Source organism: Methylobacterium hispanicum, assembly GCF_022179285.1.
Taxonomy (GTDB): domain Bacteria; phylum Pseudomonadota; class Alphaproteobacteria; order Rhizobiales; family Beijerinckiaceae; genus Methylobacterium; species Methylobacterium hispanicum.
In genome coordinates this window covers 1-100,045 of record NZ_BPQO01000026.1, presented here as the reverse complement: position 1 = coordinate 100,045, position 100,045 = coordinate 1, and the positions used below count along the sequence as shown (strand labels likewise).

The 100,045-nt window shown below is 73.4% G+C and carries 94 protein-coding genes; 49 read left to right on the top strand and 45 right to left on the bottom strand.

Annotation, left to right across the window (positions count from 1 at the left end; translation table 11 throughout):
• The first annotated feature begins 689 nt into the window (after positions 1-689).
• Together MFF56_RS24515 and MFF56_RS24510 are read left to right on the top strand one after the other, a co-directional pair.
• Positions 690-2,720: a M23 family metallopeptidase gene (locus tag MFF56_RS24515; protein ID WP_066925452.1), complete on the top strand. Its 2,031-nt coding sequence runs from the start codon at positions 690-692 to the stop codon at positions 2,718-2,720.
• Positions 2,721-2,947: 227 nt separating this feature from the next.
• Positions 2,948-4,087 carry a PAS domain-containing protein gene (locus MFF56_RS24510; protein ID WP_066925455.1) on the top strand — a complete coding sequence of 380 codons (1,140 nt, stop codon included), beginning with the start codon at positions 2,948-2,950 and terminating at the stop codon, positions 4,085-4,087.
• Here MFF56_RS24510 and gluQRS read toward each other — a convergent pair.
• The 3 genes from gluQRS to MFF56_RS24495 are packed head-to-tail and all read right to left on the bottom strand — an operon-like array spanning position 4,033 to position 6,136.
• Entirely contained in the window at positions 4,033-4,902 is an 870-nt protein-coding gene (gluQRS, locus tag MFF56_RS24505; RefSeq protein ID WP_238231476.1) for a tRNA glutamyl-Q(34) synthetase GluQRS, read from the bottom strand. The two genes, MFF56_RS24510 and gluQRS, sit on opposite strands and share 55 nt — an antisense overlap.
• Positions 4,899-5,183, bottom strand: a complete 285-nt coding sequence (locus tag MFF56_RS24500; RefSeq protein ID WP_373324166.1) for a hypothetical protein — start codon at positions 5,181-5,183, stop codon at positions 4,899-4,901. The genes gluQRS and MFF56_RS24500 overlap by 4 nt, the downstream gene beginning before the upstream one ends.
• 56 nt (positions 5,184-5,239) lie before the next feature.
• Complete coding sequence (locus MFF56_RS24495) at positions 5,240-6,136, bottom strand: LysR family transcriptional regulator (protein ID WP_066922079.1); 897 nt, start codon at positions 6,134-6,136, stop codon at positions 5,240-5,242.
• A 115-nt stretch (positions 6,137-6,251) separates the two neighbouring features.
• Between MFF56_RS24495 and MFF56_RS24490 the strand changes: the two genes are divergently transcribed.
• The 3 genes from MFF56_RS24490 (at position 6,252) to MFF56_RS24480 (ending at position 8,030) form a co-directional block, all read left to right on the top strand.
• The gene (locus MFF56_RS24490) at positions 6,252-6,698 is read left to right on the top strand and encodes a DMT family transporter (protein ID WP_066922078.1); all 447 of its coding nucleotides are present in this window, start codon (positions 6,252-6,254) and stop codon (positions 6,696-6,698) included.
• 374 nt (positions 6,699-7,072) lie between these two features.
• A complete protein-coding gene (locus MFF56_RS24485) occupies positions 7,073-7,765 on the top strand; it encodes a recombinase family protein (RefSeq protein WP_066922077.1) in 693 nt (230 codons plus the stop codon).
• A 70-nt stretch (positions 7,766-7,835) separates the two neighbouring features.
• Positions 7,836-8,030 carry a hypothetical protein gene (locus MFF56_RS24480; RefSeq protein WP_156453696.1) on the top strand — a complete coding sequence of 65 codons (195 nt, stop codon included), beginning with the start codon at positions 7,836-7,838 and terminating at the stop codon, positions 8,028-8,030.
• Positions 8,031-8,192: 162 nt separating this feature from the next.
• Here the strand turns inward: MFF56_RS24480 and MFF56_RS24475 are convergent, their stop codons facing one another.
• Positions 8,193-10,241, bottom strand: coding sequence for an ATP-binding protein (locus MFF56_RS24475; protein WP_238231474.1), 2,049 nt, complete (start codon positions 10,239-10,241; stop codon positions 8,193-8,195).
• Between the two features lie 227 nt (positions 10,242-10,468).
• Between MFF56_RS24475 and trpA the strand changes: the two genes are divergently transcribed.
• The 4 genes from trpA (at position 10,469) to MFF56_RS24455 (ending at position 14,851) form a co-directional block, all read left to right on the top strand.
• Positions 10,469-11,314, top strand: a complete 846-nt coding sequence (gene trpA, locus MFF56_RS24470; protein WP_066923930.1) for a tryptophan synthase subunit alpha — start codon at positions 10,469-10,471, stop codon at positions 11,312-11,314.
• A 65-nt stretch (positions 11,315-11,379) separates the two neighbouring features.
• Positions 11,380-12,285, top strand: coding sequence for an acetyl-CoA carboxylase, carboxyltransferase subunit beta (gene accD, locus MFF56_RS24465; protein ID WP_066923934.1), 906 nt, complete (start codon positions 11,380-11,382; stop codon positions 12,283-12,285).
• A 16-nt stretch (positions 12,286-12,301) separates the two neighbouring features.
• A complete protein-coding gene (locus MFF56_RS24460) occupies positions 12,302-13,627 on the top strand; it encodes a bifunctional folylpolyglutamate synthase/dihydrofolate synthase (protein ID WP_066923928.1) in 1,326 nt (441 codons plus the stop codon).
• Positions 13,628-13,927: 300 nt separating this feature from the next.
• A complete protein-coding gene (locus MFF56_RS24455; RefSeq protein ID WP_238231472.1) occupies positions 13,928-14,851 on the top strand; it encodes an outer membrane protein in 924 nt (307 codons plus the stop codon).
• 157 nt (positions 14,852-15,008) lie between these two features.
• On the opposite strand, the gene trxA (MFF56_RS24450) is transcribed toward MFF56_RS24455, so the two are convergent.
• Positions 15,009-15,338, bottom strand: coding sequence for a thioredoxin (trxA, locus tag MFF56_RS24450; RefSeq protein ID WP_066920759.1), 330 nt, complete (start codon positions 15,336-15,338; stop codon positions 15,009-15,011).
• Between the two features lie 333 nt (positions 15,339-15,671).
• Between trxA (MFF56_RS24450) and MFF56_RS24445 the strand changes: the two genes are divergently transcribed.
• From MFF56_RS24445 to MFF56_RS24425, 5 genes are all read left to right on the top strand, one after another.
• Positions 15,672-16,976: a PQQ-dependent sugar dehydrogenase gene (locus tag MFF56_RS24445; RefSeq protein WP_066927535.1), complete on the top strand. Its 1,305-nt coding sequence runs from the start codon at positions 15,672-15,674 to the stop codon at positions 16,974-16,976.
• Positions 16,977-17,101: 125 nt separating this feature from the next.
• Complete coding sequence (gene msrQ, locus MFF56_RS24440) at positions 17,102-18,001, top strand: protein-methionine-sulfoxide reductase heme-binding subunit MsrQ (RefSeq protein WP_238231470.1); 900 nt, start codon at positions 17,102-17,104, stop codon at positions 17,999-18,001.
• A 32-nt stretch (positions 18,002-18,033) separates the two neighbouring features.
• Positions 18,034-18,348, top strand: a complete 315-nt coding sequence (locus tag MFF56_RS24435; protein ID WP_066927252.1) for a hypothetical protein — start codon at positions 18,034-18,036, stop codon at positions 18,346-18,348.
• A 36-nt stretch (positions 18,349-18,384) separates the two neighbouring features.
• The gene (locus MFF56_RS24430; RefSeq protein ID WP_066927254.1) at positions 18,385-18,960 is read left to right on the top strand and encodes a Uma2 family endonuclease; all 576 of its coding nucleotides are present in this window, start codon (positions 18,385-18,387) and stop codon (positions 18,958-18,960) included.
• Between the two features lie 51 nt (positions 18,961-19,011).
• A complete protein-coding gene (locus MFF56_RS24425; RefSeq protein ID WP_066927256.1) occupies positions 19,012-20,025 on the top strand; it encodes an adenosine kinase in 1,014 nt (337 codons plus the stop codon).
• Between the two features lie 19 nt (positions 20,026-20,044).
• Here MFF56_RS24425 and MFF56_RS24420 read toward each other — a convergent pair whose 3' ends face one another.
• From MFF56_RS24420 to ubiG, 3 genes are all read right to left on the bottom strand, one after another.
• On the bottom strand, positions 20,045-21,016 hold the full coding sequence (locus MFF56_RS24420) for an NADPH:quinone oxidoreductase family protein (protein WP_066927258.1): 972 nt from the start codon (positions 21,014-21,016) through the stop codon (positions 20,045-20,047).
• A 64-nt stretch (positions 21,017-21,080) separates the two neighbouring features.
• Complete coding sequence (locus MFF56_RS24415) at positions 21,081-21,629, bottom strand: YbhB/YbcL family Raf kinase inhibitor-like protein (RefSeq protein ID WP_066927260.1); 549 nt, start codon at positions 21,627-21,629, stop codon at positions 21,081-21,083.
• A 116-nt stretch (positions 21,630-21,745) separates the two neighbouring features.
• Positions 21,746-22,519, bottom strand: a complete 774-nt coding sequence (gene ubiG, locus MFF56_RS24410; protein ID WP_238231467.1) for a bifunctional 2-polyprenyl-6-hydroxyphenol methylase/3-demethylubiquinol 3-O-methyltransferase UbiG — start codon at positions 22,517-22,519, stop codon at positions 21,746-21,748.
• A 171-nt stretch (positions 22,520-22,690) separates the two neighbouring features.
• Between ubiG and MFF56_RS24405 the strand changes: the two genes are divergently transcribed.
• The 5 genes from MFF56_RS24405 (at position 22,691) to MFF56_RS24385 (ending at position 29,901) form a co-directional block, all read left to right on the top strand.
• Positions 22,691-23,926 (top strand): aspartate kinase, encoded by a 1,236-nt coding sequence (locus MFF56_RS24405; protein WP_066922744.1) that lies wholly within the window; start codon positions 22,691-22,693, stop codon positions 23,924-23,926.
• 102 nt (positions 23,927-24,028) lie between these two features.
• A complete protein-coding gene (ptsP, locus tag MFF56_RS24400; RefSeq protein ID WP_066922746.1) occupies positions 24,029-26,293 on the top strand; it encodes a phosphoenolpyruvate--protein phosphotransferase in 2,265 nt (754 codons plus the stop codon).
• A 60-nt stretch (positions 26,294-26,353) separates the two neighbouring features.
• The gene (gene prfA / locus MFF56_RS24395; RefSeq protein ID WP_066922748.1) at positions 26,354-27,439 is read left to right on the top strand and encodes a peptide chain release factor 1; all 1,086 of its coding nucleotides are present in this window, start codon (positions 26,354-26,356) and stop codon (positions 27,437-27,439) included.
• A 44-nt stretch (positions 27,440-27,483) separates the two neighbouring features.
• Positions 27,484-28,344, top strand: coding sequence for a peptide chain release factor N(5)-glutamine methyltransferase (prmC, locus tag MFF56_RS24390; protein ID WP_066922752.1), 861 nt, complete (start codon positions 27,484-27,486; stop codon positions 28,342-28,344).
• Positions 28,345-28,833: 489 nt separating this feature from the next.
• On the top strand, positions 28,834-29,901 hold the full coding sequence (locus tag MFF56_RS24385; RefSeq protein ID WP_238231465.1) for a DUF4167 domain-containing protein: 1,068 nt from the start codon (positions 28,834-28,836) through the stop codon (positions 29,899-29,901).
• Between the two features lie 160 nt (positions 29,902-30,061).
• On the opposite strand, the gene MFF56_RS24380 is transcribed toward MFF56_RS24385, so the two are convergent.
• From MFF56_RS24380 to MFF56_RS24365, 4 genes are all read right to left on the bottom strand, one after another.
• Positions 30,062-30,817: a hypothetical protein gene (locus tag MFF56_RS24380; RefSeq protein WP_238231463.1), complete on the bottom strand. Its 756-nt coding sequence runs from the start codon at positions 30,815-30,817 to the stop codon at positions 30,062-30,064.
• A 13-nt stretch (positions 30,818-30,830) separates the two neighbouring features.
• Positions 30,831-31,556 carry an RlmE family RNA methyltransferase gene (locus tag MFF56_RS24375; RefSeq protein WP_066928142.1) on the bottom strand — a complete coding sequence of 242 codons (726 nt, stop codon included), beginning with the start codon at positions 31,554-31,556 and terminating at the stop codon, positions 30,831-30,833.
• Positions 31,553-32,656, bottom strand: coding sequence for a Ppx/GppA phosphatase family protein (locus tag MFF56_RS24370; RefSeq protein WP_066928140.1), 1,104 nt, complete (start codon positions 32,654-32,656; stop codon positions 31,553-31,555). Before MFF56_RS24370 ends, MFF56_RS24375 begins: the two co-directional genes overlap by 4 nt.
• Positions 32,657-32,792: 136 nt before the next feature.
• Positions 32,793-33,266 (bottom strand): response regulator, encoded by a 474-nt coding sequence (locus MFF56_RS24365; protein WP_066928138.1) that lies wholly within the window; start codon positions 33,264-33,266, stop codon positions 32,793-32,795.
• A 309-nt stretch (positions 33,267-33,575) separates the two neighbouring features.
• On the opposite strand from MFF56_RS24365, the gene MFF56_RS32160 reads away from it, so the two are divergent.
• The 4 genes from MFF56_RS32160 to MFF56_RS24340 all read left to right on the top strand — a co-directional run bounded on the left by MFF56_RS32160 (position 33,576) and on the right by MFF56_RS24340 (position 37,306).
• Positions 33,576-34,382: a cold-shock protein gene (locus MFF56_RS32160; RefSeq protein WP_066928136.1), complete on the top strand. Its 807-nt coding sequence runs from the start codon at positions 33,576-33,578 to the stop codon at positions 34,380-34,382.
• A gap of 126 nt (positions 34,383-34,508) precedes the next feature.
• Complete coding sequence (locus MFF56_RS24350; RefSeq protein WP_066928134.1) at positions 34,509-34,766, top strand: hypothetical protein; 258 nt, start codon at positions 34,509-34,511, stop codon at positions 34,764-34,766.
• Positions 34,767-35,001: 235 nt separating this feature from the next.
• The gene (locus MFF56_RS24345) at positions 35,002-36,201 is read left to right on the top strand and encodes a L,D-transpeptidase family protein (protein ID WP_066928127.1); all 1,200 of its coding nucleotides are present in this window, start codon (positions 35,002-35,004) and stop codon (positions 36,199-36,201) included.
• A 214-nt stretch (positions 36,202-36,415) separates the two neighbouring features.
• Positions 36,416-37,306, top strand: coding sequence for an MBL fold metallo-hydrolase (locus tag MFF56_RS24340; protein WP_066928150.1), 891 nt, complete (start codon positions 36,416-36,418; stop codon positions 37,304-37,306).
• Between the two features lie 46 nt (positions 37,307-37,352).
• On the opposite strand, the gene MFF56_RS24335 is transcribed toward MFF56_RS24340, so the two are convergent.
• On the bottom strand, positions 37,353-38,822 hold the full coding sequence (locus MFF56_RS24335) for an amino acid permease (RefSeq protein WP_066928124.1): 1,470 nt from the start codon (positions 38,820-38,822) through the stop codon (positions 37,353-37,355).
• Positions 38,823-38,902: 80 nt separating this feature from the next.
• On the bottom strand, positions 38,903-39,577 hold the full coding sequence (locus tag MFF56_RS24330; RefSeq protein ID WP_238231461.1) for a TenA family protein: 675 nt from the start codon (positions 39,575-39,577) through the stop codon (positions 38,903-38,905).
• 138 nt (positions 39,578-39,715) lie between these two features.
• On the opposite strand from MFF56_RS24330, the gene MFF56_RS24325 reads away from it, so the two are divergent.
• Complete coding sequence (locus tag MFF56_RS24325) at positions 39,716-40,006, top strand: type II toxin-antitoxin system ParD family antitoxin (RefSeq protein WP_156454075.1); 291 nt, start codon at positions 39,716-39,718, stop codon at positions 40,004-40,006.
• On the top strand, positions 40,003-40,305 hold the full coding sequence (locus MFF56_RS24320; RefSeq protein ID WP_066928122.1) for a type II toxin-antitoxin system RelE/ParE family toxin: 303 nt from the start codon (positions 40,003-40,005) through the stop codon (positions 40,303-40,305). The genes MFF56_RS24325 and MFF56_RS24320 overlap by 4 nt, the downstream gene beginning before the upstream one ends.
• A gap of 11 nt (positions 40,306-40,316) precedes the next feature.
• On the opposite strand, the gene MFF56_RS24315 is transcribed toward MFF56_RS24320, so the two are convergent.
• Both MFF56_RS24315 and MFF56_RS24310 read right to left on the bottom strand, forming a co-directional pair.
• On the bottom strand, positions 40,317-40,991 hold the full coding sequence (locus MFF56_RS24315; protein ID WP_066928120.1) for a response regulator: 675 nt from the start codon (positions 40,989-40,991) through the stop codon (positions 40,317-40,319).
• Positions 40,988-42,445, bottom strand: a complete 1,458-nt coding sequence (locus MFF56_RS24310; RefSeq protein ID WP_373324164.1) for an ATP-binding protein — start codon at positions 42,443-42,445, stop codon at positions 40,988-40,990. The genes MFF56_RS24315 and MFF56_RS24310 overlap by 4 nt, the downstream gene beginning before the upstream one ends.
• Before the next feature lie 95 nt (positions 42,446-42,540).
• On the opposite strand from MFF56_RS24310, the gene MFF56_RS24305 reads away from it, so the two are divergent.
• Positions 42,541-43,491: a DUF6925 family protein gene (locus MFF56_RS24305; RefSeq protein WP_066928118.1), complete on the top strand. Its 951-nt coding sequence runs from the start codon at positions 42,541-42,543 to the stop codon at positions 43,489-43,491.
• A 190-nt stretch (positions 43,492-43,681) separates the two neighbouring features.
• Complete coding sequence (locus MFF56_RS24300; protein ID WP_238231459.1) at positions 43,682-44,719, top strand: hypothetical protein; 1,038 nt, start codon at positions 43,682-43,684, stop codon at positions 44,717-44,719.
• 25 nt (positions 44,720-44,744) lie between these two features.
• Here the strand turns inward: MFF56_RS24300 and lpxK are convergent, their stop codons facing one another.
• Genes lpxK through MFF56_RS24285 form a run of 3 tightly spaced genes read right to left on the bottom strand, consistent with a single transcriptional unit; the run spans position 44,745 to position 47,787 of the window.
• Positions 44,745-45,716, bottom strand: coding sequence for a tetraacyldisaccharide 4'-kinase (gene lpxK, locus MFF56_RS24295; RefSeq protein ID WP_238231457.1), 972 nt, complete (start codon positions 45,714-45,716; stop codon positions 44,745-44,747).
• Entirely contained in the window at positions 45,716-47,017 is a 1,302-nt protein-coding gene (locus tag MFF56_RS24290; RefSeq protein ID WP_238231455.1) for a 3-deoxy-D-manno-octulosonic acid transferase, read from the bottom strand. The genes lpxK and MFF56_RS24290 overlap by 1 nt, the downstream gene beginning before the upstream one ends.
• The gene (locus MFF56_RS24285; protein WP_066924971.1) at positions 47,014-47,787 is read right to left on the bottom strand and encodes a lysophospholipid acyltransferase family protein; all 774 of its coding nucleotides are present in this window, start codon (positions 47,785-47,787) and stop codon (positions 47,014-47,016) included. Before MFF56_RS24285 ends, MFF56_RS24290 begins: the two co-directional genes overlap by 4 nt.
• A gap of 317 nt (positions 47,788-48,104) precedes the next feature.
• Here MFF56_RS24285 and MFF56_RS24280 point away from each other — a divergent pair, with 317 nt between their 5' ends.
• Positions 48,105-49,034 (top strand): metallophosphoesterase family protein, encoded by a 930-nt coding sequence (locus tag MFF56_RS24280; protein WP_238231453.1) that lies wholly within the window; start codon positions 48,105-48,107, stop codon positions 49,032-49,034.
• A gap of 358 nt (positions 49,035-49,392) precedes the next feature.
• Here MFF56_RS24280 and MFF56_RS24275 read toward each other — a convergent pair whose 3' ends face one another.
• Entirely contained in the window at positions 49,393-49,551 is a 159-nt protein-coding gene (locus MFF56_RS24275) for a hypothetical protein (RefSeq protein ID WP_197430715.1), read from the bottom strand.
• Positions 49,552-49,806: 255 nt separating this feature from the next.
• Entirely contained in the window at positions 49,807-51,351 is a 1,545-nt protein-coding gene (locus MFF56_RS24270) for an acetolactate synthase large subunit (RefSeq protein WP_066926054.1), read from the bottom strand.
• Between the two features lie 328 nt (positions 51,352-51,679).
• Here MFF56_RS24270 and MFF56_RS24265 point away from each other — a divergent pair, with 328 nt between their 5' ends.
• Genes MFF56_RS24265 through MFF56_RS24250 form a run of 4 tightly spaced genes read left to right on the top strand, consistent with a single transcriptional unit; the run spans position 51,680 to position 54,725 of the window.
• A complete protein-coding gene (locus MFF56_RS24265) occupies positions 51,680-53,086 on the top strand; it encodes an amidase (protein ID WP_238231450.1) in 1,407 nt (468 codons plus the stop codon).
• 18 nt (positions 53,087-53,104) lie between these two features.
• Entirely contained in the window at positions 53,105-53,746 is a 642-nt protein-coding gene (gene nthA / locus MFF56_RS24260) for a nitrile hydratase subunit alpha (protein ID WP_066925577.1), read from the top strand.
• Positions 53,743-54,408 (top strand): nitrile hydratase subunit beta, encoded by a 666-nt coding sequence (gene nthB, locus MFF56_RS24255; RefSeq protein WP_066925574.1) that lies wholly within the window; start codon positions 53,743-53,745, stop codon positions 54,406-54,408. Before nthA ends, nthB begins: the two co-directional genes overlap by 4 nt.
• Positions 54,405-54,725: a nitrile hydratase accessory protein gene (locus MFF56_RS24250; RefSeq protein ID WP_066925572.1), complete on the top strand. Its 321-nt coding sequence runs from the start codon at positions 54,405-54,407 to the stop codon at positions 54,723-54,725. Before nthB ends, MFF56_RS24250 begins: the two co-directional genes overlap by 4 nt.
• A 179-nt stretch (positions 54,726-54,904) precedes the next feature.
• On the opposite strand, the gene MFF56_RS24245 is transcribed toward MFF56_RS24250, so the two are convergent.
• Both MFF56_RS24245 and MFF56_RS24240 read right to left on the bottom strand, forming a co-directional pair.
• The gene (locus tag MFF56_RS24245) at positions 54,905-55,777 is read right to left on the bottom strand and encodes a chorismate mutase (protein ID WP_066925570.1); all 873 of its coding nucleotides are present in this window, start codon (positions 55,775-55,777) and stop codon (positions 54,905-54,907) included.
• A 51-nt stretch (positions 55,778-55,828) separates the two neighbouring features.
• The gene (locus MFF56_RS24240; protein ID WP_238231448.1) at positions 55,829-57,094 is read right to left on the bottom strand and encodes an acyltransferase family protein; all 1,266 of its coding nucleotides are present in this window, start codon (positions 57,092-57,094) and stop codon (positions 55,829-55,831) included.
• Positions 57,095-57,378: 284 nt separating this feature from the next.
• On the opposite strand from MFF56_RS24240, the gene metX reads away from it, so the two are divergent.
• Both metX and metW read left to right on the top strand, forming a co-directional pair.
• Positions 57,379-58,593: a homoserine O-acetyltransferase MetX gene (gene metX / locus MFF56_RS24235; RefSeq protein ID WP_066924563.1), complete on the top strand. Its 1,215-nt coding sequence runs from the start codon at positions 57,379-57,381 to the stop codon at positions 58,591-58,593.
• Complete coding sequence (gene metW, locus MFF56_RS24230) at positions 58,590-59,297, top strand: methionine biosynthesis protein MetW (RefSeq protein WP_066924561.1); 708 nt, start codon at positions 58,590-58,592, stop codon at positions 59,295-59,297. Before metX ends, metW begins: the two co-directional genes overlap by 4 nt.
• Positions 59,298-59,381: 84 nt before the next feature.
• Here the strand turns inward: metW and MFF56_RS24225 are convergent, their stop codons facing one another.
• Entirely contained in the window at positions 59,382-60,398 is a 1,017-nt protein-coding gene (locus tag MFF56_RS24225) for an alpha/beta fold hydrolase (RefSeq protein ID WP_283207443.1), read from the bottom strand.
• A gap of 251 nt (positions 60,399-60,649) precedes the next feature.
• Here MFF56_RS24225 and MFF56_RS24220 point away from each other — a divergent pair, with 251 nt between their 5' ends.
• Positions 60,650-61,969, top strand: a complete 1,320-nt coding sequence (locus MFF56_RS24220) for an MFS transporter (protein ID WP_066918070.1) — start codon at positions 60,650-60,652, stop codon at positions 61,967-61,969.
• A gap of 154 nt (positions 61,970-62,123) precedes the next feature.
• Here the strand turns inward: MFF56_RS24220 and MFF56_RS24215 are convergent, their stop codons facing one another.
• On the bottom strand, positions 62,124-62,459 hold the full coding sequence (locus MFF56_RS24215; RefSeq protein ID WP_066918062.1) for an SWIB/MDM2 domain-containing protein: 336 nt from the start codon (positions 62,457-62,459) through the stop codon (positions 62,124-62,126).
• 357 nt (positions 62,460-62,816) lie between these two features.
• On the opposite strand from MFF56_RS24215, the gene MFF56_RS24210 reads away from it, so the two are divergent.
• The gene (locus MFF56_RS24210) at positions 62,817-63,251 is read left to right on the top strand and encodes a PRC-barrel domain-containing protein (RefSeq protein WP_066918060.1); all 435 of its coding nucleotides are present in this window, start codon (positions 62,817-62,819) and stop codon (positions 63,249-63,251) included.
• 15 nt (positions 63,252-63,266) lie between these two features.
• Here MFF56_RS24210 and MFF56_RS24205 read toward each other — a convergent pair whose 3' ends face one another.
• From MFF56_RS24205 to MFF56_RS24195, 3 genes are all read right to left on the bottom strand, one after another.
• Complete coding sequence (locus tag MFF56_RS24205; protein ID WP_066918064.1) at positions 63,267-63,875, bottom strand: pyridoxamine 5'-phosphate oxidase family protein; 609 nt, start codon at positions 63,873-63,875, stop codon at positions 63,267-63,269.
• 145 nt (positions 63,876-64,020) lie between these two features.
• On the bottom strand, positions 64,021-64,902 hold the full coding sequence (locus tag MFF56_RS24200; RefSeq protein WP_066918058.1) for a transporter: 882 nt from the start codon (positions 64,900-64,902) through the stop codon (positions 64,021-64,023).
• Positions 64,903-65,057: 155 nt separating this feature from the next.
• A complete protein-coding gene (locus tag MFF56_RS24195; RefSeq protein WP_066918056.1) occupies positions 65,058-65,546 on the bottom strand; it encodes a hypothetical protein in 489 nt (162 codons plus the stop codon).
• A gap of 72 nt (positions 65,547-65,618) precedes the next feature.
• On the opposite strand from MFF56_RS24195, the gene MFF56_RS24190 reads away from it, so the two are divergent.
• From MFF56_RS24190 to MFF56_RS24180, 3 genes are all read left to right on the top strand, one after another.
• A complete protein-coding gene (locus tag MFF56_RS24190; RefSeq protein ID WP_066918054.1) occupies positions 65,619-66,329 on the top strand; it encodes an NAD-dependent deacylase in 711 nt (236 codons plus the stop codon).
• Positions 66,330-66,547: 218 nt separating this feature from the next.
• A complete protein-coding gene (locus tag MFF56_RS24185) occupies positions 66,548-66,769 on the top strand; it encodes a hypothetical protein (RefSeq protein ID WP_066918052.1) in 222 nt (73 codons plus the stop codon).
• Positions 66,770-67,296: 527 nt separating this feature from the next.
• Entirely contained in the window at positions 67,297-68,070 is a 774-nt protein-coding gene (locus MFF56_RS24180) for a DUF1194 domain-containing protein (protein WP_308445283.1), read from the top strand.
• A 12-nt stretch (positions 68,071-68,082) separates the two neighbouring features.
• Here the strand turns inward: MFF56_RS24180 and MFF56_RS24175 are convergent, their stop codons facing one another.
• The 3 genes from MFF56_RS24175 to MFF56_RS24165 form a co-directional block, all read right to left on the bottom strand.
• Entirely contained in the window at positions 68,083-68,460 is a 378-nt protein-coding gene (locus MFF56_RS24175) for a hypothetical protein (protein WP_066919928.1), read from the bottom strand.
• A 90-nt stretch (positions 68,461-68,550) separates the two neighbouring features.
• Positions 68,551-70,902: a xanthine dehydrogenase family protein molybdopterin-binding subunit gene (locus MFF56_RS24170; protein ID WP_066919930.1), complete on the bottom strand. Its 2,352-nt coding sequence runs from the start codon at positions 70,900-70,902 to the stop codon at positions 68,551-68,553.
• A complete protein-coding gene (locus MFF56_RS24165; protein ID WP_066919932.1) occupies positions 70,899-71,375 on the bottom strand; it encodes a (2Fe-2S)-binding protein in 477 nt (158 codons plus the stop codon). Before MFF56_RS24165 ends, MFF56_RS24170 begins: the two co-directional genes overlap by 4 nt.
• 565 nt (positions 71,376-71,940) lie before the next feature.
• Here MFF56_RS24165 and MFF56_RS24160 point away from each other — a divergent pair.
• Positions 71,941-72,186: a hypothetical protein gene (locus MFF56_RS24160; protein ID WP_066919934.1), complete on the top strand. Its 246-nt coding sequence runs from the start codon at positions 71,941-71,943 to the stop codon at positions 72,184-72,186.
• 64 nt (positions 72,187-72,250) lie between these two features.
• Here MFF56_RS24160 and MFF56_RS24155 read toward each other — a convergent pair whose 3' ends face one another.
• Positions 72,251-74,275 (bottom strand): potassium transporter Kup, encoded by a 2,025-nt coding sequence (locus tag MFF56_RS24155; RefSeq protein ID WP_066919936.1) that lies wholly within the window; start codon positions 74,273-74,275, stop codon positions 72,251-72,253.
• A gap of 245 nt (positions 74,276-74,520) precedes the next feature.
• On the opposite strand from MFF56_RS24155, the gene MFF56_RS24150 reads away from it, so the two are divergent.
• Positions 74,521-75,216 carry a MarC family protein gene (locus MFF56_RS24150; protein WP_066919938.1) on the top strand — a complete coding sequence of 232 codons (696 nt, stop codon included), beginning with the start codon at positions 74,521-74,523 and terminating at the stop codon, positions 75,214-75,216.
• 15 nt (positions 75,217-75,231) lie between these two features.
• Here MFF56_RS24150 and MFF56_RS24145 read toward each other — a convergent pair whose 3' ends face one another.
• Positions 75,232-76,290 (bottom strand): hypothetical protein, encoded by a 1,059-nt coding sequence (locus tag MFF56_RS24145; protein ID WP_066919940.1) that lies wholly within the window; start codon positions 76,288-76,290, stop codon positions 75,232-75,234.
• 289 nt (positions 76,291-76,579) lie between these two features.
• Between MFF56_RS24145 and MFF56_RS24140 the strand changes: the two genes are divergently transcribed.
• Complete coding sequence (locus MFF56_RS24140) at positions 76,580-76,741, top strand: hypothetical protein (RefSeq protein ID WP_197430477.1); 162 nt, start codon at positions 76,580-76,582, stop codon at positions 76,739-76,741.
• A 6-nt stretch (positions 76,742-76,747) separates the two neighbouring features.
• Here the strand turns inward: MFF56_RS24140 and MFF56_RS24135 are convergent, their stop codons facing one another.
• From MFF56_RS24135 to MFF56_RS24125, 3 genes are all read right to left on the bottom strand, one after another.
• The gene (locus tag MFF56_RS24135) at positions 76,748-77,815 is read right to left on the bottom strand and encodes a cytochrome-c peroxidase (RefSeq protein ID WP_066919942.1); all 1,068 of its coding nucleotides are present in this window, start codon (positions 77,813-77,815) and stop codon (positions 76,748-76,750) included.
• A 102-nt stretch (positions 77,816-77,917) separates the two neighbouring features.
• Positions 77,918-80,200, bottom strand: a complete 2,283-nt coding sequence (pbpC, locus tag MFF56_RS24130; protein ID WP_373324162.1) for a penicillin-binding protein 1C — start codon at positions 80,198-80,200, stop codon at positions 77,918-77,920.
• Positions 80,201-80,225: 25 nt separating this feature from the next.
• Positions 80,226-85,523 (bottom strand): alpha-2-macroglobulin family protein, encoded by a 5,298-nt coding sequence (locus MFF56_RS24125; protein ID WP_238231444.1) that lies wholly within the window; start codon positions 85,521-85,523, stop codon positions 80,226-80,228.
• A gap of 208 nt (positions 85,524-85,731) precedes the next feature.
• Between MFF56_RS24125 and MFF56_RS24120 the strand changes: the two genes are divergently transcribed.
• Positions 85,732-87,168 carry a S1 family serine peptidase gene (locus tag MFF56_RS24120; protein ID WP_238231443.1) on the top strand — a complete coding sequence of 479 codons (1,437 nt, stop codon included), beginning with the start codon at positions 85,732-85,734 and terminating at the stop codon, positions 87,166-87,168.
• Positions 87,169-87,201: 33 nt separating this feature from the next.
• Here the strand turns inward: MFF56_RS24120 and MFF56_RS24115 are convergent, their stop codons facing one another.
• Positions 87,202-87,357 carry a DUF3309 domain-containing protein gene (locus MFF56_RS24115; protein ID WP_109950448.1) on the bottom strand — a complete coding sequence of 52 codons (156 nt, stop codon included), beginning with the start codon at positions 87,355-87,357 and terminating at the stop codon, positions 87,202-87,204.
• Between the two features lie 338 nt (positions 87,358-87,695).
• On the opposite strand from MFF56_RS24115, the gene MFF56_RS24110 reads away from it, so the two are divergent.
• Together MFF56_RS24110 and MFF56_RS24105 are read left to right on the top strand one after the other, a co-directional pair.
• Entirely contained in the window at positions 87,696-87,920 is a 225-nt protein-coding gene (locus MFF56_RS24110; RefSeq protein ID WP_066922754.1) for a hypothetical protein, read from the top strand.
• Between the two features lie 299 nt (positions 87,921-88,219).
• Entirely contained in the window at positions 88,220-88,486 is a 267-nt protein-coding gene (locus MFF56_RS24105) for a hypothetical protein (RefSeq protein ID WP_066922756.1), read from the top strand.
• A gap of 18 nt (positions 88,487-88,504) precedes the next feature.
• Here MFF56_RS24105 and MFF56_RS24100 read toward each other — a convergent pair whose 3' ends face one another.
• The 3 genes from MFF56_RS24100 to MFF56_RS24090 form a co-directional block, all read right to left on the bottom strand.
• Complete coding sequence (locus MFF56_RS24100) at positions 88,505-89,548, bottom strand: cysteine synthase A (RefSeq protein WP_066927360.1); 1,044 nt, start codon at positions 89,546-89,548, stop codon at positions 88,505-88,507.
• 80 nt (positions 89,549-89,628) lie between these two features.
• On the bottom strand, positions 89,629-90,648 hold the full coding sequence (locus MFF56_RS24095; protein WP_066927375.1) for an extracellular solute-binding protein: 1,020 nt from the start codon (positions 90,646-90,648) through the stop codon (positions 89,629-89,631).
• 116 nt (positions 90,649-90,764) lie between these two features.
• Complete coding sequence (locus MFF56_RS24090) at positions 90,765-91,805, bottom strand: ABC transporter ATP-binding protein (RefSeq protein WP_066927373.1); 1,041 nt, start codon at positions 91,803-91,805, stop codon at positions 90,765-90,767.
• 176 nt (positions 91,806-91,981) lie between these two features.
• Here MFF56_RS24090 and MFF56_RS24085 point away from each other — a divergent pair, with 176 nt between their 5' ends.
• The 3 genes from MFF56_RS24085 (at position 91,982) to MFF56_RS24075 (ending at position 95,928) form a co-directional block, all read left to right on the top strand.
• Positions 91,982-93,157, top strand: a complete 1,176-nt coding sequence (locus tag MFF56_RS24085) for an MFS transporter (protein WP_238231441.1) — start codon at positions 91,982-91,984, stop codon at positions 93,155-93,157.
• 90 nt (positions 93,158-93,247) lie between these two features.
• Positions 93,248-95,527, top strand: a complete 2,280-nt coding sequence (locus MFF56_RS24080) for a primosomal protein N' (RefSeq protein ID WP_066919278.1) — start codon at positions 93,248-93,250, stop codon at positions 95,525-95,527.
• 41 nt (positions 95,528-95,568) lie between these two features.
• Positions 95,569-95,928 (top strand): SpoIIAA family protein, encoded by a 360-nt coding sequence (locus MFF56_RS24075; RefSeq protein WP_066919276.1) that lies wholly within the window; start codon positions 95,569-95,571, stop codon positions 95,926-95,928.
• A gap of 15 nt (positions 95,929-95,943) precedes the next feature.
• Here the strand turns inward: MFF56_RS24075 and MFF56_RS24070 are convergent, their stop codons facing one another.
• A complete protein-coding gene (locus MFF56_RS24070) occupies positions 95,944-96,339 on the bottom strand; it encodes a hypothetical protein (protein ID WP_066919275.1) in 396 nt (131 codons plus the stop codon).
• Positions 96,340-96,885: 546 nt separating this feature from the next.
• Here MFF56_RS24070 and MFF56_RS24065 point away from each other — a divergent pair.
• Positions 96,886-97,320: a hypothetical protein gene (locus tag MFF56_RS24065; RefSeq protein ID WP_066919273.1), complete on the top strand. Its 435-nt coding sequence runs from the start codon at positions 96,886-96,888 to the stop codon at positions 97,318-97,320.
• A 9-nt stretch (positions 97,321-97,329) separates the two neighbouring features.
• Here MFF56_RS24065 and MFF56_RS24060 read toward each other — a convergent pair whose 3' ends face one another.
• The 4 genes from MFF56_RS24060 to MFF56_RS24045 form a co-directional block, all read right to left on the bottom strand.
• Positions 97,330-97,536: a Trm112 family protein gene (locus MFF56_RS24060; RefSeq protein WP_066919271.1), complete on the bottom strand. Its 207-nt coding sequence runs from the start codon at positions 97,534-97,536 to the stop codon at positions 97,330-97,332.
• A 25-nt stretch (positions 97,537-97,561) separates the two neighbouring features.
• Positions 97,562-98,233 carry an LON peptidase substrate-binding domain-containing protein gene (locus tag MFF56_RS24055; RefSeq protein WP_066919270.1) on the bottom strand — a complete coding sequence of 224 codons (672 nt, stop codon included), beginning with the start codon at positions 98,231-98,233 and terminating at the stop codon, positions 97,562-97,564.
• A 22-nt stretch (positions 98,234-98,255) separates the two neighbouring features.
• The gene (trxA, locus tag MFF56_RS24050; protein ID WP_238231438.1) at positions 98,256-99,170 is read right to left on the bottom strand and encodes a thioredoxin; all 915 of its coding nucleotides are present in this window, start codon (positions 99,168-99,170) and stop codon (positions 98,256-98,258) included.
• A gap of 187 nt (positions 99,171-99,357) precedes the next feature.
• Positions 99,358-99,882 carry a hypothetical protein gene (locus tag MFF56_RS24045; RefSeq protein WP_238231478.1) on the bottom strand — a complete coding sequence of 175 codons (525 nt, stop codon included), beginning with the start codon at positions 99,880-99,882 and terminating at the stop codon, positions 99,358-99,360.
• Positions 99,883-100,045 lie beyond the last annotated feature (163 nt).

Genomic DNA, 100,045 nt, shown 5'->3' with positions numbered 1-100,045 from the left:
ACAAGGCCGACACAAACCCGAGACCGCAAGGACGACGCCGCCCACGCTTCTCTTTCTCAGATCAACTTGTCAAAGAGCGCCAGGACGCACCCGGAGGCGGCACCTGGATCCAGGGCAAACCCCGGAGAAACCGTATCCGGCCAGCGGCGGAACCCGGGATATCCACCCCGGAACCCGCTTGCCTGCCTGGAGGAATCGTGCTACCGACCTGCCCTTAGGAGAGGTCCGTCTCAGCGGTGGAGGGCGTTTAGAGCCCGCCGGATCCCCTGTCAACCCCGCTTCTCGTGGCCGCCGCAGCGGCCGGATCGTCGGTGCAGACACCCTCAGCCGACAACGACAGCGGACCACCCGGCCTACGCCAGATCGCCCACCCAAGCTGTCGGAAGAAGCGTCGGCGCCCGGGTCGCTCTCGCGGCCGGCGCCGATGAGCGCTGTCTACGCAAGCCCAGCCGCCCCGTCAACACCCGATACGACGAACACGCGAAAAACCTGCAACAGGCCTGTGACGGGCGCCAACGCGACCCCTCGCGAATCAAGCCACGTTCGCTCGTGGAAGGCGCACCCTCGGGCCTCAATCTCGACACGCTGGCACTCGACATGGTCAGGATACGAGCAGCCGCCGCGACGGTCGCGACGCGCCCGGGGTGGCTGCTTCGCATTCTTCTCGGCCCATTCAGGGGATCGTTCGCGTGACGCGTGACCGCGTGAAGATCGGTGTGACCGGCGCAGCGGCGTCCGGTCAGGGATTCGATCCGCCGCTCGACCTCCTCGGCCCGGAGGCGTCGCGCATCGACCGGCGCGCCGTGAACCTCCGGTGGCTCTGCGCCAGCGCGCTCACGGGGCTTTCCGGCGCGGGCCTGATCTTCGCGGCGCTGCACGTCTCGCTCCAGGGCGAGGCCTCCTTCGCGGCGATCCCCGAGATCGCGACGGTGAGCCAGCGGCCCCAGGCGAGCGAGGGCGGCACCAACGTCGCGCGCAAGGGCGACCGGCTGGTCCGCAGCGTGATGATCGCCTCGGCCAAGCAGAGCTACCGCGCGCCCGTCACGGTGAAGCTCGGCGATCGGGAGATCATCAAGGCCAAGCCGTTCGTCCGCCTCACCGCGGGTCTGTCGCAGAGCGTCGGGCTCTACGCCAGCGACATCCCGCCCTTCGACCCGACGAAGTTCGTCTCCGACGAGCCCGCCGACCGGGCGAGCGAGCCGAGCGCCGCCGACGCGCCCGGCGCCGAAGTCACGGTGGTCAAACGCATCCTCGCGGAGGCGCCGGTCGATCCGAACGCGCCGGCCCTCGGGGACGACGCCGTCACCGCGCAGGTCGAGGAGGAGCGCCGCGCCGCCGCAGAGGCGGGCCGCCGCGCCGCGATCCCGATCGCGCCCCAGATCCTGCTCTCGCGCACCTTGCAGCCCAGCACGCCGGCGGCCGACGCGGCCGTGCCCGGCCGCGACGGGAACCCGTTCCGGGCGATCGAGGTGCTGGTCGTGCCCGAGAACGTGACGAAGCTCGCCAAAACGGAACTGCGCACGGGCGAGGCGCCCCTCGTGGAGGAGCGTGACCTCGCGCTCGGCCGCGGCGAGACCCTGGAAGCTGCCCTGCGCGCCACGGGTTTCGCCAGCGACGAGCAGATCCGCGGCGTCGTCACGGCGCTCGGGGGCCGGCCCCGCGTCGGCGCCCTCACCGAAGGACAGCGCCTGCGGGTGCAGATCGCCCCGGGCGCCCGGCCGGCCGATCCACGGCAGGTGACCCGCGTCGTTCTCTACGGGGAGAACGGAATCGAGGGGATCGCGGCGATCAACGACCGGGCGGCCTTCGTCTCCGTCGCGCCCCCGCGGGAGGATACGCCCTCGCGCAAGCCGCAGGCCCAGGCGGAGGCGAGCGAGGACGAGGAGGACGACGGCACCGGCCCGAGGCTCTACCAGAGCCTCTACGAGACGGCCGCGCGCCACGAGCTGCCGCGCGCCACCGTCGAGGACATCGTCCGGGTGTTCAGCTACGACCTCGACTTCCAGCGCCGGATCGGCGGCGGCGACAGCCTCGACGTGTTCTACACCTACGACGAGGATGCCGGACAGAGCCCCGAGCGGCCCGACCTCCTCTACGCCGCGCTCAACCTCGGCGGCGAGGCGCGCAAGATCTACCGCTTCCAGTCCCCCGACGACGGCGCGATCGACTACCTCGACGAGCAGGGCCGCTCGCTGAAGAAGTTCCTGATCCGCAAGCCCATCGCGGACGGCATCATGCGCTCCGGCTTCGGCTACCGGCGTCACCCGGTGCTCGGCTACGCCAAGCTCCACACGGGCGTCGACTGGTCGAACCCGATCGGCACGCCGATCGTGGCGGCCGGCAACGGCACGGTGATCAAGGCCGAGTGGGATTCGGGCTACGGGCGGCGCGTCGAGATCCAGCACCTCAACGGCTACGTCACCACCTACAACCACATGTCGCGGTTCGGCCGCGGCGTCAGCGCGGGCACGCGGGTGCGGCAGGGGCAGGTCATCGGCTATGTCGGCTCCACCGGCCTCTCGACCGGCGCGCACCTGCACTACGAGGTGATCATCAACGGCCACTTCGTCGATCCGATGAAGATCCGCGTGCCGCGCGGGCGCGAGCTCGACGGCCGCCTGCTCGCCGAGTTCAAGCGCCAGCGCGACCAGATCGAGGCCGAGATGCAGAAGGGCAAGACCGCGACCGCGCTCGCCCAGCGCGAGACGGCGGTGCGGTAGGAGTGGGCCGGGAATCCGCCGGCCCGGAGATCACTACACCCTAAAGGTGTATCAGCCGGACGATATCATCCGAAGATTGCGGACAGGCGCACAAGTTTCGTCTTCCTAGGCAGTTCGCCCCCTGTACGGCTAGCACAGGTAATTGACAGGCCCCGTGCCTCGGGAATGATCCGTTCCGGCGCGCGCGGTTCCGCGGTGCCCGACCGATCGCAGCACTGGACGACCGCATGACGCGGCCCGACGCCCCCGACGGAGGGCAGCCGACACCCGAGCCTGCGGCCCTTCCCTTCGCGGCGGCCATGCAGGCCGCGCGCCTGCCGATGACGATCACCGACCCGCACCGCCTCGACAACCCGATCGTCTTCGCCAACGACGCCTTCCTGCGCCTCACCGGTTACGCGCGCAGCGAGGTCGAGGGGCGCAACTGCCGCTTCCTGCAGGGCGCGGGCACCGATCCGGACGCGGCCGCGCGCATCGGGCACGCCCTGCGCGCGGGCCGCGACATCGGCCTCGACATCCTGAACTACCGCAAGGACGGCACCCCGTTCTGGAACGCCCTCGCGATCAGTCCGGTCTTCGGCGGGGCCGGCAGCGTGCAGTACTTCGTCGCCACCCAGACCGACATCACGGAGCGCCTGCACGACCTCCAGGCTCGGACCACGCTCCTGCACGAGGTCGATCACCGGGTGAAGAACACGCTGCAGATGATCGCCGCCCTGGTGGCGACGCAGATGTCGGGCGTCCCGGCCGGGGCCGCGCGCGAGACGCTCGCGGCGACGCTCCGGCGGATCGAGACGCTGGGGACCCTGCACCGGCGGCTGCACCAGTCGGACGACGTCGCCCAGGTGGCGATCGCCGACGTCGTCGCCGACATCGTGGCGGACCTCCTGGGCGCCGCCGGGCGGCCGGACGTGGCGGTGACGCTCGATCTCGCGCCGCTGCGCCTGCCCGCCGAGGCGGCGGCGCCCGTGGCGCTGATCGTCAACGAACTCGTCACGAACGCGCTCAAGCACGCCTTCCCAGCCCGGCCCGGCCGGCTCACGGTGCGCCTCGGCCGGGACGGCGACCGGGAGATCGTCGAGGTGGCGGACGACGGGCCCGGCATGCCGGCGACCGCGCCGGAGGGGACCGCGCCGGAGGGGACCGCCTTCGGCACGACCATCGTGCGGATGCTGGCGCGCCAGCTCCGCGCCGGGCTGGACTGGGTTCCGGCCGCGCCCCAGGGCACCCGCGTGATCCTCTCCCTGCCGGCGCGTCGGCCGGAGGAGGCCGCGGCGAGGACCACGGACCAGCGCGCCGGCCAGGCCGCCCTTCAGGCCGCGGGGAAGCCGAGCGACACGCGCAGCGCGGCGGCCGCGACGCCCTGAGCCCGCAGGTCGGCGAGCGCGGTGGAGCCGCGCGACTTGGCGAGCTTGCCCCCGTCGGTGTCCCGGATCAGGCCGTGATGGTGGTAGCGCGGGCTCGGCAGGCCGAGCAGGCGCTGCAGCAGGACGTGCAGGTCGGTCGCCGCCTCGAGATCCTGCCCGCGGACTACGTGGGTGATGCCCTGCGCCGCGTCGTCGTGCACGACCGCGAGATGGTAGCTCGTCGGCACATCGCGCCGGGCGATCACCGCGTCGCCCCAGCGCGCCGGGTCGGCGCCGACCCGGCGCTCCGCGCTGCCGGGGTCGAAGGCCGCGTAGCCGTGGGGGCCGGGGGCACGGCGCAGCGCCCGGCCCATGTCGATGCGCCAGGTATGGGCCGCGCCCGCGGCGACGCGCGCCCGGGCCGCCGCCGGATCGAGGCCGCGGCAGGTGCCCGGATAGAGCGGGGCGCCGTCGGGATCGCGCGGCGCGTCGGCCCGGGCCGCCGCCCGCTCGCGGATCTCGCCGCGCGAGCAGAAGCACGGGTAGAGGAGGCCGGCCGCCGCGAGCCCGTCGCGCGCTGCGGCGTAGTCCGCCATGTGCTCGGATTGCCGGCGGACCGGGCCGGACCAGGGCACGCCGAGCCAGGCCAGATCCGCGACGATCGCCGCAGCCAGCTCGGGCCGCGAGCGCACGGGGTCGATGTCCTCGATCCGGAGCGAGAGGCGGCCGCCGAGCTGCCGGGCGATCGCGGCGTTGAGCAGCGCCGAGTAGGCGTGGCCGCGGTGCAGGCGCCCGTTCGGGCTCGGCGCGAAGCGAAGATGGGCCGGCGCGCTCACCCCTCGCGGCGCTGGCAGCGCATCGCGCCGGGCGTGCAGGCGATGCCGGGCAGCGAGCAGGCCGGGCCGTCGGCCAAGCGCTGGCAGACCCGGCAGCCGTCACCCCATTCGAGGCAGGTCGCGTCGTCGGCGGGCGAGACCGAGGGCTCCGGCCGGGCGGCCGGCAGCAGGGCCCCGAGCAGCACCGTCGCCACGGTGAGCCCGACGATGCCCCAGGCCGCGAGCGCGCCACGGTCGCGGCCCGAATCCGGCTGCATGGTCTGTGCGGTCGACTGTGCCATGCGGTCCTGTTCGCCGGGCGCCACGCTCCTGTCAACGCGCGTCGTGCGGGGCGTCGTCACGCCCGCGTGCCGGGCGCGTCCCGCTCGGCCTCCAGCAGGGCGACAAGGCGCTCGGCGAGCCGCTCCGGCGGTCGTCCCGCGGGGCGCAGCAGCATCGTGACGATGGAGAGGGCCGGGCCGAACGGGCGCAGCACGACCGGCAACCCGCCGAGCGCCCGGGCCGCCAGAGGATCGACCACGGCGAGGCCGAGCCCCTCGGCCACGAGACCGCAGCGCGCCAGCGTGTACTGGGCCGTGTGGACGAAGCGCGGCGCGAGGCCCGCCCGCGCGAACCGCTCCTCGACCGCCTGCTGGAAGGCGCCGGCCGCCCCCGCGATCAGGGGCTCGCCCGCAAGGTCCTGCACGGTAATCGTCCGCCGGCCGGCGAGCGTGTGCCGCCGCGGCAGGACGCAGACCGCATCGACGGCCAGGAAGGGCTCGGCGGTCACGCCGGCGATGCCCGCGCGGGGCCGGGCAAGGCCGAGATCGCACCGGCCGGAGGCGACCCAGGACCAGATCGTGTCCGGGCTCGGGACGTGGACCGCGACGCGGGCGCCGGGACTCTCCGCACAGAGGCGCCGGACGGCGCGCGGCAGCAGGCCTCCGGCGAGCGCGGGCTGGCAGGCGACGCGCAGCGGCCCGGTGCCGGTCTCGCGGATCTGCCGCGCGGCGTCCCGGAGATGGTCGAGCCCGGCCCAGCTCCGCTCCACCTCGCGGGCGAAGGCCTCGCCCTCCCGGGTCGGCAGCGCGCTGCCGTGCCCGCGCAGGAAGAGCGGGAAGCCGAGATCAGCCTCGAGCTGGGCGACCGCGCGGCTCACATGGGGCTGGCCGATCCCGAGCGCGGCCGCGGCCCGGCTCATCCCGCCGTAGCGCAGGACCGCGCGGAAGAGGTCGATATGGGCCGGGTTCATCATGCCCGATCTGCATGGAAACACGGAGATCGGGCATTTGACGGCATGGCCGCGCGGTGGTTGTCAAGGACCCTCGCGGCGCCCCCCGGACGGCGCCCAACCGGACGACCAGGCCCCGATGCCCGCACTCCTGCTCTCCTACGCCCTCGCCGTCGCGGCCGGCGTCAGCATCGTGGTTCAGCAGGCGCTGAACACGAACCTGCGCGTCGCCCTCGACTCCGTCGCCTGGGCCGGCGTCGTCAGCTACGCGGTCGGCCTCGCCTGCATGGGGCTGTTCGCCCTCGCGCTCGGGGATCCGGCTCCCGCGGCGAGCCTCGCGGCGCGCCTGCCCTGGTGGGCCTGGAGCGGCGGCCTGTTCGGCGCGCTCTTCATCGGGCTGGCGGTCCTGCTCGTGCCGCAGATCGGAGCGGCGACCTTCATCGCGCTCCTCGTCGCCGGACAGATGCTCGCCTCGCTCGCCTTCGATCATTTCGGCTGGATGGGCCTCGCCCGGCAGCCGATCGACCCGACGCGCCTCGTCGGCGCGGCCCTGCTCGTCGGCGGCGTGATCCTGATCCGCCGCTGACTGCGCTGCGGCCCGTGCCGGCCGCGCGGAGAGCCGTCGGAGCATCCCGACGGCGGCCCTTCGTCGGCCGGCAGCCACCGTCGCTTCGGGGTGGAAAGCGGTTGCTCCGCGGCTGGGCGCCGTCGAGCGCATCCGGGACGCAGACCGGGACGCAGACCGGGACGCAGACCAAGCCGGAAACGTCGGGAGCAGCGGCGCGGAGTCTCGACGTCCCGCCACATCGAGGGGCGCCCGGACGGCGTCCCAATAGGAATGTTGCTTCATATTGAGCGTCCCGCAATTGTCGTAGAGTACGAAAATTGCGGGCTTGGCGCGTAGGCCATGCCCGGCACGTGGCCGTGAGCCCGGTCGATCCGCACTGTGATGCAGCAGGTATGCTTCAGCTGAACTTCGTCTCCTACCTCTCCGTCGAGGCCAGCGAGCAGACGAGTCCCAGGGCCGCGCTGGCCGCCCAGCGCGCGGCCGTCGCCGCCCATCTGTCGGAATGCGGCGGCCACCTGATCGCGGAGATGCGCGAGATCCGCCGCGGGGATGCCCCCGGCCCGAGCGCGGTGCTGGACGATGCCCTTGCCCTGTGCCGGCAGCACGGCGCCGTGCTGCTCGTGGCCGGGCTGGTCCGGCTGGCGCGGGATCAAGCCTTCCTCACGACCCTGCGCCGCGACCTCGCGCGCCTCGGCGTGCGCCTTGCCGTGACCAGCATGCCCGAGGCGAACGAGGGCACGATCGGGATCCTGGCGGCCCTCGCCGCCCATGCGGCGCCCGTCGCGGACAAGGACCGCGCCGCGCGCAGGCGGGACTTCCTCGTTCGCCTCGGCGAGCGGCAGCGCCGGGCAGGCGAGAAACCGGGCGACCGACGCGTCCTGCCGGCTCCGATCTGCAAACCTCGGACGATGGAGCGTGCCCTGAGCGTCGCCCCGGTCCTGGCGGAGATCCGCGCCGCGGGAGCCGCCACGTTCGAACAGGTGGCGCACGCCTTGAACGAGCTGGGCGTGCCGAGCGCGCGCGGCGATCGCTGGTATCCGGCGCAGGTGCGCCGGGTGGAGAAACGGATCGCCTCCGTTGCCTGAGGAGGTGCCCTGGTTCGGCGGGCTGAGCCCGCTCCGCCCACCTTCCTGACGGATCCGGGTGCAGCGCACGATGCGGGAGATCTCTCACAACACGGATCACGGCCTCTTCACCCTGACGGTCTCGGCGGCCTTTCGCCCGACCGGATGGTACATGTGGCTGATCTGTCGGGACGGCCGTCCCTTCCAGCGTGGCGAGCGCTCTTTCCGCACGGAGCAGAGGGCGCGGATGGATGGCATCGCCGCGATGGAGCGTCTGCTGCGGTGACCCGGGCCGATCCCGGCGGCCGGGGCCGCCCGGCCGCGGGACCCGCAGCGGTGCCCGAGGCGCGGTCGGACGGGATTCCTGCGGCCGGAAGCGGCCCCGCGCCGGTCGGGCCGATCGGGCCCCGGATCGCCCGATCCAACCCGCGGCGGAGGGCCCCGCCGCCTACGCCGCCCGCTCGAGGAGCGCCGGCAGCGCCCTGAGGTTCAGGGGCTTGGCCAGGAAGCCGTCGAAACCCGCCGCGAGCGCCGCCCGCTCGTCCTCCCGGCCGACATTGGCGGTGAGCGCGACGAGGTGCAGGCGCCCGCCCGAGCGCGCGCCCGAGGCGGCCTCGGCCGCGCGGATGCGCCGGGCGGTCTCGTGGCCGTCGAGGCCGGGCATGCGCACGTCGATGAGGGCGAGATCGAAGGGCCCCGCATCGTCGAGCCGGGCGAGCGCCTCCAGCCCGTCGGCGGCGTGCACCACCTCGGCGCCGAGCCGTTCGAGCGCGCGCGTGGCGAGCAGCGCGTTGATCGGGTTGTCCTCGGCGAGAAGCACCCGGCGGGCGGGGGCCGCCCGGGCCGCGGCGGGGCCCGCCGGCGCGGGTGGCGCCTCGGCCGGGCTCGGGGCGAGCAGGCGGTCGAGGAGCGAGCGGGCGCGCACGGGCTTGATCAGGTAGCTGTCGAAGCCCGCGGCCGCCGGCGCCCCGAAGGCGCGCCGGTCGAAGGGCGAGAGCAGGATCAGGCAGCAGCGCACGCCGGCGAGCCGCGCCGCGTCGGCCAGGCGGCGCACGGCCGCGTCGCCGAGGGCCCGGTCGGCGATGAGCGCGTCGAAGGCGCCCTCCGCGCGGGCGAGCGCCGCGAGCCCGGCCTCCAGGCTCCCGGCCTGCACGGCGGGCGCCCCCGCCCGCTCCAGCATGCGGGCGAGAGAGGGCGCCTGGAAGGGCGAGTCGGCCACGATCAGCACCCGGCGGCCGGCCAGCGCCGCCCCGGGCTCCGCACCGGGGGCCGCACCGGGAGCCGCTTCCCCCGGGACGGCGGCGAGCGGCAGCAGGGCCCGGAAGGTCGAGCCCGTGCCCGGATCGGAGACGGCCTCCACCCGGCCGCCCATCCGCGCCGCGAGGCGGCGGGTGATGGCGAGCCCGAGGCCCGTGCCCTCGTGCGGGCGGCTTGCGCTGTCGTCGCCCTGCTCGAACTCCTCGAAGAGCCGCGGCAGCCGGTCCTCCGGGATGCCCGGCCCGGTATCGGAGACCGCGAGGCAGATCCCCTCCGGGGTCCGGCTCACCGAGAGGCCGACGCCGCCCGCCTCCGTGAACTTCACGGCGTTGCCCGCGAGGTTGATGAGGATCTGGCGCACCCGGTCCGCGTCGCCCCGGACCTGGGCGGGCACGTCCCCGGCGACGTCGAGGGCGATCTCGATGCCCTTGTCCTGGGCGCGCGGCGCCAGCAGCTCCACCACGCCCTCGGCGAGCGACGCGAGCCCGAAGGGCTCGTCGGCGAGGTCGAGCCGGCCCGCCTCGATGCGGGAGAAGTCGAGGATGCCGTCGATGAGCCCGAGCAGCGCCTTGCCGCTGGTGCGCACCGCCTCGACATAGGTCCGCTGCTCGGCGTCGAGCCCGGTGTCGAGCACGAGGTCGGTCATGCCCAGGATGCCGTTGAGCGGCGTGCGGAACTCGTGGCTGACGGTGGCGAGGAAGCGGGATTTGGCGACGTTGGCGGCTTCCGCGCGGGCGAGCGCCCCGTCGAGGGAGCGCACCGCCTCGACCCGGCCGGTGATGTCGGTGCCCGCGCAGAGCACCTGCGGGGCCTCCCCCGCCGGGCCGCCGACCGGCATCTCCACGAGGGCGAACCAGCGCGCCCGTCCGTCCGCGTCCCGGATCCGCCGCTCGGAGCGGCGCACCCCGTCGGCGTCCGTACCGGACGACCCCTGCTCGATCACCTCGGGCTCCGCGGTCGAGCCGACCAGGGCGAGCGGATCGCGGCCGAGGAGCCGCGCGTAGCCCTCGCTCGCGAAGGTGATGCGGCCCAGCGCGTCGCGCTGCACGATGACGTCCGTGGTCGCGGCGACGAGCGCCCGGTAGCGCTCCTCGCTCTCGGCGATGCGCCGGATGCGCGCGTGCAGCGCCTCGGCGGAGGGCGCCTCGGGCCGGGGCCGGCGGCTCAGCGCCTGCCCGCCGAGCAGGCCGGCCCCCAGCCCGAGGAGGAGCAGGAGGCCGGCGAGGAGGAGGTCTTGCATGCGGGCTATCCGGGCCGGCCGCACGGAAGCCCGCGCGGCGGCGAGCGTGCCGCGCGATCCCTGAAGGCTCCGTCAGCGAAGGCGCTTAACCGGAGCTTGCGGCGATCCGCGAGACCGGCCCGCGCTTCACGGGCCGGCCCCGATGGTGTAGGCGCGGCGGCTCGACCCCGCCCGCGGGGCCCTCCTTCCCGGAGGATCCCCGAGGCCCGAACCGACAGCCACCGACCATGCCGAGCCGCATCGACGCCACCTTCGCCCGCTGCCGCGCGGAAGGCCGGGCCGCCCTCGTCACCTACGTGATGGCGGGCGACCCCGACCCCGAGACCTCCCTGAAGGTGCTGGAAGCGCTGCCGCGAGCCGGCGCCGACATCGTCGAGTTCGGCCTGCCCTTCACCGACCCAATGGCGGACGGCCCGGCGATCCAGGCGGCGGGCCTGCGCGCGCTGAAGGGCGGCCAGGGCGTGGCCCGGACGCTGGAGCTCGTCACGCGCTTTCGCGCGGGCAACGCCGACACGCCCGTGATCCTGATGGGCTACTACAACCCGATCCACACCTATGGCGTCGACCGCTTCCTCGACGACGCGGTGGCGGCCGGGATCGACGGGCTGATCGTGGTCGACCTGCCGCCGGAGGAGGACGAGGAGCTCTGCCTGCCGGCGCTCGCCAAGGGGCTGGCCTTCATCCGGCTCGCGACGCCCACCACCGACGACGCGCGCCTGCCGGCCGTCCTCGCGAACACGGCGGGCTTCGTCTACTACGTGTCGATCACCGGCATCACCGGCACGGCGACGCCCGATTTCGGGCGGGTCGCCGAGGCCGTCTCCCGGATCGGCCGCCACACCGACCTGCCGGTGGTGGTGGGCTTCGGCGTGAAGACCGGCGCGCACGCCGCCGCCATCGCGAAGGGCGCGGATGGCGTGGTGGTGGGCTCGGCGCTCGTCGATGCCCTGCACCGCTCCCTCGACGGGGAGGGCCGCGCGCAAGGGGGCACCGTCGAGGCGGTGGCCGGGCTGGTGCGGGAGCTCGCCGCGGGCGTGCGAACCGCCGAGCGCCCGGCCGAGCGCCGCCGCTGACCCTGGCGCGGGCCGCGCGGCACAACGATATCGCCCTCCGGACACAGACAGCACGGGCCGGCATGATGGTAGAGCCGATGAACTGGATCTCGGAGGTCGTGCGCCCCAAGATCAAGACCCTGTTCAAGCGCGAGACCCCGGAGAACCTCTGGGTGAAGTGCCCGGACACCGGCCAGATGGTCTTCCACAAGGAGGTGGAGGCCAACCACTGGGTGATCCCGGGCTCCGAGCACCACCTGAAGATGGGCGCCTCCGCCCGCCTGAAGCTGATGTTCGACGAGGGCACCTGGATCGACGTGGCGCTCCCCGAGGTGGCCACCGACCCGCTGAAGTTCCGCGACGAGAAGCGCTACGTCGATCGCCTGAAGGACGCCCGCGCCAAGACCGGCCTGCAGGACGCCTTCAAGATCGGCTTCGGCCGCGTCGGCGGCCTGCCGATGACGCTGGCCGCCCAGGAGTTCGGCTTCATGGCGGGCTCGCTCGGCATGGCGGCGGGCGAGGCCTTCGTGCGCGGCGCCGAGACGGCCTTGGAGAAGCGCACCCCCTACGTGCTGTTCGCGGCGTCCGGCGGCGCGCGCATGCAGGAGGGCATCCTCTCGCTGATGCAGATGCCCCGCACGACGGTGGCGGTGCGCCGCCTCAACGCCGCGCGCCTGCCCTACATCGTGGTGCTGACGAACCCGACGACGGGCGGCGTCACCGCCTCCTACGCGATGCTGGGCGACGTGCACCTCGCCGAGCCCGGCGCGCTGATCTGCTTCGCGGGACCCCGCGTCATCGAGCAGACCATCCGCGAGAAGCTCCCCGACGGCTTCCAGCGGGCCGAGTACCTGCGCGACCACGGCATGGTCGATCAGGTGGTGCACCGCCACCAGCTCAAGGAGACGATCGCCCGGATCTGCGGCCTGCTGATGGACGTGCGGCCGGCGGCGGCCCTGCCGGAGCCGGCCCCGGCGCCCGAGGCCGCCTGACCCCGAGGGCCGGACGATGGATTCCTCCGACGCGCTGATGGGGCGCTTCCTCGCCCTCCACCCCCGCACGATCGACCTGTCGCTCGGGCGCATCCAGCGGCTGCTGGCGGCGCTGAACCATCCGGAGCGGCGCCTGCCCCCGGTGATCCACGTGGCCGGCACCAACGGCAAGGGCTCGACCATCGCCTTCATGCGGGCGATCCTGGAGGCCGGGGGCCTGGCCGCCCACGTCTACACCTCGCCCCATCTGGTGCGCTTCCACGAGCGCATCCGCCTCGGCGGCATCGGCGGCGGCACCTTCGTGCCCGAGGACCGGCTCGCCGACGCCTTCGCGCGCTGCGAGGCGGCCAATGCCGGCGACCCGATCACGGTCTTCGAGATCACCACGGCCGCCGCCCTCCTGCTCTACTCCGAGGCGCCCGCCGACGTGCTCCTGCTCGAGGTCGGCCTCGGCGGACGGGTCGACGCCACCAACGTGATCGACCAGCCCGCCGCCGCCGTGGTGACGCCGATCGGGCGCGACCACGCGGAGTATCTCGGCGACACGGTCGAGGCCGTGGCGGGCGAGAAGGCCGGCATCTTCAAGCGCGGCTGCCCGGCGGTGATCGCCGCCCAGGACTACGCCGAGGCCGACGCGGTGCTGTGCCGGCGCGCGGAGGCCGTCGGCGCCGGCCCGATCCTCGTCGGCAACCAGGATTTCTCGGTGCACGAGGAGCGCGGGCGCCTCGTCTACCAGGACGAGACCGACCTGTTCGACCTGCCCAAGCCGAAGCTGCTCGGCCGCCACCAGTTCACCAATGCCGGCACCGCCATCGCGGCGCTCCGCGCGGCCGGCTTCGGCGACATCGGCACGGCGGCCCTCGAGGCGGGCCTGCGCAACGTCGAGTGGCCCGGCCGCCTGCAGCGCCTGAGCCGCGGGCGCCTCGCCGCCCTGGTGCCGGCGGGCTCCGAACTCTGGCTCGACGGCGGCCACAACATCGACGGCGGCCGCATCCTGGCCGCGGCCCTGGCCGAACTCGGCGAGCGCAGCGAGGCGCCCCTCGTCCTCGTGGTCGGGCTTCTCGGCACCAAGGACGCGGAGGGCTTCCTGCGCCACTTCGTCGGCCTATCGCGGGCGCTGATCGCCGTGCCGATCGCCGGCCAGATCGCGGCGCGCCCGGCCGAGGAGGTCGCCCAGATCGCCGAGGGCGTCGGCCTCAGCGCCCGGGTGGCGCCGAGCATCGAGGCGGCGCTCGCCAGCGTCTCCGACATCGCCTTCGAGCACCCGCCACGCATCCTGATCTGCGGCTCGCTCTACCTCGCGGGCGCGGTGCTCACCGCCAACGGCACGCCGCCGGTCTAAGCCAGGTCGCCGTCCTGGGACGCGCCCCCGCTCTCCCTCCCCTGTGCGGGGGAGAGCGCGCGCGCGAACCACGCTCGCCCCCCGCGCAGCCGCGTGGCGACACAACCGAAAACTGTATTCCGCCGCCGAACCATCGCCGCTGGGTCGTGGAACCGCCCTGTCTTAAGCAAGTGTTCGCCACAGTTCGGCGGACGCCGCCTCCCGCGAGGCCCCCGGCCTGTGGCCGCCGCGCTACATCTTGGCTGTGGAAAATCACATAAGGTCCCGCTTGATCGGGCACAAATGCTGGGGATCACAACAATGAAAAAGCTTGCTACCTCGTTGGCGATGTTCACGGCGCTCACCGCCGCCGCGACCGCCGCCGACCTTCCGCGCCGCGCTCCGCCGCCGGTCTTCACGCCGGTTCCGGTCTTCACCTGGACGGGCTTCTACGCCGGTTTCAACGCCGGCTACGGCTTCGACGCCAGCGACCGCCGCTCCAACGGCTTCACGCAGTCGAGCCCGCTGCTCCCGCCGAACGCCGCCAGCCCGATCGTGCAGCTGCCGAACGGCGGCTTCACCACCGCCGGCGTGCTCGGCCCGGTCGGCTCGTCGCTGACCTACTCCAGCGGCAACAACGAAGGCTTCACCGGCGGTGGCCAGATCGGCTACAACTGGCAGCTCACCCCCGGCTCGGGCGTGGTCATCGGCTTCGAGGCCGACGCCCAGTACCTCGACTTCGGTGGCCGTCGCAGCCGCTTCGTGACGAACGCCGCCACGATCAACCCGGCCTTCGTGCCGGTCGACAGCGTGCTCAGCACGCTCGACTTCTTCGGCACCGTCCGCGGCCGCCTCGGCTACGCCTTCGACCGCGTCCTGTTCTACGGCACCGGCGGCTTCGCCTACGCCACGGGTGACCGCGGCGCCCGCGTCGCCTTCACCAACTTCAACAACCGCAACGACGACTTCCTCACCGGCTGGGCCGCCGGTGGTGGTGTCGAGTACGCGCTCCCGACCGACTCGTTCCTGAACTTCTTCCGCTCCTCGGCGGTGACGCTCAAGGTCGAAGGTCTGTACGTGCAGTTCGACCGCAACAACCGCAACGCCGTCGGCCTGCCGCTCGTCGGCGGCTTCCAGACCGCCAACGGCCTGATCCCGGTGTTCTCCGGTGGTCCGCTGCGTCGCGACGACAACTCGTTCGCCGTCGTCCGCGCCGGCCTGAACTACAAGTTCGGCTCGTACTAAGCCGATCCGCCGGAGCCTGGGCCTCGCCCGGGCTCCGAGCCATAAAAAAATCGGGTCTTGAAACCGAAAAGCCCGGCCTTGCGGCCGGGCTTTTCTCGTTCGTCGCCTGTCCGGCGGCCCGGCGTGTCGGGCGGCGGCTCGCGCCGCCCGACCAGGCTCAGGCCGAGGCGGTCTGGGCGCTGATCCAGCGGGCGAGGTCGCCCTTCGGGGCGGCGCCGACCTTCTGGTCCACCCGCTCGCCGTTCTTGAAGAGCAGCAGGGTCGGGATCGACCGGATGCCGAACTGGGCGGCCACGCCCGGATTCTCGTCCACGTTGATCTTGGCGATCTTCACGCGGCCCTGGAGGTCGGCGGAGATCTCCTCCAGGGCGGGACCGATCTGCCGACAGGGGCCGCACCACTCTGCCCAGAAATCCACGACCACGGGCTCGGCGGACTTGAGAACGTCCTGCTCGAAGCTCGCGTCGGTCACTTTCACCGTCGCCATCACAGTCCCTTTCGTCAGCGCGGGCGGCGTCGCGTGGACGCCCGCCGCAGTGCGGCAGAATTGGCGACGGGGTCCGGCCCGGTCAAGGCACGGTCCCGGACGCCGCATGGCCGCTCCCCGTCATCCTCATGCGGCGTGTCCCGGCGCACGGGAAGGCGCCCTCGCTTCCGGGCGGCGCCCGCGCGCACCTCCCCTCCAGGGAGACGGGCGAGGGAGAGCCGTGCGCGGCGCGTCGCCCCCGCCGAGCCTCGAAGTCTCGGCCCTGCGCCCCATCTCCTGCGCAACGCACCCGGCCCCGCCGTCCAGGGACGGCGGACATCTGGAGGAACCTCGGTGACGCGCATCCCATCCCTCGCCCTCGCCGCCGCGGCGACGCTCGGCCTCGCCGGCACCGCGGCCGGCCAGGAGACGCCCGCCTCCCGCATCGGCGGCGAGGCGTTCAGCGCGCCCGCCGCGCCCTCGGCCGGGACCAGCCCGGCCGAGACCGAGGCGCCGAACACGAGCTACAAGCCGCTCCTGCCGAACCAGACCCGGGCTCCCAAGCCCGCCCAGGCCACCGAGGTCGCGGTGGCGACCGCCGTGAAGGGCCTGGACAGCCCCTGGGCGATGGAGTTCCTGCCGGACGGGCGCATGATCGTGACCGAGAAGGCCGGCAAGATCCGCCTCGTGGCGAAGGACGGCACGCCGGGCCCGGCCGTCGCGGGCGTGCCGAAGGTCGATGCCCGCGGCCAGGGCGGCCTGCTCGACGTGGCGCTGAGCCCGGGCTTCGCCTCCGACCGCACGATCTTCTTCAGCTATTCCGAGCCGCGCGAGAAGGGCAACGGCACCACGCTGGCCCGCGCCAAGCTGGTCGAGGACGGCCGGGGCGGGGGCAAGCTGGAGGAGGTCAAGGTGATCTTCCGCCAGACGCCCGCCTACGACGGCGACAAGCATTTCGGCTCGCGCATCGTGCCCGCGGGCGACGGCAAGCTCTTCCTCACCGTGGGCGAGCGCTCCGACAAGGGGCCGCGGGTCCAGGCGCAGGACCTCGCGAGCGGCCTCGGCAAGGTCTTCCGCATCGACACGGACGGGAACGCCCCGAAGGACAACCCCTTCGCGGGCAGCGAGAAGGCGCGGCCCGAGATCTGGTCCTACGGGCACCGCAACGTGCAGGCGGCGGCCCTCGACGGCCAGGGCCGGCTCTGGACCGTCGAGCACGGGCCGCGCGGCGGCGACGAGCTGAACCGGCCGCGCCCGGGCCTGAACTACGGCTGGCCGGTGGCGACCTACGGCATCGAGTACTCGGGCGAGAAGGTGGGCGACGGCGTAACCCAGGCCACCGGCACGGTGCAGCCGGTCTATTACTGGGACCCCGTCATCGGCCCCTCCGGCATGGCGCTCTACACCGGCGGCCTGTTCCCGGCCTGGAAGGACCAATTCCTGATCGGCGGCCTCGTCAGCGGCGGCATCGTCGCGGTCAAGCTCGACGGCGATAAGGTGGTGACGGAGGAGCGCGTGCCCCTCGACGCCCGGATCCGCGACGTGCGGGTCGGGCCGGACGGGGCGGTCTACGCGGTCACCGACGGCGAGGACGGCCGGATCCTGAAGCTGACGCCGAAGGACGGCGCGAAGGCGGGCAAGGACGGCAAGGAGGGCTGAGCGCCCTCCCCTGCGGCGGGAGGCCACGGGCCGTAACCCGGCGGCCGGCGTGGCGAAGAGCCCGACAGACGCATCTCCGGCCCCGCCCGGCTCTTCCCCGGCCGCCCCCCGCGAACACGCCCCGCATGCCCGCACGCACGACTCTGCCGCTCCCCTGGCTCGATCGGGCCGGACGCCTCTCGGCCCTGAAGCTCCTCTGCTTCCTGCTGGTGCTGGCGCCCGGCCTCTACCTCGCGCAAGGCTATGCCCGCGACGCGCTCGGGGCGAAGCCCGTCACGGCGCTGATCCATGCCACCGGCGAGTGGGCGGTGCGGCTGCTCCTCGCCACCCTGGCGGTGAGCCCGCTGCGCCGGATCGCCGACTGGCCACGGCTGATCAACCTGCGGCGCATGCTGGGGCTCTCCGCGCTCGCCTACGCGCTGGCCCACCTCGTCCTCTACGTCGTGGACCAGAACTACGACCTGGCGAAGGTGGCCTCCGAGATCGCGCTGCGCATCTACCTGACGGTCGGCTTCGTGGCGCTGGCCGGCCTCGTGGCGCTCGGCTGGACCTCGACCGACGGGGCGATCCGCCGGATGGGCCCGGCCTGGCACCGGTTGCACCGGCTCTCCTACCCGATCGCGGCGCTGGGGCTGCTGCATTACTTCCTGCAATCGAAGATCGACGTCACCGACCCGGTCTTCTGGACCGGTCTGTTCGTCCTGCTGATGGGCTGGCGCCTGATGCACCGCCTCTCGGCCCCGACGCGGCCCTGGTCGCTCCTCCTCCTGGCGCTCGGCTCCGCGCTCCTGACCGCCCTTCTGGAGGCGGCGTGGTACGGGCTGAAGAGCGGCGTGCCGGCCGGCCTCGTGCTCGGCGCCAACCTCGACTTTTCCGGCCCGATCCGGCCGGCCTGGTGGGTGCTGGGCGTCGGCCTGCTGCTGCCGCTCGTCAACGCCCTGCGCGGCCGGCCGGAGGCCCGCCGGACCGGGCCACGCCCGGCGCCCGGCCTTGTCCCGGCCCGCGCGATGCCGCAGAAGCCGTGACCGCGGACGATCCGGCCGCGCGGAGACGTCCCATGCGGTACACGGTGCTGAGTCTGGCGCTCGTTCTCTCCGAGCCGGCCTCGGCCGCCTGCACGGCGCCCGCCCCGCCCCCCGCGGCGGAACGCCCCGAGCGGCCGGCGCTGCCGCAGAAGCCCGCCTGCCTCGACGCCAAGGGCGGCTGCCCCGGCTGGGAGGCCTACACCTACAGCGACCAGATCAAGGCCTACAACGCGCAGATCGGCGCCTTCCGGCCGATCGCCGAGGCCTACGTGCAGAAACTCAACGCCTACGTGAAGGCCAGCGCCGACTACGCCCAGTGCGAGGTGAAAGCGCTGCAGGGGCAGTGACCCGCGCCGTGGGGCGAATCGTGCTAGTCTGACCGCATGAGCGCAGCGCCGAAGCGTGATACGCCGCCGCGGATGACGGTGGACGAGTTCCTCGTCTGGGCGGAAGGCCGACCGGGCCGCTACGAGCTGGATGCCGGCGAGATCGTCGCGATGTCGCCGCAGCGGGCGCGCCACGCGGACGCGAAGTTCGCCGTTCAGATGGCCCTGAAGGCCGCGATCCGCCGGGGCGGCCTGCCCTGCCGCATGTTTCCGGACGGGATGACCGTTCGGATCGACAAGGACACGGCCTACGAGCCCGATGCGCTCGTCTATTGCGGCGCGCGTCTCGACGGGGACGCCGTGGAGGTGCCGAATCCCGTCGTGATCGTCGAGGTGCTCTCGCCGCGCACCCGCTCTCTCGACAGCGGCGAGAAGCTGGTCGGCTATTTCCGCGTCCCGAGCGTTCAGCACTACCTCGTGGTCGATGCCGTCAAGCGCCGCGTCCTCCATCACCGGCGCGGGAGCGGGGATCTGATCGAGACCCACATCGTCGCCGAGGGCGCGCTGCGGCTCGATCCGCCCGGCCTCGACCTCGCGCTGGCCGACCTGTTCGAGGACGACGGCCCGGCTTGACCCGTCCGGTCACCGGTGCGACAGGCCGGCGAACCGGAACAGGACGCCCGCATGACCGCTCCCCTCGACCTTCTCGTGCTCGGCAACGCCATCGTCGATCTGATCGCGCGCACCGACGAGGCCTTCCTGGCCGACCAGGGCGTGCCCAAGGGGGCGATGGCGCTGATCGACGAGCCCCGGGCCGAGACGCTGTTCGCCGCGATGGGGCCGACCACCGTGGTCCCGGGCGGCTCGGGCGCCAACACCGCCGTCGGCGCCGCGATGCTCGGCGCCCGCGCCGGCTTCATCGGCAAGGTGCGCGACGACGAGCTCGGCGGCCTCTACGCGCACGAGTTGAAGGCGGTGGGCGTCGATTTCCCGGTGCGCGCCGCGACCGAGGGGCCGGCCACCGCCCGCTGCTTCATCCTGGTGACGCCCGACGGCGAGCGCACCATGAACACCTATCTGGGCGCCTGCCAGGGCCTCTCGCCCGCCGACGTCGATCCGGCCGTGGTCGAGAGCGCCCGCGTCACCTACCTCGAGGGCTATCTCTGGGATCCGCCGGCCGCCAAGGAGGCCTTCCGCAAGGCGGTCGAGATCGCCCACGGCGCCGGCAACGCGGTGGCGCTGACCCTCTCGGACGCCTTCTGCGTCGGCCGCTACCGCGACGAGTTCCTGGGCCTCATCCGCGACGGCAGCATCGACATCCTGTTCGCCAATATCGGTGAGCTGAAGAGCCTCTACGAGACCGAGGACGCCGATACCGCCATCAAGGCCCTGTCCCAGGAGCGCAACGGCCGGGGCCTGCACCTGCTCGGCCTCGTCACCCGCTCCGAGGACGGGGCGGTGGTGGTGAGGGGCGGCGAGGTCCGCGCGGTGCCGGCCTCGCCGGTGGCCGAGGTGGTGGACACCACGGGCGCGGGTGACCTCTTCGCCGCCGGGTTCCTGGCCGGCCACGCCCGCGGGCTCGACAACGTCGCGAGCGCCAAGCTCGGGGCGCTCGCCGCCGGCCAGGTGATCCAGCACATCGGCGCCCGGCCGCAGGTCGATCTGGTCAAGCTGGCGCGGGAGCGCGGGCTGCTCTGACGCGGCCCCGCTCGCGGCTTCACACCCGCAGCAGCACCTTGCCCACCGCCTCGCGGCGGGTGAGGATGCCGAGCGCGGCCTCGTACGCCTCCAGCGGGTAGACCCCGTGGACCTTGGCGGTCAGCCGCCCCTCCGCCACCCAGGCGAGGAGCCGGCGCTGGTTGTCCTGGTGCGCCGCCGGGTCGCGGTCGAGGAAGGCGCCCCAGTGCACGCCCTGCACGTCGAGCTCCTTCAAGAGCATCAGGTTGAGCGGCAGGCGCGGGATCTCGCCCGCCGCGAAGCCCACCACGAGGTAGCGCCCGCGCCAGCGCAGAGCCCGCAGCGCCGGCTCCGCGAAGGCGTCGCCGACCGCGTCGTAGACCACGTCGATCCCACCGCCCGAGGCCTCGCGCAGCGCGTCCTTCAGCGTCGCCGGATCGTAGACGAGGCCGACTTCCGCCCCGTGGGCCTTGGCCACCGCGAGCTTGTCCTGCGAGGAGGCGCAGGCGATCACCCGGGCGCCGAGCAGCGCGCCGAGCTCCACCGCCGCCAGCCCGACGCCGCCCGAGGCGCCGAGCACGGCGAGCCACTCGCCCGGCTGGATCCGGGCGCGGTTGGCCAGCGCGTGCAGCGAGGTGCCGTACGTGATGGTGAGCCCCGCCGCCTGCTCGTCCGAGACGCCGTCCGGCACCCGCGTGAGCTGGCTCGCATCGGCCACCACGCGCTCGCGGCAGGTGCCGAACTTGGCGTGCACCACCACCCGGTCGCCGACCGAGAAGCCCTCGACCTCCGGTCCCAGCGCCTCGACCACGCCGCAGGCCTCGCCGCCGGGCGAGAAGGGCAGCGTCGGCTTCACCTGGTAGCGGCCGGCGATGATCAGCGTGTCGAAGAAGTTGAGCGCGGCGACCCGGACCCGCACCACGACCTCACCGGGGCCGGGCTCCGGGTCGGGCAGGGTCTCGATGCCGAGATCCTCGGCCTTGCCCAGCCTCGTGCACATCAGCGCCCGCATCGCATTCTCCCGGTTGTTCCGAGACCGCGATGCCCCGGCGGGCATCGCCCCGCAAGAGGGGCGCTCAGGGCCGCGCGTAGGTGCCGGTCAGGCAGCCCTTGGTCAGCACCCGCCCCGCCATCGCGTCGATGAGCGCGCCGCGCCCCGGCGCCTCCGTGAGGGCCAAAGCCACGGAGAGGGCGTAGGCCTGGAAGACGTAGCGGTGCGGGCCGTGGCCGCAGGGCGGGTCGGGCGGCAGCCAGCCCTGCTTGAGGAAGCTGTTGCGGCCGGTCTCCGCGCCCGTCGCGCCCTCCGTGAGGCGGCCCGCGGCGGGGTCGAGATCCGGGGCGATCAGGTGGACCAGCGGTTCCGGCGTCGGGCTGTCGGCGTCCTCCACCAGGAGGACGAGGCTCCGCGTGCCCTCCGGCAGGCCGGCCCACGCGAGCGGCGGCGCGCTGCCTGCCCCGTCCGCGGTGAAGCGCGCGGGGATCGCCTGCCCGTCCGCGAAGGCCGGGCTGGTGAGCGCGATGCCCTCCGGCACCGCCGCGAAGGTGGCGTGGTAGGCGGTCTTCTCCAACCCCGCGCGGAGCCCCGACAGGGCCTCGCCCACGGCGTGCGGCAGCTTCTCCAGCATGGATCCCTCCGGTGTCGGGGGACAACGAGGGCAGGGCGATGGGGTTCGGGCGGTGTTGGCGTCGCGGGTGCGGGCCGACGCATGTGGGGTCTCGGGCAGCCCCCTCCGCGCCCGCGCTACGCCGGCTTCTCGGCCGCGACCATGTAGTTCACAGCCGTGTCCCGGCTCTGGCGCCAGCCGTCGTTGAGCGGGTTGTAGACCACCCCTTGCGTGTCCACCGGCGTGACGCCGCCCACCCGCAGCATCCGCTTCAATTCCTCGGGCGTGATGAACTTGTCCCAGTCGTGCGTCCCCTTCGGCAGCCAGCCCAGCACGTACTCGGCGCCCACGATGGCGAGCGCGAAGGAGCGCAGCGTCCGGTTGATCGTGGCGGCGAACAGCAGGCCCCCCGGCTTCAGCGCGGCGCAGGCCGCCCGCAGGAAGGCCTCCGGGTCGGGCACGTGCTCGATCACCTCCATGGCGAGCACCACGTCGAAGCGGGCGCCCTCGGCCGCCACCGCCTCGATCGTGTCGGCGCGGTAGTCGATCGCGAGCCCGCCGGCCTCGGCGTGGGCGCGGGCCACCGCGAGGTTCTGCCCGGCCGGCTCCAGCCCGGTCACGTCGGCTCCGAGGCGCGCCAGCGGCTCCGACAGGATGCCGCCGCCGCAGCCGATGTCGACGATGCTCAGTCCCTCCAGCGCGAAGGGCCGATCGGTCTCGCGGCCGTGGTGCCGGCAGACCCGGTCGCGGATGTAGGCGAGGCGCACCGGATTGAAGCGGTGCAGCACCCGCATCGGCCCGGCCTCGTCCCACCACGTCGCGGCGAGCGCGTCGAAGCGCGCCACCTCGGCCGGGTCTACCCGACCCGGTTCCACCCGGCCCGCCGTTCCTTCCGTGCCTGCACCGGCCATGCTCGTCCGATCCGTTCCGTAACGCCCAACCTTGGACTGCCTCCGACCTGCCGGCCGGCTTGTTGACAGCCCCTCCCCCCGCTTGTACCCGCCCAAACCCGAGCCGGTACAGCCGCCGGGCCCCGTCCGCGGCACCGGGACGCTTATTCCAAGACACAACGCGGACGCGCCATGCCCCGTTTGGTGATGAAGTTCGGCGGCACGTCCGTCGCCAACGTGGACCGGATCCGCAACGTGGCCGCCCACGTGGCCCGCGAGGTCGCGGCCGGCTACGAGGTCGCGGTCGTGGTCTCGGCCATGTCGGGCAAGACGAACGAACTCGTCGCCTGGGTGAAGGACGCCGACCCGCTCTACGACGCCGCCGAGTACGACGCCGTGGTGGCCTCGGGCGAGCAGGTCACCTCCGGCCTCCTCGCGATCGCCCTGCGCAAGATGGGTATCCCGGCCCGCTCCTGGCAGGGCTGGCAGGTCCCGATCCTCACCTCCGACGCGCACGGCTCGGCCCGCATCGCGGAGATCGACGGCGCGCGGCTGGATGCCGGCTTCAAGCGCGGCGAGGTCGCGGTGATCGCGGGCTTCCAGGGCATGCATGCCGAGACCGGCCGGCTGACGACCCTCGGCCGCGGCGGCTCGGACACCAGCGCGGTGGCGGTCGCCGCCGCCATCGGCGCCGAGCGCTGCGACATCTACACGGACGTGGACGGCGTCTACACCACGGATCCCCGCGTCGTGCCGAAGGCCAAGCGCATGGAGCGCGTGACCTTCGAGGAGATGCTGGAGATGGCCTCGCTCGGCGCCAAGGTGCTGCAGGTCCGCTCCGTCGAACTCGCCATGGTGCACCGGGTGCCGACCACCGTGCGCTCCTCCTTCGATCCGCCGGAGGCCGCGCGCCCCGGCACCCTCATCTGCGACGAGGACGACATCGTGGAACAGCAGATCATCACCGGGATCGCCTTCTCGCGCGACGAGGCGCAGATCACGCTGCGCCGCGTGAAGGACAGCCCTGGCGTCGCCGCGGCGATCTTCGGCCCGCTCGCCGACGCCAACATCAACGTCGACATGATCATCCAGACGGTCTCGGGCGACGCCTCGACCACCGACATGACCTTCACGGTCCCGGCCGCCGACTACGAGCGCGCCCGCACCGTGCTCGACCAGCAGGCCGAGACGATCGGCTTCGCCCAGATCGAGGGCGCCACCGACGTGGTGAAGGTCTCGGCCATCGGCGTCGGCATGCGCTCCCACGCGGGCGTGGCCGCCAAGGCGTTCCGTGCGCTCGCCGCCAAGGGCATCAACATCCGGGCGATCACCACCTCGGAGATCAAGTTCTCCGTCCTCATCGACGCGGCCTATACGGAGCTTGCCGTTCGCACGCTCCACTCGCTATACGGCCTCGATCAGGCCTGAACCTCCGGGGGGAAGGGCGCCTCACGCGGCCCGCGCCGTCCGGCGTCACGGTTGCAGGGCTGGTGAGAGCCGAACCGGCCCCCGACGCTGGATGACGAGACGATGCCCGCTGCGCCCGGAGGCCCGCGCCTGCTGCTGCGCCGCCTCCGCGAAGCGATGGCGGAGCCGGTCAGCGCACAGGCGCGCCTCGACCGCATCGTCGTCCTGATCGCCGCCAACGTGGTGGCCGAGGTCTGCTCGGTCTACGTGCTGCGCGACGACAACACCCTGGAACTCTTCGCCACCGAGGGCCTCAACCGCGAGGCCGTGCACCTCACCCGCATGCGGGCGGACGAGGGCCTCGTCGGCCTGATCGCCAAGACCGCCGAGCCGCTGGCGCTCTCCGACGCGCAGCAGCACCCGGCCTTCTCCTACCGCCCCGAGACGGGCGAGGAATCCTTCCATGCCTTCCTCGGCGTGCCGCTGCTGCGCGCGGGCAACACGCTCGGCGTGCTCACCGTCCAGAACAAGACCTACCGGGTCTACTCGGAAGAGGAGATCGAGGCGCTCCAGACCACCGCGATGGTGCTCTCGGAGATGATCGCCTCGGGCGAGTTGCAGGCGCTCGCCCCCGACGCCGGCACCGCCGCGCGCCGCGCGGTCAGCGTGCGGGGCACGGTGCTGGCCGAGGGGATCGGCCTCGGCCACGTGGTCCTGCACGAGCCGCGCATCGTCGTGAAGCGGCTGATCGCCGAGAACAGCGAGCGCGAGACCGCCCGCCTCGAGACGGCGATCGAGAACGTGCGCTCGGCCATCGACGACCTCGTCGAGCGCGGCGACAAGCTCGGCACCGCCGAGTCCCGCGAGGTGCTGGAGACCGTGCGCATGTTCGCGCACGACAAGGGCTGGCTGCGCCGGATGCGCGAGGCGGTCGGCTCCGGCCTGACGGCGGAAGCCGCGGTCGAGCGGGTGCAGTCCGACAACCGCGCCCGCATGATGCGCCAGAGCGACCCCTATCTCCGGGACCGCCTGCACGACCTCGACGACCTCACGAACCGCCTGCTGCGCGAGCTCGTCGGCCAGGAGGCGGTCGGCCTGGCCGGCTCCATCCCCGAGAACGCCATCCTGGTCGCCCGCTCGATGGGCCCGGCGGCGCTGCTCGACTACGAGCCCGCGCGCCTGCGCGGCCTCGTGCTGGAGGAGGGCGGGCCGACGAGCCACGTCGCGATCGTGGCGCGCGCGCTCGGCATCCCGGCGGTGAGCGAGGTGGAGAACGCCTCGGCGCTCTGCGATTCCGCCGACGCCATCATCGTGGACGCGGTGGCGGGCGAGGTCCATGTCCGGCCCGGCCCCGAGATCGAGGCGGCCTACGCCGAGATGGTGCGCCTGCGCGCCCGGCGGCAGGAGCAGTACCGGGCCCTGCGCGACGTGCCGGCCGTCACCCGCGACGGGGTGCGCATCGGCCTCAACCTCAACGCGGGGCTTCTCGTCGACCTCACCCATCTCAACGAGACGGGCGCGGAGGGCGTCGGCCTGTTCCGCACCGAATTGCAGTTCATGGTGGCGCAGCGCATGCCGTCGGCGGCCGAGCAGCAGGCGCTCTACCGGGCGGTCCTCACCGCCTCCGGCGACAGGCCGGTCACGATCCGCACGCTCGACATCGGGGGCGACAAGATCCTGCCCTACATGCCCAAGCTCGAGGAGGAGAACCCGGCGCTCGGCTGGCGGGCGATCCGCATCGGCCTCGACCGGCCGGCGCTGCTGCGCGTCCAGCTGCGCGCCCTCCTGAAGGCCTCTGACGGGCACCCGCTCAAGATCATGTTCCCGATGGTGGCGACCGTGGACGAGTTCGTCCGAGCCCGCGCCATCGTCGAGCGCGAGAAGGCGCATCTGCGCCGCCACGGCTACGCGCTGCCCGCCGACTGCAAGCTCGGCGCGATGATCGAGGTGCCCTCGCTGCTCTTCCAGATCGACGAGATCGCGCGGGAAGCGGACTTCCTCTCGGTCGGCTCGAACGACCTGATGCAGTTCCTGTTCGCGGTCGATCGCGAGAATCGGCGCGTGGCCCACCGCTTCGACCCGCTCTCGGTCGCGGCGATCCGGGCCTTCCGGCTGATCGCCGAGCGCGCCGAGGCCGCGGGCTGCCCGGTCACGGTCTGCGGCGAGATCGGCGGGCGCCCGCTCGACGCCATGGCGCTGATCGGGATGGGCTTCCGCAACTTCTCGATGTCGCCGGCCGCGATCGGCCCGGTGAAGGCGATGGTGCTCAGCCTCGACGCGGGCGCGGTCACCGAACTCATCGACAGCGAGATGGCCCGCGGGCACGACGGCGACAGCCTGCGTCCCGCGCTCGCGGCCTTCGCCAAGGCGCACGGCGTGCCCATCTAGGGGACAGACGCGCCGCGCGTCCGTTCTCGCCATTCCTTGAGTCACGAACATACCAGGGCGATGATCCCCTTTCCCCCCGAGCGCCTCGACGCGATCCTGACCCGTCACGACATCGTCACCGCGACGCTCGCGGCCGGCACCCTCGAGTCCGACGCCGTGGTGCAGCTCTCGCGCGAGCTCTCCGACCTCGACCCCGTGGTCGCGGCGATCCACGCCTACCGGGCGGCGGTGGCCAACCTCGCCGGCATCGAGGCGATGATCGACGAGCCCGGCCAGGATTCCGAGATGCGCGCGCTCGCCGCCGAGGAGAAGCCGGAGGCGGAAGCGGCTCTGGAGCGGGCGCACCGCGCGCTCCAGCTGATGCTGCTGCCCAAGGACGCCGCCGACGAGAAGAGCGCGATCCTCGAGGTCCGCGCCGGCACCGGCGGCGACGAGGCGGCGCTCTTCGCGGGCGACCTGTTCCGGATGTACGCCAAGTACGCCGAGTCGAAGGGCTGGCGCGTCGAGGTGATCTCGGAGAGCGAGGGCACGGTCGGGGGCTACCGCGAGGTCGTGGCCGAGGTGAAGGGCCGCGGCGTCTTCGCGCGGCTCAAGTTCGAGAGCGGCGCCCACCGGGTCCAGCGCGTGCCCGACACCGAGACGCAGGGGCGCATCCACACCTCGGCGGCGACCGTGGCGGTGCTGCCCGAGGCCGAGGAGGTCGACATCGCGATCAACGAGGCCGACCTGAAGATCGACACCATGCGGGCGCAGGGCGCGGGCGGCCAGCACGTCAACAAGACGGAATCGGCGATCCGCATCACCCACGTGCCCTCGGGGATCGTGGTGTTCGTGCAGGAGGAGCGCTCGCAGCACAAGAACCGGGCCCGCGCGATGGCGCTGCTGCGCGCCCGCCTCTACGAGGCCGAGCGCTCGGCCAAGGACTCGGCGCGCGCCGCCGACCGCAAGGCCCAGGTCGGCTCCGGCGACCGCTCGGAGCGGATCCGCACCTACAACTTCCCGCAGGGGCGCGTGACCGACCACCGCATCAACCTGACCCTCTACCGGCTGGAGGAGGTGCTGGCCGGCCCGGCTCTGGACGACCTCGTGGACGCGCTGGTGACGGAGCACCAGGCCGAGCTGCTCGCCGCCGAGGGGATGGCGTGAGCCGCGAAGCGGCTCCCCCTCCCTCCTCTGCGGGGGAGGGAGGGCTGGAGCCCAGTACGTCCCGCCGCGCCGCCCTGCGGCACCTCACTGAACACCTCGCCGCCGCGGGCATCGACAACCCGGCGGGCGAGGCGCGCTTCCTCGTCCTCGACCTGCTCGGCCTGGAGCCCTTCGACCTCGTCGGCGCGGGCGAGGTGCCGCTCGGCCCCGAGGGCGCGGCGCGCCTCGTGGACGCCCTCGGCCGCCGCTTGGCGGGCGAGCCGGTGGCGCGCATCCTCGGCGCCTGGGAGTTCTGGGGCCTGCCCTTCCGGCTCTCGCCCGAGACCCTGGTGCCGCGCCCCGACACCGAGACGGTGATCGACACCGCCCTGCGCCTCCGGCCCGACCGGAGCGCGCCCCTGCGCATCCTCGATCTCGGCACCGGCAGCGGCTGCATCCTGACGGCCCTGCTCCACGAATACCCCCGCGCCTTCGGGGTCGGGCTCGACCGGGATCCGGCCGCGCTCCGCACCGCCCGAAGCAACGCCGACCGCAACGGCGTCGGCGCCCGCGCAGCCTTCCTGGCGGGCGATTGGTGCGATCCGCTCGCCGGCCCCCCTTTCGATCTCGTGGTGTCGAACCCACCTTACATCGCGACGGGGGTGATCGCGGGCCTCGCCCGCGAGGTGCGGGACCACGATCCGCCGGCGGCGCTCGACGGCGGCGCCGACGGGCTCGCGGCCTACCGGCGCATCCTCGCGGCCCTTCCGGAACGCCTCGCCCGGGGCGGGGCGGCACTCTTGGAGATCGGCTTCGACCAGGCCGGGGATCTCGACGCGCTGGCCCGGGACTTCGTGCGGCGCGAGACCGTACGGGACTTGGCCGGCCACGACCGCGTCATGATCCTGGCGCAGGAGATGCGGTGAATCCGGAGCCCGCCGAGCCGGCTCCTCAAGACTCACGAACCCCGTGATCTGCAACGGGCTGGAAAAAATGCTTGTTGGCTTTCCCAATCCCCGTTAATGTCGGCTTGCAGATCGCGAACGTTTCGTTAAGACGAGCGGGTGTAAGGTCGGTGACGATCTCCTCCGCCGAATTGTTCGCCGATCTTCTGGCTACCGGACAAGCGCGTTCCCGTTTCAGCGCCGCGGTCCGGTGCCGTTCGAGCCTGACAATCGATCGGCGTCCCTGACGCCGACAGGAGCCCGAGGCATCGGGCAGGCGGCCGGGAGGCCGGCGGATGGCCGAGGTCATCCCGGCGCGGACCGCACGGGCGGGCCGCCGCAGGAGCCGGCCGCGATCGCCCGCGAGGCGCAGCCTCGAGCGGGGATCGGCCGACCGCACGCCCGACACCAGACGCCTTTCGCGTGAACGAGGGTCATCTGAGACCGATGAGACCAAACCAGAACCGACGGATGCGCGGCCGCAACAGGCCGAAGGGGCCGAACCCGCTGACCCGTTCCTACGAGTCCAACGGCCCCGACGTTAAGCTCCGCGGCACCGCCCAGCACATCGCCGACAAGTACGCCCAGCTCGCGCGCGACGCGCTGGCGGCGGGCGATCCCGTCGCGGCGGAGAACTACTTCCAGCACGGCGAGCACTATTTCCGCATCATCTCCGGTGCGCAGGAGCAGAACCGGCCGCAGGCCGGCCTCGGCTACGCCCGCCAGTCCTTCGAGGACGAGATGGAGGAGGGCGACGAGGAGGGCCAGGGCTCGGGGCCGAACGGCCAGGGCTACGGCGCCTACGGCGACGAGTACGGCGACCCCGGCCAGCAGCCCCAGCCCTACGAGTCCCGGCCCGACTACCAGCAGGACGGCCGCCAGAACCGCGGCGAGCGCCGCGAGCGCTTCCAGAACAACCGCAACGAACGTCCGCGCTACGAGAACCAGGGCCGCCAGGACGGACGTCCGGACCGGCAGGACTACCAGCCGCGCCAGGATTACGGCCGGCAGGACAACCGCCAGGACAGCCGCCAGGACGGGCCCCGCGAGAGCCGCTACGAGAACGGCCGCGGCGAGTTCCAGCGCGGCGAGCGTCAGGAGCGTCAGGACAGGCCCGAGCGCCAGGATCGTCCCGAGCGCCAGGATCGTCCCGAGCGCCAGGATCGCCCCGAGCGCCAGGAGCGCCCCGAGCGTGACCGTCAGGAGGCCCGGCCGGAGCGCGCCGAGCGCCAGGACCGGCCCGAGCGGACCGAGGCCCGCGCGGAGCAGACGCCGCGCGAGGGCACGCACCGCCGCGAGCGCCGCCGCGAGGAGCCGCGCGCCATCGAGGAGGCGCCCGCCGGCCTGCCCGCCTTCCTGATGACGCCGCCGCGCCCGGCCCCCGCGCCGGAGCCACAGCCCGCCGAGGCCCCGCCGCCGCCGGCCGAGGCCGCCGCCGAGGAGGCACCCGCGCCGAAGACGCGCCGCCGCCGTCGCCCGCGCTTCGAGGGCACGGAGGGCGAGGCGCCCGCCGCGGCCACGGCCGACTCGACCGAGTGATTGTTTGGGATGGTGATGAGGCCGCTCCGGGAGACCGGGGCGGCCTTTTTCGTGGGCGCTGTCTGGAAAAGGGCAGCGATCCTCTCGCGCACGCCCTCCCCTCGGCCGTGGGGGCGGGCGGGCGTCGCGGGTATCCGCGGGCCTTGTGCGACTGCCAAGGCTACGACAGAGAGGACCCGCCCCCCGCGGCACCCCAATCCGGATAGGCCCGCACGCTGTGGATCAACCGCCGGTGGCGCGCCGCCTCGCCGAAGGGGGCGAGTTCCCAATCCCAGGCCAGCGGCGACGGGGGCAGCCTCACCCCGAACAGCAGGTCGAGGCGGCCGGTGACCCGGCCGGCGCGGTCCTCCTCGCGCTGCGCGGTGTCGGTGACGAGGCAGACACGGCCGGGCAGGCGCCCGAGCGCGGCGAGATGGTCCGCCACGATCCGCGCGCCGAGGCGCTCCGGCTCGGCCAAGCCGCGGGCCTCGTGGCGGTCCATCGGCACCACCGGCAGCTGCGTCAGGAGGTTGGCCGAGACCGTGAGGTCGGCGCCTCCGCAGAGCGCGCCCACCGGATCGTCCGCACCCGCGAGGTCCGCGGTGACGAGCCGGACGTTGGGGAAGCGCCGCGCGGCCAGCCGCGCGCCCAAGGGGTGGACCGCATCGACCAGAAGCACCCGCTCGAAGCCGGCGGCGAGTTGGCTGAGCGGCACGTCGGCGAGCGGGCCGGAGCCCAGCACCACCGCCGCGCGCCGCAGGGGCAGGTCCGCGCAGGCCGCCAGCACCGCTTCGCGCGAACGCGCGGCGTGGGGCGCCCAGGCCCGGCGGCAGCGCCGGGCGCGGCCCGAGAGCAGCACGCTCTCGCGCACGTAGCCGAGCCGGCGGTGACGCCAGGGCGCGGGCGTGGCGAGCCAGAGCGCGAGGTCGAGAAGCACGGAGCGCCCTGCCCTACTCCGCGTCCGCCTCCGCTGCCCGTCCGGCCGGCCCCCGATAGCCGGTCGCCAGCACGTAGAGCTCGCTCGAATCGGCCCGGCTCGCGGGCGGCTTGATGTGGCGCACCAGGGCGAAGTCGCGCTTCAGGTCGGTGAGCAGCGCGCCCTCGGTGCCGCCCTGCAGCACCTTGGCGAGGTAGGCACCGCCGGGAGCCAGGATCTCGCGGGCGAACTCGGCTGCCGTCTCGGCGAGGCCGATGATGCGCAGGTGGTCGGTCTTCTTGTGGCCGGTGGCGTTGGCCGCCATGTCGGACATCACGAGGTCGGCCGGGCCGCCGAGCAGTGCGGTCAGCCGCTCGGGCGCTTCCGGGTCGAGGAAGTCGAGGGTGATGAACTCGACGCCCGCCATCGGCTCGATCTCGAGGAGGTCGATGCCGACGACCCGGCCGGTCTCCCCGACCACGCGGGCGGCGACCTGCGACCAGCCGCCCGGCGCCGCGCCCAGGTCCACGACCCGCTGGCCGGGCTTGAGCAGGCGGAAGCGCTCGTCGATCTCCAGGAGCTTGTAGGCCGCCCGCGAGCGGTAGCCCTCCCGTTTGGCGCGCGCCACGTAGGGGTCGTTGAGCTGACGCTCCAGCCAGCGCTTCTGCGAGACGGTGCGCCCGCGCGCGGTCTTCACCCGCTGCTTCAGGTCGCCCCGCACGCCGCCCGTGGAGCCTGCTCCGCCGCGCCTGTCGCTCACCGCCAGCCCCCGCGGCGCCAGACGCCGTCCTCGCGCATCATGTTCATCAGCAAGCCCTCGCGCAGGCCGCGGTCGGCGATGCGCAGGCGGTCGGAGGGGAAGGCGCGCCGGATCGCCTCCAGGATGGCGCAGCCGGCGAGCACGAGGTCGGCCCGGTCGCGGCCGATGCAGGGGTTGTCGGCCCGCTGCTCCAGGCGGGTGTCGAGCAGGTCGTCGATGGCGCCCGCCACCTCGTCCTCGCTCATCCAAAGCCCGTCGACGCGGCGGCGCTCGTAGCGGACGAGGCGCAGGTGCATCGCGGCGATCGTCGTCACGGTGCCGGAGGTGCCGAGCAGGTGGAAGTGGCTCGCGGTAGCCGCCGCGGCGGCGCGGATCGCGAAGGGGGCGAGCAGCCCCACCACCTCCTCGACCATGCCCTCGAACATCAGCCGCGTCACCTCGGCGCCGCCGTGGCGCTCGGCCAGCGTGACGACGCCGACGGGCAGCGAGTCCCAGGCGCGGATGCGGAGCGTCGGGTCGGTCGAGGGGTTGGCCGCCGCGCCGTCGAGCCACGCGATCTCGGTCGAGCCGCCGCCGATGTCGAAGATCACCACCGACTCCGCCCGCGGATCGGCGAGCGCGGCGCAGCCCGTCACCGCGAGGTAGGCCTCGGTCTGGCGGTCCACGATCTCGAGGTCAAGCCCGACCTCGGCGCGCACCCGCTCGACGAAGGCGGCCCCGTTCACCGCGAGCCGGCAGGCCTCGGTGGCGATGATCTTGGCGCGGCGCACCCCCCGGGCCTGCATCTTGGACCGACAGATGCGCAGGGCCTCGACGGTGCGCTCGATCGCCGCCTCGCTGAGCCGGTCGGAGCTGCCCAGTCCCTCGCCGAGGCGGACGATGCGCGAGAAGGCGTCGATGACCCGGAACCCGCTGGAGGCGGGCTCGGCGATCAGCAGGCGGCAATTGTTGGTGCCCAGATCGAGCGCCGCGTAGGCGGGGTTGCGCCGGCCCTCGCGCCCGGCAGGTCTCTCACCTTGTCTCTCGTCCCGCCTCTCGCGGAAGCCCCCCGCGCCGTGGGCGGGGCGGGCCGGCGCGGCAGCGGCGCTCTCGTCCCTCATCGGCGCTGTTCGAACTCTCTCACACCGGCCCCGGCAGACCGCCCGGCCGTCATTCAGGATTGAAACTACAGGCTTGCCCGTGAACTGCAATCGCCAGATGGGACGCGGGCCGGAATGCCGTGGCGGACGGCCGGTCTCAGGCGACCGCCTTGGCCATCGCCGCCTGCCGGGGCGTCGGGCGCAGCAGGCTCTTCACCTGGCTGTAGGGGCGGGGACGGTTGATCACCTCGTCGAGGCGCGACCACAGGGTCTTGGGCGAGAACGGCTTGGCGATGATCTCGTTCACGCCGAGCGAGATCGCCCGGTCCACCACGTTGCGGCGGGGCTGGGCCAGCATCAGGATGACGGGAATCGTCGGGCAGGGCGAGGTCGAGGGCGTGCGCGCCAGCCGGATGAACTCCTCGCCCGACAGGATGGCGAGGTCCCAGTCGATGATGCTGATGTCGGGCTTGCTCTCGGCGAGCACGCCGAGCGCCTCGGCCCCGTCGGGCGCCTCGAGCACGCGTTTGATCCCGACGCGCATCAGCATGTCGCGCACGATTCGGCGGATGTAGAGGCTCTCGTCCACGACGAGGGCCGAGATGTCCGGGAAGGTGGGCGTCGCGATCATCGCGGGGTCCGGTTGAGGGCTCGAGAACGAGCCCGGGCACCCTACCCCCGAAGGATTACGGAGTTTGCTAACGCCTTCGAGAAACACGGGGCCATCCACCCCGGCCGCTTTCCAGTGCAGACGAAAATTTAAACTTGCCGTGCCCCGGCCGCCACAAGGACCTTGCAGTCAAGGCCCGATTGCGTCAGGACTGAGGCGTTGGTCTTGGTTACCGCGACCGAGAGTGATGGTAGTGCGGGGCGTGGGCTATCGGGCCGGCACGCACGCGGTATGCTGGACGTGCGGCGGGACGGTTTTTGCGAGCTTTCTATGGGACGTGGTCGTGATTTTCGGGGGCCGCAGAAGCGCGGCTTCGATGAGGGTTCCGAGCCGAGCTGGCCGGATCAGGCACCGCCGAGCGGCGGGTACGGCGGTGGCGGCTACGGCGGCGACCGCTTCGGCGGCGGCGGCGGTGGTGGTTACGGCGGCGGTGGTCGCTTCGGTGGCGGCGCGCCGCGCGGCGCCGCCCCGGCCCAGGCTCCCTCGGGCCCGGAGCGGGACGCCACGGTGAAGTGGTTCAACAAGGAGAAGGGCTTCGGCTTCGTCGAGCTGGGCGACGGCTCGGGCGACGCCTTCCTCCACATCCGCGCGGTCGAGGCCGCCGGCCACGACGATCTGCAGCCGGGCACCAAGCTCACCGTGCAGACCGCGCAGGGCCAGAAGGGTCCGCAGGTCACGAACGTCACCAGCGTCGACACCTCGACGGCGGAGGCTCCGGCCCCGCGCCGCGAGATGCGCCCGCGCACCGGCGGCTTCGGCGACCGGGGCGGCTACGGCGATCGCGGCGGCTACGGCGGCGGCGGTGATCGCTTCGGCGGCGGCGACCGCTTCGGCGGTGGCGGCGGCGGGCGCTTCGCCTCCGGCCCGTCGACCGAGATGACCGGCACCGTGAAGTGGTACGACCCGGCCAAGGGCTTCGGCTTCGTCTCCGTCAACGACGGCGGCAAGGACGTGTTCGTGCACCGCTCCGCCCTGTCGCGCGCCGGGCTCGACTCGCTGGCCGAGGGCCAGCAGGTCACCCTCGGCGTGGTCGAGGGCCAGAAGGGCCGCGAGGCCCAGAGCATCACGGTCGATTGATCTCGATCGACCGAGGGAGTCGCGGCGACCTCGCTTCCGCCGCGATCCCGACGTGACATCACACGGCGGTCCGGACATCCGGGCCGCCGTTTTTCTTATCGCGTCCCGACCGCGAGAGAGCCCTGCATGCGCCGCGCCCTCCTCTGCCTCGCCCTGCTGCTCCCCGGCGCCCCGGCGGGGGCGGAGGACTTCACCGGGTTCTACGCCGGGGTGAGCGCGGGCTACGCCTTCGGACGGGACGGCGGGCACGGGCCAGCCTTCGTGCCGGGCGCGCCGGGGGCGGGTGCACCCGGCAACGACCTGCCGCCGAGCGCGGCCGGCGCGGCGCGGCAGATGCAGGGCGCGCCCCGCTCGGTGAGCGACGCCCCGCGCCTGCCGCGCTGACGCGATCATCCTGGCCGGACAGCCGGTTTGCTCTCTCCCCGCAGAGGGAGAGGGAGGCGCGTCACGCCGACCATCCGAATGTCAGATCCAGCAGAGAAGGGCGTCTCATCGGCAGCCCATCCACGTGCGAAGCCTCACGCCCGCCGCATTACCGGTACAGAATCATTAACCGTGCCCGCCCGATCGTGCGCCGGCATCGCGCCGTGCGTCGCGGCGATCCCTGCCCGGGCCGTTCATGCCGCCGCCCCTCCGTCGCCTCCTGCCGGTTCTCCTCTTGGCCAGCTTGTCGGCCAGCCTCGCGGCGGCACCGGCGGCGCGCGCGCAGAATGCCAAGGCCGAGGCGCCGATCCCGGCCGCCACCGTGGCGCTGATGCAGGCCAGGGGCACCGACCCGGCGAGCCCGGTCCTGTTCCGGGCCTACAAGAAGGAATCCGAGATCGAGGTCTGGAAGCGGGGGCCGGGCGGCCGCTTCGTCCACATCAAGACCTTTCCGATCTGCCGCTGGTCCGGCCAGCTCGGGCCGAAGCGCCAGACCGGCGACCGGCAGACGCCGGAAGGGTTCTACAGCGTCCCGAAGCGCCAGATGAACCCGAACTCGCGCTACTACCTCTCCTTCGACGTCGGCTACCCCAACGCCTACGACCGGGCGCACGGCGGCACCGGCTCGGCCGTGATGGTGCACGGCGTCTGCTCGTCGATGGGCTGCTTCGCGATGACCGACCGCTCGGTCGGCGAGATCTACGCGATCGCCCGCGACGCCCTCAAAGGGGGCCAGGCCGCCTTCCAGTTCCAGGCCTACCCGTTCCGGATGAGCGCCGAGAACATGGCCCGGCACCGGGCCGACCCGAACTACGCCTTCTGGCAGCAGCTCAAGGAGGGCGCGGACCGGTTCGAGGCCACGGGCGAGGAGCTGCAGGTCGGCGTCGAGGCCGGCCGCTACGTCTTCGCCCCCTCGCGGGATCCCGCCAAAGAGGCCGCCGTGGCGACGCGCCGCGCGGCGGAGGCCGCCCGCATCGCGGCGCTCGTCCACGACGGGGCGCCGGCGGTGCGCACCACCTACTCGGACGGCGGCCAGCACGCCTTCTGGGCCTCGCTGATCAGCCGGGGCGCACCGGTCGGCGAGATCAGTCGGCCCGAGGCCCTGGCCTATGCGGGCCAGGAGGTGGTGGTGATCCCGGGGTTCCGCCGCCCGGCCCCGCTGCCGGAAGCGGTCTGGGCCGCCTGGATCGCGCCGGGCGCGCCGATGGGGGACGTGCGCGCGCGCAACCATGTCGTCGCCTACGCCCGCATGCCCGACCGCTTCGCCAGCCCGGACCGCTACGCCGACGCCCTGCCGCGCCTCGTCGCGGCCTCGCTGTCCGGGACGATCCCGCCCGGCGCCGAGACGGGCGGGGGGCCGGCGCCCGGGATCCTCGCCGCCCTCGAAGACCGCTGAGGCGACGTGCAACGGCCAGGATCACGCCGGCCGGCATGTGCGTGCGCGCACATTGCGCGCCGCGGAATACCCCCACCTTTCCCTCAACCACAGAGCGACAGATCCCGAGCGCCCTCGTCTCGGCCGGCCCAAGCGCATTGACGCCGGACCGGCGAATGCGGCCTGATCACGGAGACGACCGGGACCGATGCCTGAACCACGACCCGTTATGATCATGTCGAACAGTCCTTGCCAGGACGGCGGCCTCACCCTGCGCTTCTGGGGTGTGCGCGGCTCAACGCCCGTCTGCGGTTCCGATTACGCCGAGTTCGGCGGCAGCACCCCCTGCCTGGAGGTGCGCTGCGGCGAGCGCCTGTTCCTGATCGACGCGGGCTCCGGCCTGTTCAATTGCGGCCAGCACCACCGGGCCGACCTCCCCAAGGAGATCGACCTGCTGTTCAGCCATCTCCACTTCGACCACACCGGCGGCCTGCCCTTCTTCAAGCCGGCGGTGTTCGACGGGGAGCGGGTGATCAACACGTGGTGCGGCAACCTCGACGGTGCCTCGGCGGAGGCGAGCCTCGGGCGCCTCTACGCGCCGCCGCTCTTTCCCGTCACCCTCGACATCCTGCCCTGCCAGATGAAGCACCACGGCTTCCGGGCGGGCGAGACGCTGACCTTCCCGGACGGGATGGAGGTCGACACCCTGCTCCTCAACCACCCGCAGGGCTCGGTCGGCTACCGGTTCGACCACGGCGGCAAGCGCCTCTGCGTGATCAGCGACATCGAGCACAGCGACCCCTGGCCGAGCCCGGAGCTGCGGGCCTTCGTGGAGGGCGCCGACCTTCTCGTCTACGACGGCATGTTCACCGATTGCGAGTACCCGACCTGCCGCGGCTGGGGCCACTCGACCTGGCAGAAGGGCGTGGAGCTGGCGCGTGCCGCGAACGTGAAGGCGCTGGGGATCATCCATCTCCACCCCGCCCACACGGACGCGATGCTGCGCCGGGTCGAGGCCGAGATGCAGGCCGAGATGCCGACCGCCTTCATCGCCCGCGAGCGTGCGCTGGTGGATGTCGGCACGATCGGCACCCCGCGCCCGCGGGTGGTGGCGCGCAGCGCCTGAACCAGCAGGCTCTCCCTCCCCCTCCGCGAGGGAGGGAGATCACGCGCTACGCCCTCTCCTCCCGCCCGATCCGGCTGTGCCGACGGCTCCAGCCGAAATAGATCGCCATGCCGATGGCGAGCCAGATCACGAGACGCAGCCAGGTCTCGCCGTCGAGCGACACCATCATGGCGAGGCAGGTGAGGATGCCCAGGATCGGCACCAGCGGCACCAGCGGCGCGCGGTAGGCGCGCGGGGCATCGGGCTGGGTCCGGCGCAGGATCATCACGCCGATGCAGACCAGCACGAAGGCGAGCAGCGTGCCGATGCTGGTCATGTGGCCGAGCTGGGTGATCGGCAGGAAGCCGCCGAGCGCGCCGGTGAACACCATGAAGAACAGGTTCGAGCGGTAGGGCGTCTTCCAGCGCGGATGCACCCGCGAGAACAGGCCCGGCAGCAGCCGGTCCTGCGACATGGTGTAGAACACCCGGCTCTGGCCGAGCAGCAGCACCAGGATCACGGTGGAGAAGCCCGCGATCACGCCGAGCGTGACGAGCGATTTCAGCCAGGGGAACGGCGTCTGGCCGATGGCGGTGTTCACCGGGGCGCCGTCGCCCCGCATGGCGTCGTAGTGCACGAGGCCGGTGAGAACGCCCGCGAACAGGATGTAGATGACCGTGCAGATGGCGAGCGAGCCGAGGATGCCGATCATCATGTTGCGCTGGGGGTTCTTGGCCTCCTGCGCCGCGGTCGAGACCGCGTCGAAGCCGATATAGGCGAAGAAGACCACGCCGGCCGCCCGCATGATGCCGCTCCAGCCGTACTCGCCGAAGGTGCCGGTGTTCTCGGGGATGAAGGGCACGTAGTTCTGGGCCTTCACGTAGAAGGCGCCGAGCCCGATCACCACGGCCACCACCGCGAGCTTGACCGCCACCACGACCGCGTTGACGCGGGCCGATTCGCGGATGCCGATCATCAGGAGCCAGGAGGCCGCCACGATGATCACGATCGCCGGCAGGTTCACGAGGCCGGTGCCGGTGGTGCCGTCGGCGAGCGTGTAGGTCTCGAAGGGTGAGTGCACCAGTTTTGCCGGCAAATCGATGCCGAACTGGTGCAGGAAGCGCACGACGTACTGCGACCAGCTCACCGAGACGGTGGCCGCCCCGACCGCGTATTCGAGCACGAGGTCCCAGCCGATGATCCAGGCCACGAACTCGCCCATGGTGGCGTAGGCGTAGGTGTAGGCCGAGCCCGCCACCGGGATCATGCCGGCGAGCTCCGAGTAGCACATGCCGGCAAAGCAGCAGCCGATCGCCGCGATGGCGAAGGAGATGACGACGGCGGGACCGGCGTGCTCGGCCGCGGCGATGCCGGTGAGCGAGAACAGGCCGGCGCCGATCACCGCGCCGATGCCGAGCCCGATCAGGCTCCACGGGCCCAGCGTGCGCTGGAGCGTATGCTCGCCGGTCTCGGCATCGGCGTTCAGCCGCTCCAGGGACTTGGTCCGTGTCAGATCGCCCAAAGCGCCCGCCGCCATCCGCCCCCCCATCGCTCGACTGTCACAGACTTGCCAAGCTAGCGGAATGCGGGAGCCCTGCCAGTGGGTTGCGGGCGGCCTTAGACCGGCCAGCCGGCTTGCCCGTAGGCGCCGTCCCAGAACATCCATTCGAGGCGCGTCGCGTGGGTGAAGGCCCGGTGCATGCGCTCTATCAGGATGGAAGAGGCGTCGGCGGCCGCCGCGTCGGTCGCGGCGATCACCCGATCGACGGCCAGCGAGAAGTCCTCGCCCGCGTAGGTGTCGATCCAGGCCCGGTACGGGTTGTCGGCAGCTGCCCGGGCGTGGATGTCGCGCCCGACCTCCCGGTAGATCCAGAAACAGGGGAGGAGCGCTGCGAGCACCACCGGGTAGGGCTCGGCATGGGCCACGGCCAGAAGGTGGCTCACGTAGTGGTCGCAAGCCGGACTCGGCGGCGTCGCCCGGAAGGTCTCGGGGCCGATGCCCTCCTGCCGGAAGAAGCCCTCGTGCAGGCTGCGCTCGACCACCACGGCCTCCTCGGCGGCGCGGGCGAAGAGCACGAAGGCGTCCGGGTCCGGTGCCTTGGCGGCGGCGAGCGCCAGCGCCCGGCCGAAGCCGAGGAGGTAGTGCGCGTCCTGCAGGATGTAGTGGCGGAAGCGCGCCCGGCTCAGAGAGCCTGCGGCGAGTTCCGCGTTGAACGGCATGGTGCGGATGGTCTCATAGAGGGCGGCGTTGCGCGCCCAGGCTTCTTGCGAGAACGATGTGCGACCGGTCAAAGCGATTCCCTTGACGTCCCACGGGACTGACCCGCGCCGCCTTATGTGCGCAGCCCCGACCGGCGGCGACAAGCCCGCTCCCACGCTGTAGAACAGTGACAATCACGGCTTCCGTCGCGCGAGGAGCGAGGTTCGAGCATGGCGACACAGAGCGGCCAGGTGACTGTCACACTGACGCACGAGCTCGAGCAGTATGTCCGCGACAAGGTGCGCGAGGGCGCGTTTGCCACGCCGAGCGAGTACATCCGCGACCTCGTGCGCGAGCGCTACCTCGCCGAGCGCGATCAGGGCGCGAGGCTGCGCGCCCTCGACGCAGCGCTCGCGCAGGGCATCGCCGACGCGGAGGCGGGACAGGTCGTGCCGGTGGAAGAAGCCTTCGCCCGGATCCGCGCGCGGCTGAACATGGCGGACGAGGGGCAGCCCGTGTGAGGGTTGTTCTCACCGAGAGGGCGATCGCCGATCTCGTCCGCATCGGCACCTACATCCAGCAGGACAACCCGGGCCGAGCCGTGACCTTCGTTGCGGAGCTTGAGCATCGCTGCGCGACACTGGCCGACATGCCCTACGGCTACCCACTTCTCCCGGATCGGGAGGCGAGCGGCATCCGACGCCGGGTGCACCGGGATTACCTGATCTTCTACCGCGTCGAACCGGAAGCCGGGCTGATCACGGTGCTGCACGTCCTCAACGGGGCACAGGATTACGAACCGATCCTGTTCCGCCAGTAAGTCCCAAACAATCAGCCCTGGCGCTGGGCGTGGGTGACGGCGACGTGGATGAGTTCGGCGAGCGTGCGCACGCCGAGCTTCTGGCGCATCTGCGAGCAGGCGTTGGTGACGGTCTTGTAGCTGACGGAGAGGTCGGCCGCGATCGCGCCGTAGGACTTGCCCTGGGCGAGACGGGCCAGGATCTGCTGCTCGCGCGGGGTAAGCTGGCTCTCGGGGGTGCGGCGCGCGTCGGTGCGCAGCATCGCCACCTCGGTGGCGAGCCGCCGGTCGAGATAGACCTCGCCCGCCCGCACCCGCTCGAAGGCGTCGAACAGCTCGGCCGAGGCGTGGTCCTTCAGCACGTAGCCCAGCGCGCCGGCCTCCAGAGCGCGGGCGACGATCACCGGATCGTTGTGCATGCTGAAGACGAGGATGCGCGTGCCCGGCTCGACCGCGCGCATGCGCCGGATCAGCCCGAGGCCAGCGAGGCCGCTGCCCTGGAAGGTGAGGTCGCAGATCACGATCGGCGGGCGCAGGCGGTGGAAGATGCGGTAGCCGCCCACCACCGTGGTCGCCTCGGCGACCGTCTCGATGCCGGCATCCTCCAGCACCCGGCGGCAGCCCTGCAGCACGATGGGGTGATCGTCGATCACGAGGACCGGCAACCGCGTGCCGGCGATTCCCGCCTTCGTGGCGATGGCGTTCATGGCGCTTCCACCCTGCTGGCATCCTCGCCCCGGTCGGCCGGGACCGGGATGCTGATCCGGACAACAGCCCCGCGGACCCCGTTGTCAAGCGCAAAGCTTCCGTCCAGCGCGCCAACGCGCTCGCGCATCCCCGAGAGGCCGAGCCCGGTGCCGTGGTCGGCGCTCACCCCCCGGCCGTCGTCCCGCACGCTGACCACGAGGTGCCCGTCCCGCTCGTCCGCCTCGGCGACGATCTCGGTCGCGGCGCCGTGCCGCACGGCGTTGGTCATGCTCTCCTGGATGCAGCGGAACAGGGTGAGATCGACGAGGTCGCCATAGCCCGGCCCCAGCCCCGCGAAGCGCCCGGTGAAGCGGGTGCCCGGATGGCGCCGGCTGAAGTCGCGCACGAGGAGGTCGAGGCAGGCGGGCAGCGGAACCTGGCCCAGCGCGTGCGGGCGCAGGCGGTTGAGCAGGTCGCGGTTGCGGCTCTGCACCTGCCCGACGATGCCGGCGATCTCGGCGGCGCGCGCCGCGAGCTTGTCGCGGGCAGGCTCGGCCTCGCCCGCGGCGATGCGGGCGATCGAGGCGGCGGTGGCCTCAAGTGCGAACAGGCAGGGGCCGAACTCGTCGTGGAGTTCGAGCGCGATGCGGCGGCCCTCGTCGTCCTGGGCGGTCAGGAGTTGGCGGTTGAGGCGGCCGTTGGCGGCGCGCGCCTCGCCGAGCGCCTCCGCCACCTGGTTGAAGCGGGCCGCGATCGCGGCGAGCTCGCGCGTTTCCGGCAGGGCGAGCCGGGCGGTGTAGTCGTGCCGCTCCAGCTGGGTCAGCCCCCGGGCGAGGCTCCCCAGGGGCGCGAGCACGCGGCCCGCCGCGAGGTAGAGCGCCACCAGCATCGCCGCGTTGATGCAGAAGGTGGTGATCGACAGCGCCCGGGCGTAGCTCCAGATCTCGTCGATCTCGTCCAGCGGCTGGGTGGTGATGCGGGCCGCTCCGATCTGGCGCCCGCCCGCCACGATCGGCAGGGTGTGCTGCTTGATCGGCGGGGCGATCAGGTCGGCGAACCAGGCGGGCGCCGCCTTCTCGGCGCGTGGCCGGCCCAGGGGCTCGCCCACCGGATCGCCGTCGCTGTCGACCACGCTGACCCGGACGTGGCGGAGCGCCTGGGAGCGCAGGTCGAGGGTCTGCAGCAGGGTGTCGGGCGAGGCCGTGTCGGCGAGCCGGATCGTGTCGGCCACCAGCGACTCCACGGTGGCGAGCGAGGCCCGGGTCTCGACCTTCACGGCCGAGCGCGCGTTGAGGACGATGACCGCGCAGGAGACCAGCGCCGCCAGCACGTCGATGGCGAGCACCACCGCGATCAGGCGACGCCGTGTCGACCAGCCGGCCCAGGGCAGCGCGCGCCGCGCGGCGGCCGGCGCGCGCTCGGGAGCGGCTGGCGCGTCGGGTCGGGTGGGAACGGTCGGGGCGCGGGCGGTCACCCGGCGAGCCTTGATCCAGGCACGTGGGATTGTCCATCCGGTGGTCCTACGAGCGGCGGTTGAAGGCGCGGGGGCCGCATCGTAGCGATCCGCGCATGACGCCCGCGATCGTGCCCCCCGCGCCGCGCGATCCGGTCCACGACCTGATCCGCGACCTGCTCGCCGAGCCCGAGGCCGGCTGGAGCCTCGGCACCTTCGGAGCCGCCGCCGCGTTCCGGCGCGGCCCCGACGAGCCCGTCCGGCCGCTCGCGGGCGGAAGGCTCGGCCTGCGCACGGCGCGCGGCGGCATCGCGCTCGGCACCCGCCCGGATCTCGTGGCCGTCGCCTACGAGACGGCCGTGCCCGGTGGCTGGAGCCACGCCGTGGCGCTCTGCCTGCCCGAGGCCGCCCTGCCCCGCCCGCGCCGGGGCGCCGTCACCGCGCTCGGGCCCGACCACGAGGCGCTCGACCCGGGCGCGCGGGCGGATACGCTGTTCGACCTCGGCCTCGGCCTCGGACCCGTCGCGATCCTGGCCCGCGCCGGGGACGCGGAGGGGCTCGCGCGCCTCCAGGCCCGCGCCGGGGCGCCGCTGCCCGACCCGGAGGGCTTCGTGGCGGCGGCGGATCGTCCCGACCTCGTCTTCGCCGGGCCGCTCGGGCGCGTCGAGGTGCTGCGCAGGGGGGCGGTCCCGGACGGCGCCCCGGGGCCGCGGGCCCACATGGTCCCCCGCATCCTGCGGCTCGGGCGCCGGCACGTCGCGACGGCGCCGATCCCGCCCGGCCTCGTGCCCTGCGCCCATGTCGAGCCGCCGCACCCGCAGCGCGACGGGTCCGGCCTGCCCGGCCCGTTCCGCCCCGGCCCCCACGCGGCCTTCCAGGCGCTCCTCGCGCGCTGGGGCGATCCCGCCCTCGTCGCGCTGAAGCGGCACCGTCTCGGGCTCGGGCCGAATCCCGGCCTCGCGCCGGACCGCCGGACCCGCGCCGTCGCGCGGGTGGTGGCGGCCCAGATCGCCGCGGGCGCGTATCCGGACCCGCAGGGATCGCCCCGCGAAGTCACCGATTCTTAATCGCGCCGACCGTACACAGGGTTACCTGTTCCTGAACGGAATCCGTGCCCGGCGCGGCGGCCGACATCTTTGCGCCGTATTGTCGGGCCTGAGTCATCGTCCGAGATCCGCCTTCGGGAATACCTGGGGCGGGCGGCCGGGTTCGGGGGAGCGGCCGTTCGGATCCGCGTCGCGTCCAGAGACCCCGTCCATGAACGAACTCGCGCTCGACCCCACTGAGACCCGCCAGCCCCGCACGGCCGCGCAGAGCGTGCCGCCCGGCCGCCCCCTCCGGCGCATCGCGCTGGCCTCCGCCCTCGGGGTCGCCGGCCTCGGCGCCTTCGCGGCAGCCTCCGCCCTCATGTCGGACCTGACCGGATCGCGCGGCGCCCCGGTGCGGAGCCTGCCCGTGCAGCAGAGCGCCGTCGACTGGCCGGACCTGACGAAGGACGGCCTGCCCGCGCTCGCCACCGGCAGCCTGCCCGGCGCGGACGCGCCGCGGCGGATCGCACTGCCGCCCGCCGAGGCGGCGCCCGCCCAGAACCCGGCGGGACCGGTGGCCGGTCCGGCGCCCTCCGTCGCGCCCAAGCCCCCGGCCGCCGTCGAGCCGCCCGTCGCGCTCTCGCCCGACCTGCCGGCGCCGCGGACCGCGGCCATCGTCCCCCCCGCGCCCGTCCCTGCGGCGCAGATGCCGCCGGCGCCCAAATCCGAGGGCGCCCAATCGGCCGTTGGCAAGCCCGCGCTCACGAAGGCCGCAAGCGCCAAGCCCGCGCCGACGATCGAGAACGCGCCGGTGATCGCCCCCGCCCGTCAGGCCGGCGTCCTGCCGCCGCCGAGCCGCACCGCGCCGACGGTCGCCGCGCGCCCCGCCGAGACCGTGCGCGCCCGTACCGCCAGCACCAGCTTCGCGGCCCTGCCGCCCGCCCCCGAGAAGGCCGCGGCCGAGAAGCCCGGCGCGCGCCCGGCCCCTGCAGAGAGCCGCAAGGAGCCGGCAAAGCCCGCTGACGCCAAGGGGGAGACGTCCGAACACGCCAAGAGAAAGCCCGAGAAGGTTGTCGCCGCGCGCAAGCCCGCGCCTGCAGCCATCGCTTCGGCCGAGGCGGGGACCCAGCCGACAGCCTCTGCCGAGGCCGAGGAGACGGAGGTGTTCGGCATCAAGGTGCCGACGCTCGCCGCCACGGGCCGCAAGATCGGCGCGAGCGTCGAGGCGCTGGGCAACGCGGTGAAGGGCCTGCCGGACAAGTTCTGATCGCGCCGCCGACAGGCACGCGGCCTCACGCCGGCCGGCACAGGGCCCGCAACTGCGCGCGCAAGGGCGCTTCGTCGCGGAAGCGCAGCCGCACGGACAGCACGCGGGCCGCGAAGGCCGCCGGCAGGCGCACCGCATCCTTCTCAGTGGTGACGAGGTCCGCGCCGAGACGCGCCGCCTCGGCGGCCAGCGCCGCAAGGTCGCCCGCCGCGTAGGGATGGTGGTCGGGAAAGGCCCGGGTGGCGGCGACGTCCGCCCCGCTCTCCCGCACCGTCGCGAAGAATTTCTGCGGGCGGCCGATCCCCGCGAAGGCCAGAACGCGCCGGCCGGCGAGCGCGCCGGGCTCCGCGGCGAGCCGGGCGCGGTGCACGGGCAGGCCATGCCGCAGGGCGGCCTCCGCCACGGCCTCGCCCGGCCCGTCGCCGACCAGGATCAGCCCGGCAACATGCGCCCACTGGTCGGCCAGCGGGGCCCTGAGCGGCCCCGCCGGAAAGGGCAGACCGTTGCCGATGCCCGCGCCCGCATCGACCACCGCGAGGGCGAGGTCTTTGGTGAGCGAGGGGTTCTGCAGCCCGTCATCCATCACGATCACGTCCGCGCCCCCCGCCGCGCACAGGGCGGCGCCGGCCACCCGGTCGCGCGCGACGACGGCCGGGGCGCAGCGTGCGAGAAGGAGCGGCTCGTCGCCGACATCCGCGGCCCCGTGGCGCGCGGGATCGACCGCGACGGGGCCGGGCAGGCGCCCGCCATAGCCGCGGCTCAGGAAGGCCGGTCGGGCGCCGAGGTCGCGCAGGATGTCGGCGAGCGCCAGCGCCGCCGGGGTCTTGCCGGCACCGCCCAGGGTGAAGTTGCCGAGGCAGAGGACCGGGCAGGGCCCGCGCGCGCCGGGCCGCGCCATCCGGGCGGCGGTGAGCCGGCCGTAGAGGGCGCCCAGCGGCCGCAGCGCCAGGGCGGCCGGGTGGTGCGGGTGGGCGTCCCAGAAGGCGGGCGGGCGCATCAGGCCTGGAGGGCGGCGAGCTTCTGGTGCGCGACGAAGGGCTCCAGCACCGCGAGCGTGCGCGTCACCGCCCCCTCGAAGGGCCGCAGCGCCCGCTGCCCGGCCTCGGCCACCGCCGCGGCGCGCTGCGGCTCGGCGAGCAGGGCGCCGACCCGCGCGGCAAGTTCGTCCGCGTCCGCCACGGCGAGCGCGCCCCCCGCCGCGTCGAGGGCGCCGTAGATCTCGGCGAAGTTCTGGGTGTGCGGCCCGTGCAGCACCGCCGCGTCGAGGCGAACCGGCTCGATCGGGTTCTGGCCGCCGCGCTCCACCAGCGAGCCGCCCAGGAAGGCGACCGGGCTCAGGCGGTAGAACAGGCCGAGCTCGCCCACCGTGTCGGCGACGTAGCAGGAGACCCCAGGATGGGGGCGCCCCCCGGTCGCGCGGCGCGCGCTGCGCAGGCCCGCCGCGGCCGCGACTTCGGCCACCGCCTGCCCCCGGCCCGGATGGCGCGGGGCCACGATGGTGAGGAGGTCGGGGAAGCGGGCGGCCAGGCGCGCGTGCGACGCGGCGACGGTGGCGTCCTCGCCCGCATGGGTGCTCGCCGCGATCCAGACCGGGCGCTCCCCGATCATCTCGCCGAGATAGGCGAGCTGCTGCCGGTCGGCCGGCGGCACCGCGGCGTCGAACTTCAGGTTCCCCGCCACATTCACCCGCGGCGCGCCGAGCCGCACGAAGCGCTCCGCGTCGTCGCGCGTCTGCGCGAGGCAGACGGCGATGCGGGAGAGGAGCGCGCGCGCGGTGCGCGGCGAGCGCTCCCAGCCGCGGAACGAGCGCTCCGACATCCGCCCGTTGACGAGGATCAGCGGGATGCCCCGCTCGTGCAGGCCGACGATGACGTTGGGCCAGATCTCGGATTCGGCCACCAGCGCGAGGTCCGGCTGCCAGTGTTCGAGGAAGCGCCCGACCCAGCGCGGGGCGTCGAGGGGCATGTACTGGTGCACGGCGCCGGGCGGCAGGCGGGTGCCGATCAGCTCGGCGGCCGTGCGGGTGCCGGTGGTGACGAGGACCGAGAAGCCGCGGGCGATCATGCCCTCGACGAGGCCGACGAGCGAGAGCGCCTCGCCGACGCTCGCCCCGTGCATCCAGGCGAGCGGGCCGACGGGCCGCGCCCGGCCGGCCAAGCCGCGGCGCTCGGGGAGCCGCCTCGGATCCTCCTTGCCGCGGTGCGCCCGCCACGCGAGCAGGCCCGCCACGGCGGGCTCGCCGAGCCGCAGGCCGACCCGGTAGGCCCGCAGCGGCAGGGTGAGGGGCGGCGCCCTCACGCGAGGCTCCCGGCCGAACGTCCCGCCGTCCCGTCGGCCGGCACGCCGAGCCAGTTCGCGCCCACCCGGTCCGGTCGCCCGACGAGGGCGTAGGCCCGGTCGTGCACCCGGTTCATCTCGGCCTCGAGCCGCTGGCGCAGCCGCTCGAACGCCTCCGCCTCGACCTCGCGCGGCACGTGGATCGCCTCGCCGAACACCACGGCCCCCCGGCCGAAGGGCAGGCCGAGGCAGGCCCGGTCCCAGGAGTTGAAGCGGATATGGCGGCTCGTCACCACGGCGACCGGTACGATCGGCCGGCCGGAGAAGCGGGCGAGCGTGAGGATGCCGGCATCCGCCCGGCGCGAGACCTTCGGCACGTCGGCGCTGAAGGCGACGGTCTCGCCGGCTTTCAGCGCCTTCAGCATGGCGCGCAGGCCCTCGGCCCCGCCCTTGGCGCGCGCGTCGCGCACCACCCGGCCGCGGGCCCCCGAGGCGCGGATCACCCGCACGCCCATCCGGGTCAGCGCGATCGTGTTGATGTTGCCGTCGGGGTTGCGCGAGATGATCGTGGCGATGCGGTCCTGCGGCCGCCGGGCGAACGGCACCATGATGTGCTGGCCGTGCCACATGCCGGCGATGAAGGGGCTGTGCCGGTCGATCCAGGCATCGCCCCCCGCGGACTCGACCGTGAACCGGTTGGTGCGCCGCACGAGGCCCAGATAGGCGGCGGCGAGCGCGCCCAGCCCTTCCTGGACGGCCGGTAGCCGGCTGATGCGTTTGAGGAGGCTCATCTTCGCTTCCGGAAACCCGCCGCGCGGGCGCGGACGGATGGCTAGGGGGCGAGGCCGGGACGGCGAGCCGGGCTTTCACCGGAGCTTTGCGCCGGAACTGAGGAGGCGGGCACCGGGGGTGCATCTATCCCCGCCGCGCGCGGCCGCGCAACCGACCCTGGGTTGTGCGGCCGCGCGGGTCCTGGACGATGCCGGCCCTCCGGCCCGTCCTCCGGCCCGTCCTCCGGCCGGGCGCCGCGGCGGCCTCGCCGCCTTCGTCACGGGTTCGCGCCGGGGCGGCTTGACGCGCGCGCCCGGAGCCGCGATGCGCGGGGGCGATGCCGGATCCCACGCCCTTCCGCCTCGCCCATCTCAGCGACCCGCATGTCGGGCCGCTGTCGCGTCCCCGCCTGCGCCACCTGCTCGGCAAGCGCGCGACCGGCTACGCCAACTGGCGGCGCGGGCGCTCGCGCAGCCACGACATGGCGGTGCTCTCCGCCCTGGTGGCGGACCTGAGGGCGCAGAGGCCCGACCACGTCGCCTGCACGGGCGACCTCTGCAACATCGGCCTGCCGAGCGAGTGGGAGACGGCGCGCACCTTCCTGGAGGCGCTGGGCACGCCCGACGCGGTGAGCTTCGTGCCGGGCAACCACGACGCCTACGTGCGCGGCTCGTTGGAGGGCCTGCTCGCCCAGTGCGACCGCTGGACGGCCGACGACGGCGGCTGCGGCAGCCGCTTCCCCTACCTGCGGCGGCGTGGCCCGCTCGCCCTCGTCGGCCTCTCGACCGCGATCCCGACCATCCCCTTCGTGGCGAGCGGGCGCCTCGGCGGGGCGCAGATCGCGGCGGCCGAGGCGCTGCTGCGGGCGCTCGCGACGGAGCCCGGCCGGCCCTGCCGGGTGGTGATGATCCACCACCCGCCCCATCCGGGTGGCGCCTCGCCAGGGCGGGAACTCCGGGACGCGGCCGCCTTCACGGCGATGATCGCGCGGGCCGGCGCCGAGCTGATCCTGCACGGCCACAACCACGTGGCGAGCCTCGCCGCGGTGGCTGGGCCGGGAGGCAGGCGGGTTCCGGTCGTCGGCACCGCCTCGGCCTCGGCCCGGCCCGGCGCGCACGGGCCCTCGCCCGCGCGGCGCGCGGCCTACCTGCTGTTCAGCTTCGAGCGGGCGGGCGACCGGCACGTGATCTCGGCCCGGCAGCGCGGCCTCGACGCGGAGGGGAATGTCGGCGATCTCGGCGCGCTCGCGCTCGACGGGGCGGTCTGAGGTCGCGGTCTCCAAGCGCTTGGACAGCCGACCCGAAGGGCGCAATAGCCACGCCGCGCCCCCTCTCCCGCACGGGCTACCGTATTACATATCTCGGATGGCACACGCGCAGTCCCCCTCCCCCGCAGAGGGGGGAAGGAGAGCGCCGAGAGCATCAGTAGGCGTTGTGGGAATCCGGTAGCCCGCGCGGAAGAGGAGACCCGCGCCTGATCCGGGCGGGGTTCAGACTTGCGGCCACAGACAATCGCCGGGCCCTACAGGAGAAGAGTGGCGCGGTTCGCACCGCACATCCGAAACGATTATCGGGGCTCGTGGCAGGGTTGCGGCGCCGCCTCTCGCGCGGCGCCGCGGGCGGCCGTTAGGCGCCCGCCGTGATGAAGCCCTGCTGCTGGCGGGCGATGCTCGCCTCGTAGCGCTCGGCCTGCAGGCGGGTCAGGCCGGAGATCAACGCCGTCATGCCGCGGTAAACAGTATAGGTTCCGTCCTGGGTCGGGCGAACGCGAATCATCTCGGACATCGGAGCCATCCTGTGTTGGGTCATTGCCTCTGGACGACGATTCTCTTCCAACGCGCCGTGCGCGAAGGAATAATTCTCCTCCTGTCTCCTTGAAGCGGCTTGCGAGGCTGCGACGTTAACGCATCGAAACCTCTGCGCAAGTGATTCGCGGACGTTCTGCGTAAGTATTTCTGCTGCGGCGCAGTATAGGCGCCGCACGCGTCTGCGAGGCAAGTCTAAACCGGCTTTCGTGACGCCCCGGCGACGGGCGCGCGCCTACAGCGCCACCTCGATCAGGAAGGGACCCCGCCGCGCCAGCGCGTGCCGGAACACGTCGGTGAAGGCCTCCAGCGTCTCGACGCGGCGGCCTTCCACGCCGTAGCCGCGGGCGAGGCTGACCCAGTCCACCGGCGGGTCGTCGAGCGAGAGCATGCCGAGCGCCTTCGGGCCGGGGTTGCGCGCACCCACGTTGGCAAGCTCGCCCCGCAGGATCGCGTAGGCACGGTTCGACCAGATCAGCGTCACCACGTCGAGGCGTTCGCGCGCCTGGGTCCAGAGGGCCTGGGCGGTGTAGAGGGCGCTGCCGTCGGCCTGCAGCCCGATCACCTTGCGGCCGCGCGCCGCCACTGCGGCGCCGGTCGCCATCGGGATGCCGAGGCCGATCGCGCCGCCGGAGAGCTGGAGCCAGCTGTGCGGCGCGGCGCCGTGTGTGGCGCCGAAGAAGTTGCGCCCCGTCGTCAGCGACTCGTCGCAGACCACCGCCCCCTCCGGGATCAGCGCGCCGAGCACCCGGCCGATCGTGTCGTCGCCGAGCGGCCCGCTGGTCGGAAGCTCCGGGCGCGGCGGCACGGCCAGATCGATCTCCGCCGGCGCGCCGACCGCCTCGGCGAGACGCTCCAGCGCCTCGATCTGGTCCTCCTCGGGGGCGGCCAGCATCACCGTCTCGCAATCGGGATGGGTGAGCACGCTCGGCTTGCCCGGATAGGCGAAGAAGCCGACCGGGCGCGTGGCGCCGACGAGGACGACGCGCCGGTAGGGCGCCAGCACCGCGATCGCCTGATCGATCGGGTAGGGCAGCCGCTCGATCGGCACCTCGCCCGCGCCGCGGTCGATCCGGGCGTTGGAGGTCATGGCGAGCAGCCTCGCCCCGGTCTTGCGCGCGATCCGGGCCGCGATGCGCTTTCCCGCGCCACGCAGGGCCCGGTCGCCGAGATGCAGCAGGGCCGGCTCGCCGCTCCTGAGCGCCCGCGCCGCCTCGGCGACCGCCTCGTCGCCCGCCCGCGCCCGCTCCGGGACGGGCGGGACCAGGGCGATGCCGGAGCCCGGCTGCCAGGCGGTGTCGGCGGGCAGGATCAGGGTGGCGATCCGCCCCGGCGCGGTGCGGGCGGCGGCGATCGCCGCGGCGCCGTCGGCCGCGATCTCGGTCGCGCTCGTGCCCGTGCGGGTCCAGGCGGAGACGGTGGCGGCGAGCCCCTCGATGTCGGAGGTCAGCGGCGCGTCGTACGCGCGATGGTCGGTCGCGTGCTCGCCCACGATGTTGACGACCATCGAGCGGGCGCGGCGGGCGTTGTGGAGGTTGGCCCAGCCGTTGGCGAGACCGGGGCCGAGATGGAGCAGCGTCGAGGCGGGCTTGTCGGCGACGCGGCTGTAGCCGTCCGCCGCACCCGTCGCCCCGCCCTCGAACAGGAACAGCACGCAGGCCATGCCCTCGACCCGGTCGAGGGCAGCCACGAAATGCATCTCCGAGGTGCCCGGATTGGTGAAGCAGACCTCGACGCCGCCCGCCACCAGGGTGCGCACGAGGCTCTCGGCCCCGTTCATCGGCTCGGACACGGCAGGGCACTCCTCGCGCCGGCTGGGCCGGCCTCAGGTCGCATGGTGGCGCGGCGGGGCGGGGCGGCAAGCCCTCCCCACATGGCCGGCCCTGCGCGGGAAGCGGGAAGCCTGGCCTGCAACTTGCGGACGAGTCGGCGCCCGCTACGCTCTCTCACCCCTGCGGGCAGCGTGATCCCATCCGACGATCCGGCTCCCGGCGGCCCCGGGATGACGACGGAGAGGCGGCATCGTCGTCGACGATCCTCCTCCCCGCGGAGGGGTGAGGAAGAGTCGCGGGCGCAGTGCCCAAGCAGTGCCCAAGCAGGTATTTTCCATGACCGATACCCCGACCGACCTCTCGCTCCTCTCCGCCAAGGCACTGGCCGAGGGCATCTCCGCCAGAACGTTCTCTCCCGTCGATGCCGTCGAGGCGATGCTCGCGCGGATCGCCGCTCAGGAGCCGAAGCTCCGGGCCTTCACGGAGGTCTACGCGGCGGACGCGCGGCTGGCCGCGGAGGGCGCCGACCGGGCGATCCGCTCCGGCCACGCGGTCGGGCCGCTGCACGGCGTGCCGGTGGCGCTGAAGGACCTCGTGGACCTCGACGGGCGCATCACCATGGGCGGCTCGGCCGCCCACCGGGCGCGGATCGCCCGCGGCACCGCGACCGTCGCGCGGCGGCTGATCGCGCACGGGATGATCGTGCTGGGGAAGACCCACACGGTCGAGTTCGCCTATGGCGGCTGGGGCACGAACCCGCATCTCGGCACGCCCTGGAACCCCTGGGATCCGGGGACGCCCCGCACGCCGGGCGGCTCCAGCAGCGGCACCGGCGTGGCGGTCGCCGCCCGCATGGCGCCCTGGGGCCTCGGCACCGACACGGGCGGCTCGGTGCGGCTGCCGGCCGCCTTCTGCGGGCTCACCGGGCTCAAGGTGACGGTCGGGCGCATCTCGACCCACGGGATCGTGCCGCTCTCCACCACCCTCGACACGCCCGGGCCCCTCGCCCGCACGGTTGAGGACGCGGCGCTCCTCTACCGGGCGATGTCCGGCCCCGACCCGCTCGACCCGACCACGCGGGGGATCGCGCCCGACGATCCGTTCCCGACCCTGAAGCGGGGCGTGCGGGGCCTGCGGCTCGCCCGCATGCCGGCGGCCGAGCGCGAGGGCGCCGACGGCGCCGTGCTCGCCGCCTACGACCGGGCCCTCGACACGCTGGCGAGCCTCGGCGCGGAGATCGCCGAGATCCACCTGCCCTTCCGCTTCGCCGAGATCTTCGACTTGAGCGCGATCACCAACGCCGAGGCCTACGTCACCAACGGCGCGCTCGCCGAGGACCCGGCGAGCCCGCTCGGCGACGCGGTGCGGGCGCGGATCCTGGCCGGCGCGAAGCTCACGGCGCAGGACTACCTCGCGACGATCCGGCGGCGCGAGGCGCTGAAGCGGGCCTTTGCCGAGGCCCTGGAGGGCTTCGACGCCGTGCTGACGCCGACCACCGAGACGGCGGCGATCCCGCTCGACAGCGTGGACGAGGACCACCTGCCCTCGCGCTTCTGCCGCTTCGGCAACCTGCTCGACCTCTGCGGGCTCGCCCTGCCGAGTGGGTTCACGGCGGGCGGCCTGCCACTCTCGCTGCAGATCGTCTGCCGCGGCTACGACGAGGCCACGGCGCTGCGCATCGGCCAGGCCTACCAGGGGGCGACGGACTGGCACCTGCGCCTGCCGCCGGGTATCCAGGGCTGAGGTGAGACAGGGGCGGCCATGGCGCACGAGCACCGAGACCACGACCACCCGCACGGCCACCCGCACGGCAGCGACCTCACGCCGGTCGAGGCGCGGGTGCGGGCGCTCGAATCGCTGCTGGTCGAGAAGGGCTACGTGGAGCCGGCCGCCCTCGACGCGCTCGTCGAGATGTACGAGACGAAGGTCGGTCCCCATAACGGCGCCCGGGTCGTCGCCCGGGCCTGGACCGACCCGGCCTTCCGGGCGCGGCTCTTGTCCGACGCCACCCCGGCGATCGCCGAGCTCGATATCGGCGGGCGCGGCGGCGAGCACATGGTGGTGGTGGCCAACGCCCCCGGGGAGCACAACCTCGTCGTCTGCACGCTGTGCTCCTGCTACCCCTGGCCGGTGCTCGGCCTGCCACCGGTCTGGTACAAGGCGCCGCCCTACCGGGCGCGCGCCGTGATCGACCCGCGCGGGGTGCTGGCCGAGTTCGGACTGCACCTGCCCGAGAGCACCCGCATCACCGTCTGGGATTCGACCGCCGAGACCCGCTACATGGTCCTGCCCGAGCGACCGGCCGGCACCGAGGGCTGGGACGAGGCGCGGTTGGCCAGCCTCGTCACCCGCGACGCGATGATCGGCACGGGCCTGCCGAAAAGCCCGGAGCAGGCGGCATGAACGGCGCCCAGGATCTCGGCGGCATGCACGGCTTCGGCCCCGTGCGGCCGGAGCCCGACGAGCCGGTCTTCCACGCGGAGTGGGAGCGGCGCGTCTTCGCCCTGGCGATGGCCATGGGCTTCACCGGGACGTGGAACCTCGACGGCTCGCGCTCGGCCCGCGAATCGCTGCCGCCGGCCGAGTATCTCGCGTCGAGCTACTACGCGATCTGGCTGCGAGCGCTGGAGACGCAGATCGCCGCCCACGGCCTCGCCAGCCCCGAGGAGATGGCGCGCGGAATCTCGGACGCACCGGCCCGGCCGGTGGGGCGGGTGCTGACGGCCGGGATCCTCGAACCGCGCTTCCGCGCCGGCTTCCCGAGCGATCGGCCGTCGCAGGGACCAGCCCGCTTCGCCGCGGGCGACGCGGTGCGCGCCCGCAACCTTCACCCGGTGGGCCATACCCGCCTGCCGCGCTACGTCCGGGGCCATCTCGGCCGGGTCGAGCGGGTTCACGGCGCCTTCGTGCTGCCCGACACCAACGCGACCGGCGCGGGCGAGAACCCGGCCTGGCTCTACACCGTGGCCTTTGCCGCCGCCGAGCTGTGGGGGCCGGACGCCGACCCGAACCAGCGGGTGATGGTCGAGATGTTCGAGCCCTATCTCGACGCGGTCGCCGCGTGAGCGCGCCGGAGCCCGGCCCCTTCGCGGCCCCGTGGGAGGCGCAGGTCTTCGCCCTGGTGGTGAGCTTGCGCGACGCGGGGGTGTTCACGTGGGCCGAGTGGGCCGAGGCGCTCGGGCGGGCGATCCGCCCCGGGGACGATCCGGAGGCTGCCGCCGATTACGGCCGCTGGCTCGTCGCCCTGGAGGCGCTGCTGACGGAACGCGGCATCGCCGCCCCGGCGGCCCTGGACGCCCGCCGCGATGCGTGGCTGCGCGCCGCCGCGGCGACGCCGCACGGCCAGCCGATCCGCCTGGAGAACGACCCGCAACGGGCCTGACCGTCAGCACTGGAAAGTCCCGGTTTCGAAAGGCCTGAGGCCGTTCGCGGGTGCAGGGCGGAGCTCTGCATTTGGTCCCGCCGTCCCGGCTTCGCCGGGTCGGCGGGACCAACCCGGGGCTGCGCGCCCCGGGACCCTGCCAAAGGGTCACAACCCTTTGGGATCCAATGACCTTGCGTTCAGACCCGGAAGCGGGCCGCGTGGCTGCCGGTCTCGTCGAGGGCCGTGACGCCGGCGCCGGCCCGGTCGAGCGCCTCGCCCAGTTGCCGCGTGCCCACGCCGCCCGGCAGGGCCAGCAGCAGGCGCTCGGTCTCGCCCCGAGGCTTGGCCCGCCCCACCACCTCGCCGTAGAGGTCGTGCAGCGCCCGCTCCGCCTCGTCCGGCCATGCCCCGGCCCGCACCGCGTGGAGCACCCAGTCGCGCTGGGCCGCACTCGGGTCGTCGAGCGGCTTGGCCACCACGAAGACCGGCGTGCCGGCCGGGTGCGCGGGCCGCTCGATGAAGGGCAGGCGGGCGATCACCTTCGGGCGGCCCTCGCCGATCAGGCCCTCCCACCACGCCTCGCCCTTGGGCGGGTGCGCGGCACCGTTGGCCGCCCGGCTCTCGAAGCGGAAGATGCCGAGGTCGCCGCGCGAGGCCGCCACCGCCTCGATCACCGCCGCGCAGGTCGGGTGCGGCCGGTAGGGCACCGTGAAGCCGAAATGGAAGCGGGCGGAATCGCGCATCGCCGGGTCGCCGGCCGAGACGTCGGCGTGGACCGAGAACGGCGCCTGCACGTAGGTGAAGGTGGCGATGATGACCCGCCAGATCCCCTCCACGGTGTCGAGGGGCAGCAGCCCGCGGTGCCGCTCGGCCACGCGCCGCATCATCGAGGCCTCGCGGCCGGGGCGGAAGGCCGAGCCCGAGGCGGTGGTGCCCTTCACGGCGATCAGCCGGTCGATGATCGTGCCGCGCTGGATCAGCAGGGCGTGCATCTCGGCGTCGATCCGGTCGATCTCGGCCCGCAGCGCCGCGAGGTCCGCCCCCGGATTGGCTTTGCTGGAGAAGCGCATCGTGCTCGCGTGTGCGGCCGGGCCGCGGCCGGGATGGGGTAGCGCCCTCCTTTACGATTCCCGCGGGCCGAGGGCCAGCGGCAGCGACGGCCCGGCGGGAACAAGCGCGCCCCGTTGAACGGGCGGCCCGCCGAGCGCCGTCGCGAGCGAGGTCCCGGCCTCGGCCACCGAGACGACGGAGGCCGCCGACGGCGCGGCCGCGCCGCCGGGCGACGAGCGGCCCCCGCCCAAGCTGCCCCCGACCAAGCCGCCCCCGCCCAGGAAGAGGGCCGGCGCGCGGAGAGCTGCGGACGGCCGCACGAACAGGCAGGCGGCCGGCGTGCCCCGCAGGACGCGCTCCAGGGCGAGCGGCAGCAGGATGCCGGCGGCGGTCAGCGCGAGGCTCGCGGTGCCGACGTCCAGCGGCACCCCGTAGCGCACCATCCCCGCGCGCAGGAGCGCGACCGGCGCGAAGGCCGCGAGATAGATCACGATGGAGCGGTAGCCCGCATAGGCGAGCGCCGGCCCGGCGGCGCTCCGTTCCAGCAGCGTCGCGAGCGCCGTCACGCCGAACACACCGAGGACGCCGAGCGGCAGCGCGACGAGCGGGGCCTCGCCGACCGTGGCGCATCCGAGGGCCGGGACCACGCGGAAGATCAGGACCCCGTTGACGACGAGCCAGCCCGCCGTCGCCGCGGCGGCGAGAGCCGGGCGGGCGCGCATCCGTTCCCCGAAGGCGAGGATCTGCGGGGCGAGCCGGTAGCCGGCGTAGAAGTACGCGTAGGTGTCGCAGGCGACGTCGAGGAGGTGCCAGCCGCTCCTGATGTCGCTCCCGGCGAGCCCGAGGGCGACGCCCAGCACCACCGGGGTGGCCACGCGCGCGGCGAGCCGCGTCACCAGCGCGAACAGGGCGAGGGCGTAGAGGAACCACAGGGTCGAGAAGGGCTCGACATAGGACCACGCGAAGTGGTTCAGGCTGCCCGCGAGCGTGCCGCCGCCGAGCTGCGGGAAGCGGATCGCCTCCTGGATCAGCAGCCAGAGCGTGTAGAAGTAGAGGTAGTGGAACACCCTCCGCTCGAGGAAGGGGCCCCAGCCCGCGGCGAGGGCGCGCCCGAGGAACAGGCCCGAGAGCGCGAAGAAGGTCGGCATCCGGAAGGGCTGCGCGAAGTCGGCGATCGCGTGGGCGTAGCCCTGCTCGCCGAGTGCGCCCTCCAGGCCGAAGGTGGCGTGCATCAGCACCACGAGGCCGATGCACAGGCCCTTGGCGATCTCCACCCAGGCGAGCGGTGTGCGCTCCGGCACGGCCTGACCTGCGGCGGATTGTGAGACTACGCGCATCGGACGCCCTGGCCGGCGGGGACAAGCAGCCCTCCGGCCCGCCATTCCCGTCCGGGGGCGGTGAAGAATCCGGAAAAGGCGCGCTCCGACGCGAGGTTAGCCTTAACGGCGCGATACCCGCCGGCCGGGCCGCCCGCGCGCCGCGCCGGGATCCTGAACGGCACGCGCAGGTCTGCCCTTTCGTTGACGCCCCCGGCCCCGCATACTACCTCCGGCGGTCACACGAACGTGCCGCGCGCCCTGCACGTGCTCTTCCCAGGGGCGCGCCCGCCAGACGAACGGTCATGGACAACGCCCCCGACACCGCCCTGAGGCCGGCTCCCGCAGCGGAACCCGGCCGCGGGATGCGCCCGAGCCCGGAGCGCAGCCAGGCCCTGGAGCCGCAGAGCCCGGTCGCCCATTTCGGGCCCGACCGGCCGCTCGCGATGGATGCCGGGGTGAACCTGAGCCCGTTCCAGATCGCCTACCAGACCGCCGGCACGCTCAACGCCGACCGCTCCAACGCGGTGCTGATCTGCCACGCGCTCACCGGCGACCAGCACTTCGCCCACCGCCATCCGGTCACCGCCAAGCCCGGCTGGTGGGAGACGCTGGTGGGACCCGGCAAGCCCGTCGACACCGACCGCTACTTCGTGGTCTGCTCGAACGTGATCGGCTCCTGCATGGGCTCGACCGGCCCGGCCTCGCTCGACCCGGCGACGGGCCGGCCCTACGGCCCGGACTTCCCCCTCGTCACCATCCGCGACATGGTCCGGGCCCAGGCGATGCTCGTCGAGCATCTCGGCATCCGCGACCTGTTCCTCTGCATCGGCGGCTCGATGGGCGGGATGCAGGTGCTGCAATGGGCGGCGCTCTACCCCGAGCGCGTCTTCGCCGCGATGCCGATCGCCACGGGGCCGCGCCACTCGGCCCAGAACATCGCCTTCCACGAGGTCGGCCGGCAGGCGATCATGGCCGACCCGGCCTGGGCGGACGGGCGCTACCTCGAGGCGGGCAAGCGGCCGACCAAGGGGCTCGGCGTCGCCCGGATGGGCGCGCACATCACCTACCTGTCGGAGGCAGCGCTCCACCGCAAGTTCGGGCGCCGCTTCCAGGCCGGCAGCGCGCCGACCTTCTCGTTCAGCGCCGACTTCCAGGTGGAGAGCTACCTGCGCCACCAGGGCGTCAGCTTCGTCGAGCGGTTCGACGCCAACGCCTACCTCTATCTGACCCGGGCGATGGACTATTTCGACCTCGCCGAGGATCATGGCGGCGTGCTCGCCAACGCCTTCCGGGGCACCAGGACGCGGTTCTGCGTGATGTCCTTCACCTCCGACTGGCTGTTCCCGACGCGGGAATCCCGCGCCATCGTGCACGCTCTCAACGCGGCCTCCGCGCCCGTCGCCTTCGTGGAGGTCGAGAGCGACAAGGGCCACGACGCCTTCCTGCTCGACGAGCCGGCGATGTACTCCGCCGCCAAGGGCTTCATCGACGCCGCCGCCCGGGCGCGCGGGCTATGAGCGCGCGGACCGTGAGCGGGCGGGCGGCGGCCGACGCACCCTGGGACGCGACCGAGGCCCTGCCGCGCGAGGGCGGCGAGGGGGACGCGCGCGTCGACCACCTCGTCGTGCTGGGCTTCGTGCCCCCCGGCGCACGGGTGCTCGACATCGGCTGCGGCGACGGCACCCTGCTGGCGCTGCTGCGCGACCGGCGCGGCGTGGACGGGCGCGGGATCGAGCTGTCGCGGGCGGGCGTGAACGCCTGCCTGGCGCGCGGCCTCTCGGTGATCCAGGGCGATGCCGACACGGATCTGGCCGCCTACCCCGACGACGCCTTCGACGTGGTGGTCCTGTCCCAGACCATCCAGGCGACCCGCAACCCCCGGATCGTGCTGGAGCACCTGCTGCGCATCGGCCGGCAGGTGATCATCTCCTTCCCGAATTTCGGGCACTGGCGGGTGCGGGCCGAACTCGCCTTCCGCGGGCGGATGCCGGTGACCGAGATCCTGCCGGAGGCGTGGTACGAGACGCCCAACATCCACCACTGCACCATCCGCGACTTCGTCGGCCTGTGCCGGACCGTCGGCGCCAAGATCGAGACCGCCGCGGCGCTGGACGCGCGCGGGCGTCCGATGCGCTTCGCGATGCCCTGGTGGTTCTGGAACCTGATCGGCGCGCAGGGTGTGTTCCTGCTGCGGCGGGACGGCGCGGCCGGGGGCCGGTAGCGGCGTCCTGTGGACCGCTCCGGGTGCGCGGGGCATGAACCGAGCCGTCCTTCCTCCCCCCTCTGAGGGCGGAGGGAGGGCGCGTCAATGCCCGTCGAGGAACTCCAGCACCCGGGCGTTGAAGCGGTCGGTGGCCTCCATGTGGACGAGGTGGCCGACGCCGTCGAACACCTCCGCTTGGCCCTTCGGCATCCGGGCGGCGAGCGCTTGCGCGTTCTCGACGTTGTGCCCCATCTGCGCGGCGAGATCCGGCGGGGCGTAGGGCTTGCCGGGGGCGTTGCGGTCGTTGCCGCCCATCAGGAACAGGGTCGGCGCCTGCACCAGCGGGATCTCGTGCACCACCGGCTGGCCCCAGATCGCCTGGTAGGAGTTCACGAAGGACCGGAGCCAACGCGGGTACTCGCCCGAGCCCTTCACCCGCTCGCGGATCTCCACGAAGGGCTCGATCGTCGATTCCGGCAGGGAAAGGGCGTAGCTCGTCATCAGCTGCTTCCGGTAGGCCGCGGCGGTGAGATCGCCCTCGCGCTTCAGCAGCACGTCGTCCGCGACCGGCGGCACGCTGAAGCGGTAATCCTCCAGCCCGATCGGCGCCTCCAGGACGAGGCTGTTAACCCGCTCCGGCGCGTTGCGGGCAAGCCGCACGGCGAGCATGCCCCCCATCGAGTGGGCCACCACGTCCACCCGGCGCAGACCCAGGGCGTCGAGGAGCGCGGCGGTGTCGGCGGCCATGCGGTCGAAGGTGAAGGGCCCGACGGGCTTGGCCGACTTGCCGAAGCCGAGTTGGTCGGGCGCCACCACCCGGTAGCCCGCGCCCGCGAGCGCGGCGATCACCGGCGCCCAGTAGCTCGACGGGAAGTTGCGCCCGTGGAGCAGCAGCACCGTGCGGCCATTCGGCGTGCCCAGCGGGGCCACGTCCATGTAGGCGAGGCGCTGGGCCTCGCCGTCGCGGCTCAGCGGCAGGTAGGCGACCGGGTACGGGTAGGCGAAGCCCTCCAGCGCGATGCCGAGCGGCTCGGGCGCCTGCGCGGCGGCTGGCAGCGCGAGCGCGAGAGGCGCGCAGAGGGCGAGGCAGAGGGCGGGAAACAGGGCGGTACGGCGCATGTCGGCTCCGGTTCGGTCCGCGCCCGGCAGAACGCATCGATCGCGGCGCGCGGGGTGACATAGGGCACATCGCCCGCCTCGACGGGAGGCACCCTGTCGGCGACAGGAGGGCGACCCCACCGCAGCGGCGGAGCGCGTACAGGATGGCCGAAGCGGCCGGGCAGGCAGAGGGCGGCTTCCGGGGCAGCTCCCGGGGCGACTCCCGGGACAGCACCCAGGACGGGCTGCCGGTGCGCGAGCGGCTGCTCGCCATGCTGGCGATCGCGCTCGCCATGACCATGGCGGTGCTCGACGGGGCCATCGTCAACGTGGCGCTGCCCGTGATGGCGCGCGACCTCTCGGTCTCGGCCGGCGAGGCGATCTTCGTGGTCAACGCCTACCAGATCGCGGTGACGGCCGCGCTGCTGCCGCTGGCCTCGCTCGGCGACATCCTGGGCTATAGGCCGGTCTATCTCGGCGGGCTCGCGGTCTTCGTCGCGGCCTCGCTCGCCTGCGCGCTGGCGCCCACCCTCGACCTGCTGGTCCTCGGCCGCATCGCGCAGGGGCTTGGGGCGGCGGGCGTGATGAGCGTGAACATCGCGCTGGTGCGCTTCATCTACCCGCACCGGATGATCGGGCGGGGCGTCGGCAACGTCGCCCTGGTGGTGGCGGTGGCCTCGGCGGCCGGTCCGACGGTCGCGGCGGCGCTCCTGTCCGTCGCCGCATGGCCCTGGCTGTTCCTCGTGAACATCCCGGTCGGGCTGCTGGCGCTGGCGGTCGCCTCCCGCACTCTGCCGGCCACGCCCCGCAACGGCCGGCGCTTCGATTGGGTCAGCGCTGGGCTCAACGCGCTGACATTCGGTCTCCTCATCGTCGGCATCGACGGACTCGGCGAGCCCGCGCGGCGGCCGCAGGCGCTCGCCGAACTCGCCGGCGCGCTCGTCGTCGGCACCGTCTTCGTGCGCCGGCAGATGCGGCTGCCCGCGCCGCTCCTGCCGGTCGATCTCATGCGGATCCCGGCCTTCGCGCTGTCGATGGCCTCCTCGATCCTGGCCTTCTCGGCGCAGCTCATCGCCTACATCGCCCTACCCTTCTACTTCCAGGACGTTCTGCATCTCTCCGGCACGCAGGCCGGCTTCCTGCTGACGCCCTGGCCGCTCGCCATCGCGATCGCTGCGCCGATCTCGGGGCGGCTCGCCGACCGCTACCCGCCGGGGCTGCTCGGCGGGCTCGGGCTCGCCGTGATGGCGGCGGGCCTCGCGGCCGTGGCGCTGCTGCCGCCCGAGCCCGCCACCCTCGACATCGTCTGGCGCCTCGTGCTCTGCGGGTTCGGCTTCGGCCTGTTCCAGTCGCCGAACAACCGCGTCATCATCACGGCCGCCCCGCGCGAGCGCAGCGGGGGCGCCAGCGGCATGCAATCGACGGCCCGCCTCACCGGACAGTCCCTCGGGGCGGCGCTGGTGGCGGTGGTGTTCGGATTGACGCACGGGCGCGGGGCGGACGCGGCCATCGGCGTCTCGCTCTGGTGTGCCGTGCTTCTGGCACTCGCCGGGATCGTCACCAGCGTCCTGCGGCGGACGCCCGAGCGCTAGGGAGGCGATCGGCGCGCACGGGAGGACCGGCAGCTCCCGGGGCTCCGGTCAGAGGCGGGCCCTTGCGGGGCGGCCGGCATCGCGGCCCAAGCGCGGCCGCGGCTGCGGCCGCCCGGAACGGTCCTGCGAACGAGCGCGCGTCCGGGGTTTCGCCTCAGGACTTGAGGTGCGCGGCGAGGTGCTTGTTCATCTCGAACATCGTGCACTTGTCCTTGCCGAAGACCTTCTTGAGCTTGTCGTCGGCGACGATCTCGCGCTTGTTCTCCGGGTTCTGAAGATTGTGCTTCTTGATGTAGTCCCACACCTTGCTGACCACCTCGCCGCGCGGCAGCGGATCGGTGCCGACGATGGCGCCGAGCTCGGCCGACGGCTTCAGGGGCTGCTGCAGGGCGTTCGGCTTGGTGCCGCCCTCGGCCTTGGTCGCCTTCGGGGCGGCCTTGCCAGCCTCGGGCGCCGCCTTCTTCGCCTTGTCCGTCGTCTTGGTCGCCATGGAATTCCTCCGCTTCACGGGCCGCGGACCCGGACGATGGGACCACAGCCGGGGCAGCATAGCAGCAACAACTAAGCCGTGCGGCCAGCGTTCCAAGGGGAAAGCGGTGGCGGAGGCCTGCTCATCCACAGCGCAAGCGGCGCGCGCGCCAGAGGCGATCGACGTCCGTCCACGGCGGGGATTGCGCAGGCCCGGCGCCAGGTGGGGCGCCGCCCCCGATCCGGAGCCCGTCCGTGACGGCGCCGCGACGCGGAACCGCCACCGCCGCTCGCGCGCTTAACACCCGGCCGGCGGCCCGGGACGCCGTCCCGACATCGCCCCGACATCGCCCGGACATCGACCTGCGCGGATTGCCACATGCCCACCGACCTGCCGAACGAGCGCGCCATCCGGAAGCCTGGGTCGATGGAGCTCGATCCCGCCGCCGAGCCGGTGGCGATCGACGAGACCGCGCGCCTGATCGCCTCGAACAAGGTGGAGGGCACGGCCGTCTACGACCGGCGGGGCGAGCATCTCGGCACGGTGCACAACTTCATGGTCGACAAGGTCTCGGGCCAGGTCGCCTACGCGGTGCTGGCCTTCGGCGGCTTCCTGGGTCTGGGCGAGAACCACCATCCCCTGCCCTGGCGGGCGCTGACCTACAGCACCGAGCTCGGCGGATACGTGGTCGATATCGATCCCGGCGCGCTCGCGGGCGCGCCGAGCCACGGCCCCGGCGAGGACGCCTTCGCGCAGCCCGGTTACGGCGGGCGCGTCGACGAGTGGTACGGCAACCGCCGCGTGCCGGCCTGAGCGGGCCCCCGGCCCTCAGTACAACCGGTTGCGGTAGCCGTCCTCGATGGAGCGGTCGGTCTCGGCGGCGTCTGCGCCCGCGATCTGGTCGGCGAAGATCTGCCCGAGCGTCGGGAAGTCCGGCCGCCGGCCGGCCCCGCGCGTCCAGAGGTCGGAGCGGATCACGGCCTTGCCGCAGTGGAAGAACACCTCCTCGACGCGCACCCGCAACACGGCGCAGGGGAGCTTGCCCTGGGCGGCGAGCGGGGCGAGCGCGTCCGGATCGGTGACGATCTCGGCCCGCCCGTTGACCCGCAGGGTCTCCTGGATCCCCGGCACGAGGAACAGCAGGCCGATCCAGGGATTCTCGGCCACGTTCAGCATCGTGTCGACGCGGCGGTTGCCGGGCCGGTCCGGAAGGAGGAGCGTGCGCGTGTCCGCGACGGCGACGAAGCCCGGCGCGTCCCCGCGGGGGGTGGCGTCGCAGCGCCCCGCAGCGTCCGCCGAGGCGACGACGCAGAAGGGCGAGAGCGCGATGAAGGCGCGGGCGTGCCGGTCGATCCGGTCGAGCTGCTTGGCCTGCGAGCGCTCTGTCGGCGCGCCGTAATGGGCGCGGACCGCCGCATGGTCCAGTCCCTCGCTCATCGTCACCCCCCCTCGGCCCGCCCGGAGCCGCGCGCTCCCCATACCATCGGGTCGGCCGATTCGCCTCGGAATCGGCCGATCCCTCGGTCTGCGGGTCGCGCGCGGCGGGCCCATCCCCGGGAGAGGAGTCCGCGGACGGCCGATGCTACTCCGCCTGCCGTCGCGTCACGAGGGTGCGATTGGGCTCGGCCTCGCCCTTGTCTTGGTAGAGGGGCACGATGGCACGCAGCCAGCCGCGAATCTCGCGGCCGCCGTAGTTGCGCTCGATCACGTCGCGGGTGACGTAGGCCTGCAGGTTGACCGGCCCGAAATTGTAGCCGACGAGGCCGCCCACCGCGACCTGCCCCTGGGCCCGGTAGCGCGCCACGCCGGTCGGCAGGTCGGTGGATCCGAAGGCCACCGCGCCGACCTGCCACTTGCCGAACTTCCGCGTCGCCGTGAGATCGAGGTTCAGGTAGTCGGGGTAGAGGGTGCCGAAGGGCGAGCGCGCGTCGATGAAGACGCCGTAGAGGAGGTTCGCGGTCAGGTTCCAGTCGTTGCCGGTGTAGCTCGCCGCGAAGCGGTGGCTGAGCGAGGCCGACTGGGTCAGGAAGCGGGTCTCGATCGGCAGGTAGCCGCCGAACAGGTAGCTCACGCCGAGGTCGCCCCCGAGATCCCAGGCGAGCTGGGCGGCGAGCAGCGGCTGGCCGATGCCGCTCTGGTAGGGGGTGCCCTGCGGGCTCGCGGCGGCCACCGGCTGGGTGAAGAAGAACTGCAGCCGCGCCCCCGCGACGGTCCAGGGCGTCGCCCAGGCGAAGGTCGGCAGGTTGACGTTCGTCGCGGACTCGCGCGGCAGGGTCCCGCGGACGCCGAAGCTCGACAGGTTGACGAAGTAGAGGCCCACCGGAAGCTGGGCGCCGACCGGCAGGCCGACCGTCTGGCCGGGCTGGGCCGCGGAGGCGGCGAGCGCCGGGCCGCCGGCGGCGACGAGCCAAGCGGCGAGCACAGCCCGCGCGCAGCCGCGCAGGTTCGAGCCGAATCCGGTCATCGCGTCCCCTTGTCGGGCGGCCCCGATGGCTCCCGTCAAGGTTGGACGGCCGTCAGAGCCACGGGCATCCCGCCCCCGCGGCCACGGCGTGCGCAACGACACGGAATCGTCACGCGCGAACCCCTCGGCGCGCGTCTCGAACGTGCGGACCTCGCTCAGCCCCGGCGGAGCTCTCCCGGGCCCGCATGCCGGCCCGCGACCAGCCAGTAGACGAGGCCGGCGGCGGCCCCTGCGAGGAACAGGACCGCGGTCAGCCGCGCCTCGGCCAGCGGCGCGCTGCCGAGCCGGGCGGCGCCCCGACCGAGCCAGGGCAGCGCCGCCGTGAGCAGGCCGCAGCCGAGCCCGTACCAGGCGGAGCCGCGCAGGCGCAGGGTCTCGCCGACGGCCGCGACGAGCAGCGGTGGCACGACGAGGAGCCAGAACAGCACCTGGGCGAGGCCCGCCAGCAGCAGCGCAAGCCCCTCCGGCGGCAGCCCCGCGGAGAGGTCGGCGAGCGCCCCGTCGATGCCGGCCAGCGCCCCCGCGGTGAGCCACGCGCCCGCCACCGGGTCGAGCACCAGGGCGAGGACGAGCACGCCCGCGCCGGCCGGGATCGCCAGCAGCAGGGCGAGGCATGCCACGAAGAGGCGGCCGAGAACATTCATCCGGAGAGACTCGTCGGGGCTGCAGGGGCCGGGCGCCTTGCGGGCCTGCCGCCATGCTATAGCTCGCGCACCATGCTCGGACAGCCGCGACGCATCTTCATCCTCACCGGAGCCGGAATCTCGGCCGAGAGCGGGCTCGGCACGTTCCGCGACCGGGGCGGCCTGTGGCGCCGCCTCGACCCGATGACGCTCGCTACGCCAGAGGCCTTCGCGGCCGACCCGGATCTGGTGCTCGACTTCTACAACCACCGCCGCCGCGCCGCGCTGGCGGCCGAGCCGAACGCCGCGCACAGGGCGCTCGCCCGCGCCGCGGACGCCCTGGCCGCGCGGGGCGGGGACCTGTTCCTCTGCACCCAGAACGTCGATGACCTCCACGAGCGCGCGGGCTCGCCGGAGGTGGTGCACATGCACGGCGAACTGATGACGGCGCGCTGCGTCGCCTGCGGCAGCATCTCGGAGCGCCGCAGCGACCTCCTGCGCCCCGATGCCTGCCCGCATTGCGGCGCGGCGGCCCTGCGCCCCGACGTGGTCTGGTTCGGCGAGATGCCGAAGCACCTCGACCGGATCGAGGCGGCGCTGGCGCGGGCCGACCTGTTCGTCGCGGTCGGAACCTCGGGTGCGGTCTACCCGGCGGCCGGCTATGTCGGCCGCGCGCGGGCACGCGGCATCCCCACCTGCGAGTTGAACCTCGCTCCCTCCGACAACGCCGACGCCTTCGACGCGGCGCGCTACGGCCCGGCGAGCGAGACCGTCCCGGCCTTCCTGGCCGAACTAGGACTATAGGGGTATCGAGGGCTAGATGCCTGAAAGATCATGCACTTTGCTTGATCGATTGCATCACTGACTTGCGCGCCACGCGCTTTTTTAGCCCGAATCATATGTCGGCCAAGTGTCAAGACATGGACCGGTCTGTGTCCCAAGGGGTACAACCGTCGAGCTTGGGCGAGTCGTCGCGGTCGCGCCCAGGCCTTCGTTGAAGCCACAGGGGGACGAGAAGACCCATGCAGAACTTCACCGTAACCGCCCGCGAGCGCGATACCGTTCTGGCAGCCCTGCGCTACTACCAGTTCTACCGGATGCAGGGGCATCCCTTCGATCCGCGCCAGGATCACCTCATCGACGCCATCGCCAGCCACACGGGCGAGGCTCTTGATCTTGCCGAGGTCGACGACCTCTGCGCCGGCCTCAACGGCAACGAGCACGCACTCGCCGCCAACGCCTGAGAGGCACCGCCGGCTTTCGCGACGCGGCCGGTCGCACATCGGGGCGGGACCGCGGGGCGGCCCGAATCCGTCCGCAAGGCTCAACCCCGGGGCGAGCGGTGCGCCCGCCCCTCCACGAACATCCCCCCTTCTCTGGCCGGTCCCGCTACAGGGACCGGGGCGCGCGCGGCGCACCGGCCGACAGGAACGGATCGGGCGCCTCCGCGACCATCGCCCTCCGGGACGCCGGGACACGCCGCCGGCTTCTCCGATCAGTGCCGGCACCATGCGGGCGTAGACCGTCGGCAGGGCGCCGACGGCGAGAAATCTCGAGCCTGTCGTGCATCGTCCCGGCCCGGCGTGTCGGCCCGGCGTCCGGGCTCGTCGTCGGGAGGGGCACAGCCGTCTTCCTGTTCCGGAAGGATTGCGTCGCGGCCGCGCTCGGTTTCGTGCGGAGCCCGACGCGCGCGTCCGTGATAAGCGTCACGCCGGGCCGGAACCGGCCGCACGCGACGGCGCGGGAAGGAATGGGCCCGAGGATGACCCGGATGGTCGAGCGCCTGGGCGCGGGAGCCCTCGCCCTGCTGGCGGCCCTGTCGCCGGCCCGCGCGACGGAGGAGAGCGTCGCCACGGCCCTCGTCGTCTCGGTGGACGTCTCGCAATCGGTCGATGCGGACCGGTTCCGCCTGCAGATGGAGGGCATCGCCGGGGCGCTGGAGGATCCGGCCGTGGTCGCGGCCATCACCGGCAATCCCGGCGGGATCCTGTTCGCGCTCGTGACCTGGGCGGACCGGGCGCAGATGGCGCTCGGCTGGCGCCGGATCGCCTCGCGGGCGGAGGCGGCGGCGACCGCAGCAGCGGTGCGGGCCGTGCCGCGGCAGGCGGGCGAGTTCACCTGCGTCGGGCAGATGATGCGGAGTTTGACGGCGCAGGTGCTGCCGGCCCTGCCGCTGCCCGCCGATCGGGTGGTCGTCGACGTCTCGGGGGACGGCATCGACAACTGCACCGGGCCCGAGGCCATCGAGGCCGCGCGCGAGGCGCTGCTCGCGGCCGGCGCCACCATCAACGGCCTGCCGATCCTGGTGCCGGGCGAGAACGACGTGGTGGGCGCGGGCGCCTTCCGGGCCCCGGGCTACGGCCTGCGCCCGGCGGGCCCCGGTCAGGGCCAGGAGACCACGCTGGACGGCTGGTACCGGGCCAACGTCGTCGGCGGCCCGGGCAGCTTCCTGCTGGCGGCGCGGGGCTACGGCGACTTCGCCCGGGCGCTCCGCCAGAAGTTCGTGCTGGAGATCAGCTGGCTGGAACCCGCGCGCCGTCCCTGACCGTCCCTGCCGTCAGGGCGCCTTCTTCAGCTCCCGCTCGGCCCGCTCCACCGCCGCCTCGCAACCCTTGGCGTCGCCCTTGGCATCGGCCGTGCGGGCCTCGTCGAGGGCGACCTTGGCCTGCTGCGCGGCGTCCGCGCCCTTGCCGGCCTGGGCCGCCTTGTCGGCCGGCGCCGAGCGGGGATCGCTGCCGCCGGCCGTGCCGGTGACGCCCTCGCCCTCGCGCCGGGCCGCCGTCTCCTTGCCGCTGGTCGAGGCCGAGATCGCCTCGGTCGCCTCGCCCCGCACCTGCTTCGACAGGGCGTCGATCCGCTGCGAGCACGGCGAGGCGAGAGCCGGGGTGCAGAGGGTGCAGGCCAGGGCCGCCGCGAGCCACGCGTTACGCTTCATCCCGAACGATCCTCTCGGAAACACAAAGGGCCGCGGGATCGAAGGATCCCGCGGCCCATCAACGTTCCGTGCCGCCCTACGGCTCCCGGATCAGGCGCTGGTCGCCTGGGCGCGGATCGGCAGCTGGCGCACGCGCCGGCCGGTCGCGGCGAAGACCGCGTTGGCGATGGCCGGGGCGATCGGGGGCACGCCCGGCTCGCCGACGCCGCCGAGCGGGCCGTCGTAGCCGGAGGACGGGATGATGTGCACGCGCACCTCCTTCGGGGCGGCGTCGATCCGGACGATCTCGTAGCCGTCGAAGTTGTTCTGCTGCGCGCGGCCCTCCTTGAAGGTGATCTCGGAGGTGAGCGCGAGGCCCATCCCCATGATCACCGCGCCCTCCATCTGCGAGCGGATGCGCTCCGGGTTCACCTGGGGCCCGCAATCGACCGCGATGTCGATGGCATTGACCTTCACCTCGCCCTTGGCATCGACCTCCACCTCGGCCGCCGCCGCCGTGTAGGTGACGAAGCTGTAGTGGCCGGCGATGCCGAGGCCGCGGCCCTTCTCCATCTTGCGGCCCCACTTGGCCCCGTCCGCCACCGCCTCGATCACCCGGCGCAGGCGCCCGGTCTCGATCGGATAGCGCTTCGGGTCCTCGCCGTAGTTCCAGACGTCGCCGATCTCGACCGGGTCGATCTTACGGGCCGGCCCGATCAGCTCCAGCAGGTACTCCTTCGGGTCGCGGCCCGCCTTGTGGGCGAGTTCGGCCACGAAGGACTGGATCGCGAAGGCGTGCGGGATGTTCGAGACCGAGCGGAACCAGCCGATGCGGACATGGGCCGGGGCCGCCGGGTTCTCCAGGCGGATGTTCTTGATGTTGAGCGGGTTGTTGACGAGCCCCATGCCGAGCTCGAAGGGCAGCTCGTGCTTCGGGTCGGGCGCGAAGATCGAGCCGATGGTCGGCGCGACCGAGCGGTGTAGCCAGGCCACCGGCATGCCCTTCTCGTCGAGCCCAGCCTCGATCCGTTCGACCGAGATGGTGTGGTAGTAGCCGTGGTGCAGGTCGTCCTCGCGGGTCCAGGTCAGCTTGACCGGGGCACCGTCGACGGCTTGGCTACAGAGCGCCGCCTCGACCACGTAGTCGGGCTTCGACTTGCGGCCGAAGCCGCCGCCGAGCAGCGTCACGTTCACCCGCACCTTGTCGGCGGGCAGGTTGAGCCGCTTCATCAGGCGGTCGTGCGCCGCCTGCGGCCCCTGCGTGCAGGCCCAGGCCTCGCACTGGCCGTCCTTCACCCGCGCGACCGCGGCCGGGGGCTCCATCGGCGCCTGGGCGAGGTGGGGGACGAAGTACTCGGCCTCGTGGCGGGCCTTGGCTTTGGCCATCGCCCCGTCCACGTCGCCCTGGTTGCGCACCACCTTGCCGGGCTGGCGGGCGGCGGCTTCCAGCTCCTTGCGGAAGGCGTCGGTGTCGTAAGAGGCGTTCGGGCCGTCGTCCCAGGTGATCTTGAGGGCGTCACGGCCCTTCATGGCAGCCCAGGTGTTCTTGGCGATCACCGCGACGCCGCCGAGCGGCATGAACTCGGAGGGGATCTCGCCGCCCTCGATGCGCACGGTCTTGACCACGCCCGCGACCTTCAGGGTCTCGGAATCGTCCACGCTCTTGATCTTGCCGCCGTAGACCGGCGGGCGGGCGATCACCGCGTAGAGCATCCCGTCGAGCTTGATGTCGGCCCCGTAGACCGCCTTGCCGGTGCTGATGTCGTGGTTGTCGATCAGCCCGATCTTGCCGGTGCCGATGTAGCGGAAGGCCTTGGGGTCCTTCAGCTTGACGCTCTCGCGGGCCGGGACCGGCAGCTCGGCCGCGGCCTCGGCCACGTCGCCGTAGCCGAGCGTCTTGCCCGACTTGGCGTGGACGAGCTGGTGGTTCTCGGCCCTGACCTCGGAGGCCGGCACGCCCCACTGCTTGGCGGCGGCCTGGACCAGCATCAGGCGCGCGGCGGCGCCCACGTGGCGGAAATGCGGGAAGAAGTGGCGCAGCGAGCGCGAGCCGTCGGTGTCCTGGTTGCCGAAGCGCTCCTCGTCGCCGTAGGCCTGGGTCACCTTGACCTTCGCCCAATCGGCCTCGAGCTCGTCCGCCACCACCAGGGCGACCGAGGTGCGCACGCCCTGGCCCATGTCGGAGCGGTGGTTCGTCACCGTGACGGTGCCGTCCTTGGCGATCGCCACGAAGATCTTCGGGTCGTCGCGCCAGCCGTGCGGCATGCCGTCGGCGCCAAACTTCTTGGCCTTCTGCTCCTCGGTCTGGCCCTCGTCGGCGCGCGCGCGGTCGGAGAACGAGAGCGCCAGCACGAGGGCGCCGAGGCCGCCGAGCACGCCGCGGCGGCTGGCATTGGCGAGGATCGGGGTCGACGCGGCGGCGCCGCTCTCACGCTCGGCCATCATCTTGAGTTCGTGGATCACAGGCGCTCTCCCTTGTTGGCGGGCGCCTGACCGGCGGCCTGGTGGATCGCCGCGCGGATGCGCGGGTAGGTGCCGCAGCGGCAGATGTTGCCGCTCATCGCCTCGTCGATCTGCTGGTCGGAGGGCTTCGGCGTGTCCTTGAGGAGGGCCGCGGCCTGCATGATCTGGCCGCACTGGCAGTAGCCGCACTGGGCGACGTTGAGGTCGCGCCACGCGGCCTGGACCGGGTGGTTGCCGTCGGGCGAGAGCCCCTCGATCGTCACGACCTCCTGGCCCTCGGCCGCCGAGACCGGGGTGACGCAGGAGCGGGCGGCGGTACCGCCGAGGTGGATCGTACAGGCGCCGCAGAGCGCGGCGCCGCAGCCGAACTTGCTGCCGACGAGGCCGAGCTCGTCGCGCAGGTACCAGAGGAGCGGCATGTCGGGATCGCCGTCGAAGCTTCGCGGCGCTCCGTTCACGGTGAGTTTGATCATCGCTTCGTCCTTCTCGCCCGCAAGCCGCGAGCCCGCTGACGGCCCCGCCTTCGCGGACGGGCCTCGATGGATCCAACCGGCGCGGCGCCCGCGGGGTCCGGGCGGCCCGGATCTTCGGGCGTGCCGGGACGAGGACCGGCCGCGGCGCGGCCCATGGGCCGGATCGCGGCGCCCCCCGGTGCGCGCTCTCAAGTCGGAATAAGAAGCGTTCTAGACATGCCGGTGCCGCAGGGCAACGCGGGCACGTGGCCGCATGGATCGCGAGGGCGGCGTCCAACACATGGTATGTGACGTTGCGCACACGGCATACCGGATGGTGCCTAGGGGGTTAGACCTCCGCGCGCGGCGGCCCTCGCCACGCGGCGTCGCGACCCGCGGAGGCAACCCAGAGCGAGGGCCCGCGTTGACAGGGCAAGGCAAGCTCGGCCGTACGACGAAGCCGCGCCATCAACAGGAAACGCGCGCGGCCGGGTCGGCCCCGCAAGCATTCGATCACCTGCTCCCTGCCATCCTCAGGCGCCGCGGAACGGCGCAACCAGCATCGCGAACGGAAAGTCCCCGGATCATGAAGGCACTCGGCGCCCTCACCCTCATCGCTCTGCTCGCCGCCGGCCCGACGCTGGCCGAGCCCAGCGCGGCCCAGCGCGCCGCCTGCACGCCGGACGTGATGCGCCTCTGCGCCTCCGCCATCCCGAATGTCGGCGCGATCAAGACCTGCCTGCGCGCCCAGCGCGCCAGCCTGAGCGCCGAGTGCCGCGTGGCGGTGGATGCGGGCGAGGGCCCGCGGACGCGGGCGGCGGCGCGATCCTGAGGCGGAGCGCGCGGTCGGAGCGCATCCCCTCTCCCCGTACGCGGGGAGAGGGGGATTTTCCGCCCTACACCGTCACCTGCGTGCCCACCTCGACCACGCGCCCCGTCGGGATCTGGAAGAAGTCCGTGGCGTCGTTGGCGTTCTTGGCCAGCGTGATGAAGATCCGGTCCTGCCAGAGCGGCATGCCGGAATGCGCGGCCGGGCGGATCGAGCGGCGCGAGAGGAAGAACGACGTCGCCATGATGTCGAACTTGAAGCCCTGGCGGCGCAGCAGGGTCAGGGTCTTGGGGATGTTCGGCGTCTCCATGTAGCCGAACTTCATCACCACCTTGAAGAAGTGCGGCCCGATCGGCTCGATGCGGACCTTGTCGGCCTCGTTCGAGCGCGGGGTGTCGACCGTCTCCACGGTCAGCACGACGTTCTTCTCGTGCAGCACCTTGTTGTGCTTCAGGTTGTGCAGGAGCGCCGCCGGGGCGATCTCGGGGTCGCTCGTCAGGAAGACGGCCGTGCCGCGCACGTGGTGGGGCGGGCTCTTCTCCAGCATGCCGACGAGTTCGAGGATCGGCACGTCGGTCTTGCGGGTCTTGTTGAACAGGATCGTGACGCCCCGGACCCAGGTCCACATCAGCACGATCAGGCCGCCGGCCAGAATGAGGGGCACGTAGCCGCCCTCGACGACCTTGAACAGGTTCGAGAGCAGGAACAGGAACTCGATCACGATGAAGGGCAGCATCACCGCCGCCGACAGCCAGGGCGACCAGCGCCAGAGCCGCCACATCACCAGATAGGTCATGGTGGCGGTGAGCAGCATCGTGCCGGTGACCGCGATGCCGTAGGCGGAGGCCAGCGACGAGGAGGTGCGGAACACCACCGCCAGCGCCACGACGCCGATGAGCAGCAGGGTGTTGATCTGCGGCAGGTAGATCTGGCCCGAATGCGATTCGGAGGTGTGGCGGATCTCCATGCGCGGCAGGAGGCCGAGCTGGATCGCCTGGCGCGAGAGCGAGAAGGCGCCGGTGATCACCGCCTGGCTCGCCGTGACGGTGGCCAGCGTCGCCAGGATCACCATCGGCAGCAGCCCCCATTCGGGTACGAGCTGGTAGAACGGGTCCGAGGTGTCGGGCTTCTCCAGCACCAGGGCGGTCTGCCCCAGATAGTTCAGGGCGAGCGCCGGGAAGACGAGGCCGATCCAGGCGACCTGGATGGGCTTGCGCCCGAAATGACCGAGGTCCGCGAAGAGCGCCTCGGCGCCGGTCACCGCCAGGAAGACGGCGCCGAGCGCGATCAGCGCGCCGCTGCCGTGGCCGAGCAGGTAGTGCACCGCGTACCACGGGTTGAAGGCCGTGAAGACCACCGGGTTGCGCACGATGTGCGGCAGGGCCGCAGCCGCCAGCGCCAGGAACCACACCACCATCACGGGCCCGAAGAAGGCCGCGACCTTGCTGGTGCCCCGGCTCTGGACGAGGAACAGAGCGACGATGATCGCCACCGTGATCGGCAGCACGTAGTGCTCGAAGGCGGGGGTGACGAGCTTCAGGCCCTCCACCGCCGAGAGCACCGAGATCGCGGGCGTGATCACCGCGTCGCCGTAGAACAGGGCGGCGCCGAGGAGACCCAGCGTCAGCACGATGCGCGAGCCGCCGAGCGCCTTGCGGGCGAGCGCCATCAGCGAGAGGATCCCGCCCTCGCCGTTGTTGTCCATGCGGAGCAATATGGCGACGTACTTGACCGTGACGATCAGGAAGAGCGCCCAGAGGATCAGCGAGGCGGTGCCCAGCACCTCCTCGGCGAGCAGGATGTTGTCGGCGCGCGACGGCCCGAGCGCCTCGCGGAAGGCGTAGAGCGGGCTGGTGCCGATATCGCCGTAGACGACGCCGACCGAGCCGACGACGAGCCCCCAGAAGCTGGCGGGCCGGTGGCCGTCCTCGCCGTCCACGGAGCCGGCGGCGGTCGTCGGGGTCTCGGCCGGGGCAGTCCCGGCGACGGGCTCCTTCTCGGCGACAGGCTCCTGGCCGTGACTCGGCGCAGGGGCAGGCTGGTCCGCGGCTCTGGGGTCTGCCGGGACGCTCGGATGGGCGGTTTGCGTCATCGGATGTGATCGAGGCTCGGGCCTGTCCGGCGCTTCGCTGGAGTGATCGGGATCCTCGCGGGAGGATGCGACAGGGACGCGAAAAGCTTGCCGGGCGCACGGCTCGGGGGCCGGCGCATGAAGGGATCGTGAGGCGTTAGCTAGCACGCCCCCGCCCGGCCGGAAACTGCGACCTGCGGGGCGCCGCGCTCCGAATCCGGCCCGTGATGCTATAGGCGCCCGCGTCACCGGAGGGCTTGCGCAGCATGAGCATCGAATCGGCCGTCCAGAGCTTCCTGTTCGCGCTCTCCAGCCTGTTCTCCATCGTCAACCCGGTCGGCGGCGCGCTGATCTTCGCGCAGGTCACGGCGGCCAACAGCCACGCCGAGCGCGTCGAGCTGGCGCGGCGGATCGGGGTCTACGCCGCGCTCGTCATGCTGGCCGCCCTCTGGGCGGGGGCGCCGATCCTGAACTTCTTCGGCGTCTCGCTGGGCGCGCTCAGGATCGCGGGGGGCCTCGTCGTCGCGGCCTCGGCCTGGGGCCTGCTCAACCGGCCGGAGGCGCGGGAGGCGCGCAAGCAGGCGGAGGTGGGCGGCGAGGTCGGGCCGAAGGAGGCGGTCCGCAGCCGGGACGCGCTCGCAGAGATCGCCTTCTTCCCGCTCACCCTGCCCTTCACCACCGGGCCCGGCACCATCGCGGTGGCGATCACCCTGGGCTCGAACCGGCCCGGGCCGATGGCGGACCGGCTCGGCTTCTACGTCGCGGTCTCGGCCGCCGCGCTCTGCGTCGCGCTGCTCGCCGCCCTGCTCTACGCTTCGGCCGACCGGGTGGTGCGGCTGATCGGGCCCGTGGGTGCCCGGGTGCTCGGGCGCCTCTTCGCCTTCCTGCTCCTCTGCGTCGGGACCCAGATCACCATCAGCGGGATCACCGACGTGTTCGGCCCGATGTTCGCCGGGCGCTGAGGGCACGCGGCTCCCTCAGATCACCGGCACCCCGGCAAGCCCGGCCGGCGCCCCGAACAGGAGGGCGTGGCCGACGTAGTAGAGGGCCAGGAAGCCCGCCAGCGCCGCGCCGTACCAGGCGGGGGCCAGCACCGCGTCGCGGACCCGGACGGGGCTGCGGGCGTCGTCGGCGGCGATGCCGAGCAGCACCACGATGATGCCGGAATGCCCGATCGCGTCGACCTTGCCGAACTCGAAGATGGCCGACACGAAGACCGCCGCCAGGATCACCGCGCTCGTCCGGCGCACCAGGGGCGTCCAGACCAGGGCGAAGGCCAGGGTGAACTCGATGACGCCCGCGGCCTTCATGAACAGCTCCGGCGAGGCGCCCATGGTCATCTGCGGCTTGGCGGCGATCAGCGGCGCGGTCCAGTCCGGATAGGCCCACTTCTCGACGGAGGCCCACATCAGCGTGACGGCGGCGGCGTAGCGCACCACGTCGAGCGGGCGGATGCCGAAGAGCGTGCGGCCGGTGCCGGTGAGGACGAGGTAGGCGGCGACCCCGAGGAAGACCGGGTAGTCGGCCAAGTGGAAGACGCCGTAGGTCCAGGTCGCGTAGCCGAACAGGAAGACGATGCCGAGGCCGGTGAGCGCCATGGTCTGGCGCCAGATCAGCAGGACGGCGAGGCCCAGTTGCAGCCACGGGATCCAGGCCGCGTCGGTCTTCAATTCCGGCGTCAGGATGATGCCGCCGAGCGACCAGAGCGAGACGAAGAAGAAGCCGAGCGTCGCCCGGACCAGGGTCTCGGTGTCGGCCCGGATCCGTGAGGTCACCCGGTCGAGGGCGTTGAGGAGCGCGGTGCCGAGCGGCGTGCCCTCGGCGAGGCAGCCGAACATCAGGCAGAGCACCGAGAGCGCGACGAGCCACTCGAAGTCGGCGCAGAGCACCTGCTCGAGCCCGCGGGGCTGGCCGGCGACGTCGAAGGCGCAGAACCACTTCACGTGGGCGCTCGCCTCCGTCGCCAACGGAACCAGGGGTAGGGCGAGAGCCGAGGCGAGACCGAAACGGAACCCGTTCCCCTTGGGCGAGCGCATGAAAGCCTCGGTATTAGGCAAGTCCGTCAAAAGCTGACATCGCTATTTACCGATGGTTCATCTTGATCGCCAAGGTGGCGTTAAGACCTCCTTAAGGAAATAGTTAACGCTGTGCGTTGCGTGGAGAAGCCTGGATTCGTCTCGGGCCGAGGCATCGCGAGGGAGCGGCCTTGTCCACAGCCCCGGCCGTCCGGGGGCGAACGTAAGGCTTTCCTCAGGCCTTGTCGGAGAGAGTCCGCACAACGCCCCGCCCGGGTCTCCCGGGCGCAGGTCATGGAGAAGGTCCGGAATGATCGGTCTTGCAAGCCTCGCGAGCCTCGGCCTCGGCACGACGCTGGCCGCGCTCGCGCCCCGGGCCGGCCTGAGGGCGCCGGCCTGCGAGACCTGCGGCGGCCTGTTCCTGGTCTCGGGGCTCGCGCTGCTGGGATCGTGTCTGCCGCTGTTCCGGTAGCCCCGCTCAGGGCTTCGGCGGGCCGTCCGGCAGGTCCGCGGCGGCGACCGAGAGCGCCGCGTCGGCGTTCAGGGTGTCGAGGAAGGCCAGCAGGTCGGCCTTCTCGGCGGCAGTGAGGTTCAGCGGGCGGATCTCGCGCGACCGGCTCGGCCGGTCGATGCCGCCCCGGTCGTAGAGGTCGATCACCGCCGCGAGGCTGTCGAGCGAGCCGTCGTGCATGAAGTGGGTGCGCCCGCGCATCTCGCGCAGGCCCGGCGTCTTGAAGGCGTAGCGCAGCGCCTCGGATTTCGGCACGAAGCGCCCGCGGCCGATGTCCTCGCCCCGGCCCACGCCGATATCGTGGAAGGAGCCGTCGCTGAAGCTCCAGCCGCCGTGGCAGGCTGCACAATTGGCCCGGCCGTTGAACAGGTCGAAACCGCGCTTGGCCGCCTCGGGAACCGCGCGCTCGTCGCCCGCGATCCAGCGGTCGAAGGGCGCGGGTGTGGAGACGATCAGGCGCTCGAAGGTCGCGAGCGCGGCCTCGATCCGCTCGCGGGTCACCGCCGGGCCGGGATCCAGGGAGGCATCCGGGGACGCATTCGGGAAGGCGCCCGCGAAGGCAGCGGCGTAGGCGGGATCGGCCGCGAGGCGGCGCACGGCCTCCTCCGCGCCGAGGTTCATGTTGCCGGGGGCGCTGATCGGCCCGAAGGCGACGGCTTCGAGATCGCGGAACTTGCCGTCCCAGCCGAACCGGCCCTCCTGCCAGGCGAGATTGAGAAGGCTCGGTGTGTGGAACTCCATGTCGTCGCCGCTCCGACCGAGCGCGCGGCGCCGCCCGTCGGCCCAGGCGAGATCGGGCTGGTGGCAACTCGCGCAGGAGCGCGTGCGGTCGCCCGAGAGGACGGGATCGAAGAACAGCCGGCGCCCGAGCTCGGCCTTGGGCCGGCTGTAGGGGTTGCTCTCGGGGAACGGGATCGATTCCGGCGCGCGGTACTCCGCGCGCCACGCGGCGCGCTGCGGAGCCTGCTGCGCGGCCGAGCCCGCGATGCCCACCGCCAGAGCCGCCGAGACCGCGGCACCCACCTTCCATGCCATCGGGGACCTCACGGATCGTGCCTATGGCGGCGCGGGTTAGCGCGCCGTAAACACCTATCCTGTGTTAGACCGGCTGCGTCGCCCTGCCGCGGACGGCGCCGGTCACTCGACCCGCACGACGACGCTGTCGCTGCCACCCGCCGCATCGACGACCGAGATGCGCACGAAGCCGCTCCCGTCCGGGACCCAGGCGGATTGCCGCCGGGCGCTCACCTCCACGGGCAAGCTGTTCACCATCCAGGTGAGCGGCGGCACGCCGCCCAGCGCCTTGAGTGCGAGGCCGGCCGCCGCGCCCTCGCCGTGGCCGACATCGATGCGCGAACCGTCCGGCGGGTAGGCGATGCGCAGCGGCGCCGCGGCCTGGCCCGGCGCGCGGGGCAGGTCGGCCCGCAGGTGCCGCAGCGGCGGCGGCAGGGCGGCGCTGGTGGCGCTGAGCGTTCCGGGGGGGCGGGCCACCGGCTCCGGCTCGCCGCCGAAGCGGCTGAACGCGTCGAACAGGACCGGCGCAGCCACGCTGCGCCCGACCAGCCCCGGCACCGCGGCCCCGTCCGCCCGCCCGAGCCAGACCGCGACGGTGATCCGCCGGTCGAAGCCGACCGCCCAGGCGTCGCGGTAGCCGAAGGAGGTGCCGGTCTTGTAGGCGATGCGGTTCGGCAGCGCGTTCTCGGGCGGGGGCGCTCCCCGCAGCGTGTCGGCGACGTACCAGGCGGCCACCGGCTCGGCGATCCGCCGCGCCGATTCGGGCGCGCTCGCACCGGCCCGGCGGATGACCTCCGGCACGGCGCCGCCGCGGGCGAGGCCCGCGTAGAGCCGGGCGAGGTCGGTGAGCGTGATGCCGAGCCCGCCGAGCGCCACCGGCAGGCCGGGCGCGGCCTCCCGCGGCAGGGCGATGCCCGCCCCGCCCGCCCGCAGGCGGGCGATGAAGCGGGCGGGCCCGACCGCCTCCAGCAGCTCGACCGCGGGCACGTTCAGGGAGAGCTGGAGCGCGCGCCGTGCCGTCACGGTGCCCTGGTAGGTCAGGTCGAAATTCTCCGGCGCGTAGGTCGCGGCGAAGCGTGCCGGCCGGTCCTCCAGCAGGGTCTCGGGATGGGCGAGGCCGTTCTCGAAGGCCAGTGCGTAGATGAAGGGCTTGAGCGCCGAGCCCGGCGAGCGGAGGGCCAGCGTCATGTCGATGGCGCCGCGCCGGGAGGCGTCCAGGTAGCCGGGGCTGCCGACCTGGGCCAGCACCGCGCCGGTGCGGTTGTCGAGCACCAGGATCGCCGCCGACAGGCCGGGACCCGCGGCCGCCGCGCGCTCGCTGGCCAGCGCCTCCAGGCTCGCCTGGAGCCGCCCGTCGAGGCTGAGCCGGATCACCGGGCTCGCCGGATCGGCCGCGACCGCCGCCTCGGCCGCGTGGGCGGCCCGCATGGGGAAGGGGCGGCGCTCGGTCGGCACCGGCTCGGCCTTGGCGGCGCGCGCCTCGCCCCGGGTGATCACGCCGCGGGCGGCGGCGATGTCGAGCACCCGGTCGCGGGCGCGGCGGGCGCGCTCGGGATGGCGGTCGGGCCGACGCGCCTCGGGGGCCTGCGGCAGGGCGACGAGGAGGGCCGCCTCGGCCGTGGAGAGCCGGGCCGGCTCGCGGCCGAGATAGGCGAGCGCGGCCGCGCGCACGCCCTCGACGGGTCCGCCGTAGGGCGCGAGCGCTAGGTAGGCGTCGAGCACGCCGGCCTTGCCGAGGCTCGATTCGAGCTCGCGGGCGCGGCGGATCTGGCGGAGTTTCGCCGACAGCGAGCGCTCGGGCCGCGGCTCCACCAGGCGGGCCACCTGCATCGCGAGGGTCGAGCCGCCCGAGACGATGCGCCCGTGCCGCAGCCACTGCCAGCCGGCCCGGATCAGGGCGGCCGGATCGACGCCCGCGTGCTCGGCGAAGCGCCGGTCCTCGTAGGCCGTGAGCATGGCAAGGAAGCGCGGATCGACGCCCGCGGCGGCCACCGGCAGGCGCCAGCGCCCGTCCGCGGTGGCGAAGGGGCGCAGGAGCTGGCCCGCGCGGTCGGTGACGATGGTGGAGCGGAGGTTGGCCGGAGCGAGATCGAGGGGCGGGAGGGGGGCGGGCCGGGCGAGCCAGAGGGCGGCGGCGGCGAGCGGCACGGCGGCGAGGGCGAGGACCCGCCACGCCCTCCCTCCCCCCTCTGCGGGGGAGGGTGGCCTCGGCGTCAGCAGGGGCCGGTCGGGACATAGTCCCGCAGAGAGGGGACCCCAGCGAACGGAGAGGGCGCCACCTTCATGCCGGGCACAGCTCGATCCTGCACCGTCGCTCCCCTCTCCGCGGGACTTCGTCCCGCCCCCCCTGCTTCGCAGGGTACCCTCCCCCGCAGAGGGGGGAGGGAGATCCGTCGGCTCGGGCATCGCCCTCCCTCGCCTCCCCCCTGCCCTACTTCGCCGCCCCGACCTCGACCGTGCCGAAGCCGGTGCGGCCGTAGCGGTCGGGGCGGTACATGTCCTCGACCAGCGCGCCCGGATGCAGGTAGCGCCCCGGCGAGACGGCCCGCACCGTGTAGGCCACCGTGAAGAAGGCGGATTGCTCGGGCGTGCGGTCGTAGGCCGCCACGAAGCGGTCGTCGCGGAACTCGGTGTGGACCGGCACGACGTCGCTCTTGGCGAAGCTGAGGCCGGTGAGCGCGTCGGCATCGAGCAGCTTCGGGTTGTCGATCTCGAGTCCCGCGGGCAGGCGATCGACGAGCAGCAGGCGCGCGGCGCTGGCCTTGGCCTCCGTCACCTTCAGCACCACCACGAGCCGGTCGTTCTGACGGATGCCGCGGGCCGGATCGACCACTGAGCCGTCGAGGCGGTGGTAGGTCCGTTCCACGGTGTAGCCGCGCGACTCGGCGGGCTCCGGCGCCAGCGGGTTGCCGTTGATGCCGAGCGCCACCTGCACGGGCGCGGCCCCCGTGTTCACCACGCTGACCGGCCGCGCCTCGAGCGCCGCGCCGCGGAAGCTGCGGGCGAGCGGCCCCGTCTGGGGGGCGCCGTCCACCGTGAAGGACAGGCTCTCGGCCTCCTTGGTCAGGCCGGCTGCGGCCAGCACCATCCAGGCGTTCTCTTGCGTGCTGGTGGTGCGGCCCGTGGCCCGCTCCTCCCCGAGCACGGCGGCCACGGGCTGAAGCGCCTCGCGGGCCAGGCCGGTCTCGGCGGCGAGCGTGATCAGGCCCGCCCCGTCGCGCAGGCGCGAGCCGTAATCGGCGCGGTAGTCGCGCCCGTCGCGGGCGGCGCGCAGCGCCCCGAGCGCGGAGTCGAGCGCCTTGCCGGCGCGCGTCCGGTCGCCGAGCAGCGCCAGCGCCGCGGCGATCTGGGCGCGGCCCAGCGGCGTCGCGAAGTCCCCGATCTTCGTGTCGGCGAGGTAGCGCAGGTCGCCCATCACCGGGCGGCCGTTGCGGGCCAGCACGTAGGCCGCGTAGGCGAGGTCGGCGCCGCCGTCGCGCACCTCCGTGGTGTTGGCGACCGCGTTGCGCAGGCGGTCGAGCGCCAGGGTGAAGGCCGTCTGCGGCACCGCGAAGCTGCGCTCGCGCGCCCGGGTCAGGAAGTCGGTGACGTAGGCGTCGAGCCAGAGGTCGTTCGAGCCTTGCGCCGACCACAGGCCGAAGCTGCCGCTCGAATCCTGGCGCGCCAGCACGCGGTCGATCGACTCGCGCACCCGCTCGTCGAGCTTGTCGTCGAGCGCCAGCTTGTCGAGGGCCGCGAGCTTGTTGACGTAGAGCAGCGGCATCGCCCGGCTGACCACCTGCTCGGAACAGCCGTAGGGGTAGCGGTCGAGCGCCTGGAGGAGGGCCGGCACGTCGAGGCCCGGCAAGGCGGACGCCGCGACCGAGACCGTGCCGGTGCCGGGCAGGATGTCGGAGAGCAGGTCCGGCGAGAGGGTGAGAGCGGCGCCCGGCGCCAGCGTCTGCACGCTCCGGCGCAGCATCGGCCCGGTGCCGGGGCCGACGTTGAGCGCGAAGCTCTGGCCGACGCCCGGGGGCAGGCCGGGCCCGGTCAGGGTGAGGTCGAGCCGGGCCAGCCCCGGGCCGGCCGCGGTCAGCGGCAGGACGAGCTGGCCCCGGGCCCCGGCCTCCAGCCGCATCGCGCTGTGCACGGCCTCGGCGCCGACGAGGACCGGGCCCGCGAGGTCGAGATCGACCGTGTAGTCGCCGCCCGCGCCCTCGACGTTGTCGAGCGCCACGAAGATGCGCGAGCGGTCGCCCACGTTGAGGAAGCGCGGCAGCGTGCCGGTGAGCACCACGGGGTCGCGCACGATCACGTCGGCCTGGGCCTGCCCCGTGCGGCCGGCGCTCCAGGCGGTCACCATCACGCGGGCCGTGCCGTTGAAGGCGGGCACCGGGAAGGTCACCCGCGCGCTGCCGTCCGCCCCCACGGCGACCACGCCGGAATAGAGCGCCAGCGGTGCCTGGGTCGGGGGCGAGTCGGCGAGTTCCCCGCCGGCCCCGTCGCCGCCGGAACGGATCGCGCCCTGCGTGCCCTGCATCCCGTCGATCAGGTAGCCGTAGACGTCGCGGATCTCGGGGCCGAGCGCCTTCTGGCCGAAGAAGTGGCGCGTCGGGTCGGGCGCCTCGTAGCGGGTGAGATTGAGGATGCCGACATCGACCATCGCCACGGTGACGCGCGCCTCCTCGCCGGCCTTCAGCCCGGCGAGCCGCACCGGCAGGGTGAGATCCTGCCGCGGCCGGATCTTTTGCGGGGCGTCGAGCGTGACCGCGAGTTCGCGCGCGCCGCGATCGACCGAGAACCACGCCAGCCCCAGCGCCCGGCCCGGCAGGCGCTTGGCGGCCTGATCGAGCGGCCGGTAGGCGGTGGCGACGAGATACGCGCCGGAGCCCCAGGCCGCCTTCACCGGGATGTCGACCGTGGTGCCGCCCTCGGGCACCGCCACGTCCAGCACCTCGTGCACCCGGTCGCCGACCACCGCGAGCGTCGCCCGGCCGCGGAAGCGCGGGTTCAGCCGCGCCCGCAGCCTGTCGCCGGCCGCGTAGGCCCCCTTGTCGAGGGTGAGGTCGAGGAGGTCCGGCACGTCCGCGGTCTCGGTGCCGCTCCAGCCGACCTGGAAGGTGACGCTCGCCGTGGCCCCCGGCCGGCCGGGCACGCTCGTCTCAAGCCGGTAGGTGCCGAAGCCGACCGGCGCCGAGACCTTCGCGGGCTCGTCGGCCCGCACGTCGAGTGTCCCGTTCGCGACGCGACGCACCTGCTTCACCGGCTCGAAGGACCAGCGCCCGTCCGCCCGGTACCACTGGTAGCTCCGGTCGATCCGCGACAGGGTCCAGGCGACGCCCTCCTGCGCGAGGCGCCGGCCGTCCGGCGCGGCCATCACCACGTCGAAGGTGGCGGGCGCGCCCTCGGCGAGTTCCCGGAAGCCCTTGCGGATCGCCAGCACCGGCTCGGCCGGCAGGATCGGCAGGGTGAGGCTGCGCGAGAGCGCCCGGCCGCCGGGCTCGCCGACCGCGAGCGTCACCTTCGCTTCCAGCGGGCGCGGGCTCGCCGCCTCCGGGATCGGCACCGTCACGCTCGCCCGGCCCGCCGCGTCCGTCGTGGCGCGCGCCTCGATCTCCTGGCTCACCGCCTCGAAGGGCTCGTCGTCGAGGCCGGTCGAGAAGCCGTCGAGCCCCGGGATGCCACTGCCCTGGGCGGCCAGCACCGCGACGCTGCCCGAGACCTCCAGCCCCGCGCCCGGCGCGCCGTAGAGGTAGCGCGCCGCGACCGCGATCTCGGCGGGCTCGTCCCGCCGCAGCGCGGGGTGGGCCGGCTTCAGATCGACGTCGAGGCGCTCGGGGACGTAATCTTCCAGCAGGAAGCTCGCCTCACCGACCGCCGGCGCCTTCGGGTCCGTGTAGGCCGCGATGCGCCACGTGCCGTGCTGCGCGCCCGAGAGCAGGGCCAAGGAGAGCGCGCGGCCGCCGAGCCCCTGGTCGGCCACCTGCACCCGGCGGTACTCGACGCCGTCGGGCCGCTTCACCACCAGCGTCAACGGCAGGTTCGGGATCGCGGCGCCCTGCGCGTCGCGCAAGAGCGCGGTGACCTGCACCGTCTCGCCGGAGCGGTAGACCCCGCGCTCGGGGAAGACGTAGGCCTCCACGGCGCCCGCATCCGCCCGCCCCTTCACACCGCGATCGGTGAGGTCGAAGGCCGAGAGGTTGAGGTCGAGGAAGCCGTAATCGTCGCCGACCTGCGCCACCACGAGGCCCGGGGCGATGCCGCCCTCCCCGCGGGCGAGGCCGGGATCGAAGGCCGCGTAGCCGCGCTTGTCCGTGCGCCGGGTCGCCAGGACCTCGTTGTTGCGGGCCACCAGCCGGACCTCCGCATCGGCAACCGCGTCGGCGGATGCTAGCGAGCGCAGGAAGACGTGGACGCCGTCGCGCCCCCGGAAGGCGGTCAGCCCCAGGTCCGAGACCACGAACCACTGGGTCGCGCGCTGCTCGTAGTCGCCGTCCTCGGTGCCCGTGCCGGCGGGGCGTGCCTGCATGATGTAGAGGCCGGGCTCGAGCCGGCCCACCGCCTGGAGCACCGGGAAGGCGGTGACCGCCTCCTGGTTCAGCTCGGCCTTGGCGGTCTCCAATTCGCCCTTCCAGACCCGGATGCCCTTCTGCTCGGCGATGGTCTGGGCGGCGGCGCCGCTGAGCTGGCTCAGAAACTCCTCGGAGCGCAGCGCGGGCAGCAGGCCGCGGTCGCCGACGCGCAGCACCTCGACCGCGAGCTTGGGCGCGTTGACCGAGAGCAGCGGCACGCCGGCCTGGCCGGTGCGCGGCAGGACGTAGTTGCGGCCGGTGAAGCGGGCCTGGGGCGCGCGGTCGCGCACGTAGATCTCGTAGTCGGCGGCCTTCAGGAGGTCTTCACCGACCGCGGAGGGCAGGCCCTGGCGCAGCACGATGCTGTAGCGGCTGCCGTGCTTCAGCCCGTCGACGCAGATCTGCTGCGCCTCGGCCGTCACGGCGGCGTTCGCCGCACCCGCCACCGCCACGAAGGGCGCGAAGTCGGTCTTCGCGGCGAGGCTCTCCGAGAAGGTGAAGCAGACGCGCGGAGCGGCGGCGTCCGAATCGACCTTGTAGTCGAGGATGCGGAAGCCGTGCTCGGCGCGCAGGCCCTCGTAGGTCTCGCGGACGTTCGGCAGGTCGTCGAGCGCGAGGCTCGCCCGGTAGGCCTCGAGCGCCGGGCGCCAGGCGGATTGCCGCCCCTGCGCCTCGCCGAGGAAGGCCAGCGCCCGCGCCTCGCCCTGCGGCGTGCCCGCCCGCAGATAGGCCGTGTAGGCGGTAGCCAGCGCGGCCTGTCGGCGGCGGTAGCGCTCGCTGTAGGTGCCGGCCTGCTCGTCGTTGCCGAGCGCGTCCGCCGCCCGCGCGTAGGCGAGCCAGTTCTGCGGGTCGGCGGGCTCGGCCGCGAGGGCCGCGGCCAGCAGCGGCAGCGCCTGGGCCGCGCGGCCCGACTGGAACAGGGCCTCGCCCTCGCGCCGGGCTTGAGCGGGGCTGCGGTTGCCGCCCCGGGCCTCGTCCTTCAGGGCGGCCTCCAGGCGCACGCCGGCGCTGGCCAGATCCTCGCGCACGAAGCTCTTCTTCGGGGCGGGCTTCGCGGCGAGGCGGGGCGCGGGGGCCGGCGGGGTCTGGGCCGACACGGATACGCAGACGGGTGCGGCCAGGGCGAGGGCGCCCGCGAGCAGGGCCCATCCGTGCCGGAGCCTCGACGAACGCGCCATGACCTGCTCCGCGGCTGCCTGCGTCACCCGCGCCGCGCCAATCCGGCGGCGCGGGCCGGACCGTAGCACTTCGCCGCCGGGCCGCAATCGTCGTGGAGGGCCGGGCGCCCCGGACGCAGCCCCGGCGGACCGGCTTCTCAATTCGGGCTGGCCTTCCCCCCAGCCCGCTGCCAAGTTCGCCCGAGCCAGAGGATCGGGACCCGGAACCATGCCGCGCATCCGGCTTCGCGCCGCCGTACTCCTCGCCGCCCTCGCGGTCCCGGCGGCGGTCGCCGCGCAGCCGGCGCAGCGCCCGCCCTCACCGGCGGCCGACCCCGCCGTCGAGGCGATGCGGGCGCGTTTCGAGGCGCTGCCCGAGGCCGAGCGGCGGGCGCTGCAGGACGCCCTCGTCTGGACCGGCGACTACAACAGCGTGGTCAGCGGCACGTTCGGCCGGCGCACCTACGAGGGGCTGACCGCCTACCGGACCCGCACCGGAGACCCCCGCGACCCGTTCGACCCGGGGGCCCGCCAGGCGATCCTGGCGGCGGGCGAGGCGGCCCGGCGCGCGGCCCGCTTCGGCGTGCGGACCGATCCGGCGAGCGGCGTGAGCCTCGGCGTGCCCGAGCGCCTGCTCGCGAAGCGCACGCCCCTGCCCGGCCCGGTCCCCGCCGGCACGCGCTGGCAGAGCGCGGACGGCCGCGTGACCCTGGAGACGCGCGCCTTTCCGCCGGAGGCGGCCACCCTCGACAGCCTGTTCGAGCGCGCCACGGCGCCGACGCCGGAGCGGCGCGTGACCTACAAGCTGAAGCGGCCGGACTTCATCGTGGTGACGGGGGAGACCGCGACCGGCCGCTCCTACATCCGCTACGCCGCGGGGCCGGCGGGCGTGCGGGGCTTCGCCTTCGGCTACGACAGCCGCCTCGCACCCGAGGTCGATCGGCTGGTCATCGCCGTCGCCAACAGCTTCGTGCCCTTCCCGGACGCACCGACCGAGGTGCCGGGAGAAGAACCGCCCAAGCCCGGCCCGCAGGCCGCCGTCAGGCCGCCCGCCGCCCAGGTGCCCGCTCAGCCCGACCCCCAATCCGCCCTGCCGTCGGCCCCGCGGGCCGGCGCGCCGCCCGCCGCGACCGGTCTCGCGGTGGCGCCGGGGCGGGTGCTGACCGCGGCCTCGGCCCTCGAGGCCTGCGCGCCGCGCATCGGGGCCGCGCAGGCCCGGGTCCTGGCGAGCGATCCGGCGCTCGGTCTCGCGCTGATCGAGGCGGCGGGCCTGCCGGCACCGATCCTGCCGCCGCCGCGCGAGACGCCGACCGCCGCCGACGAGGCGCTGACGGTGCTGGCGGCGAGCGCCGAGGGGAGCGTGGTCGCACCGGGCACCGCGCAGGCGGGCGGCCTGCTGGCCCCCCTTCAGCCAGGCGCCGCCGGCGCGCCGGTGCTGGACCGCGCGGGTAGGCTCGCGGGCATCGTGGCCCGCTACCCCGGTGCGCCGCGCCTCGTGGCCGGCATCGTGCCACCGGCGAGCCAGCCGCTCGTGCAGGGCGAGGCCGTGGCCGGCTTCCTGCGCCGGAACGGCATCGCCCCCGCGGCCGCTGCGCCGGGCGGCTCCGCGGGGGCGCTGGCCGGCGCGGTCGCGCCGGCCGTGGTGGCGATCACCTGCGCGCGCTGATCACCCGAGCGTCGCGCGCGGGCGATCGCGGGGTCAGAGCCGCCCGGTGGCGAGCAGCACGATCAGGATGATCAGCAGGATGCCGCCGAGGCCGAAGCCGGGGCCGCGATATGCGCCCCCGCCGAGGAAGCCGCCGCCGCCGAAGGCGAGAATGATCAGGATGATCAGCAGAATCGTGACGAGGGACATGCTGCGTATACTCCGGCAGCTGCACGGGATGTGAGCTTGGCCATTCAAACGCCGGTACGGTCCGCTTCGTTCAGTCGCGTCACGCTTTTCTTGACAGGACGGCGACAGGTGGCGGGCCGCCGGCCGGGGCGGTGCGAAGCGTTCGCACGGTGCCGGAGCCGGTCGCCTCGCAGGTGCGGGAACACACGGATCGTCCCGAACCGGCGGGCGTATCACTCGTTCCGTCACTGCATTCGGCCAAGGACAGCCGGAGCGACCAAGACCGCGTCCAGACGATCTTTCTCACTCCACCCTAGACCGGATGATTTCCTCGAACCCCAAGACCACGGGAGATCATCATGACGTCTCGCATCATTGCCGCCGCGCTGCTCGCCGCGACCCTCGCGTCGCCGGCCCTCGCCCAGGGCCTCGACTCGCGCCACAGCCCCTACCCGGCCTCCGCCTATCCGGGCTACGTCGCGCCCGGCGCGTCCCGCGCGGTCGGGCCGCGCGTCACGGCCTCGGCCTATCGCTATTCCGGCCAGCATGCCGGCGGCCCCGCCGGCGCTCTCGTCCGCAACTGAGCCGTTTCCGAAGGCCCGCCCGGCACCGCCGCGGCGGGCCTTCCCGCGCGACGCCGCCTCGGTGCGGCGTCGGCGGCGGCGCGGCCGGCTTCTCGTCCTTCGGAAGGACCCGCGAGAAGCGCGAGGCTGTCGGAGGCCACCGGCACCTTCGAGCCCGGTTCTTCCCCTGTGTTCGATGGCGTCCGGCAAGTCGCAGCCGGTCCTTTGTGCGTTGCCGCGCGGACGATGCGCCGCAGGAAACCACGGGCGGACCTCATGGTTGCCTCTCTACACGCCGGAACGTCCGGCACGGAGCCTCCATGACCAAGACATTCGCCATCAGCGCCCTGGCGCTGCTCTTCACCGTGCCTGCCCTGGCGCAGGGGCTGGTCCGCGGGCCGGGGACGACCGGGGCCATCGTGCTGCCCCAACCGAACACGACCGGAAACGACCCGAGCCTGATCATCGCGCGCGGCAGCACGGGCGCGGAGACCGTCACGACGAACTCGGCGGCCGGCGGCAATGCGGGCCAGCCCGAGCGGGCGATCCCGCAGGGCAGCGCGAACGGCGGCGGCAGCAGCCGCTGAACGAGAGGCGGCGGGCCCTCAGGCCCGCCAGTCCGGCAGATCCTCCCCGGGCGCGTCGAGCCAGTCCGGCACGGGCAGGCCGCGCCCGGCGAGGAAGGCCGGGTTGAACAGCTTCGAGGCGTAGCGCGCCGCGCCGTCGCACAAGATCGTCACGATCGTGCGGCCCGGCCCGAGTTCACGAGCCAGCCGGATCGCGCCCGCCACGTTGATGCCGGACGATCCGCCGAGCGACAGACCTTCCTCCCGCATCAGCCCGAACACGATCTCCAGCGCCTCGGCGTCGGGGATGCGGAAGGCGTGGTCGGGCGCGAAGCCCGCGAGGTTTCCGGTGACGCGGCCCTGGCCGATCCCTTCCGTGATCGAGGAGCCTTCGGCCTTCAGCGTGCCGGTGGTATAGTACGCGTAGAGCGCCGAGCCCTCGGGGTCGGCGAGCGCGATCCGCACGCCGGGACTTGCTGCGCGCAGGGCCTCGGCGACGCCCGCGAGCGTGCCGCCGGTGCCCGCCGCGCAGACGAAGCCGTCGACTGTGCCGCCCGTCGCCTCCAGGATCTCGGGGCCGGTGTGCTCCACATGGGCGCGCCGGTTGGCGACGTTGTCGAACTGGTCGGCGAAGAAGGCGCCCGTGGGATCGCGCGCAGCCAGCGCCTCGGCGAGGCGCCGCGCCACGTGCACGTAGTTGTTCGGGTTGGCGAAGGGCACCGCCGGCACCTCGACGAGCCGGGCGCCGGCGAGCCGCAGGGTCTGCTTCTTCTCGGCCGACTGAGTCTCGGGGATCACGATCACGGTGCGGTAACCGCGCACCGCGGCCACCAGGGCGAGGCCGATGCCGGTGTTGCCGGCCGTGCCCTCCACGATGGTGCCGCCCGGCCGGATCAGCCCGCGCGCCTCCGCGTCTCGCACGATCGAGAGGGCGGCCCGGTCCTTCACCGAGAGGCCGGGATTCAGGAACTCGGCCTTGCCGAGGATGGTGCAGCCGGTCTCCTCGGAGGCCCGGCGCAGGCGGATCAGCGGCGTGCCGCCGATGGCGGCCAGGACGTCGGGGCGGGGGGCGGCGCGGCTCATGCGCCGAGCATAGCGCATGAGCCGCGGAAGGGGTTCCTGTTTCAGGGCGTCCCGCGAGAAGCCGCCTCCCCGCCTCGGGCTCAGTTGTCGAAGCCGACCTTGTCCACCAGCAGGCTCGCGGCCTTGCGGTTGCGGGCGATCTCGGCGAGCGGCGTCGGGTCGATCGAGAGCGGGCCCATCGCGCTGAGCAGTGGGTCGATCGCGGCGCCGGCCTTGACCGGGTACTCGTAGTTGGCTTTCGCGTAGAGCGCCTGCGCCTCGTCGGAGACGAGATATTCGAGGAGCTTGACCGCCTCGTCGCGGTTCGGGGCGTTCTTCGCCACCACGGCGCCCGAGACGTTGACGTGCGTGCCCCCGCCCTCGAACGTCGGCAGCGCCACCGTGATGGCCTCGCCCCACTTCACCTGCTCGGGGCCGCCCTTGCCCGAGCGCATCAGGCCCACGTAGTACGAGTTGCCGAGGCCGATCTCGCAGGTCTCGGCCAGGATGTCGCGGGCGATGTCCCGGTCGCCGCCCGCGGGCTTGCGGGCAAGGTTGGCCTTCACCCCCTTCAGCCAGGCCTCCGTCTTCTCGGCTCCGTGCTTGACGAGGTGATGGGCGATCAGCGCCGTGTTGTAGGGGTGCTGGCCCGAGCGCAGGCAGAGCTTGCCCCGCCACTTCGGATCCGCCAGTTCCTCGTAGGAGAGCGCCTGGAGCCCGGCGAAGTCGCGCGCGTCGGCGTAGGCGACGCGGGCGCGGGACGAGAGCGCGAACCAGCGCCCCTCCGGATCGCGCAGCGAGGCCGGCACCGCGGCCTCGAGCGCGGCGGATTTCACGGGCTGGGCGAGGCCCCGGTCCACCAGCTCGATCAGGTTGCCGATATCCACCGTCATCAGCACGTCGGCCTTGGCGCGCTCGCCCTCGGCCGCAACCCGCTCGGCCAGTCCCTTCTCGACGAAGACCGTGTTGACCGCGGTGCCCGTCCTGGCCGTGTAGGCGTCGAGGATCGGCCGGATCAGTCCCGGCTCGCGGGTGGTGTAGAGGTTCACCTCCGCGGCCTGCGCGGGCAGGGCCGCGAGGACGGTGGCGAGAAGGGCGTATCCGGCGGTGCGACGAGGCATGGTTTCCTCCCTGAGGTCGGGGAGGTTGAGCGGCATCGATCGACCGAAAGCAAGGCCTAAGTTTTTGATCTAAAACAGTTAAAATCTACAGCTCCGCCACGCGCGGACATCAGTCCCTAATCCGCTGCGGCCGCGAAAATAAAGGGGCTGTCGCCCGCCGGCACGAGGCCGACCGCCGCGCCCGGCCGGTGCGCGGCCTCGGGTGGAACCGCGAGGCGCAGCGGCTCGGCAAAGCCCGCTGACTCGATCTCCAGCTGCACCTGGGTGCCGAGATAGATCCGCCGCGCGACGCGGCCCGGGTGGCCCCCGCCCGCGGGGACGATCCGCAGCGCCTGCGGGCGGAAGGCCGCGCTCAGCCGCGCGCCCTCCGCGAAGCCGGGCGCCGGGAAGGATCCGAGCGGCGTCTCCAGCGCGCCGCCGCGGCACGGACCCTCGACCTCGCAGAGATCGCCGAAGAAGCGGGCGGCGAAGCGGTTCACCGGGCGGCGGTAGAGATCCTCGGGCATGCCCACCTGCACGACGCGCCCGGCCCGCATCAGCGCGATGCGGTCGCAGACCTCCATCGCCTCCTCGGGATCGTGGGTGACGAGGAGCGCCGTGGCGCCGGCCGCGCGCAGGACGCCGAGCGTGTCGGTCCGGACCCGGTCGCGGGTGCGCCGGTCGAGATTCGAGAAGGGCTCGTCGAGCAGCAGCAGGCGCGGGCCCGGCGCGAGCGCCCGGGCGAGCGCCACCCGCTGCGCCTCGCCGCCCGACAGCGTGTCGGGATAGGCCGCCGCGCGGTGCGCGAGCCCCACCTGCGCGAGCCGCGCCGCCGCGGTGGCCTCGGCCTCGGCGCGCTTGCCGGCGAGGCCGTAGCGCACGTTCTCCGCGACCGTGAGGTGCGGGAACAGGGCGTAGTCCTGGAACATCATGCCGACGCCGCGCAGTTCCGGCGGCAGGCCGGGGCGGATCTCCCGCCCGTCGAGGCGCAGAACGCCGCGGTCCGGCGTCTCCAGCCCGGCCACGATCCGCAGCAGGGTGCTCTTGCCGCAGCCGGAATCGCCGAGCAGCCCGACGATCTCCCCGCCCGCCACCGCGAGCGAGACGTCGTCGAGGGCGCGCACCGGGCCGAAGCGGCATCCGATCCGGTCGAGTTCGAGGCGGGACGTCTCAGGCATCGGCGCGCCCCGGGCTCGCCGCGCCGCCTCTTCGGCGGGACGACGGAGCCGCGCCTCCGTCCGGACGGGAAAGGGATGGATTCGGACGCGCGCGCTGCATCGGCCGTTCCTGACGCGGCGCCCCGGCCGGCGCAATCCGGTATAGGCTGGTACGTGTCGGGCGGCCGGGGGACGACGTGGCGGGACGGGGCGGGTTCGCGCGCTATCTCGCGCTCTATGCCGGTCTCTACGGCGCCTATGGCTGCCTCTCCCCGCTCCTGCCGAACCTGATGGCCGCCCGCGGGCTCACGCCCGAGGCGATCGGTCTCGTCCTGGCGGCCGCGACCCTGGTGCGCCTCGTCGCCGCCCCGCTCGCCGGCCGCCTCGCCGACGCGCGCGACGCCGCCCGCCCGATCCTGGCCGCGAGCGCGGTCGGGGCGGGGCTGTGCGCGGCGGCGCACCTGCCGGTCCACGGCTTCTGGCCGGTGCTCGCGGCCGGCCTCGCCTACGCGGTCGCGACCGCGCCGCTGGCCCCGCTCGCGGACGCCCTGGCGCTCGGCGCGGCGCGCGGGGGCGCCGCCTTCGCGTACGGGCATGTCCGGGCAGCGGGCTCGGCGGCGTTCATCGCGGCCTCGGTCGCGGCGGGATGGCTCGTGGAGGCCCGCGGCCTGTCGGCGGCGATCCTGGCCGGTGCCGCGCTGTTCGTCGCCGCGGGCGGCCTCGCCGGGCGCCTGCCGGACGGTCGCGCCGAGGCCGGCGGGTCGGCCGGTCCGGGAGCCGGCACGGGACCGGGCCCCGGGCCGGAACCGAGCCTCGGCGCCCTTCTGCGCCCGGGGCCCTTCCGCCGGACGCTCCTGATCGCCGCCCTGGTGATCGGCGCGCACGGCCTGCACGAGGCCTTCGCGATGATCCTCTGGCGCACCTCCGGGATCGGGGCGGGGATGGCGGGGCTGCTCTGGGCCGAGGCCGTGGCCGCCGAGGTTCTGGTCTTCCTGGTTCTCGGCCAGCCCCTCCTCGAGCGGACCGGCCTCGCGGGCGGTCTCGCTCTGGCCGCCGCCGCCGGCGCGCTGCGCTGGGCGATCGCGGCGCAGACCGTCGCCCTGCCCTGGCTCGTCGGCGCACAGGCCCTGCACGGCCTCAGCTTCGCGCTCCTGCACCTCGCCTGCCTCGGGCTCATCGCGGAGAGGGTGCCGGTCCGCCTGCGCGCCACCGCGCTCACGCTCTACGGCAGCGTCGGCCTGGGCCTCGCCGGCGCCCTGGTGACGCTGGCCTCCGGCCCGCTCTACGCCGCGTTCGGGACGCGGGCCTTCTGGGCGATGGCGGGCTTGAGCCTCGCGGCGATCCCGCTCGCCCGCACGTTGCGGCGGCGCTGAGCGTTGCGGCGACACCGGGCGCCGCATTTTCCCGCGCCCTATGGTACGGACCCGGAACGGGGCTCGGAAAACCCCGCGAACCCGGATTCCATGACCGACGTCGCCGAGATCCTGATCCCCCTCGCCCTCGACACGGCCTACAGCTACGTCGTGCCCGAGGGTCTGCGCCTCGCGGAGGGCGACGTGGTGCAGGTGCCGCTCGGGCCGCGCGAGACGGTCGGCGTGGTCTGGGGGCTGGCGCACACGGCCGGCGGCTCGAACCTGCGCCCGGTGACGGGCCGGGTCGATGCCCCGCCCCTCTCCGAGCCGCTGCGCAAGCTGGTCGATTGGATCGCCCGCTACACGCTCGCCCCGAAGGGCTCGGCGCTCGCCATGGTGCTGCGCCTACCCGACGAGGCCGCCGCCCGCGAGACCGCCCGCGTCGGCGTGCGCGTCTCCGGCAAGACGCCCGCCCGCGCGACGCCCGCCCGCCGGAAGGTGCTGGAGGCCGCCGCCGACGGCGCGCTCCACGGCAAGAGCGCGCTCGCCAAGGCGGCGGGCGTCTCGCTCGGCGTCGTGGACGGGCTGATCGACGACGGCGCGCTGGAGGCCGTCGCGGTCGAGCCCGAGGCGGTGGCGCCCCCGCCCGACCCGGACCACCCGCGGGTGCCGCTCTCGGACGCGCAGGAGGCGGCGGCGATCGCGCTGATCGCCGGACCGGGCACAGCGCTTCTCCCGGCGGCGGACCCGAACCCTGCCGGACCGGGCGCGGGTTCCCTCTCCCGTGCGGGAGAGGGAGCATCACGCGGGTCCGGAGAGAGCCTAGCCCATGCCGAGCCGGCGGCCCCCGGCCCGGTCCTCCTCGAAGGCGTCACCGGCTCCGGCAAGACCGAGGTCTATTTCGAGGCCGTGGCGCACTGCGTCCGGGCGGGCCGGCAGGCCCTGATCCTGATGCCCGAGATCGCGCTGACCGCGCAGTTCCTCGACCGCTTCGCCGCCCGCTTCGGGGTGCGCCCGGCCGCGTGGCACTCGGGCGTCGGCGGGCGGCGGCGCGAGCGCCTGCGGGCGGCCGTGGCGGCGGGCGAGGCGCGCGTCGTGGTCGGCGCCCGCTCGGCCCTGTTCCTGCCCTTCCGAAAACTCGGCCTCATCGTTGTCGATGAGGAGCACGAATCCGCCTACAAGCAGGAGGACGGCGTGCACTACCACGCCCGCGACATGGCGGTGGTGCGCGGGCGCCTGGAGGGCTGCCCCGTGGTGCTGGCCTCCGCCACGCCCTCGATCGAGAGCCGGGTCAACGCCGAGCGCGGGCGCTACCGCCACGTCCGCCTGCCCGAGCGCTTCGGCGGGCGGCGCCTGCCCGACATCCGGGCGATCGACATGCGCCTCGACGGGCCGGAACGCGGCCGTTTCCTGAGCCCGCCGCTGATCAACGCCGTCAAGGCGAACCTCGCAGCCGGCGAGCAGTCGCTGCTCTTCCTCAACCGTCGCGGCTACGCACCGCTGACGCTGTGCCGGGCCTGCGGCCACCGCTACCGCTGCCGCAACTGCTCGACCTGGCTCGTCGAGCACCGCTTCCGCAAAGCGCTGGTCTGCCACCAGTGCGGCTACGCCGAGCCGCGCCCGCAGGCCTGCACGGAGTGCGGCACCTTCGACAACCTCACCGCCTGCGGGCCGGGCGTCGAGCGCATCGCGGAGGAAGTCTCCGAGCTGTTCCCCGACCGGCGCATCATCGTGCTGTCGAGCGACTTCCCAGGCGGCGCCGAGCGGCTGCGCCTGGAGCTGGAGGCGGTGGCGGCCGGGGAATGCGACATCGTGGTGGGCACGCAGCTCGTGGCCAAGGGCCACAACTTCCCGCACCTGACGCTGGTGGGCGTGCTCGACGCCGATATCGGCCTGACCTCCGGCGATCCGCGGGCGGCCGAGCGCACCTTCCAGCTGCTGCAGCAGGTCACGGGCCGCGCGGGACGCGGCGAGCGGCCGGGGCGGGCGCTGGTCCAGACCTACCAGCCGACCCACCCGGTGATCGCCGCCCTGCTCTCGGGCGACGCCGAGCGCTTCTACGCCGAAGAGGTGGCCGCGCGCGAGGCCGCGGGCCTGCCGCCCTTCGGGCGGCTCGCCGCGCTCATCGTCTCGGCAGCCGAGCGCGAGGCCGCGGAGGCGCAGGGGCAGGCGCTCGCCCGCACGGCCGAGCCGCCGCCCGGCGCCATGGTGCTCGGCCCCGCCGAGGCGCCGCTCGCCCTGGTGCGCGGGCGCTACCGCTTCCGCCTGCTCGTGAAGACCGAGCGCAACGTCGATCTGCAGAGCTACCTGCGCGACTGGCTGGCGCGCGCGCCGAAGCCTCGCGGAAGCGTGCGCGTGGCGGTCGATGTCGACCCGCAGAGCTTTTTGTAGGAGAGTGGCGCGCCGCAACGGCCCCCTGAGGAGCCCGATCAGTGCTGAGCTACACCAAGAAGCCGGACACCAACGTCGCCGAGATCGTGGTCGACGGGAAGATCACCGACGCGGAGATGGACGCGGCCATGACCGCGATGAAGGCCGACCTCGACCGGGGCGGCAAGCTCAAGCTCTTGGAGGACATCCGCGCCTTCGAGGGCATGGAGCCCGCGGCCTTCTTCAAGGACCCGCGCTTCGGCCTCTCGATGATGAAGAGCGTCAGCCACGTCGCGCTCGTCACCGACGCCCCCTGGCTGAAGGCGCTGGCCGAGACCTTCAATTTCGTCTCGCCCGCGCAGATCCGGGTGTTCGAGCGCGCCCGCCTCGAGGAGGCGCGCGCCTGGCTGGCGACGGCGTAGGCCGTCGCGCCGGGATCACTCGGCCTGGGCGGTGCGGGTGTTGCCGCGCCGCGCCGTCCAGCGGCCGGAGCACAGGGACGAGACCTTCCAGGTGCCAGCGCCGGTCTGGGCCTGGAGGCGCCCCGAGGCGGCACCGCTGGTGCCACCGTTCGAGACCGTGAGCCCCACCGTGCCGTCCGCCTCGACGCGCCCGCTCATCCGGGTTCCGGCCTCGGCCGCGGAGGCGAGGCGCACCTGCCCCTCCTGGATCGAGACGGCGTAGCTGTAGCGGCTGTCGCAGATCCCGCTCTCGGTCACCAGCTCGACGCGCCACGTGCCGGTGTAGTCCCCCGCCTGGGCGGCTGTGGCCGGCAGGAGGCCCGAGAGGGCGAGGCCGGCAGCGAGGCGGAGGGCGGTGAAGGTCGAGGTCATGTGCTCCCCATGAGGCAGAATCGTATGGCTCGTCGCGCGAGCCGCGCGGCGTTTTCTCGTTGCGAGACCCTTCGGGTCCGTCATTCAGGCGATACGCCCGGTTAGATCTGGGAAACGGCGAGAATATGACGCCGAATTCTTGCGAACGCCCAAGCTTTGCTGTCGGGACGTCGGGCTTGTTCAGATCCCGACCCGTCACGTGCCCGAGTGTATCTGTATGGGAGCTGAATCGGCCGGGCCCCGGTTCAAACGGTCGCAGCCGCGCGGAAGGCCGCGCCGACGAGGCGCAGGGCCGCGACCGCGCGCGGCTCCCGGCGCGGGCGTGCCTGCGGCCGGAGGACGTCTCCATCAACCTCGCGGAGGTGAGGGCAGCGAACGGGTCGTTCGGCAACGGCGAGGCGCAGTACGCAGACCGCGTCTGAACCCGCCCCGGGGCCCTTGCCCTAATCCCTTTGCGCCGGACCGGCCGCCCGCTCGGGCAGCAACCGATCGACCGGCGGCCCATTCTCCCCGGGCAACCGCGAAGCCACTCCGGAGGACGACGCCATGGCCGGGAGATCGTCGCTCGCCGTCCTGATCCTGCTCACCGCGGGCGCGCGGGCCCAGGACGGCGGCAAGGCCGCGCTCGATCGGCTCGGCAGCCTGCCCAAGCCCGCCCAGCAGAGCGATCTCGACACCGTCACGCTGGCCTCGGCCCATCGCGAGCGCGCCGAGTCGATGCAGCAACGCACGGACGGCCTGTGGCAGTCCTGGCTGGTCTCGGTCTGCGAGGGCTGCGGCGAGGCGCGCCAGCCCTTCACCGATCGGGACGGGGCGGATTACCTGCGCAAGCTCCGTGCCGGTCAGCCAGAGCAGGTCCCGGGCCGGCCACGCTTCACCTACCACTACCCGGCCGGTGGCCGAGTGCCGCGCGCCGACAACATCTCGGCCGACCTCTCGAACGAGAACATCAACCAGATCCGGCGCGACCCGAACCGCTGACGGCCGGGCTCAATCGGTCAGCGGGCGGGCCTCCTCGGGCAGCATGATCGGGATGCCGTCGCGGATCGGGTAGGCGAGCTTGGCCGAGCGGCTGATCAGCTCCTGGCGGCCGGCGTCGTACTCCAGCGTCTGCTTGGTCAGCGGGCAGACCAGGATCTCCAGGAGCTTCGGATCGACGCGGGTCGCCTCGACAGGGGTGGTGATCTCGTTGGCCATGCTCACGTCTCGCTCACCTCTCTCGTCATTGCAGCGTCGGCTCGGGGCCGGATCCGCGCACCAGTTCCATCTGCGTGACCGCGATCAGGATCTCGGCCCGCGTCTTCAGGTCCTGCGCCTCCAGCATGGCCTGCTTCTCGCGCACGCCGAAGGGGCTCATCATGCAGAGCGCGTTGACGAGGGCCTCGTTCGGCGCCTCCTCGATCCCCGCCCAGTCGACCTTGAGGTCGTTCGACTCCACGAAGTCGCGCAGCGCCTTGAGCACGCCCTCGCGGTCGACCCGCTCCTCGCCCGCCCGCGCCGCGAAGTCCACCGCGAAGTCGTCGTAGGAGACCTGGCAGCGCCGGTAGGCGCTGGCGGTGGCGAGTTCGCTCTCGATCCGGAAGCGGCTGATCCCGGTGAGCGAGATCAGGTAGCGCCCGTCGCCGGTCTCGGCGAACTGGGTCAGCCGCCCGAGGCAACCGACCCGGTAGAGGCGCGGGTTCATCGGCGAGCCGCCCGACCCTTCCGGATCCGGCTGGATCATGCCGATGACCCGGTCGGTCCGGAGCGCGTCGTCCACCATCGCGAGGTAGCGCGGCTCGAAGATGTTGAGCGGCATCTGGCCCCGCGGCAGCAGCAGGGCTCCGGGCAGGGGAAAGACCGGGATCACGGCCGGGCAATCGGCCGGGCTCCGGTAGCCCGCATGCGTGCTCATGGCGCCTCTCTCGGATGCCGCCTCAGGAAAACAGCAGCGTCGAGAGCTTGCGGCGGCCGCGGATCGCGTCCGGGTCCATCACGCCCCAGGCCTCGAAGAACTGCAGCAACTGCTTGCGCGCGCCGTCCTCGTTCCAGTCGCGGTCGCGACGGCGGATCTCGATCAGGTGATCGACGGCGGACGTGCGGTCGCCCCGGGCGGCCAAGCCCAGCGCGAGGTCGAAGCGGGCCTGGTGATCGTCCGGGTTCGCCTCGACCCGGGCCTGGAGCCCGGCGAGGTCGCCGAGCGAGGCCGCCTGCTCGGCAAGCTCCAGCGCCGCCCGGATGCCGGCGAGCGCCGGATCGGCGGCCTTGGCCTCCGGCACCATGGCGAGCACCTGGCGGGCGTTCTCGAGCTCGCCGGCGTCGAGCTGGATCTTGGCGAGGCCGGCGAGCGCGGCGACGTTGTCGGGCTCCTGCTCGAGGATCGCCGCGTAGATCTCGGAGGCGCCCGCGAGGTCGCCCTCCGCGATCAGGCGGGTGGCCTCCTCCAAGGCCGCCTCGATCGGGCTCGGGCCGGCGGGACCGGCAAGCCGCGCGATGAACTCCTTCACCTGGCTCTCGGGGACGGCGCCCATGAAGCCGTCGACCGGCTGGCCGCGCTGGAAGGCGATGACGGCGGGGATGGACTGGATACCGAGCTGCCCGGCGATCGAGGGATGCTCGTCGATGTTCATCTTGACGAGCACGACCGCGCCGCCCGCCGCCGTGACGGCCTTCTCGAGGACCGGGGTGAGCTGCTTGCAGGGACCGCACCAGGGCGCCCAGAAATCGACCAGAACCGGGCGGTTCATCGACTCGGCGATGACGTCCTGCCGGAAGGTGGCGGTGGTGGTGTCCTTGATCAGGTCGGCCGCGCCGGGCTTCGGCGCGTCGCCGGCGGGGAAGTCGTTGAGCATCGGGTCGGGCCTCGGGGTCTGATCGGGCCCGCCGGGCAGGGCTTTTCGCGAGATCACGCGCGTCAAAGACCCTGCTCGACGGTTCGGTCGCGCGTCGTACCGGTCCGTGCGCCGTGCGACGCCGCGGACCGTTGCGTAGATGGGACGGACGGGCCGGGTTGACCAGCCCGGCCGCGCGCGCGGCGCGCTACTTCGCGGGCACCGGAGCCGGCGCGCCGTCCTGCGGCCGCCCGGCCGGCTTGTCGGTCGCCTTGTCGGTCGCCTTGTCGGTTGCTTTGGCCACCGTCACGAAGGTGCCGGCGTAGGTCGCGTTGTCCCCGGGCGCGGTCGCCTCGCAGGTGATCGCGGTCTTGCCCGGCTCCGGCGTGGAGAAGCGGCAGGCGCCCACCGCCATGACCGGCGCCTGCGCCGCGCCGGCCTTGCCCGGAACGACGAGGCTGATCGGCTGGAGGGGATCGCTCTCCTCCGTGCGCTCCTGCTGGGCGCCGCTGCCGCCGAAGCTCAGCGTCCGGCCGTCCTCGGCCGCGAAGTCGAAGCTCGTGCGGTTGCGCGCGACCGTGTTGGTCAGCACGTCCCGGCAGGACTCGCTGAGGTCCTGGCCGGCGATCACCAGCTTCTCGCAGGTGCCCTCCAGCTTGATCGCGGTCTGCGCCGCGGCCGGCGAGGCGAGACCCAGCAGGAAGAGGGCCGGCACAAGGTTTCGGGGCGTCATGATCGTCATGACGGCTGATCTAGTGAAGGAACGGCGCACGTCGAGATCCCAGCCTCAGAGCCTGTTTGAGGTCCTCCGCCGGCCGTCCCCATCTGTCTCGTGTCACCAATACACGATCCGTCTGGCAGGACGGAGGAGAGAGCAGATGTGGACGGACCGGCAT

What these genes read in the sequence shown, in the direction of transcription:
- prfA (WP_066922748.1), top strand. Translation starts at nt 26,354, where the DNA reads ATGATCCCCTTTCCCCCCGAGCGCCTCGACGCGATCCTGACCCGTCAC.
- MFF56_RS24270 (WP_066926054.1), bottom strand. Translation starts at nt 51,351, where the DNA reads ATGAACGGGGCCGAGAGCCTCGTGCGCACCCTGGTGGCGGGCGGCGTC.
- MFF56_RS24415 (WP_066927260.1), bottom strand. Translation starts at nt 21,629, where the DNA reads ATGCTGGAGAAGCTGCCGCACGCCGTGGGCGAGGCCCTGTCGGGGCTC.
- MFF56_RS24335 (WP_066928124.1), bottom strand. Translation starts at nt 38,822, where the DNA reads ATGGCGGCGGGCGCTTTGGGCGATCTGACACGGACCAAGTCCCTGGAG.
- MFF56_RS24135 (WP_066919942.1), bottom strand. Translation starts at nt 77,815, where the DNA reads ATGGCATGGAAGGTGGGTGCCGCGGTCTCGGCGGCTCTGGCGGTGGGC.
- MFF56_RS24110 (WP_066922754.1), top strand. Translation starts at nt 87,696, where the DNA reads ATGACGTCTCGCATCATTGCCGCCGCGCTGCTCGCCGCGACCCTCGCG.
- MFF56_RS24185 (WP_066918052.1), top strand. Translation starts at nt 66,548, where the DNA reads ATGCAGAACTTCACCGTAACCGCCCGCGAGCGCGATACCGTTCTGGCA.
- MFF56_RS24460 (WP_066923928.1), top strand. Translation starts at nt 12,302, where the DNA reads ATGGATTCCTCCGACGCGCTGATGGGGCGCTTCCTCGCCCTCCACCCC.
- metW (WP_066924561.1), top strand. Translation starts at nt 58,590, where the DNA reads ATGAGCGCGCGGACCGTGAGCGGGCGGGCGGCGGCCGACGCACCCTGG.
- MFF56_RS24120 (WP_238231443.1), top strand. Translation starts at nt 85,732, where the DNA reads ATGCCGCGCATCCGGCTTCGCGCCGCCGTACTCCTCGCCGCCCTCGCG.
- pbpC (WP_373324162.1), bottom strand. Translation starts at nt 80,200, where the DNA reads ATGCCCGAGCCGACGGATCTCCCTCCCCCCTCTGCGGGGGAGGGTACC.
- MFF56_RS24160 (WP_066919934.1), top strand. Translation starts at nt 71,941, where the DNA reads ATGAAGGCACTCGGCGCCCTCACCCTCATCGCTCTGCTCGCCGCCGGC.
- MFF56_RS24055 (WP_066919270.1), bottom strand. Translation starts at nt 98,233, where the DNA reads ATGAGCACGCATGCGGGCTACCGGAGCCCGGCCGATTGCCCGGCCGTG.
- MFF56_RS24145 (WP_066919940.1), bottom strand. Translation starts at nt 76,290, where the DNA reads ATGCGCTCGCCCAAGGGGAACGGGTTCCGTTTCGGTCTCGCCTCGGCT.
- MFF56_RS24435 (WP_066927252.1), top strand. Translation starts at nt 18,034, where the DNA reads ATGCGGTACACGGTGCTGAGTCTGGCGCTCGTTCTCTCCGAGCCGGCC.
- MFF56_RS24190 (WP_066918054.1), top strand. Translation starts at nt 65,619, where the DNA reads ATGCTCGGACAGCCGCGACGCATCTTCATCCTCACCGGAGCCGGAATC.
- MFF56_RS24365 (WP_066928138.1), bottom strand. Translation starts at nt 33,266, where the DNA reads ATGATCGCGACGCCCACCTTCCCGGACATCTCGGCCCTCGTCGTGGAC.
- MFF56_RS24280 (WP_238231453.1), top strand. Translation starts at nt 48,105, where the DNA reads ATGCCGGATCCCACGCCCTTCCGCCTCGCCCATCTCAGCGACCCGCAT.
- MFF56_RS24475 (WP_238231474.1), bottom strand. Translation starts at nt 10,241, where the DNA reads ATGCAAGACCTCCTCCTCGCCGGCCTCCTGCTCCTCCTCGGGCTGGGG.
- MFF56_RS24425 (WP_066927256.1), top strand. Translation starts at nt 19,012, where the DNA reads ATGACCGCTCCCCTCGACCTTCTCGTGCTCGGCAACGCCATCGTCGAT.
- MFF56_RS24265 (WP_238231450.1), top strand. Translation starts at nt 51,680, where the DNA reads ATGACCGATACCCCGACCGACCTCTCGCTCCTCTCCGCCAAGGCACTG.
- MFF56_RS24080 (WP_066919278.1), top strand. Translation starts at nt 93,248, where the DNA reads ATGACCGACGTCGCCGAGATCCTGATCCCCCTCGCCCTCGACACGGCC.
- MFF56_RS24180 (WP_308445283.1), top strand. Translation starts at nt 67,297, where the DNA reads ATGGTCGAGCGCCTGGGCGCGGGAGCCCTCGCCCTGCTGGCGGCCCTG.
- MFF56_RS24090 (WP_066927373.1), bottom strand. Translation starts at nt 91,805, where the DNA reads ATGCCTGAGACGTCCCGCCTCGAACTCGACCGGATCGGATGCCGCTTC.
- trxA (WP_066920759.1), bottom strand. Translation starts at nt 15,338, where the DNA reads ATGGCGACGGTGAAAGTGACCGACGCGAGCTTCGAGCAGGACGTTCTC.
- MFF56_RS24370 (WP_066928140.1), bottom strand. Translation starts at nt 32,656, where the DNA reads ATGAGGGACGAGAGCGCCGCTGCCGCGCCGGCCCGCCCCGCCCACGGC.
- MFF56_RS24350 (WP_066928134.1), top strand. Translation starts at nt 34,509, where the DNA reads ATGCGCCGCGCCCTCCTCTGCCTCGCCCTGCTGCTCCCCGGCGCCCCG.
- MFF56_RS24125 (WP_238231444.1), bottom strand. Translation starts at nt 85,523, where the DNA reads ATGGCGCGTTCGTCGAGGCTCCGGCACGGATGGGCCCTGCTCGCGGGC.
- MFF56_RS24175 (WP_066919928.1), bottom strand. Translation starts at nt 68,460, where the DNA reads ATGAAGCGTAACGCGTGGCTCGCGGCGGCCCTGGCCTGCACCCTCTGC.
- MFF56_RS24065 (WP_066919273.1), top strand. Translation starts at nt 96,886, where the DNA reads ATGGCCGGGAGATCGTCGCTCGCCGTCCTGATCCTGCTCACCGCGGGC.
- MFF56_RS24345 (WP_066928127.1), top strand. Translation starts at nt 35,002, where the DNA reads ATGCCGCCGCCCCTCCGTCGCCTCCTGCCGGTTCTCCTCTTGGCCAGC.
- MFF56_RS24095 (WP_066927375.1), bottom strand. Translation starts at nt 90,648, where the DNA reads ATGCCTCGTCGCACCGCCGGATACGCCCTTCTCGCCACCGTCCTCGCG.
- trpA (WP_066923930.1), top strand. Translation starts at nt 10,469, where the DNA reads ATGCCGAGCCGCATCGACGCCACCTTCGCCCGCTGCCGCGCGGAAGGC.
- MFF56_RS24070 (WP_066919275.1), bottom strand. Translation starts at nt 96,339, where the DNA reads ATGACCTCGACCTTCACCGCCCTCCGCCTCGCTGCCGGCCTCGCCCTC.
- MFF56_RS24225 (WP_283207443.1), bottom strand. Translation starts at nt 60,398, where the DNA reads ATGCGCCGTACCGCCCTGTTTCCCGCCCTCTGCCTCGCCCTCTGCGCG.
- MFF56_RS24325 (WP_156454075.1), top strand. Translation starts at nt 39,716, where the DNA reads ATGGCGACACAGAGCGGCCAGGTGACTGTCACACTGACGCACGAGCTC.
- MFF56_RS24220 (WP_066918070.1), top strand. Translation starts at nt 60,650, where the DNA reads ATGCTGGCGATCGCGCTCGCCATGACCATGGCGGTGCTCGACGGGGCC.
- MFF56_RS24165 (WP_066919932.1), bottom strand. Translation starts at nt 71,375, where the DNA reads ATGATCAAACTCACCGTGAACGGAGCGCCGCGAAGCTTCGACGGCGAT.
- trxA (WP_238231438.1), bottom strand. Translation starts at nt 99,170, where the DNA reads ATGCTCAACGACTTCCCCGCCGGCGACGCGCCGAAGCCCGGCGCGGCC.
- MFF56_RS24305 (WP_066928118.1), top strand. Translation starts at nt 42,541, where the DNA reads ATGACGCCCGCGATCGTGCCCCCCGCGCCGCGCGATCCGGTCCACGAC.
- MFF56_RS24100 (WP_066927360.1), bottom strand. Translation starts at nt 89,548, where the DNA reads ATGAGCCGCGCCGCCCCCCGCCCCGACGTCCTGGCCGCCATCGGCGGC.
- MFF56_RS24500 (WP_373324166.1), bottom strand. Translation starts at nt 5,183, where the DNA reads ATGGCACAGTCGACCGCACAGACCATGCAGCCGGATTCGGGCCGCGAC.
- MFF56_RS32160 (WP_066928136.1), top strand. Translation starts at nt 33,576, where the DNA reads ATGGGACGTGGTCGTGATTTTCGGGGGCCGCAGAAGCGCGGCTTCGAT.
- MFF56_RS24155 (WP_066919936.1), bottom strand. Translation starts at nt 74,275, where the DNA reads ATGACGCAAACCGCCCATCCGAGCGTCCCGGCAGACCCCAGAGCCGCG.
- MFF56_RS24485 (WP_066922077.1), top strand. Translation starts at nt 7,073, where the DNA reads ATGCTTCAGCTGAACTTCGTCTCCTACCTCTCCGTCGAGGCCAGCGAG.
- MFF56_RS24105 (WP_066922756.1), top strand. Translation starts at nt 88,220, where the DNA reads ATGACCAAGACATTCGCCATCAGCGCCCTGGCGCTGCTCTTCACCGTG.
- ptsP (WP_066922746.1), top strand. Translation starts at nt 24,029, where the DNA reads ATGCCCGCTGCGCCCGGAGGCCCGCGCCTGCTGCTGCGCCGCCTCCGC.
- msrQ (WP_238231470.1), top strand. Translation starts at nt 17,102, where the DNA reads ATGCCCGCACGCACGACTCTGCCGCTCCCCTGGCTCGATCGGGCCGGA.
- metX (WP_066924563.1), top strand. Translation starts at nt 57,379, where the DNA reads ATGGACAACGCCCCCGACACCGCCCTGAGGCCGGCTCCCGCAGCGGAA.
- MFF56_RS24150 (WP_066919938.1), top strand. Translation starts at nt 74,521, where the DNA reads ATGAGCATCGAATCGGCCGTCCAGAGCTTCCTGTTCGCGCTCTCCAGC.
- MFF56_RS24275 (WP_197430715.1), bottom strand. Translation starts at nt 49,551, where the DNA reads ATGTCCGAGATGATTCGCGTTCGCCCGACCCAGGACGGAACCTATACT.
- MFF56_RS24060 (WP_066919271.1), bottom strand. Translation starts at nt 97,536, where the DNA reads ATGGCCAACGAGATCACCACCCCTGTCGAGGCGACCCGCGTCGATCCG.
- MFF56_RS24200 (WP_066918058.1), bottom strand. Translation starts at nt 64,902, where the DNA reads ATGACCGGATTCGGCTCGAACCTGCGCGGCTGCGCGCGGGCTGTGCTC.
- ubiG (WP_238231467.1), bottom strand. Translation starts at nt 22,519, where the DNA reads ATGGCCGGTGCAGGCACGGAAGGAACGGCGGGCCGGGTGGAACCGGGT.
- accD (WP_066923934.1), top strand. Translation starts at nt 11,380, where the DNA reads ATGGTAGAGCCGATGAACTGGATCTCGGAGGTCGTGCGCCCCAAGATC.
- nthB (WP_066925574.1), top strand. Translation starts at nt 53,743, where the DNA reads ATGAACGGCGCCCAGGATCTCGGCGGCATGCACGGCTTCGGCCCCGTG.
- MFF56_RS24205 (WP_066918064.1), bottom strand. Translation starts at nt 63,875, where the DNA reads ATGAGCGAGGGACTGGACCATGCGGCGGTCCGCGCCCATTACGGCGCG.
- MFF56_RS24340 (WP_066928150.1), top strand. Translation starts at nt 36,416, where the DNA reads ATGTCGAACAGTCCTTGCCAGGACGGCGGCCTCACCCTGCGCTTCTGG.
- MFF56_RS24045 (WP_238231478.1), bottom strand. Translation starts at nt 99,882, where the DNA reads ATGACGCCCCGAAACCTTGTGCCGGCCCTCTTCCTGCTGGGTCTCGCC.
- MFF56_RS24140 (WP_197430477.1), top strand. Translation starts at nt 76,580, where the DNA reads ATGATCGGTCTTGCAAGCCTCGCGAGCCTCGGCCTCGGCACGACGCTG.
- MFF56_RS24210 (WP_066918060.1), top strand. Translation starts at nt 62,817, where the DNA reads ATGCCCACCGACCTGCCGAACGAGCGCGCCATCCGGAAGCCTGGGTCG.
- MFF56_RS24480 (WP_156453696.1), top strand. Translation starts at nt 7,836, where the DNA reads ATGCGGGAGATCTCTCACAACACGGATCACGGCCTCTTCACCCTGACG.
- MFF56_RS24420 (WP_066927258.1), bottom strand. Translation starts at nt 21,016, where the DNA reads ATGCGGGCGCTGATGTGCACGAGGCTGGGCAAGGCCGAGGATCTCGGC.
- nthA (WP_066925577.1), top strand. Translation starts at nt 53,105, where the DNA reads ATGGCGCACGAGCACCGAGACCACGACCACCCGCACGGCCACCCGCAC.
- MFF56_RS24430 (WP_066927254.1), top strand. Translation starts at nt 18,385, where the DNA reads ATGAGCGCAGCGCCGAAGCGTGATACGCCGCCGCGGATGACGGTGGAC.
- MFF56_RS24385 (WP_238231465.1), top strand. Translation starts at nt 28,834, where the DNA reads ATGCGCGGCCGCAACAGGCCGAAGGGGCCGAACCCGCTGACCCGTTCC.
- MFF56_RS24195 (WP_066918056.1), bottom strand. Translation starts at nt 65,546, where the DNA reads ATGAATGTTCTCGGCCGCCTCTTCGTGGCATGCCTCGCCCTGCTGCTG.
- MFF56_RS24300 (WP_238231459.1), top strand. Translation starts at nt 43,682, where the DNA reads ATGAACGAACTCGCGCTCGACCCCACTGAGACCCGCCAGCCCCGCACG.
- lpxK (WP_238231457.1), bottom strand. Translation starts at nt 45,716, where the DNA reads ATGCGCCCGCCCGCCTTCTGGGACGCCCACCCGCACCACCCGGCCGCC.
- MFF56_RS24315 (WP_066928120.1), bottom strand. Translation starts at nt 40,991, where the DNA reads ATGAACGCCATCGCCACGAAGGCGGGAATCGCCGGCACGCGGTTGCCG.
- MFF56_RS24240 (WP_238231448.1), bottom strand. Translation starts at nt 57,094, where the DNA reads ATGCGCGTAGTCTCACAATCCGCCGCAGGTCAGGCCGTGCCGGAGCGC.
- MFF56_RS24490 (WP_066922078.1), top strand. Translation starts at nt 6,252, where the DNA reads ATGCCCGCACTCCTGCTCTCCTACGCCCTCGCCGTCGCGGCCGGCGTC.
- MFF56_RS24215 (WP_066918062.1), bottom strand. Translation starts at nt 62,459, where the DNA reads ATGGCGACCAAGACGACGGACAAGGCGAAGAAGGCGGCGCCCGAGGCT.
- MFF56_RS24405 (WP_066922744.1), top strand. Translation starts at nt 22,691, where the DNA reads ATGCCCCGTTTGGTGATGAAGTTCGGCGGCACGTCCGTCGCCAACGTG.
- MFF56_RS24245 (WP_066925570.1), bottom strand. Translation starts at nt 55,777, where the DNA reads ATGCGCTTCTCCAGCAAAGCCAATCCGGGGGCGGACCTCGCGGCGCTG.
- MFF56_RS24510 (WP_066925455.1), top strand. Translation starts at nt 2,948, where the DNA reads ATGACGCGGCCCGACGCCCCCGACGGAGGGCAGCCGACACCCGAGCCT.
- MFF56_RS24285 (WP_066924971.1), bottom strand. Translation starts at nt 47,787, where the DNA reads ATGAGCCTCCTCAAACGCATCAGCCGGCTACCGGCCGTCCAGGAAGGG.
- MFF56_RS24495 (WP_066922079.1), bottom strand. Translation starts at nt 6,136, where the DNA reads ATGATGAACCCGGCCCATATCGACCTCTTCCGCGCGGTCCTGCGCTAC.
- MFF56_RS24115 (WP_109950448.1), bottom strand. Translation starts at nt 87,357, where the DNA reads ATGTCCCTCGTCACGATTCTGCTGATCATCCTGATCATTCTCGCCTTC.
- MFF56_RS24455 (WP_238231472.1), top strand. Translation starts at nt 13,928, where the DNA reads ATGAAAAAGCTTGCTACCTCGTTGGCGATGTTCACGGCGCTCACCGCC.